The organism is Pseudoalteromonas caenipelagi (genome assembly GCF_013140855.1).
GTDB classification, from domain to species: Bacteria; Pseudomonadota; Gammaproteobacteria; order Enterobacterales; family Alteromonadaceae; genus Pseudoalteromonas; species Pseudoalteromonas caenipelagi.
In genome coordinates, this window is the sequence record NZ_JABBPG010000009.1 from 1 (window position 1) to 115,343 (window position 115,343).

The window sequence follows — 115,343 nt, forward strand, 5'->3', positions numbered from 1 at the left end:
GAAGTATTACAGAGTAACTTACTTTAGCAGCTCTAAACCTATTTATTTGGATGGTATAGAATCTGTATGTAAAAGAAAGGAACCTTTTTGGGAAGCTCATAGAACTTGGCTGGCAGAGTAACTAAATTAACTAAATGGACAGGCACTCAAGTTAGAACTAAATGGACAGGCACTCAAGTTTGAAACCTTGAGTGCTTTGCCCAAGCTTTAGATTCTTCAAAATCATTTCAACAAAAATTAAAAAGGACAGTCACTCGAATTTGAAAGTTTGAGTGACTTTTCTATACTTTGAGTTCTTCAAAATCATTTAAATTCTCAGTTCAAGGAGTGAACGATGGGATTAGCAAGGAAGTGTCAAATCAGCCTATCCGATACTAAGTATTATCACTGTGTTTCGCGTTGTGTTCGCCGTGCGTTTTTGTGTGGCGAAGATAAACTAACTGGCAAATCGTATGAGCATCGACGAGGATGGGTAGAGGAACGCTTGCTGTTTTTAGCGCAGGTGTTTTGTATTAGAAAATTAAAAAGGACAGTCACTCGAATTTGAACGAAAATTAAAAAGGACAGTCACTCGAATTTGAAAGTTTGAGTGCCTTTTCTATACTTTGAGTTCTTCAAAATCATTTAAATTCTCAGTTCAAGGAGTGAACGATGGGATTAGCAAGGAAGTGTCAAATCAGCCTATCCGATACTAAGTATTATCATTGTGTTTCGCGTTGTGTTCGCCGTGCATTTTTGTGTGGCGAAGATAAACTAACTGGCAAATCGTATGAGCATCGACGAGGATGGGTAGAGGAACGCTTGCTGTTTTTAGCGCAGGTGTTTGTAGTGGTCAATACTTTTTGGCCACCTCGTTATAAGTTTCCCAGTATTGCTTTTCTTTCATAATCGGTGAGCAACCATTGTTATGCTGATGAGGTCGATACCGATTGTAATAACCCACTATGTATTGCGAAATTGCAGCTGATGCTTCAGCCATATTTCGATAGCCCACTCTAGGCATCCATTCTGTTTTAAAACTTCTAAAAAAGCGTTCCATTGGCGCATTATCCCAACAGTTTCCTCTGCGTGAGAGGCTTTGCATCATGCCATAACGCCAGAGTAACTGACGAAAACTCTTACTCGTATAATGACAACCCTGATCACTATGGAATAGCACCCGCTTTGGATTACCTCGGCTTTCATAAGCCATTCTCAAAGCCTTTTTCGTTAGTTCACTATCTGGTCGAGCCGATGTTGCCCAACCAACAACTTTGCGAGCATAAAGGTCAATAACAACAGCTAAATAGAGCCAACGAGAGCCGCACCAAACATAGGTAACATCACCACACCAAACTTGATCGGGTGCTTTTGTGCTAAATGCTCGTTTCAATAAATTTGGTATGCTTAAGTGCTCTTTTTCTGCTTTGGCATACTTATGTGTTGGCATTTGACGACTAACCAATCCCTCTTGTTTCATTAGCTTACTCACCAACCAGCGACTTGCTTTGAAGCCAGACTTTGCGAGCAGTTGAACTAACGTTCGTTGACCTGCGGAGCCATGGCTTAGCCCAAACCAACGTTTCATTTCAGCAATTAAACGTAGTCGCTCTGGCGCTATAGTATTTGGTGTTTCACGCCAATATCGGTAACTACTATAAAATTAAAAAGGACAGTCACTCGAATTTGAAAGTTGAGTGACTTTTCTATACTTTGAGTTCTTCAAAATCATTTCAATTCTCAGAAACAAACTAAGTTCTTCAAAATCATTTCAATTCTCAGAAACAAACTAAATGGACAGGCACTCAAGTTTGTGGAATTTAGAATTTATCGTGGACATCCATTCAAGTTGCTTATAACCAATCGAGGTGACTTTTAGTCGCCTCGTGCTACAGAAATGATGGACACTCACTCCAATTTGCATGCTGCGCCAATACATACGCAAAGGCACTGACTTACGCACGGTAACAGATAAGCAAATTGCAGAGATTGAACGAGCGTAAAACGCCAAACCGAGAAAATGTCTGAGGTATAAACAGCCAGCAGCCGTATTCGAAGAATTACGCAAGGCAGCTTAATTTAGCAAGCGGTGTACTTCGGAGTTGAATTCGCGGGGTATTAAATAGTAAGTGATTTCTCATGCTCTTACCCTGAGGGAAAATGACTTGGTAAATTTTTTAAAAAAAGATGTATAAGAGCATACTTTGATTTAAAATAATTCAATAAACTCATTTTCGTCATAAGTAATCTGACGAGTAATAAAGATCAATTACATAATTAAACGAGATATATACTATGGATAAACTTTTGTTACCTTTACTATTAATCGGCGGTCTTTTCTCTAGTGCTTGTTTCGCATTAGGCGGATGGTCTGGGGCTTCAAAAATTTCGCAAATATATCCTGCCCCAGGAGAAAATGGTATTTTAATAAAACATGGCTCAATGCCAAATCCAGATAATTGCCCTTCACCAAGTTATTATATTCTTAAAAAAGACAATATATTATTTAATGAAATATATGCTTTGCTAGTTGCAGCACAGGCAAGACAAGCGAGCATAAATATTCAAGTTGTAGGTTGTGGTGGTTCTAAAGATGTATTTCCGTCTATTTTTCAAGTGATAGCAGAATAAGAAAATAATCAAAAAGGACAGTCACTCGAATTTGAAAGTTTGAGTGACTTTTCTATACTTTGAGTTCTTCAAAATCATTTCAATTATCAGTTCAAGGAGTGAACGATGGGATTAGCAAGGAAGTGTCAAATCAGCCTATCCGATACTAAGTATTATCACTGTGTTTCGCGTTGTGTTCGCCGTGCGTTTTTGTGTGGCGAAGATAAACTAACTGGCAAATCGTATGAGCATCGACGAGGCTGGGTAGAAGACAGGTTACTCTTTTTAGCACAGGTATTTTGTATTGATGTATGTGCTTTTGCGGTGATGAGTAATCATACCCATGTGGTGCTTTATGTAGATGATAAAAAAGCGCAAAGACTGAGTGATAAAGCAATACTACTTCGTTGGCATAAGTTGTTTAAAGGCTCAAAGCATGCCCTTATGTACTTAAAAGGCGAGCACTTAGACGAAGGCCAACGCTTCTTTTTAAACAAAGAGATAAAAGAGTACCGAACTAGGCTATCAAGTATTAGTTGGTTTGTGCGTGTGCTGAATGAAAACATAGCGCGTAGAGCCAATAAAGAAGATAAATGCACAGGCCACTTTTGGGAAGGACGATTTAAAAGCCAAGCTTTGCTAGATGACGCAGCACTGATGGCCTGTATGGCATATGTTGATTTAAACCCCATTAGAGCCAAGATGTCAAAAACCCCGGAAGAGTCAGCTCATACGAGTATAAAACAGCGCTGTGAGCATGCTAAAGCAGGCAAACAACCCAAACAACTGGCACGCTTTGCAGGTAGCCCCAGAAAGCATATGCCAAATGGCTTACCATTTGAGCTTAAATCGTACTTAGAACTTGTTGAACTCACAGGCAAATGCATTCGTACAGACAAGCGTGGCTACATAGAGCAAAATGAAGCCCCCATTCTACAGCGGTTAAACATACAGGCCAAAAACTGGATAAAGCTGACAAAATTAAAAAGGACAGTCACTCGAGTTTGCTCGTCACTCGAGTTTGCTCGTCACTCGAGTTTGCTCAGTCACTCGAGTTTGCTCAGTCACTCGAATTTCTTCAGTCACTCGAATTTCTTCAGTCACTCGAATTTCTTCAGTCACTCGAATTTGAAAGTTTGAGTGACTTTTCTATACTTTGAGTTCTTCAAAATCATTTCAATTATCAGTTCAAGGAGTGAACGATGGGATTAGCAAGGAAGTGTCAAATCAGCCTATCCGATACTAAGTATTATCATTGTGTTTCGCGTTGTGTTCGCCGTGCGTTTTTGTGTGGCGAAGATAAACTAACTGGCAAGTCGTATGAGCATCGACGAGGCTGGGTAGAAGAGCGTTTGTTGTTTTTAGCGCAGGTGTTTTGTATTGATGTCTGTGCCTATGCGGTGATGAGTAACCACACTCATATTGTGCTGTATGTAGATGATAAAAAAGCAGAAAGATTGGGTGATAGAGCTATTTTGCTGCGTTGGCATAAATTGTTTAAAGGCACACTGCTCAGCCATAAATATCTCAATGGTGAAGCGTTAGATGAAGGTCAGCGGTTCTTTTTAAGTAAAGATATCAAAGAATACCGAAACCGTATATCAAGCATTAGTTGGTTTATGCGCGTGCTCAACGAAAATATTGCCAGACGAGCTAACAAAGAAGATAAATGCACAGGCCATTTTTGGGAAGGACGCTTTAAAAGCCAAGCGCTGTTAGACGACGCAGCACTGATGGCCTGCATGGCATACGTAGATTTAAATCCAATACGCGCGAAAATGGCACGGACCCCAGAACAATCAGAACATACCAGCATCAAAAAACGCTGTGAAGCTGCTACATCGGGCAAACAACCTAATCAACTAGCCCGCTTTGTAGGTAGTCCCAGAAAACATATGCCAAAAGGATTGCCCTTTGAATTAAAATCTTATCTAGGGCTGGTTGAACTCACTGGAAAATGCATACGAGCAGATAAACGAGGGCACATAGAACCACACCAGGCTCCGATTCTGCAGCGCCTCAATATTCAGGCTGAAAACTGGCTAAAACTGACCACCCAATTTGAACATGTTTTTCATGGTGCTGTAGGCAAAGCGCATTCATTAGATATGTACTGTGAACGTGCACAACATAAACGACGAAGCAGTATAAAAAGCAGTAAAACGCTGTTAACTTAACCTCAATAAGTCAGCCCAATCTCCCACACTTCGCTAAGGCATAGACTGAGGTGCGATAAACTATGTGAGCAATAGGGGGATTTTAAACGAGCTCACAGAGCAGTGACGCTTTTACTAAGAAAAAGTCACTTTTGAGGGCGTGTAGGGTAAGATGATGTGGGTTTTTAAGTGACTGTCCTTGTGAGTGGTCCAGTCCTTGTGAGTGGTCCAAGTGACTGTCCTTGTGAGTGCTTCTTGTGTACTAAGAAAAAGTCACTTTTGAGGGCGTGTAGGGTAAGATGATGTGGGTTTTTAAGTGACTGTCCTTGTGAGTGGTCCAAGTGACTGTCCTTGTGAGAGCTTGTGAGTGTAGTTAAAAATAAAGAACCAAAGGTAAAAAATAAACAAAACCCCCACTTTTATTTGTTAAATTCATAAAGGAGATGAAATGAAAAGAATGTTGATAGTTATTTTAGGCCTGTTGATGTGTAAAAATGTTTTTGCTGCTGACTATTATAGAGGAAGAACAATAATTGGTGTTGGTGTATATTCGACAGGTTCAAATAGTATATTGTTAATTGATGTCGATGGTGATAAATCTGGATTGCCAGCATGCGCCGCAACTAAGAGGTTTGCAATTAGTAGCACTGCGCCACATTATAAGGAAGTTATGAGTTTAGCTATGACGGCTTATGCAAAGCAAGATAACACCGTTGATATTAGAGTGCTTAACTCATGTGGTTATTTTGTGAATGCAGCGGATATACTAGGAATTAAAACCGGGGTAATGCCTTTTTAATTAATCAAAGGGGTCGAGTAATTGATTCAATTCATACCCCTTTACCCTGATTTAGTTTGGGAGCAACCTAAGTCAAGCAAACGAAAGCCAGCGGGAGCTGGTTTTCTTTTATCTGGCGTTTGGTGTTGGCGCTATAATAAACAAGAATCCCATTTTATTTGTTTGTTTTTTATCCGTAACCTGTCTTTTTTTATCAGATCGAAAGATAGGCAGCTTCCATGGCAACGGTACGTATAAGACAGGTAAGTCGTTTTGATACCAAATATTATCATGGTATTTCTCGGTATGTTCACCGTGCATTTTTGTTTTACGCTTATACCTGCTCTAATCATTTCTGCGTCAGCGCATGTTGGTTGCATGTTGATACAAGGTTCGTCATCATAGTGCTACGGTTCACTGGACTAGGTCATTATGCGTTCACTCTTGATGTTTTTTACACTTATTCATGTATTTTCAGCCGCGGCGCTACAAGTCGGCGCAGAGCGCTACGACCAATATCTCTCTTTGTTAAAAAACCAACGGGTAGCCTTGGTGGTGAATCAAACCGCGCAAACGCAAGATGGGCATTTACTTGACAGCCTTTTGGCTAAAGGCGTTGATGTCCGTAAGGTGTTTGCGCCTGAGCATGGTTTTAGAGGCAACCATGATGCAGGAGCGAAAGTAGATTCAAGCAAAGACAGTAAAACAGGGTTGCCGATAGTGTCTTTGTACGGAAAAAACAAAAAACCAACGGCTGACGTGCTCGAAGACATTGATATTATTGTGTTTGATATTCAAGATGTGGGCGTGCGTTTTTATACCTATATCAGTACCATGCATTATGTGATGGAAGCGGCAGCTGAAAATGAAAAGCAATTCATAGTGCTAGATAGGCCGAACCCTAATATTGCTTATGTTGATGGGCCGATACTTGAACCCAAGTTTCACTCTTTTGTTGGTATGCATCCTATTCCAGTTTTGCACGGCATGACAGTGGGGGAGCTAGCGAGAATGATCAATGCAGAAGGTTGGTTAAATACAAGTAAAGAACTTGCGCTCACTGTTATTCCTGTGGCTGATTACAATGCTAATATCAGCTACGACCTACCTATAAAGCCAAGTCCCAACTTACCGAACGCGCAAGCTATTGCACTATACCCATCGCTTTGCTTTTTTGAGGCAACGCCAGTATCGGTTGGCCGCGGAACTATGAGGCCTTTTCAGGTATATGGTCACGACGAGGTTAAGCTGGGGGAGTTTAGCTTTACTCCTCAACCAACCCCAGGCGCCGCTAGTAACCCAAAGCTCAAAGGCAAAGTTGCTTATGGTAAGAATTTGGCTGATGCTGAAACTCAAGGATTAGATCTTACGTGGTTTATCAGCGCTTATCGCGCATTTGATAATAAAGGGGAGGCTTTTTTTACACACGCCCAATTTATGGATAAGTTAGCTGGGACCGATAAGCTAAGACTGGCTATCAAAAGTGGTCAAACATTTGAAGAAATAAAGAAAAGTTGGCAGGCTGACTTAGCTAAATTTAAGCGCCGTCGTCAGCCCTACTTGCTCTATAAACGCTAGGAATGGCGAATATCATACATATGTTCGTTTGCACGTTCGGCACGTTTTTGCCAGCGCAAATTTGATTGCGTCAAGCCGGTAAATAACACATCAATTAAGTAGCTTTGCGACGTGCGCGTTAAAATCGAAGCGTGTTTAATCGGCTCGTCCCCAATCACATTGAATAATTGTATACACGACATTTCATTTAATGGATTGCTACCATAACGTGATAGTGATAGCACGGTACAGTCGTTGTTTTTGGCTTGCTTAGTCACTTTCAAAACGGTTTTGCTTTGCCCTGAATCACTAATAGCAATAAGCAAATCATCTTTACCCATTGTGGCCATGTAGCTGGCAGCTGTGAGTTCATCGGTTTGTGCGATAGCAGGCAGTCCGAGCTTTTGCAACTTGAGAGCAAAGTCCTGCGCCATTGGAAAACTACCACCTACTGCACATAGCAGAATTTTCTTTGCAGATTTGATAGTGGCTATCGCTTTTTCAAATTGTATTGAATCGTTAAGCTTATGCGTTTCATGTAGGATATTTTGTTGGTTTGACAACAGTTTTTTGGCAATTAAATCAATTGAGTCTGAGTGTGAAATTTGCGTATTGATAGACTCCGGCTGCTGTGTTTGCAGGTTGAGATCATCAATAACAGCAAGTTTAAAAGCAGGAAAGCCTTTGTAGCCTAATTTCTGAGCAAATTTAACGACGCTTGATTGACTTACACCAGCTTGTCTTGCCAGCTCAACTGAAGACAAAAAGCGGATTTTTGAACCCGAATTTAGTGTGAAATCAGCCAACTTCGCTTCGCTGCTAGAAAGGCTGGGCTTGAGCGCCTTTATTTTTACAAATGTCGACATTTCGATACTTCATGGTTACTTATTTGTATTTATTATAGGTTCAAAAGAATTGCAGTGATAGTCAGCACTTTAATTATTGTGTTTTTTTCATGTCACAGATTATTAATGGGTACAAATGTTGCCAAAGTGATTATAAAAATGCTAGAGGTCTTGTTTTTGATGCTAAACGCTTTAAGCTACTAAATCCTAATTATTATAACTAACCGTCTCTACTGTAAGGGAAAGTATGACTTGGTATTCAATTTTACCGCCACTGATTGCAATTTTAGTGGTGTTTTGGCGAAAAGAAGTAATTTTAGCATTGCTTTTGGCGCTGATTTCGTCTGAATTTTTGTTGCTTATGCAACATAGTTCTAGTCAACTTTTGATGACACCCGTAAACAGTATTGAACGTATTATCGAAGTTGTTACCTCCGCAGGGAACAGCCGAATCCTCATTTTTAGCTTAGTAATTGGTGCGTTATTGGCTTATATCAGGGAGTCAGGCGGTGTTGCCGCAACTGTGAATATGCTGATGAATAAAGGGGTTGCTAAGAGTAAAAGGCAAGTGGGTTTGCTGACTATGTTCACGGGGATTGCGGTCTTTATAGAGTCAAATATGAGCGTACTAACATCGGGGATCGTCTCTCGAGGATTGTTCGACAAGTTTAAAATGAGCCGAGCGCGTTTAGCCTACATTATTGATAGTACCAGTGCGCCAGTTTGCATTCTTATTTTACTAAACGGTTGGGGCGCGTATGTGCTTGGCTTATTAAGTAACTATGAATTAGAGCAATCCGCAGTCAGTATATTATGGGGGAGTGTTGCTTTTAACTTTTACGCAATAATAGCGCTTTTAATTGTGCTGTACACCATTGTCTTTGATAAGGTGCATGGCCCCATGAAAGTAGCTGAAGAGCAATTACAAAAACAACAGGTTGAGCTTGATGTTGGTCCTAAAGCGACGAAAGCGCGTTTTATGCTTGTGCCTTTACTGGTATTAGTTGGCTCTATGGTTGGGTTTATGTTCTGGACGGGCAATGGTGAGCTTGCAAATGGCAGTGGTTCAAAATCAGTACTCTATGCAACAGTGCTAGCAACTGCACTGGCATACATTTTGTTGTTGTCGGCGCGGCGTTTCACTCATCAGCAACTGGTTGATGTGGGCTTTAAAGGCATGGGTGAGCTGCTTCCTTTAGTGACAATCGTATTGTTATCTTTGACGCTTGGTGCCAGTTTGAAAGATCTTGGAACCGGTGTGTTTGTCGCATCCTTGGTGGGGGATTACTTACCCGTATACTTTATTGTGCCGGTGTTATTTTTGGCAGGCGCCGTGATGTCATTTACCACAGGAACATCGTGGGGCACATTTGCTATTTTGATCCCCATCGGTGTGCCACTTATTCAAGCGTTGGGACTGCCGCCAGCGTTAGTTATGGGCGCGATACTCAGTGGCGGGATTTTTGGAGATCATTGTTCGCCTATTTCAGATACCAGCGCCGTTTCAGCACTGGCTTCTGGTTGCGATCTACTAACCCATGTTAAAACCCAGCTACCTTACGCGTTAGTTGGGGGGGCTTTATCTTTGATTTGCTTCTTTATTGCAAGTGTAATTATGATCTAGCCGCAGCGCTGTATATTGCTAATACCTAGGGCAGCTAAACTCACTAGCTGTCCTTTTTGATTTTTCTCAAACGCTATCATGGTACCAACGTTATTTTCCTCAAAAGATTTCTGTTTAGTCAGTTGTGCTACCAGCTGGGCACTCACCTCGAGTAATGTCTGTTGCTGACAATCAACAATAAACCATTTATTGGCTTGTTTTTCTACCAGCTGACCACGTCCGCTGTAGAGTTGTTTTAACAAATGGGTGTCTTGCTTTAGGTTTTCGTCCAAGTGTTGCTTTGCCGTCACGCGAGACAAACTATATTGACCATTTTTTAACGTGTGAACTTCAACCTGCTGGTAGTCGTCTAGATTCAATGTATACAGTGGCTGAGTTGTTCTATCATATTCGCTATACAATAAATGCGCTAAAAATACCGCACCGATACTGGCACATAGCCACTGCATGGTTGCCCAAGTTGATCTACTTTGGGGTTTTTTACAGGTACTCTTAAAGTGATTGAGCTGCTTTTTTGAAAGCCTATTTTGCCTTTTGAGTGCATTGAACTGTTGTTTTAAAAGTGTGTCTAGTTGCTCATCGTTCATGGCTCTCTCCCAGTACTTGTTTGAGCTGTTGTCTTGCGTAGCGCAAGCGCGTTTTTATGGTTTCGCTATTACTTTGCGTGATCTGAGCAATCTCTTGCAGTGAAAAACCTTCGAGTTGCAAAGAGAGTGCTTCTTTTTGTAAAAAAGGCAGTTGTGCAATCGCTGCACTTAATTCAGTTGTTGGCTCAGAGATTGTTTGAGTGTTTACTAAGGTATGTTCATCGAAAGCACATCCTCTGCGTTGCCTTCTTACTTCGTCAATCAGCGCATTACGGGCTATTTTAAAGAGCCAAGCTTTGGGAGAGTGTGACGCCTCATAGTAGTGTTTTTTCTCCATGGTAGTCAGCCAAGTTTTTTGACAAATATCATGTGCTAATGCGTCATTCGAATGACTGCGCACAAAGTGATAAAGGTCTTGACTGTATTGTTCTATTAACAGCTCTAAATATTTATGATCGCCACTTTGTTTATAGGCAAGGAGCGCATCACTGGGGGGAGCTTGGTCAATAAACCAAGATTTTAAGGCTATTAGCATAGGCACTCTCTTAGGGGACTTTTGGCCCCTCAATAATTACTACTGAGCTAAGTTAAACTCTAACACAACATTTTGATTGGTCTGCATAACTGCTTGGCCATTTTCTATTTTTGGGCGATATTTCCAGCGTTTTAATGCCGTAATTGCTGCTCGCTCAAATACGCGTTTTGGTTCTGCATCGAGCACATTCACATCAATAACTTCACCGTTTGGTGAAATAGAAAATGCCAGTTTAACCCAGCCCTGAATGCCATCTCTTGCTGCGGTAATAGGGTATTTGGGTTCCGCTCTTACGATGGGAGTAGCACCGCCTTCGGTTGCCATCATTGTCGGTGGTGATAGCGTCATTTTTGGCACTGGCACTTGCGGAGTAAAAGGTGTGGCAGTCGAAATTTCAGTTGTTGGCGGCGTATTATTCACCACTTTAGTTGGTGGTCGCTGCATTTTAGGTGGCTCGGGAAGTTTAGGTTTTTCCTCTGCAGGCGTATCCTTTTTCACTTGGCCAAGTTCAATGTCGATGATTGGTTTCGGTACAGGAATACGGATTTCATCTTGTGACACTAGTTGCTGCATAAAAACAAATGCAGCAGCGGTCATAGCTGTGCCACCTAATACAGCTGCAAACAGCTTTTTATAGTTTAGCGAGTTGTTTTGAAAGTCTAATACATACATGACGCGATCCTTTTTTGTGGTTTTATCTATACAACGTTACAGGTTCAAAAAAGGGGTGATTATTTTTTAAAATTCTTTTCTGATTCTAAAAGCGCTACAATAGCGGCCCCATTTGCACGAGGTTATTATGCAGTTACAAAAAATTGATAAAGCGCGCTATCGCAATCATCTAAATAAAGTCATCGCGGCGTGTGTAGCCTCTTTAACCATGGGGAGTTTAGGTATTTCTCAAGCGTTAATTGCTGTGTTTCCGGATGCTGATGGCAGTCATTTTCATTGGAACTTATTGGGTGTGATGGTCAGTGTCATGGTTATTGGCTTGGTTTTAAAAAAGTACCGTAATCATCCTTTTATGTATGAAGTCAACTATGTTTGGGAGTTAAAGCAAGCACTCAACAAAGTAACGCGTAAAATGCCTAAGCTAAAAAAGGCTGCCCAACAAGGCGATATTGATGCGATGTTAGCGATGCAGTTCAGCTACAGTGGCTCAAAGCAACTTTGGGAACTGGATGACAATACGATTACGTTGGACGATTTAAGTATTTGGCAGGCACAACTAGATACCTTAGCAGCGCAATACCAAGCGCAATTGGACTTGGCTCAGTATAATGAGTCTACACTTAAAAAGTTCTAAAGCTTACTTACTGAGCATAGTAAGCTCGGTACTTGTTTTTTTAATTTTAAATACCATATCTATATTATCATACGAAAAATGTGATAATGTAACATTTATTTAGTTTAAGGTCTGAAAAGTCGTGGCAGAAGTAAGAGCGAGAGTTCAGTTAAACGTGGGTCAGCATAGCCATATTCCTGCGGAAATAGTGTCTTTTAGTGGTCTAAAAGATGGTCACGAACATGTGGCGCTTATTTTTAATCAAGCAGATACGGAGCAAACTACACCGCTTATCAGAATGCACTCTGAGTGTTTAACGGGAGATGTTTTTCATTCTTCTCGATGTGATTGTGGTGAGCAGCTCAATGAATGTATCGAAAGCATGCACAAACAAGGTGGCGTGCTTCTTTATTTGCGCCAAGAGGGACGCGGTATCGGCTTGTACAATAAAATAGATGCTTATGTTTTACAGTCGCAAGGTATGAATACCTATGAAGCGAATAATCATCTTGGCTTTGCTGATGACCTAAGAGATTTTTCAGACGCCGTGCTGATGCTTAAAGCGTTGGGATTAAATCAAGTTAAATTAATGACTAACAATCCAAACAAGCTTAATGCGTTGCGCGATGCAGGCATTGAGGTTGAAGCGGTAATTGGTACGCAAGCACATATAAAATCAGGCCATGTAGGAAACCGAAGCTATCTAGAAACAAAGGTTAAACATGGTGCACATATGTTAGATATTAAAAAGCTATCCAAACCTGAGTAGTCCCTTAAAAACTCAGCGTTTAAATGCGACCTGTTGGTCGCATTTTGCGTTCTGATCGGTATAATCACAGTGTTTTTATCAATGTAGAGTTAATATGTCTGCCAAGTTTAGAGTGTTTAAAGCTGCCATGGGTGTTCAGTGGCTAAAAGCTGGATGGGAAATCTTTAAAACCCAACCAATGACATTTATTGTTATGCATCTGTTTATGATTACAGTGGCTCTATTGCCCTTGGTAATGCCTCCATTACAATTACTAGCAGCTTTTTCAGCGCCATTTTTAACTGCGGGCTTTTATTTGGCTGTGTTAAGCAAACAGCAAGGTAAGACTATTTCGCTAGCCAATATTTTGGCTGCTTTTTCTGCCAAAGGGCGTCGATTGCATTTGTTTCGTTTAGGTTTATATCAACTCGGTGTTGTGATCCTGCTCACTTGGGGCGCTGGTATATTGTTTGAAGACGCATTGAGCATTATGGAAAATGCATCGCCACAACAGTCACCTGAGCAACTGATCAGTGCCGTATTGGCGAGTATTTCGATGACAGATGTGTTGCTATTTGTTGTTGCCCATTCATTGAATATGATGGCATTTGCTTATGCGTTACCGTTAGTGTTTTTTAGAGGTGAAAAGCGCATCGTTACCGCTTTGATACACTCTTTGCAGGTTTTCTTTGTCAACATGGCACCGCTTGGTGTTTATAGCTTATTGATTGGGGTTTTAATAGCAGCGGCTATTCCTCTGAGTATGGTGCCTTTATTGGTCATAATGCCGATTGCCTACATCAGTTTTTTTGTGTCGTTCCAAGCTATTTTTATGCCGTTCGAGGCTAATCTCAATGAAGCAGGGCAAAATCATAGCCATACCTCTGGTGACTCGGGACGTTTTGACGCCTAATGGATGAGAGCGAAAAGCAAAAGCTGAAAAATTACGTACTTTGGCTATTGGGCAGACAAGAATATTCAAAAAAAGAACTGACGCAAAAGTTAAAGGCCAAACAAGCAGACGATGACTTTATAGAAAATTTGCTTCAGTGGTGCGAATCACTTGGTTATATCGATGATAATCGGTATTGTGAGAGCTTTATCAGAAGACAAATAAATAAAGGTTTAGGACTTAAACGAGTACTGGCCGAAGCGGGGAACAAAGGGGTTGATCGAGCCCTCTTAATGCAACTAATTGATGCACAAGAAATAGACTGGTTTGAGTTGGCCTTAGACGCCTACACTCGAAAGTTTGTTTCGACCCCACAAAAACTCGATTATAAAGAAAAGGCAAAGCGCGTACGCTACATGATGTACCGTGGCTTTAGCTACGAAGAAATAGATTTTGCAATGCAAGCAGCAACAATGGGTGAATAATCACATGCAGCACATGACTACCGCACAGATCAGGCAAGCGTTTTTAGACTACTTTGCCAAACAACAACACCAAGTTGTGCCTTCAAGCTCGTTGATCCCGGGCAATGATGCCACTTTGTTATTTAACAACGCTGGTATGGTGCAATTTAAAGATGTTTTTTTAGGCGCAGAAAGCCGCCCTTACAACAGAGCAACCAGCTCACAACGTTGTGTGCGTGCCGGTGGTAAGCATAATGATTTAGAAAACGTAGGTTATACGGCCCGTCACCACACGTTTTTTGAAATGCTGGGTAACTTTAGTTTTGGTGATTACTTTAAACAAGACGCCATCAAGTTTGCTTGGCAGTTTTTAACTGAAGTTCTGCAGCTTCCCAAAGAGAAATTATTGGTAACAATTTATCACACCGATGATGAAGCTTTTGATATTTGGCACAAAGAAGTTGGGATGCCAGAAGATCGCATCGTACGTATCGATACGGCAGATAACTTCTGGTCAATGGGTGATACAGGTCCATGTGGACCGTGTTCAGAAATTTTCTACGATCACGGTGAGCATATTTGGGGTGGCCGTCCTGGCACACCTGAAGAAGACGGTGATCGCTTTATTGAGATCTGGAACTTGGTATTCATGCAGTACAACCGTCATGCTGATGGCACGATGGAGCCACTCCCAAAGCAATCTGTTGATACGGGAATGGGTCTTGAGCGTATCTCTGCGATTATGCAAGGTGTTCACTCAAACTATGAAATTGACCTTTTCCAAGGCTTAATCAAAGCTGCTGCAGAAGTAACCAATGCGCAAGATTTAGAAGATAAGTCTTTACGTGTTGTGGCCGACCACATTCGTTCATGCGCGTTTTTGGTTTCTGATGGTGTGATGCCATCTAATGAAGGCCGTGGTTATGTGCTACGTCGTATTATTCGCCGAGCAGTACGTCATGGTAACAAACTAGGGGCAAATGGCGCATTCTTCTACAAACTAGTTGCTGCATTGATAGAGCAAATGGGTCAAGCATACCCAGAGCTTGCGAAACAACAGGCCATTATTGAAAAAGTTTTACGCATTGAAGAAGAGCAATTTGGTAAAACCCTTGACCGTGGTTTGGCTATCTTAGAAGAGAGCCTAGCTGGCATTGAAGGAGATGTTATTCCTGGTGAGCTAGTATTCAAATTGTACGACACCTACGGCTTCCCTGCAGATTTAACGGCTGATGTAGCGCGTGAACGCTTCATGACCATTGATGAAAAAGGCTTCCAAGAGTGTATGGAAGTACAGCGTAAAACAGCGCAGCAAGCTGGCAAGTTTGGTGCTGACTACAATGAGCAACTTAAGTCTGAAAAAACCACTGATTTTAAGGGCTATGAGGCTGTGCATTATAGTGGCACTGTGGTGGAATTATTCCACGAAGGTAAAGTGGTTTCAGTATTAGAAGATGGCCAGCAGGGTATTGTTATCCTTGATAGAACACCGTTTTATGCAGAGTCAGGTGGTCAGATAGGTGATACCGGAACTTTGAAAGTAGCCAACGGTGAGTTTGCTGTCACGGATACGACTAAGCTTGGTAACGCATTTGCACATCATGGTGTGGTTAATGGCCGCATTAGTGTTAATGAAAAAGTTGATGCACAAATTGATGCCGAGCGTCGAGAGAATATAAAGAAAAACCATACAGCAACACACTTAGTGCATGAAGCATTACGCCAAGTTTTAGGTGAGCACGTAGCACAAAAAGGCTCATTGGTAATGGCCGATCGCCTACGCTTTGACTTTTCTCACTTTGAGGGTGTAACTAAACAGCAATTGCGCGAAGTTGAAGATTTAGTAAACGCGCAGATCCGCGCTAACTTTGCGCTTAACACCGAGCTCATGGACATTGATGCCGCCAAAGAAAAGGGTGCGATGGCGTTATTTGGTGAAAAGTACGATGATGAAGTTCGCGTGGTATCAATTGGCGACTATTCAATCGAGTTATGTGGTGGTACCCACGTAAAACGCGCAGGTGATATTGGCCTATTCAAGATTGTTTCTGAAGGTGGTATTGCCGCTGGCGTTCGCCGTATTGAAGCGGTAACAGGCGCTGAAGCATTCAACTATGTTGCTGAGCAAGAGCAGCAATTGCACGAAATAGCGGCGTTGTTAAAAGGCGATATGAGCAACGTTCTTGAGAAGGTGAGTAACTTACTTGAGAAAAATAAAGGCTTAGAGAAACAACTGACGCAACTCAACGACAAACTAGCCAGCGCAGCAGGCGCATCGTTGCTTGAATCAGCGGTAGACGTTAACGGCGTCAAGCTATTAGTGGCAAATGTGGCGGGCACTGAATCAAAGGCGTTGCGCGGTATGGTTGATGACCTGAAGAACAAGATGGGATCAGGCGTTATTGCATTGGGTGTTGCCAACGGTGATAAAGTAAGTCTAATAGCCGGCGTTACTAAAGATCTCGTTGGCAAAGTCAAAGCGGGTGAACTAGTTAATCATATGGCTGCGCAAGTAGGCGGTAAAGGTGGCGGTCGTCCTGATATGGCACAGGCTGGCGGCAGTGAACCGCAAAACTTAGATACTGCCCTTGCTAGCGTTAACCAATGGGTTGCTGAGAAAACTCAGTAACTCGTGGCGTTAATTGTACAAAAATTCGGTGGCACCTCAGTAGGCTCACTAGAGCGTATTGAGGCGGTCGCCGAACTTATTATTAAGACCCAGCAACAAGGCCATCAAGTGGTGGTGGTTGTCTCAGCCATGTCTGGCGAAACGAATCGTTTATTCAATCTTGCAAAGCACCTTGATGAATCCCCAAGTGCCAGAGAGCTTGATGTGTTATTGAGCTCAGGTGAGCAGGTTAGTGTTGCTTTACTGGCAATGGCGATTATCAAACGCGGCCATTCTGCAGTAAGTTTACTTGCCGATCAAATCTCGATTAGAACAGATAACATGTTTGGTCGGGCAAGAGTGGAGCACATTGATACTCGGCGTCTCAAACAGGAACTTGAGCATAACCGCATTGCTATCATTGCAGGGTTCCAAGGTCGAGATAGTGAAGGCAATATCACCACCTTAGGGCGAGGCGGTACAGATACAACTGCAGTTGAAATTGCGGGCGTATTACAAGCCGATGAATGTCAAATTTACACCGACGTTGACGGCGTTTACACTGCCGACCCTAGAGTCGTATCAGGTGCTCGTAGACTTAATCATATCAATTTCTCTGAGATGCTTGAACTAGCAAGCTTAGGCGCAAAAGTGCTACATTTACGCTCTGTTGAAGCTGCGGGACGCTATCAAATCCCACTCAGAGTGCTATCAAGCTTTAACCCCGATAATGGTACTTTGATAAGCTATAAGGAAGAAGGTATGTCTGATAGCCCCGTTACAGGGATAGCGGCAAACAAAGATATTGTGTTTTATCAATTCACGGCTTCTGAAGCGTCGGTGCTGAGCCAATTTCTATTGGCATTGGCAAAATTAAAAATTGACGTTGATATGTTATCTCAATGGAGTCGCCAAGCCGCTATTTTAGGCTATGCTTTTACAGTGCAAAGCAATGATCACCTAGCAGTTTTGGCGTTATTGCAATCAGAGCCATTTGCACACAAGATTAATGATGTCGTATTTGAATTGCATCAGGCAAAAGTGTCGCTGGTTGGGTTGGGTATCAAGTCGCACCCTGAAATCTTGGCAAATGCATTAACAGTATTAGCGGAACAAGATATTTATCCTAAGTTAATGAGTACAGCTGAGATTAAAGCAACCATTTTGGTGTCAGAAGCACAGCTACATTGTGCGGTTAACCAATTACATGTAACATTTTTGCCGTAAAGTGAAGTAAAGCTCGGTTTTGTGCTTACTTTTATGCTCACTTTTCATTAAAATGGTTTTGACGCGGAATCTTTTAATTATTGGAATACAGGAGCAAGAGAATGCTAATACTAACTCGTCGAGTAGGTGAAACCCTCATGATTGGTGATGAAGTAACCGTAACTGTGCTAGGCGTAAAAGGAAATCAGGTGCGCATTGGTGTAAATGCACCAAAAGATGTATCAGTGCATCGTGAAGAAATTTATATGCGTATTCAGGCTGAAAAGTCGAACCCCTCGACTGGTAACATGTAAGCCAAACACCTCATATGATAAATATAGCCACCATGTGGCTATATTTTTGTTTGTGCCAATATAAAGTCAAAGCTCTGCGGGCTAATTAACGCTTTAGAAATATATTGCATTCCTTGTTTGGTTTTTAAAACTACACCCTTATCTGTTTTATATGCTTGCTCAATATCTTGCCACGCAAACTGGTATTGCTTGTACGGGTTCACCGCTCGAATACCTTGTTCATCAATATGTAAAGTGACCAAACTTCCCGATGCTCTTGAAAGCATTTGCCGCGCTATCCACCACGGTCTGCGGTAAATAAAGGCAACGACCTCGAGTGTTGCGACGAGTACTAAAAAGCTGGCTGCATATGGTTTTTTTAGTAAAAACCACGCAATTCCACTCAATAATATTAGAAATACTAATAATGGATACTTGGGTTTTGCCTTGTCACTGAAAGGAACTGATTCATCAAAGCACTCTGCAAAGTAGCTTTTGTTTAAGGTGTATTTTTCAGTGAACATTAATAACTCCAAATGTGGCTAAACGGCGCCATTGTAGCGTATTCGATGTGTTAAGCCACTAGTCAATTACATTAACAGCCAATGTTGAAAATGCTGGGATGTTTTTATTTGGTATGACCAATTTGTCGTTAACAATATGCCGTCTCGTCATCATTATATAACAAAGAATTTTGTATTATTTTCAACTCCTATTCTGAATATTTTTCATATTTATAGAGCGTATTTAGGGATGTTTGGCAAAAAAAGCATGCTAACCGTATGAAATAAATGTATTAACTATTTTTGGTAATACCAATTTACAATGTTATTTACATGTCAAATTCTTTTGTTATGATGGTGCATAAATATTTATAAAAAATGACTAATAAATCGCAGTGCGCTGAATGTGCGCGTGGTAGGGGGAACAGCATGGATATCGTTAGTTTATTGCTACAAGCCGGCAACTTGATGATCACAGGTATGGTTGGTGTGTTTGTATTTCTATCAATTTTGATTTTTGCAGTGAAGAACTTAGCAAAACTTGCAGGACCGGAGCTATCAAACAACACATCAAATCAAGCTGCAAGTAAATCATCAACAGGGGTTTCCAGCGCTCACATCGCAGCAATTACAGCAGCTATTGCGCAGTACAGAACAAAAAAATAATAGGGGTCTAAAATGTCACAACTAAAACTTACTGAGTTAGTGCTCAGAGATGCACACCAATCGCTTCTCGCCACGCGCATGCGCCTAGAGGATATGCTACCAATCGCAGAAAAACTGGATAAAGCAGGATATTGGTCAGTAGAGTCATGGGGTGGAGCAACATTTGACTCATGTATTCGCTATTTAGGTGAAGACCCTTGGCATCGTATTCGGGCTTTGAAAGAAGCGATGCCAAATACCAAGCAGCAAATGTTGCTTCGTGGCCAAAATTTACTCGGTTACCGCCACTACGCAGATGATGTGGTAGAAAAGTTTGTAGAACGTGCACATCAAAACGGTGTGGATGTATTTCGCATTTTTGATGCGATGAACGATATGCGTAACTTAGAGACAGCGATTAAGGCTGCCATCAAAGTGGGAGCACATGCACAGGGAACTATTTCTTATACGGTAAGCCCAGTTCACACTTTAGATATGTGGTTAGAGCAGGCGAAAAAGCTTGAAGAAATGGGGTGTCATTCAATCTGTATCAAAGATATGGCAGGCTTGCTAAAACCTTACGATGCAGAGCAATTGATCAGTGGTTTGAAAAGTACAGTGGCCATACCCATTGCGATGCAGTGTCACGCAACTACGGGACTGAGCACCGCGACATACCAAAAAGCGATTGATGCAGGTATTGATATGTTAGATACCGCAATTTCATCTATGAGTATGACTTACGGGCATAGTGCGACGGAGACCATGGTTGCCATCACCGAAGGGACTGCGCGTGATACGGGCTTGGATTTAGCGTTACTTGAAGAAGTCGCCAGTTACTTCCGCGAAGTTCGCAAAAAATATGCTGCTTTTGAAGGAAGTCTAAAGGGCGTTGATGGACGTATCTTATTGGCGCAAGTGCCTGGGGGCATGCTAACCAATATGGAAAACCAACTTAAAGAGCAAGGTGCAGAAGACAAACTAGATGCTGTATTAAAAGAGATCCCCAGTGTACGTGAAGATCTTGGCTTTTTACCTTTGGTGACGCCGACTTCTCAAATAGTGGGAACTCAAGCGGTACTTAACGTGCTTACGGGAGAGCGTTACAAGACAATTACCAAGGAAACTGCTGGTGTTCTAAAGGGAGAGTATGGAGCTACGCCAGCCCCTGTGAACACTCAATTGCAGCTTAAGGTACTTGACGGCACGCAAGCCATTACCTGTAGACCTGCAGATTTAATTGAACCAGAGCTGGATAGTCTTGAAACCGAGCTGCTTAAACTTGCAGAAGAAGAAAATATTGAGTTAGCACAGGCACAAATTGATGATGTGCTTACGTACGCTCTGTTCCCTCAGGTTGGTTTAAAATTTTTGAAAAACAGAAACAACCCCGATGCATTTGAACCTAAACCTAGCCTCGTTAAAACATCACAAGAACCAGTCCAAGCTGCGCCAGCGCAGCCATCAGGTAAATCGCCTGAACGGTATAGCGTGCAAGTCGATGGAAAAGTATACGACGTTGTTGTAGCGGCAGGTGGTGAGTTGCAAGAAGTTAAAGTAAAAGACAGTGAACTAATCCCTCAATCAGCGTCGGTTAGCTCTTCGGAAACAATGAATGCACCACTTGCCGGTAATATTTTCAAAATCAAGGTAAAAGCGGGTGATCAAGTTGAGAAGGGCGACGTGGTGTTGATCATGGAAGCGATGAAAATGGAGACGGAAGTACGCGCGACACATTCGGGTAATGTGTCTCAAGTACTTGTGAAAGAAGGTGACTCGGTGGCAACGGGCGACGCTATATTAGCATTATCGTAGGAGGGGCTATGGAAGGTTTACTAAATTTGTGGCACGCCACTGGGCTTGCCAATTTTACCATACCAGCACTGGTGATGATGGCTGTTGGTTGCGGCTTGTTGTATTTAGCGATAGCAAAAGGGTTTGAGCCTTTATTACTGGTGCCAATTGGTTTTGGCGCGATTTTAACGAATATTCCTGTTGCTGGCCTCGCTGAACCGGGGGGCTTGTTGTATTACGTTTATTACATAGGCATAGATAGTGGTGTTTTTCCGCTATTGATATTTATGGGAGTTGGTGCGCTGACAGACTTTAGCGCATTGATAGCCAATCCTCGGATGTTGTTGTTAGGTGCCGCAGCCCAGTTTGGTATTTTTGCGACATTATTTGGTGCAATCGCTTTAAATTATGTTCCAGGTTTTGAATTTACTTTAAAAGATGCCTCTGCAATTGCAATTATTGGCGGTGCGGATGGTCCAACGGCGATTTTCTTGGCATCAAAGCTTGCGCCTGAGCTGTTAGGTGCGATTGCCGTTGCGGCCTACTCCTACATGGCATTGGTACCTATTATTCAGCCACCTATTATGCGGGCACTCACATCTGAGCAAGAGCGCAATATTGAAATGCCACAATTAAGGGTAGTCTCTAAAAAAGAGAAGATACTCTTTCCTTTGGTTGTTTTAAGCTTAACTATCATGTTTTTACCGGCAGCAACGCCGTTAGTGGGCATGTTTTGTTTGGGTAACTTAATGCGTGAATGTGGTGTGGTAGATAGGCTTAGCAATACAGCTCAGAACGAATTGATTAATATCACCACAATATTTTTGGGGTTGGCTGTTGGCTCAAAATTAGCCGCAGATCAATTTTTAACAGTCGAGACATTGGGCATTCTAGTATTAGGGGCATTAGCTTTTTCGATTGGCACTGCGTCAGGGGTGTTTATGGCAAAAATTATGAACCGACTGTCGAGTAACCCTATTAACCCACTTGTTGGTGCGGCTGGGGTATCGGCAGTACCCATGGCTGCGCGTGTTGTGAATAAAGTTGGCTTAGAAGCTAATCCTCATAATTTTTTATTGATGCATGCTATGGGGCCAAATGTTGCAGGGGTGTTAGGTAGCGCCGTAGCTGCGGGTATCTTATTAGCGCTTGTGGGTTAAATGTAGCTTATTCTTCCAACCGACTGCGCAGCGAGAGCTGCGCTTTTTTTGTTGCTCTAATTCATGGTATAACAGCAATGACTTATGAAGGGGTAGTTGCGCCATGAATATCATCGTTATTTTAGTTTCACTCATTGTTGCTTTACTTATTTTGGTGCCATTACTTGAGCGTTATCAACATCGCCTAGGGCTAGATAAAATGCAACGCTACAGTAAGTACATTCTGCCGCTTATTATGGTGTCACTCGTCATAAAGCTATTGTATATGCTGTGGTATGAAGGCTAGTTTGCTGTAAATGTGAATAGAGGCGCGAGTGCGCCTCTATCATTAAAGTGTGGTTACTCGCTAGGTTGTGACTGCAGATATTGTTGAATAAACTCCGTGGCCTGTGTGTAAGCTTTATCTAGTTTATTACGATATGCAATCAATTCATCAGAAGACAATGTTTGCGCTTTACACTGTGCTTCAAGTTCAATCGCAATTTCAGCCACTTGTTCAGCGCCTATTGTTGTTGAAATAGACTTAAGTTGATGGCAAGACTCGATAATTGTGGATTGCTCACAAGAGATCACTGCGCCATAAATGTCACGGGTAAGTTGGCTGCTCTGCTCCAAATACATTCTAAAGAATCGGCGTTGCTTAGCCTCATCATGATTCACGTATTTACTCAATGTTTCTAGGTTTATTGGCTGAATTTTTTGAGTTTGCTCATTATTTTCTTCAACGTCGAACAGCTCACCGTCCTTATGTTCGCTATTGTCTGAGGATTGCTCACTGGGCAGTGTTTTGAGGTATTTTCGCAGCGTATCTTCTAGCACGTTGAGCTCAACCGGCTTAGTAATATAGTCATTCATACCGGCACTAAGGCAGCGTTCTTTTTCCCCTTTTAATGCATTTGCGGTGACTGCAATAATGTAAGGTTGTGCGTTAATATCGTCACTTTGCTCTGCAATATCGCGGATCTCTTTAACCATGTCATAGCCTGACATTTTAGGCATGTGCAAGTCAGTTAAAATGATTGGGTAGTTGCCACTTTTCCAAACAGCTAAGCCCTGTTCACCGTTTTCTGCTACTTCAACACCATAACCTAACAAATGGAGCTGATCCGTAAGTACCTGTTGATTCAATATATTATCTTCAACGAGTAGAACTAGCTTATTCACCTCTTTGGCTTGTTCTACGCTTAAATAATTATTTAATGTACGTGTTGGTTTTAATTGCTTAGGTTTGTGCAAGCCTGCGGCAACTAAAACTGCGGTCATAAAACTGGTTTTGCACAGGGGCGCGGCGTTGAGATAAAAAATATTCTTATGGTTAATGGCTGCATCATCCATGGTGCTCAAAACAACGACTTGTTGGTTGTTGTTTTCCAATGAATAAAGCAAAGAACGAAGTTGGTCATTGACTTTTTCCATGCTATCTAGGCCATCTAGCACCCAAATAACAGAGTTTTTATATTGGTATTCGTCAATGTTAGCCGAAGTGCTTAATACGGTAACGCGAGCACCCATAAAGGACAAATAGCGAGAAACCGTTTTTTGTCTATCGGCGTTATCGGTCAGCATAACCACTTCTTTTTGATTCAATACTGCTTTGTTGGCATGCGTAACCTGACCTGAGGTACTAAACGGCAGCTCTACCACAAACTCACTACCCATTCCGATATCACTGGAAACATGAATGGACCCTAGCATTAACTCAATTAAGCTTTTACATATGGATAGACCAAGTCCTGTGCCACCAAATTCGCGGGTAATAGTACCTTCAGCTTGAATAAATGGATTAAAAATCTCACGCAATTGGGCTTGGCTCATGCCCTTACCATTATCAACAACGGTAAAGCGCAAGGTATAATGCTCCGATGTGTTCTGCGCAACTTCAGCAGAAATTTTGACATAGCCTTGTCTGTTGTCATCTGTGGTTGTGAACTTAATCGCGTTGCTACATAGGTTATATAAAACTTGTCTAACCCTGACCGTGTCGCCCACTAAATTTGTTGGAATATCCGGTGCGATAGAGAGTTGTAGGTCTAGCTTTCTTTTTTTGGCGACTGAGGACAGCACTCTGGCTACTTCTTCAACCGTTTCTGCCACTGAGAATGGGCTACTATCAATTTGTAATTTGCCCGCTTCAATTTTTGAAAAGTCTAAAATGTCATCAAGTATGCCTAGTAACGAAAAAGCAGAATCTCTAATAATAGTACTTAGGCGATGTTGCGCACCGTCTAACTCGGTTTGTCTAAGCAAGTCAATCGTACCAATGACCCCATTCATAGGTGTTCTTATTTCATGGCTCATCGTTGCCAAAAAGGTTGTTTTGGCTTCGCTGGCGCGTTCGGCATTCAATGTGGCTTTTTCCAGTGCTAGTGTCCGTGCCTGTACTTCGGTCTCTAAGCTGGTCTGAAGTTGCTTTAATTCTTTATGAACGGCCTGGTCACTTTCAATTACCGACAGTATTTGTTCAAGTAAACGATTAATCAGTTTGGCGATATTCTCTAGCCCTAAGCCAAGATCAGAACTGATATGAGAGTGATAGTCTTGATTATCAATAATGCGTGTAAGTTCATCTTGGAGTAATTGATTATACTTTGTTAAATCGTGGGCAACTTTGCGATTACTAAACCATGCCATAAAAATTGCAAGTATTAGAGCGAGCGCAAAACCAAAGTAGCTTAACCATTCAAAAGCAGATGTTTGCGCTTTTTGATAGCGTAGTACCAGCTCACCGACCAGTTGCCCATCAACATGCAAGGGTTGGTGTGTTATTACTTCGTTATCATTGTATACCGTATCTAGCCTTGATAATGCAGGCACCGCATTTTGAGATGATTGGTAAATCAGAGTTGGTTCACTGACGCCTGTCGTACTATATAAAAAGAACTCTATGTCGTTAGAAATATACTCTACACCCTCCAGCATTTTCTTCGCGTCTTCAAAACTAGATTTGATCATCAAGTTAGCAACTGGTGTTGAGAGTTTGGTTGCCTGTATATCAAGTTTTGGGATGGACTTGTTTGCGGGCAATAAATAACTGGCAACGGCACAAATGGCCCCCGTAAGGAAAGCGGTGGCAATGATCAGTGGGATTAACCCAGATATTTTTATTCGAGAAGCATTTTGCATTATTGACGTATTCCAGTTTATCTATTCATGGTTAAATAGAGGTAAAGCGATAAGCAAATCAATCCTAACACTCAACTCGGGCAATTTCTCTACGTTTTTAATGACAAACGTCATTTCTATCATGGGTAGAAGTATATTAATGTGGGGGAAACATCGTCAAAGAAGCGTTATTTTGTTCACTCTGGATGAAATCTGTGCAAACAAACATTGGTTTTAAAAAAAGGGTTGACTTAAAAGGGCAAAACCCTTTTAATACGCCGCACGCCCAGATAGCTAAGTGAGTAAAGCTGTTAGGGAGTGTATTGAAAATCTTTATTGAATTTTCGATACAAACAAGGTTTGCCCAGATAGCTAAGTAAGTAGAGCTATTAGGGAGTGTATTGAAAATCCTTATTGAATTTTCGATACAAACAAGGTTTGCCCAGATAGCTCAGTCGGTAGAGCAGAGGATTGAAAATCCTCGTGTCGGTGGTTCGATTCCGCCTCTGGGCACCATTTTTAGGTGCGCCGACTTAGCTCAGTTGGTAGAGCAACTGACTTGTAATCAGTAGGTCATCCGTTCGACTCGGATAGTCGGCACCATTTCCTAGCTAGGAATAAAAACATAAGCATCAAATTTTGTGAAAAGTATTTTTCCCAGATAGCTCAGTAAGTAGAGCTGTTAAGATGGTATTGAAAATCCTTACGTGATTTTCTCTTTGAAAGTATTTTTGCCCAGATAGCTCAGTCGGTAGAGCAGAGGATTGAAAATCCTCGTGTCGGTGGTTCGATTCCGCCTCTGGGCACCATTATTAAGTGTGCCGACTTAGCTCAGTTGGTAGAGCAACTGACTTGTAATCAGTAGGTCATCCGTTCGACTCGGATAGTCGGCACCATTTATTTTCGGCGAAAGCCATAATACTTGAACATTAAGCTCTTTTAAGAGAGTTAAATGTAAAGTAACTAGTTTATGCCCAGATAGCTCAGTCGGTAGAGCAGAGGATTGAAAATCCTCGTGTCGGTGGTTCGATTCCGCCTCTGGGCACCATCCCCTTTTATTCGTCTCTAGCTTGCTAGAATCTATAAGATTTAGTGTGCCGACTTAGCTCAGTTGGTAGAGCAACTGACTTGTAATCAGTAGGTCATCCGTTCGACTCGGATAGTCGGCACCATTTTTTAGGCATTAACTTACCTCGAAATTAGCATTAATAGCTCACGTATCAGCGCTATTTGGTATGACATTAATACCTTTCTTATCTATTGATTAATTTAGCCCTAAGCTAACATGTCGGAAAGCACGCCTCTTGCGAATTTATTTGTTTTTGACTGGTTGTTCTTTTTCATGTCAGCTCTACTCTTAATTAGACTTCTTATTCAAAACCTTATCGTATGTTTGCTTTTTTAAGCACTCGTTCCTATTTTGTGATCTGGCGCATCATTTTCACATAAATGAAAAGAATCTCACTTTTTATCCTTGAGGTTTTAGCAAATGGCCTCAATACTGTAATTGAGGTAAACAAGAAAAGGATAAATATATGAAGATAAATCTTTCGGGCCACCATGTGGATATTACAGATGCAGTAAGAGCTCACGTTCAAGAAAAGTTTGCCAAAACAGCGATACACTTTCCGTCATTATTGTCGCTGGATATCATAATTAGTAAAGATAACAAAAAGTTTAACGCGGAAATTTCAACAATTTATTCAGGTGTGCGCATAGGCGTTAAAGGTGAGGGAGAGGTTATGTACCCCGCTATTGCGAATGCCGCTAAAAAATTAGATGCCTCTTTAAAACATAGAAAAGGCCAGTTAAAAGCGAATTTACACGATAAGCCAGTGAGCACTACTCCAGAAATTGCACACGAAATTATTCAAGAAATGGATTTACGCTAGGTAATAGTACCTAGTTGTAACACTCACGAAGGGCCTTAACAGGCCCTTTTTTTATGCTAGACTGAGCAACAATTTCAGTTGTTATAAGTAGTTTTAATGCCTAATTATCAAGCCGTTCTAGATGCCACTTTTAATCATGTTCAACCTTTGCTGAACAAGGGCAAAGTTGCAGATTATATTCCTGCATTAGCAGAGCAAAAGTTAGGTCAGTTTGCTATGGCATTACATACCAATGATGGGCAAACCTTTACCGCAGGTAATTGCAATGCACGCTTTACGGTACAATCAGTATCAAAAGTGATGACCTTGACTATGGCACTGCAACGATATGAAGATGAGCTATGGCAAAGAGTGGGTAAAGAACCCTCAGGGACTGCATTTAATTCACTTACACAGCTAGAGTTTGAAAATGGCATTCCTCGAAATCCATTTATCAATGCGGGTGCCATCGTGACTTGTGATGCGCTTTTTTCTCGCTTGAGTGCGCCGATCCATACTATGTTAGAGCAATATCGTAGCCAGTCAGGCAACGCAAAAGTGGTTATTAACAAACGGGTAGCCCAATCAGAATTTGAGCATCGTTATAGAAATGCAGCCATGGCCTACTTAATGAAATCCTTTGGTAATTTTACTAACGATGTAGAAGAGGTGCTTTGGTCATACTTCAATTACTGTGCCATTGAAGTTAACTGTGCAGAACTTGCCCGTACCTTCTCTTACCTTTCAAATCACGGATTTTGTGCGCAAAGCCAACAGCAACTGCTCAGTGCCAAACAGACTAAACAGCTAAACTCTCTACTTTTTACCAGTGGCCTGTATGATGCAGCAGGTGACTTTGCTTATAGAGTGGGGATGCCCGGTAAGTCAGGTGTATCGGGCACGATAATCGCTGTTGTACCAGGCCAGTTTACCGTTGCAGTTTGGTCGCCTGGGCTAGATAAGTTTGGTAATTCTGTAGCGGGGATCGCGGCGCTTGAGTATGTTTCTGAACAACTTGGTACCGCTATTTTTTAGTTAATCTCAGCGTGGTGTATTTCACCCACTGCAGGTGCCATTACTCCTAATATAAGTACTGTACCTCTAACCAAATTCTTCGTAAGAATAATTTATACGTCAATTACAGTGATTGTAATGCGTTGTAATTGACTTTAATTAAACAATCAGGTCAAATTCAAAGCTACTCAAAAGTTCTGTTTTTTCCATACAATTCAGGGTGTTAAAGCGGTGTTAATTATTTGTGCGCAGTCGTAGTCTTTATTTAGAGCTTGTGCACTATTTTCGATGGATGTAGTTAAAGGCTGATTGACTGGCCATTAGAGTAAACGAAGTGATGACAATAACTGCGCATACATAGAGCTTATGAGTAAACAAAGAGATCGACATTTTTTATTTGTTTAAGGACTGAGGGCATGGCAAGCAACAGTAGTGTAGTTCAAAGTTTAATGGGAGGAGCTGGTGAGTTGAGCTCTATCGATCCCAGCCTCGCAAAACTTTTGAATCAATCTTTGCGTGATAAGCTTAACCGTCAACTAAAAGGAGATGCATTTGCAAGCTCTGAACTGTTAATTAATCACTGTTGTAAGCTCGTTGAGTGTTTGCTTGCTAACACCCAAACGCATGAGCAGCTTGTTGATTACTTCGCTGATTTTTCGCAATCATTAATTGAGCTTTATCAAAGCCTTGAGCTAACAGAGCAAGAGACAACTCACTCCTACGTTAACGCCACAGGTTTAGTTATGGCGGTTAAAGATGCGGTATCAACCGTGAATGATATTTACCGAGTTAAAGCCTTTATTCGCGCGCTTAAGAACACGTTAGATGATGCTGAGTCTCAAAGCTCACAGCCGTTACACTTAGTTTACCCAGCGTGCGGACCTTTTGCGCCACTTGTTTTGCCTTTGTTGTGCTACGTAAAAAAACATAATACCTACCAACGGCCTCTTAAAGTCACTTTAATTGATATTCAGCCTGGTGCGCAAAAGGTGCTTAACCGTGTGGTTGGGAGTTTGGGGTTAGAGCACAGTGTCGAGGTGCTGTGCATGGATGTAATGGACTATCAGCCTTCCCAACCCATAGATATTTTAGTGATTGAAGCGATGCAACATGGCTTAAGCAAAGAAGGGCACTTGAGCTTTATGCGCCACCTTGCACAGTTTTTAGCAAAGGATGCTTATTTGCTCCCTAAGGAAATCGTGATTGAAGCGATATTGGCAGTGCCACAACGTGAATTTGTTGAGCAGTGGCATGAACAAGCGCGCAGTCACTCAAGCTTTATAAACGCGAAAATTAAAGCTGAGCGTATTAACCTTGGACCTATTTTTACCCTGAACTTAGATACGCTTAAGCAAATGGCCATTATGCCATTGGGCAATGGTTACGACTTAATAGAAGCGGGGCAAGTGAGCATTCCACACAATGTGGATGATATGTCAAAACGCATTTTGTTACTCAGTGCTAACTTGCATGTTGATGAACAAGAGCAGGTTGCTCAATACGATTCAGGGATCACCCATCCTTTAGCAGATATGTCGGTATGTATTGATTTTAAACCAAAAGCTTCAGAGCCAGATGATTTGCTGGTAAAAGGCGGCGACAAGCTTAAATTTTACTACAAGCTATGCGGTATGCCGGGCTTTTTACCGACGATTGCATAAGGAAGTAGCATGAAAAAAATAATTTTAATCACTTGCTCAACGTCGGCTATCCCAGCTATTGAATGTTTAGTGCAAATGCAGGCGCTTGCTGGGGTGTTGATCACCCATTGTGCTGAGTCTCAGGCTCAGCAATTGGCGGCGGTTGCGCAGCACTTTTCGCTACCAAGTGCTTTTCAAGCAACATTAGATGCTGACTTTATTAACTCGGCAGAACACGCATGGCAGGCGGAAAATTTTGTCAGCTTTCACTTACCTTTTGCACTTTTGCAAGACCTTAAAGTTGAACAAGATATTATACAGGTACAGTTTGGTGAACATAGTAACGCCACAATTGAACATGCTTTGTTTGATGCCATTAAAAAGCAAGCTGATAGCTGTGCTTTGATTGTTGCCTCAAGCAAGCATATGCAACGATTAAGTGAGTACCAAGTGGCCGTGGAAGAAAATGACACTGCGGGTACTTTGCATAAAAAACTGATGGCGCAGTTGCCGAACGTGTTAAGTCAGTTAGTGATGCAATTTGATAGCCAGCATAAAACTGAACAAACCTCACAGTTTGCCCCAAAAGCCTTAGCTCAACTAGATGAAAGCCACTTATTTATTGATTTACAAACAGACAATGCAGCACAAATAGTGAGTTTAGCCCGAGCTGCAAACCCTTATTTTGGTGGCGCACGATTACGCATTGGGCAAGTGGTGTGTCAGTTATTGCAAGCAAGTGTAAGTACCCAACCGACCTTTGGTGTTAAAGCAGGCACCATTTTAACCTTGTCAAAGACAGATGGATTGGTGATTGCGTTGAATAACCAGCAAGCCTTAAAGCTGGACATAGTGAGTTGCAACGAAGGTATTTTTGATGGCTATCGCTTTGCGATGCAGGCCAAACTGCAAGCAGGCATGATTTTAAATTAATAAATAAGGAAGAAAAATATGAGTGCTGATCCATTAATTGGTGATATTGAAATGGTGGCATACAACTTTGTACCACGTGATTATTATGCGTGTGCAGGAGGGCTTGTCACTATCGCTTCCGACTCCACTTTGTATTCTTTGTTAGGTACAATGTATGGTGGTGATGGCCGCACAACCTTTGCTTTACCAGATTTTCGCGGTCGTAGTGCCGTAGGTGATGGTCGTGGGCTAGGTATAGAGTCATCAGTAGAACTAGTACTAGGTCACCGTTTTGGCAATTCGTACAATTACTTATCCGTTGCTCAGTTGCCGTCACATACGCATATTGCCACAGCGCAAGCGGACGCTCAAACTGCAGTGGCAGGTTTTGCAGGTACCTTAACTGTAAACGCGAAAGACGGACTGGGTGATACCGACAATGCCAAAGGGGCTTACTGGGCTACAGGTGAGCTTGTAAATGGTTTAGCTAAAACGCCTATCACCAAGGCGTACTCGACCACCTCTGATGTGCAAATGGCAACGGATGCTGTCAAAATATCAGGGAGTTTTCATGACGCACAAACCGCTGTGCAGGTGAAAGTTGATGTGGGTAGTACAGGTGGCTCAGCACCAATACTAAATTACCAGCCTAGCACGGTCATTAAGTTTGTCATTGCCAATGCGGGCACTTACCCATCGCGGAGTTAACGGTTTTTGGCGCTTTAATCAAAGCGCCTTTTTTACATTTGATTTTTTTAAGGAAATCTATATGTGTTTCAGCTTGATAAAGGTGGGCTTCTTTGAGCTCGGCTTGACTGAAAATATGCTTGAGAAAGGGGGGAACCAATGAGCGTTAAACAGATGTTTAATGTGTTAATCGTTTTGATTTTTGCATTAATTTCTCTTGCGGGTAAGGCATACGCAGCGCAAACGATTAGCTTTGAGAATGTTGGCGCAATGGACTCTGGTGGTACGGGGTATAGAACCGTGACGGGCCATAGCGGTTATTTGGTGCCCAACAATTTACAAGATTATGGGCTAAGCGATACTCACGGTGTTAACCCGTATATTATCGGCTCACCACAAACTTTTATATTTAAAGCCGATGGCAGCAATGTGACACACTTTGATGTCACTGACATTAAAATTCATGCTTATAGCAATGTTGATATAGACCTCACTAATGCGACGCAAGTTGTATTTAAAAATGCCAGTGGTGATACGCTTTCAACGCTTCAATTGTCGGCTCTGACTAGGCTTTCGAAAAGTTCTACGGCAGGCTTAGCTGACCTATTTGGTTCTTTCGAACCCGTTGCAGGCGTGTCTTCAATCGAGTTTACGGTGCATGAATTCACTAACTCTAACAATATTTTTAACGTTTCATTTATAGGGTTAGTCGTTGATAACGTCAATGCACAGAGCGACACCACGCCTCCTGCCGTATCGTCGATTAACCTCTTCGGTACCCCCAGTGCAGGCAGCACGTCACTCACTTATAGAGTGGTTTTTGATGAATCAGCTACCAATATCTCAACAGATGACTTTACGCTAACAACGGTTTCAGGTAATGCCACAGGCTCAATTGCCTTTGTGTCTGGTGATTCTGGCACATCAGTTGATGTTGTTGTGAGTGGCATTTCTGGCGTGGGTAGCCTGCGCTTAGACTTAAAATCGAATACTAATATTACGGATAGCTTAGGTAACGGTAATAACACCAATGGGTATGTTGACAGTTTTAATGGCGCTGTGCATACGGTAGATAGAACGCCTAAGGTTACCTATGTAACATCCCAGCAAGAGGGGACATTTAAAGTCGGCGACACAATTAATATCAGCGTTAATTTTGATCAGTCTGTGCTGGTTACTGGCGCGCCTACACTGACTTTAGAAACTGGCACAACAGACCGTACGGCAGCTTTTGCGAACGTATCGGGCAGCAAGGTGACCTTTAACTATACGGTACAACCAGGGGATGTCAGCGCTGATTTAGCCTATGTTTCAACATCTGCGTTGGCTCTAAATAGCGGCACGATTAAAGACAGTTTAGGAAATGCTGCGATATTGACTCTTGCCACGCCGGGAACTGCCAACTCTTTGTCTGCGAATAAAGCTATCGTGATAGATGGTATTGTACCGAGTATCAATGTGTCTGGTTCATCATCTGCAAACGGTGGATTTGGTGTATCGGCGTCAGGTGACTTAACGCTGAAGTTTTCTGAAACGATGAAGCTGGGCTCTAGTGGCACCATCACTTTAGTGGATAGCAACGGAAATGTGATTGAAACTTTTGCAGTTGATAGCACTCAGATCAGCTTATCGGGTGACACCTTAACCATTAATCCAAGTGCTGATTTGTCAGCGGGAGTGAGTTATGCGGTGCGCATGGACTCAGGCTTTTTAACTGATCAAAACGGCAATGCTTTTGCTGGTTTCAGTGATAACACCGGTTTTACCTTTACGGTTGCACCGACTGTTGAATTAAGTGTTGATAATGCCACAATCAGTGAGAAAAGTGGCGAGGCCACAGTTACTGTCGCGTTAAAAGATGCATCTGGCAATGCAGTGACTGCCACCAATGCAGTGACAGTCAGTTTAAATACTTCAGGTACAGCAACAGGTGCAGGTACTGATTACACCTTATCTGACAACATCAGTAGCGGTGTGACGATTGCTGCGGGGTCATCTACAAGAACATTCAAAGTGACAGCCGTTGACGATAGTGTGATTGATGATAACGAAACGATAGTGATCGACATCGCCTCAATAACGACAGACAACGCGGTTGAGTCTGGTATACAAACCGTGACTATTACGCTGGACGAAAACGATGCACCAGTATTTGCAAACTTAGACGGCACACCGGCGTTTACCGAAAATGGTTCAGCGGTAGTGCTAGATAGCAATGTTACGGTTTCTGATACCGAGTTAGATGCGCTAAATAACAACAGTGGTAGCTATGATGGTGCGAGTATCACGATTGTGCGTGCTGGCGGTGCGAATGCCAGTGATGTATTTGGCAGCACGGGTAACTTAGCTGAACTGACACAAGATCAAGCACTAGCCTATAATAATACGACGGTAGGCACTGTGACGACAAATAGCGCAGGGTCGTTAAAGTTAACATTTAACAGTAGCGCAACCACAACGGTTGTGAATAGCGTGCTGCAAAATATTACCTATACAAACAGCTCGGAGGCACCAGGTACGGCGGCAACGCTCGCTTGGACATTTAACGATGGTATTGCCAATAGCAGCGGCACTAATCAGACGGTAGTAGCAATTACGCCAGTGAATGATGCGCCGACATTGGATGACACACAAACGCCAGTCTTTACTGCAATTATTGAAGATATTTCTGATGCTAATAACACGGGCGTTGATATTGCCACTTTGGTGGTAGACAACTCAATCGGTGATGTCGATGGCAGTGCGGTTGAAGCCATTGCTGTCGTTGGTGTAGATAACACAAACGGGGTATGGCAATACAGTACTGACAATGGTACTCACTGGTTGAACTTGAGTGACACCACAGCACAAAGTGTCGATTTAACCACAACAGCGCGTTTGCTTGATGGCGCATTGACAGAAGCAAACACACACAAAATACGCTTTGTTGCCAATGCGCACTACCATGGTTCATCAAGCATCACGTTTGTGGCGTGGGATAAATCAGCAGGTACGGCGGGTGATGAAGTTGATGCAACCGTTAAGGGGGGCACTGCGGCATTTTCAGCTAAGTCAGATGTGGCAGCCATTACAGTGACATCTGTTAATGATGCCCCACAACTTGCTACTAATGCGGCGATTACGCTTGCAGAAGGGGCAACCACAACCATTACCAGTGCATATTTGAACGAAGGAGATGTGGATGACAGCGGTGCAGGGTTAACTTACACCATTACCACAGCGCCAGCGAACGGTAGCCTGTTTGTTGATGCGGATAACGATGATACGTTAGATGCAGTTGAGTTGCTCACGCAAAACGCCACCTTTACCCAGCAAGATATTGATAATGGCAATTTGATGTACACGCACAATAGCAGTGACACCACATCAGATAGTTTTGTGTTTACCCTTGCTGATGGCGGTGAAGATAATGCGGCGCCACTGACAGGGCAAACCTTTAACTTTACCATTACCCCAGTGAACGACCCTGTGTCGCTAACCACACCACCTACAGATATTTCAGTCACAGAAGATGCTAGTTCAAACTTAGACTTGTCGGCATTGACGTTGATTGATGGTGACAGTGGCAGTGTAACGGTGACCATCAGCGCAGATAAAGGCAAGTTTGCAACGCCTGCGGATGGCAGCAGTGGCGGTGTGACGGCAACGCTTTCTCAAGATGGTAAAACCATTACGCTGGTAGGCTCTGCTACTGCGATTGATACCTACCTTAATACGGCTGCAAACATCAAGTATACGGGTGAAGAGAATAGCCAAGGTGATAACCAAGCAATCATCACTATCACGGGCAATGATGGTTCTGGCAGTGTTGAACTGGCGAAAGTGAATGTGGATATTACCGATGTGAACGACGCGCCTGTTATCAACAATCTAAACGGTGAGCAGTTTGACTACAATGCCTCAGCGCAAAGCTTTGTGATTGTGAATCAAGGCAGTGCGGCAACGGTGACAGACATTGATACTGATACTTTCAATGGTGGCACGTTACTGGTGTCGATTGCCAGCGGTGCGCAGGCGAGTGAAGATGTATTAGCCATTGATGACAGCAGTGCAGCTATTCAATTGAGTGGTGGCCAGATTGTCTACAACCTAAGCAATGTGGGTACTTTTAGTGGCGGCAGTAATGGCAGTGCGCTAACCGTGAACTTTAACGGTAATGCAAACAATGCTGTGGTTGCTGCGATTATTAACGCGATTAGCTATGACAACAGCCAAGACTCAGCGGGCACTGCGGGTAATCGAGTGGTACGCTTTGCACTAAGTGATGGCGAAGGGGGGATATCAGCGAATGCGGATGTCACCATTAACTTAACGGTAAATACAGCGCCGACTATTGTACTTGGTCAATTACTTGATTACACAGAGAATGATGCGGCAACGATCATTGATAGCCAAGCAACAGCCAATGACGCCGATGGTGACGCAAACTGGCAAGGTAATGGTGCAAAGCTTGTGGCATCAATCTCTGCTAACGGGTTAGCTGAAGATATCCTCAGCATCAATACAAACGGTGATTTTAGTATTAGCAATGGTCAGTTAAGTTATCAAGATACGGTTGTTGGTACTATCAGTGAAACCAGTGGCACAGCCAATGATGGTGTGGTTACGGGGAGTGATAGTCTAACGGTTAACTTAAGTGCAGGTAGCAATGCTATCGTACAAGCACTTGTTAGAGCACTTAGCTATGAAAACACTTCAGATAATCCGTCAACAACACCTAGAAACGTTAAAGTTGAATTAACCGATACGCTTGCAGGTAGCGTGTCTCAGTCAATTAGTATCGTGGTAAAAGCCGTGAACGATGCGCCAACAATTACAGGTACGCCTGTTGTCACTGTAGATCAAGATCAAGCTTATAGTTTTACACCTGTAGGCAAAGATATCGACTCTAAGACGCTTACTTATACACTTGAGAACAATCCAAAGTGGTTAAGTATCAATAAGAGTTCAGGGGAGCTAAACGGTACACCTCGTAATGTTGATGTAGGCACAACAAAAGGTATTGTGGTGTCAGTATCAGATGGTGAATTATCAGCAAAACTGACAGCCTTTGATTTGACTGTTATCAATATCAATGATGCGCCAACGATAAGTGGCTCGCCAAGAACCAGTGTTAACGAGCGTCAGCTTTATACCTTTACTCCTAAAGCAAGTGACATTGATGGAGATAAACTCACTTTTAGTATTGCTAACAAGCCGGCATGGTTAAGCTTAAATACTGCAACAGGGGCGCTGTCAGGCACACCTGTACAAAGTGGTGTTGGAACAACAAATAACATTGTGCTGACTGTATCGGATGGCAAATTACAAGCGAGCTTGCCTGCATTCTCACTCACCGTCATTAACGTTAACGATGCGCCGACTATTTCGGGTCAACCAGCTACCTCTGTTGTTGAAGGTGATAGCTATAGTTTCACTCCAATTGCTCAAGACATTGATAGTGTAAATTTAACTTTTAGCATTGAAAACAAGCCTACGTGGGCATCGTTTAATCCGCAAACGGGTGAGCTGTCAGGCACACCAACGGGAGATGATGTAGGCGTAACGGGCAATGTCTCAATCAGTGTATCTGACGGCCAGCTGTCCGATTCGTTAAAACCATTTAACTTAACTGTGAGTGTTCGCAATACGGCACCGAAAGCAAGTCCACAAACAGTAAAAGTGGACGAAGACGGGCGCGTTGTTATCAAAGCTCAAGTGAGTGATGAACAAGGTGATAAATTAGCTTTAACTGTACAAAAACAACCTCAAAGCGGTGCGCTAAGTTCGACTGAGAGCGGTTGGGTATATACACCCAATGCCAACTTCAATGGCCAAGATAGCTTTGCTTATCTTGCCAGCGACGGAGAGCTAACATCAGAAATTGCAACGGTTACCGTAACGGTTAATCCAATCAATGATGCGCCTTCAGCACAAGATGACAATATCACCCTTATTAAGACTGCAGATGATAGCTATACACTAGCGGTGCTTGGCAACGATGCCGATATTGATGGTGATGTACTGCGTGTAGAAGGTGTGACATCAAGCATCGGGAATGCAACGGCAAATGGGTCGACCATTAACTATCAAGCGCCTGAGGGTTATGTTGGCAAAGTATCCTTTTCTTACTCGGTAACTGACGGTAATAAAGGTCGAGCTAACGCTAAAGTTGACCTTGAGATTACAGGTAACCGAAATACACAAGCGCCCACGCTCAACGTACCAACAGATCTAACGGTGAACGCAACAGGGTTGTTTACCAAAGTAAACCTGGGTGTAGCATCAGCAAAGGATGCTCAGGGCAATATACTCCCCGTTTCTTTAGTTGATGCGAAAACCGTATTTTCCCCAGGCAAGCACAATGTGTATTGGCAAACTCAAGACAGTGGGGGGCTGGAAACCATTGCACAGCAAGTACTGAATGTGAAACCACTAATCTCTTTGAGTAAAGATCAGGTTGTTGCTGAGGGCTCTGAGGTAGCGGTACCTGTGTTGCTAAATGGTATTTCACCTACTTACCCATTAGATATCGCTTACACCATTGGTGGCACAGCTTCGCAAAGTGATCACACAGCACTAAGCGGCGTTGTAACTATTAATAGTGGTACACAAGCAACAATCAACTTCACAGTATTAGTGGATACCATTGCAGAGCAAGAAGAAACCGTGGTGGTGACATTGGATCCAGAGCTAAATCTGGGTCATAAGCGGCAAACGGTTATCCGCATTCGCGAAAGCAACATTGCGCCAACGTTGAGCTTAAACGTGCAGCAGCAAGGTGAAACGCGCATGACGGTAAGCCAAGCTGATGGTGAGGTCACTATCAATGCAACGGCGGACGATGCAAATTCTACTGATAAGTTGACGATGAGCTGGTTATCAGACTTAAGTAACATCAGTGGTGATAGCACACGCTTTGTGTTTGACCCAACGGCTGCCTCACTCGGGGTTCATGCAATAAAAGCCATCGTGACTGACAATGGTGCACCTGCAATGAATGCAACCGAAACTGTGTATGTTGAGGTGATTGAACGCTTAGCCGGTTTATCTGATGTTGATACCGATGGTGACTTAATTCCTGATAGTGAAGAAGGCTATAAAGATAGTGATGGCGACGGTATTGCCGATTATCTAGATGCAATTGACGAATGTAACGTAGTGCCTGCTCAGGTAAACAACCAAAGCGCATTCTTAGTAGAAGGTGATCCAGGAGTGTGTTTACGTCGTGGTGCTGTGGCTGCGCTTAGTAATACAGGAGGTTTGCAGTTAGACTCTGATGAACAGCAAGGTATTGTGCGTGATACACAAGCGAGGAACAGTGGCGGTATTTTTGATTACATTGCATATGGTCTTCCTGAGCAAGGTCAAAACTACAACTTAGTTCTGCCTCAGCAATTACCAATTCCTGCTAATGCAGTTTACCGCAAGTACACGCAAGCGAAAGGTTGGGGTGAGTTTGTTGAAGATGAAAACAACCAAGTGTTTAGTGCTGCTGGTGAATTTGGCTATTGTCCACCTCCAGGTGATGCACAGTGGCAAGCGGGCCTAACCGAAGGTCATTGGTGTGTTCAGTTGGTAGTGCAAGATGGCGGACCAAACGATGCTGATGGCGAGGCCAATGGTACGGTCGTTGACCCAAGTGGTGTTGCTGTTTATCTCAGTGATAATATGCAACCTGTGGCAAACGAAGACAGTGTAAACTTACCTTGGAATAGTAGCCTAGAGATTGATGTGCTTGCGAACGACAGTGACGCAGACAATGATACTTTAGCGCTGTCACAGGCATCAGCACAGTTTGGCATGGTTGAGATCACTGCGCAGCAAACGCTCAAGTACGTAGCGGCCGAACAGTTTGTGGGTGTTGATGTTGTGACATATAGCATTAGTGATGGTCAAGGCGGTACAGCGCATAGCCAAGTGATCGTTGAGGTTGTTGGTAACCGAGCACCTGTGGTGCAAGGAGAGCAAATAACGGCATTACACCATAAGCCGATTATCATTGATGTACTGGCTAATGACAGCGACCCTGATGGCGATAGTTTATCAGTGAGCACTGTAACGGCAAACAATGGCGAAGTAACTATTATCGACAGTAGTAAGCTTAGCTATGTATCCAATATTGGGTTTTCTGGAGTGGATATCGTGAACTATGTTGTACACGATGACCAGGGGGCAGCCAGCGAAGGTTTGGTGCAGGTTCAGGTAACGGCAAACCGTCTACCAATAACGCAATCGGATATGGCACAACTCTATGTAGGTGAAAGCATCAGCATAGATGTGTTAGCAAACGACAGTGATGCTGATGGAGATGAACTGACGATTGTTGAAGCATCTGCATTGCAAGGAAGTGTGAGTATTCAACAAGGTATATTGTTAGCTTACACTGCAAAAGCTGGGTTTTCTGGCACTGACACGGTTACCTATATGCTCAGCGATGGCTATGGAGAGCCTGTTGCTGGTTCTGTTAGCGTAACGGTAAAAGCGGTAGCCGAGAATAGTGATGGTAAAGGCGAAGCAAATAATCACAGTAAGTCCTCTGGTGGCTCATTATTGTGGCTGTATGTCTTTATGTTGGCCTCGTTAATTAGCAGGCGTTCTTTGCGTAGATAATAAATTATTTATTGAAGCTTTTTTGACCAGGGCTGGATGTTTAATCCAGCCCTTTTTTATGTTCATTATGTTAGCTTTTGCTGATACCGATATTAATCGCATTTATTTTCATTTACTTATCTGTTCCTCTTGCTGGTAATAAGCTTATTTTCGCAAAAAAAACTTAGCACTTTATTCTTGCCTGACTAGACTGAAAAGTAGGCAATTATGAATTTTGACTGAATCTTGCCGTAGATGTTTTAGTCAAGGACCCTTGGAGCTAGGTAGCATAGATGGAAAAACCAAAAGTTGAAAACAGATCTGTGTTGGATTTCGCGGATCCCCATGTTGATGAGTTACTTAAACACTCAATTCGAACACAATTAGAATCCTTACTAAAAGCAAAATTAACCACAGCGCAGCGACAACAACTTTTACAAAAGAGCTTTGTTGATGCGATGGCTCTGGTATTGAGTGATAGCAAAGTAGAGCATAAGACTTTAGTAAAAGCATTTTCTGCCATGTACGACAATGCAGTGCAATCTATGGCTTTGGCGCAGTTGAGTGAAAAGTTACTCACTAAGCAATATGTTTCAGCATCTGGGCTAATAATGTCACCCTACCATTGCAAGCACACTATCAAAGATATTTATCGAATTCAGGGTTATGCGCGTGGGGTTGATAAAGCAATTCAAAGCAAGTTATCTCATACCGACTCAATTACGATTCTTTATCCTGCTTGTGGCCCTTTTGCGCCATTGTTATTGCCTTTATTGAGTTACTACAAAGACAGTCAAAAATATACCAAGGAGCAGCTCCAAGTCATTTTGGTAGATGTGCATCCTGGCGCTGTTTTGGCGCTCAAGCAGTTAGTAAAAGATTTACAGCTAGATGAATTTATTTTGCGCATTGAAGAGGCTGATGCTACTACATATGTGCCCGAGCAGAGCATAGACTTACTGGTATTAGAGGCCATGCAGCATGGTTTCACCAAAGAAGGTCAACTGAGTATCGCTAAGCATTTGGTGCAGTTTTTAACGATAGAGGGCTTGATCATTCCACAAAATGTCTCAGTGAGGGGCATGATGGTTATTGGGGAAAACGAATTTAATCAACAGTGGAAGGAAGTGGAGTACAGTCATTCGCTGAATATGGATGCCAGTGCACAGCAAGACCGTGTGGAGCTAGGTGAAATATTAAGCATTAACAAATCTACTTTGCTCAATATGCAAACGCTTGAATTACAAGAAGGAATAAAGGTTATTCCCGCCAATCAGATCACCCTGCCCGCTGGTATTGAAGATATGGACAAGCGTATCTTGGCGATTTATGCGCAGATTGACACATTCGCAGAAGAAGGGGTTGGTCAGTATGACTCTGGGATAACTCACCCTCGACCTGACATGAGCTTTTACATTGATACTAAACCCCGTGATGTTGAGCACAGCCACTTTGTAGCAAATAGTGGTGACTCGGTGCAGTTTTATTATCAGCTAAGTGGTCTACCTGGCTTTGTGCCAGTAAAAGTGTAGGAGCAGAATATGCAGAAATATGCTGTTTTTACAGGTAGTTGTCAAAGTCTTACTGCGATTCAGTATTTACATCAAAGTGGCCAATTAGCTTGTGTTGTATTGGTTGATGCACAGCCAACCCCAGACTTGATGCAGCTACAACATTGGTTACAGCAAAGTGGTATTAAAACGCTTGCTTATAACCTGAGCGATGATAAAGACTTGCTCAGCCAGCTAGATAGCTTGGCGGTTAATCGAGGCTTGATTTACCTGTTCAGGCACAAAGTGCGCCCCGCATTAATCCAGTATTTTTCAGGTCACCTTGTCAATATTCATCCCAGTCCATTGCCCGATTACAGAGGGCCTTTTCCGTTGTACTGGCAGTTGAGAAATGGCGAAGATAAAACCAAATTGACGCTACATCAAGTAACAGAGTTGCTTGATTGTGGTGATATCGCCACAGATCTTGAAATAGAGATCCACCCATTCGATACCATAAGTTGTGTGCAATACAAAGTTGCACAGGCTTTGCCTGAACTAGTAGCAAAATATTGTCAACTTGATGAAAAACAAGGAATCACTTGGCACAAGCAAGGTGAGACAAGTGACAAAACAGCCCCACAAGTTGCACAGCAACAATTAATAGTTAATTGGCATAAGCAAACCAGCAAGCAAGTCGTCAATATGGCCCGAGCAGGCAATGCTGATGCAGGGTGTGCACTATTTCAGTTCCGCCAAGAAATGTTTCAACTGTTGCAAGCAAGCGTTGTAGAGAGCCCTTTGATTGGTGTACAGGCGGGAACAGTTATTGAGGTCGATAGACACACCGGGTTAGTTATTAAGACCATTAATGGGGCACTGCGTTTAGATGTTATTGGTACACAACAAGGCATATTTGATGGTTATCGATTTGCTGTGCTATTTGGCTTAGAAGCTGGTTTTACATTGATGCCAGAAAATAATTAACAGTGGTTTATAGCGCTTTGTGGTGGGGTTTTACACCTAGCGTATTTGGGGGCAGTGTTTTCCAAGGTTGATAAATAGAAGTGTGTGGGTGTTATCGGTTTTGGTTGTAACAGTGCTTAAACATAACTTCAGATGTGAGATGACAAATGAAGATTAATATTAGTGTGACTAATCAATATGGTTATGACATCGCAGTATACCCATATAACAACGGCGCGCTGCCAACAAAAGAGGCTGGCGTAGTTGTTTCAAAATTAGAGGGTCGCGGTGAGCTAAGCGTTGACAGCGGAGAGTCTGGGGTGATTGAGGTTCCAGGCATGGGGTCACTGGTAGTGATGTTTTTAGGTAAACAAAAACTAGAAAGTTATCACGAAAAAGGGTCTGAGCAACAAGACGACTTTGATCAATGTGAGCAAATGGCATTGATCCGCTATAAAACTACTGAGCTTTATTGGCGCTTTCCTACTTCTGATGAATCACCATCATTAGAAATAAGCATCAATGACCTAGGTACAGTTTGTTGCAATAAAACATCCGTTGGCAGTCTTCGCCAAGTTTCAATACCAGAGTTATTTATTCCACCTGTTTTTTCTGCGGATCCATTTGCAGATCAATCAGAAGAAGAATCTCAGCCTAATTGAGTTGAAGGTTAAATGCTGTGTGATAACGCAGATGTGTATGACAAGTAATGAATGAGTGGCACGAGTGTAGTGTTGAAGTCCGCAAGTCACGAAAGAACGCAAACAAAGAGGATTAGATATGGCTACAGATGCATATATTGGCACCATGGTACCATTTGGCGGAAGCTTTGCAATTGAGCGTTTAGCGCTTTGCTACGGTCAACTGCAAGCAATTAGTGAAAATACAGCGCTGTATTCGCTATTGGGTAATAACTTTGGTGGAGATGCAAGAACGACTTTTGGCTTACCTGATTTAAGAGGGCGTAGCCCAGTAGGCCATGGGCCAATGCCAGGAGGTATGGACTATAACTTAGGATTTAAACTTGGTGCAGAAAGAATAGCATTGAGCTTATCGAATCTCCCTTCTCACACTCACGCCGCGCAATTTGTGCCCTCAGGAGGTGGAGGAGTAATGGGGGTATTACAGGCTGCAGAGAACAATGCTAATACGAATGTACCTGACGGGACAACCTACCTAGCGGGTAATTCGACTACTCCGATGTATTACAAACAGCAGGGCCTCTCTCCTGCACCAACATTAACCCCTATAGCTGGGTTGACTGTTGACGGTAGTACTGAGGGCAGTGTTGTGGTGGGTGATACTGGTTCTTCTCAAAGTTTCAGCATTATTAACCCGATACAAGTTGTAAATTGGCAAATAGTTTTGCAGGGCGTTTACCCTGCACGTAGTTGATTAATAGCCCTTGCGGTTAATACCGCAAGGGCCTATTTAGGGATGTTTTTGATTGTAAGTATATTTAACTAGAAAGTGTTTTAGCTGCCTGTCATTTAAAGCTCTTTTGAACTTTGGTCCACGGGCCATTTGGAGTAAGTATGAGGTATCAGATTAAAGCTAACGTCAAATATTGGCTTTTTGTTTGGCTATCTGTATTTAGTTTATCGGTTTCGGCTTTCTCTATTAATTATAAAGTGAAGTCGGGCAGTGGTGTTGCTAACATATCTCATACTGATAACTCTATTACATACCTAATTGATGCCGGTACTGCAACTTCCTACACGTCATCTACTATGACCGTGTATAGCGGCATTGCGGTTGCAGCAGATGCCTTTATTAATCAGGCTCCGTCTGCTTCAGCAGGCGGGTATATATTTTATACTAGTGACTCTAATAATAACTTTAGCTTTGACTCAATTACCATCTATGCCAACTTGCAGGTTTCAGCCAGTAATTACCAGATTAACTTAAAAGGGTATGATGGTGGAACGGCTGCAACCCCAGTAACTGCCACAATTACCGTACCTTTGGGACAGATTGGGGACGTATTCACAATTACAAGAGGCACTGATTTTTCAGGTGCTGACTGGCAAAATGTTGATACAGTCGTGTTGGAGTTTTATGACACGGCTAGCAATGTTTATAACAATAACTTTGCAATAGATACGATTACTGTTACACCTGTTGCGAGCAACTCGGCACCGACGGATATTTCCCTTAGTGCAACTTCGATTAATCAGTCTGCTACAGGAGCTTCTGCGTCAGTCGGCACGCTTTCTACAACAGATTCTGATGGCGGTGATAGTCATACCTACAGCTTAGTGACTAATGGCGCAAGTGCGAATGGCACTTGTACTGCTTCGGGTGATGATAACAATGCCAGTTTTTCAATTTCTGGCACAACTTTTCAAACCCAATCTGCATTATCGGCAGGTAGTTATAACGTTTGTGTACAAACCAACGATGGTACAACAACTTTTCAAAAAACATTTTCGATTACGGTGAACGATAATGTAGCGCCAAACGCGCCCTCTACACCAGATTTAGATGCCGCATCTGATACTGGCTCATCCAATACAGATAATATTACCAACGATACAACTTTAACTTTAAGTGGTACTGCAGAAAGCGGCTCTACTGTCACATTATATAGTGATCAGGTTAATGGTGGCGCAACGTCAATAGGCTCGGGTACGGCCACTGGTGGAAATTGGCAAATTACCACAAGTGCTTTGAGTGCGACCACGCATGCTATTAGTGCCAAAGCAACAGATGGGAGTAGTAACGTCAGCAGTAGTTCATCGAGCCTCAGTGTCACAATTGATACCACTGCTCCTACGGTGGCTGAAGTCACTGCGGTGACTACACCTACGAACGATACAACACCAAACTATACATTTAGTACTACCGAGGCTGGCACACTTTCTATGGGCGGCAGTTGTGGTACGTCAACTTCAACGACGATAGGCTCTACGGGTAATCAATCCATTACCCTGACTCAAACTGATAACAGCACAGCGCTAGCCGCAGGCACTTATACGAACTGTACGGTGACGGTGACTGACTCAGCGGGCAATGCTAGTTCAGCCCAAACAATTACTAGCTTTACGATAGATACAACGGCTCCAACTTTAGCTGAAGTAACGGCAGTTACAACCCCGGGCAATGATACAACGCCAAGCTATACATTTAGCACAACCGAGACGGGCACTTTATCGGTTGGCGGCAGTTGCGGTACGTCTAGTTCAACGACCATCAGTAGTACTGGTAATCAAACGATTACCTTGACTCAAACGGATAATTCGACCGCTTTAGCAGCGGGCACATACAGTAATTGTACGATTACCGTGACTGACTCCTCAGGTAACGCCAGCAGCGCGTTGAGCATTTCCAGTTTTACTATCGACACTACTGCGCCGACTTTAGCAGAAGTCACCGCGGTTACAACCCCGGGCAATGATACAACACCAAGCTATACATTTAGTACTACCGAGGCTGGCACACTTTCTATGGGCGGCAGTTGTGGTACGTCAACTTCAACGACGATAGGCTCGATAGGTAATCAAACCATTACCCTGACCCAAACTGATAACAGCACAGCGCTAGCCGCAGGCACTTATACGAACTGTACGGTGACGGTGACTGACTCAGCGGGCAATGCTAGTTCAGCGCAAGCAATTACCAGTTTTACAATAGATACAACGGCTCCAACTTTAGCTGAAGTAACGGCAGTTACAACCCCGGGCAATGATACAACGCCAAGCTATACATTTAGTACTACAGAGACAGGTACACTGTCTGTGGGTGGCAGTTGTGGTACATCAACCTCAACGACGATTGGCTCCACAGGTAATCAAACCATCACTCTGACTCAAGCGGATAATTCGACAGCGCTAGCGGCTGGCACATATACAGACTGTACAGTGACGGTGACTGATGCTGCGGGCAATGCCAGTGCAGCGCAAGCAATAACCAGTTTTACAATAGATACAACGGGTCCAACTTTTGACGGTGCTAATTCGACACCGAATGATAATGCGACGAATGTCACTGTGAGTGATGATATTGTTCTCGACTTTAGTGAGAATATTGCGCTAGGTACAGGTAATATTACCATTCGCAATGTATCGAACAGTAGTGACTTTGAAGTATTTAATGTAGCAACTAAAAGTGATGGTACAACGACAACGCCCAGCGCTGGCCGTATCAGTATTACTAATGACAAGATTTATATAAACCCGACTTCGGATCTAACAGGTAATAGAAATTATGCAATTCGAGTCGATGCAACTGCGGTTGATGATTCAGTAGGCAACAATTTTGATGGCATTAGCGATGATACAACCTTTAATTTTTCCACGGGTAATACACCACCGAGTGTGGATTTAGATTCTGGTACAGGTGGTAACGACAGTACAGCTTCGTTTACTGAGGCGGGAGGCGCTGTCAATATCGCAGCAAGCGCAGCCGTAACGGAAGCCGATGGCGATACCATTACGACTATTACGGTAAGCCTGACTAATGATCAAGATGGTGCATCAGAGGGGCTCAATGTAACGGCAGCTGCACAAGATGCACTGAGCGGTATTTCGGGGTCATCTGAGATTACACTACAAGACACCATCACTGTGTCTGGTGCGACGGCGACGGCATCAGAAGTGCAAACTTTCTTGCAAGCTGTGACTTATAACAACACTTCTAGCTCTGCGAATGAAACTGCCAGAACCGTCACTGTAGTGATCAATGATGGCACAGACAATAGCACCTCTCGTACAGCAACAATTTCGGTCAGTAACGTAACTGCAGCAACTAGCTCTGCGGCTAGCTTTAATACCACTAATGGTACAAATTTATCTCCTGCTATTACATTTACCAGTGATGATGAAACATTGACTATCGCAGATACCAGCCATATCACTGGTTCAACTGCGGATGGTAGCACAGGAACCGATACTTTATCTGTTCCAACAGGTTCTGATTTAACTGGGTTCACTAGCTTAACAGGATTTGAAACGTTAACACCAGATAGCGGTGCTTCAATTACCTTAAATGAATCTCAACATGATGCATTTAGCACTATTAATGGCGCAGGCACCAATCAATTCACAATTTCAAGCGCCGACGGAGACCAAGCACTAACTGGTGATGCCGACATTGAAAGCTATGTGCTGGGGGAGGCGATGAGCTTTACCCTAGCTGATGCTGCGCAAAATGTGACCGGCAGTACAGGTGATGATACGGTTAATGTGACTACCTTAAGCGCTACAGGTACGTTAAACGGTGGTTCAGGTACAGATACTCTACAAGCAAGCTCTGGAGCAAATATCAGTGGCGCAACAGTCTCTGCATTTGAGTCCCTCACACTTGCCAGTGGTGCTAGTGTGACGATGAGCGAGGCACAACATGATAGCTTCTCAACAGTTACCGCACCTGGTTCAGAAACCATTACAATTAGCTCGGCAACGGATGGATTGACGGGTAATAGTGCCGTAGAAAGCTATTCACTCTCTGTTGCCAACACCTTTACTCTTGGTAGTGCGTCACAAAACCTAGTCGGTAGTGCGAGCGATGACACAGTGAACGTTGGCACGCTGACTGCGACAGGTTCTATAGTTGGTGGCTCTGGTACTGATACACTGACGGTTGGTAATGGTGGTAGTATTGCTGGTGCGACGATATCAGGTTTTGAAAATCTGACTGTAACAAGTGGCGGATCTGCAACGCTTAGTGCATCTCAGTTATCAGCATTTTCTGGCACCGTTTCAGGGGCTGGTACTGAAACCATTACTGTGTCAGGCGATGGCAGTGTCTCTACGCTCTCCGCAATTGAAAACTACACCTTGTTAGACGATAGCACTAACACGCGTTCGGTAACGGTAAACGGGGCTACACACTCTGTTACAGGGTCATCGACTACAGACGCTATTACTTTTGATATAGGCACGTTAACATATACAGGCACTTTGACAGGAGATAGCACTGTTGCTGACACCCTTTCGATGAGTTCAGGTGCAGATATTACAAGTGCCTCTATCAGTAATATCACTAATTTAACGCTCGCCTCTGGCGCATCCGTAGCGATGACTGCCAGTCAAAACTCTGCTTTCTCAGGCACTATAACAGCACCAGGTTCAGAGACAATTACCATCAGTGGAGATGGTGACTTTACTACCTTAGTCGGTGTTGAAACTTACAGCGTGGGTGATGATACAACCAATACCAGAACCATAACTGTGGCCACAGGTACAACGAGTGTGACCGCAAGTTCAGCTACCGATGCCATAACGTTTGCAATTGGCGGCAGCACTTATACTGGTACCCTCACCGGTGATAGCACAGTCGCTGACCAAGTGCAGGTCACTGATGGTGCCGATGTCAGTGGTGGTGTCTTTACAAATATTGGTAGCTTGTCTGTTGGCAGTGGCGCTACTGTCGCGATCGATTCTGCAAACCTAAGCAACTTTGCGACGGCTATTTCTGGAAGCGGAGGTTCTGAAACATTGAAGTTAATGGATGGGGGGACATTTGACTTCTCAACCACATCTATTTCTGCTATTGAAGGCATTGCCATTGGCACCAATAATAACGCTACGATTACCTTAACAGACAATTTTAGTGCGGACGGGCAAACAGTGTCTGTTACTAATTCATCAGGCAGTGCTATCACCGCTGACTTGGTGATAAATGCTTCTGCATTTGCAACAGATGTCTTGCAAATTACTGCCGCAGACTTAGATGGTTCCGATACAATAACTGGTGGTAGTGGTGCAGATACCATTCGTCCAGGTGCTGGTACGGATACTATGACTGGGAATAGCGGCAATGACAACTTTGCTGGTGCAGCCAGTGACTTAAACGGAGATACCATTGCTGACCTTGCTGCGGGCGATACCATTACTATTACTGGAATAACAGGACTAACTACCAGTAACGTGCGCTTTAACGGGACCGGCACGCTAGAGGTAGATACCGATGCAACAACATTTGCAAGCCCTGAAGTGTCACTCACATTAACCAATGCTCCAGCGAATGATTTGGTATATACAGTGGCCGATTCAGGCAGTGATACTTTAATTACATTCGCTGCCGCAAATAATGTACCTGTATTTAGTAGCTTAAATGGTGGCAGTACCTTTACGGAGAACGGTTCTTCCGTTGCAATTGATACGGATGTAACGGTTGCTGATACCGAACTCGATGCACTCAATGGCGGTAATGGCAACTATAGTGGTGCATCGGTGACGATTGCACGTAATGGCGGTGCGAATTCATCAGATGTATTTAGCAATTCAGGGTTGCTAGGTACGTTAACCCAAGGTAATACCTTCACATATAACTCCACCTCAGTTGGTACTGTAACCACTAATTCATCGGGAACCTTAGTACTGACATTTAACAGCAGTGCGACCTCCGCTATGGTTGATGGTGTTCTTCAGTCAATCAATTATGGTAATAGCTCTGAAGACCCTTCGTCTTCAGTAACGTTGAATTACACATTTAATGATGGAACTGAGAACAGTACAGGTACCAATCAAGCAGTTGTAAACATTACGGCGGTCAATGATGCGCCCACAGATATCGCTCTAACAGCGACAAGCATTAATCAATCGGCTACGGGCACAGCGGCAACAGTTGCAACCGCAAGTACCACAGATATAGAAGCGGGTGATAGTCACACATATAGTTTGGTGAGTGTAGGCGCAAGCAATGGCGGCACTTGTAGTGCAAGCTCTGGTAATGGCAGCTTCCAATTCACCGCAAGTACGTTGCAAACACAAGGTTCAACTTCTCCAGGCGATTACACCATTTGTGTGCAAACCAGTGATGGCACTGCAACATTCCAAAAGTCGTTTACGATAACAGTAAACGATAACGTGGCGCCAAATGCTCCTTCTACACCTGATCTAGATTCAGGGTCCGATACTGGTGCTTCAAGCACAGATAATATTACTAATGATGCAACACCTACTCTTAGCGGTACTGCAGAAAGTGGCTCAACGGTTAATTTATACAGCGATCAGGTTGGTGGGGGCGCAACATCTATTGGTAGCGCAACGGCCACGGGTGGAAATTGGCAAATTACTACCAGCACCCTAGCATCCGGTACTGCTCATTCTATCACTGCAAAAGCAACTGACTCTGCAAATAATACCAGCGCCAGTTCAGCTGCGTTAAGTGTGACAATCGATACAACGGCACCTACTACGCCAAGTACTCCTGATTTAGCGACAGCAAGTGACAGTGGCAGTTCAAGCACTGATAATTTAACCAACGATACAACGCCAACCTTTACTGGGACGGGTACCACAGGCGATACGATTACAATTATCTCCAGTGTTGATGGCTCTGTAGGTAGCGCTGTTGTCAGTAGCGGTCAGTGGAGTATAACGACTTCTGCACTTTCTTCTGGTGCTCATACTATTACTGCTAGAGCAAGTGATACGGCAGGTAATGTAACGGATAGCTCAGGTTTATCAGTTACCATTGATGCGACTGCGCCTACAGGTGTAACTGCCGCTATCGACCAAAGCAAAATAGACGCAACCAATGAAGCTGCGATGAGTTTCACCTTAACGGGCCTCGAGGGTTCTGGTACTGGGTCATTTACCTATCAAATTTCAGATGGAACCAGTTCTGTCAGTAGTGCCAGTGCAATTTCAATTACGGGCTCAACACAGCAAGTTTCCAGTATTAATGTCACAAATCTTGCTGAAGGAACATTGACGCTTTCTGTCACCGCTACGGATATTGCTGGTAATGCAAGTTCGGCATTCACCGATACAGTAACCAAACAGTATAATGTTGCCCCAACGGCTGTAAATGATAGCCTTAGTGTTACAGAGGATGTCGCTAATTCACTCAATGTATTAAGCAATGATAGCGACCCTGAAAATGGCATTGTGGTCTCGTCTGTTACTATTAAAACTTCGCCAACTAAGGGGCAAGTATCAGTCAGTAATGGAGTTGTCACTTATACACCAAACGCAAATGAAAATGGCTCAGACTCATTCACTTATACGGTAAAAGACTCCGACCAAGCTGAGTCAAATGTGGCAACAGTATCAGTTACCATTACGCCAGTGAATGATTTGCCTGTAGCAGCAAACTTTACTCCAAACATTAGTGAAGATACGCCTACATCGGCGTTAACCGTTAGGGCTAGTGCTACGGATGTTGAAGATACAAACCCAACAGGTAATATTGAAATTGCTACACAGCCAACTAAAGGGGCTGTCAATATAGACCAAACAGCGGGTACGCTAGTCTATACACCAAATGCCAATGAGACTGGCAGTGATAGCTTTACCTACACCATTTTAGACAGTGCAGGTGGTCGCTCAAATGTCGCGACAGTGTCTATTAATATTGGTGCTGTAAATGACAGACCTGTTGCAGGTAATGATTCGGTAACGACCAATGAAGATACAGCGACTACTTTGGCCATTCTGGCTAACGACACAGACGTGGAAGACAATGGATTTGTTGGTGCTGATATAGCGCTAGAGGATAAGGGTAATGGCGCTGGGGTATATACCGAAGCAAATGTGACGGTTGCCACTGACGGTGTAATTACAATAACACCTAACTTGAACCAAAATGGTACTTTAACCTTTACTTACACCATCGAAGATAGTGATGGGTTACGCTCTGATCCCGCAACGGTAACCGTCAACATCACAGCGGTGAATGATGCGCCAGTAGCGGTAGATAATACCGCACAGATTCTAGAAGACGGTAATATTGAAATTAATGTATTGGGTAATGATAGCGATGTAGATAGCCAGCTCAACACATCAAGTGTAACCGTTGTAACTAATCCTCAAGGTGGTAGTGCACAAGTACAAGGCACCGGCTCTATAGTGTATACCGCAAATGCCAACTTCTTTGGTAGCGATAGCTTTACTTATACGGTGCAGGATGCTGAGGGGTTAACCTCAAATGTGGCCACGGTAAATATTACGGTGTCATCAGTCAATGATGTACCAGAGATCTCTGGCACACCATCTACATCAGTAAACGAAGATGAAAGTTATAGCTTTACGCCAACTGCTGTAGACGCCGATCAAGATACTTTGACATTCAGCGTGAGTAATTTACCGGTATGGGCTGCATTTGATGATACCAATGGTGCTATTACAGGTACTCCTACAGAAGGTCAAGACGGTACCTATTCAGGTATTGTTGTGTCGGTCAGTGATGGTCAGGCAACTGTTTCACTTACAGCGTTTACTGTTGAGGTGGTGGCGGTAAATGATGCACCAACAATTCAAGGTATTGCGCCAACCTCTGTAAAACAAGATGAACAATATAGCTTTGTGCCACAAGCTGAAGATATAGATTCTACTTCTCTCACCTTTAGCATTGCAGGTTTACCTAGTTGGGCATTGTTTGACTCTGCAACGGGGAGTTTGACAGGTACTCCAACTCGTCAAGATGTAGGGATCTTCGAAAATATCGTCATTACGGTAAGTGATGGAGAGTTACAAACCAGCTTACCCGTTTTTGCTATAACGGTTGAACCAACAAACGAAGCACCTGTTGCAAGCAATATGCAGCAAAACGTTAAAGAAGATGGTACGACGAGTTTTGTGGCTGCGGTAGAAGATGCTGATGGCGATACGCTAACGTTAACACTGCAAAGTCAACCACAAAATGGTCAAGTAGCAATTCAAGGCACTACATTCAGCTATACACCATTGCCTAACTTTAATGGTAGTGATGGGTTTACCTTTAGTGCCTCTGATGGTGAGTTAAGTTCAGAAGTTGTAACTGTAAGTATTAGCGTATTGCCGATTAATGATGTACCAATTGCAGTTGATGACAACTTTGTATTTGACTTTGTATCTACTAATCAATACGTACTGCCAGTACTTGAAAACGACTCAGATGCCGACGGTGATAAAATCACTATTATAGGAGCTAAGGCATCACTGGGCACAGTGACTATTACAGATAGCACACTGGTTTACCAAGGAGTTAGTAATGCTCAAGGGCCTGTTACCATAAAGTATGTGATTACTGATGGTAGCAAAGAGCGTGCTTCGGCTGTGGCTACGTTAACCATCAATAACGTAACGGGCGGAAATGCACCAACAATTCAGGCACCCAGTGACATTACAGTCAATGCGACAGGCTTGTTTACGAAAGTAGATCTAGGCACTGCGGTGGCAACTGATAGTCAGGGCAACCCTCTGCCAGTATCTTTGACTCGCAATACGCCTATCTTTGCGCCTGGTAAACATCTTGTTTACTGGCAAACTGTTGACAGCAATAACTTAGCTGCAACGGCCAGTCAGACGGTTAATGTAAACCCATTAGTTTCATTGCAAAAAAATAGTCGAGTTGCCGAAGATAGAAGTCATTCAGTAAGTGTTTATCTTAACGGTGTGTCGCCAAGTTATCCTGTAACGATACCTTACACAGTCTCTGGCACGGCAAATAGCAGCGACCATGACATACAAGCGGGCGAGGTAGTTATTAGCTCAGGTACAGAAGCGAAGATCGAGTTTACTATCTTTGCTGATGGTTTGGTTGAGGGGAATGAAACTATTGTGATCACCTTAGATGGTGGTTTAAATGTGGGCACCAAGTCTTCATCAATTGTGACCATTGTTGAAGATAATGCTGCTCCATCAATTACCACCTCGGTGACTCAAAATAATGAAGAGCGCAGTTTAATTACTGCCACGAATGATGAGGTGCAAATTAACGCAACGGTATTTGATCCTAATCCAAATGATCAAGTTACAGTTTCTTGGCAAGCAGAGTCGGGATTAGTGAATAGTGCAACAGATCCTCTTCAATTTGTGTTTAATCCGCAAGGTGTTGCAACAGGTATCTATAAAGTGAGTGTCACCGCCAAAGATAATGCGACGCCGAGTTTGTCAACGACCAAAGATGTATTTATCGAGATAATTGAATCGTTGGGTTCGCTAGGTGGTAATGACTCTGATGGAGACTTGATCCCTGATGATCAAGAAGGGTATACAGACTCCGATGGGGATGGGATCCCTGATTTCCAAGATGCAATATCTGAATGTAATGTTATGCAAGAACAGGCACTTGAATCAGGACAATTCTTAGTTGAAGGTGACCCAGGTGTTTGCTTACGTAAAGGTGTCACAGTGGCACAAAACCAAACTGGGGGTTTGCAGTTACTAGAAACAGAGTTACCTAATGACCCTAGCGCAACGAATACAGGCGGGTTATTTGACTATATTGCGACAGGTTTACCGCAAGCAGGTGACGTTTATTCAATAGTATTACCGCAGCGGTTACCTGTGCCTCTTGGTGCCATTTACCGTAAATTGAAAAATGGACAGTGGGTCGACTTTGTTGTCGATACAGACAATCAGCTATTGTCGGCTCAAGGTGAGCCTGGGTTCTGTCCTCCTCCAGGAGATACTCAATGGGTGAGTGGTTTAGTAGAAGGCGCTTGGTGTATTCAATTGAGAATTGTCGATGGTGGACCTAATGATGATGATGGTATTGCTAACGGCACTATTGTAGACCCCGGTGGTATAGCAGTGCCACTGAGTAACAATGCATTACCTAAAGCGAATACTGATACAGCAACTATTGTGTCTGGGCAATCAATCGCAATCAATGTGTTGGTTAATGATACGGATCAAGATGGTGATTTACTGACAATAACAGGTGTCAGTGTCGATTTTGGCGCTGTTGAAGTGATTAATGATCAGGTTCACTATACGCCACCTAATATGTTTATTGGTCAAGCAACGATTCAATATAGTATTACAGATAACAAAGGTGGCACGTCGAGTAGTACTGTGAGTGTGTCTGTGATTACGAACAAAGCTCCTGTCGCTGTAGATGACAGCGCCATTAGTAATGGGGGGGCTGTATTAGTAATAGATGTGCTCGCGAACGACAGTGACCCAGAGGGAGCCGCTTTGTATTTGGTTTCTGCCAGTGCGGAGCAAGGCAGTGTGGCTATAAATGTTGACAATACTATTACCTACACACCAAAAACTGGGTTCTCAGGTACAGACATTATCACTTATGTGGTCCGTGATGAATATGGAGCATCAACCGAAGGAGTTGTATCAGTAGTGGTAAATACGTCACAAAATACGACGATTACAAATAGTTCATCGGGTTCACTAGGAGGGTTGCTTGTGTTACTAACAACTGCAATATTTATTCGTCGTAGCCGTTTGTTCGCTGCAGTGCTAGTGGTGTTTGGAATTGCTGCCATGGGTCCTGCTCAAGCTAATTCTGAATTATGGCAATTTACGGGGAGTGTTGGTCAAGCTACCGCCGATTCAGAACTACGAGCTACGCAGTTATCTATTGAAAAAGTAGATGACAAAGGCACAAGTTGGTCTATCGGGGCTTTTTACGAAGTACTTCCCAGTTTGCATGTTGGGCTTAGGTATATCGACTTGGGCGAAGGAGAAGTGCGCTTTTCAGGTGATGTGAGTTCAGTAGATCAAGCTCAAAATATACTCGCAAAAGAAGCGCCTGTGCTACCCAGTGGCGTATCGGCTCAAATTGATTTTTCTAAAAGTATTACAAATCAATTTAACGGCAGAGTGTTCATAGGCTTATTACGCTGGCAATATGAAATTGACAGCCTAAGTGATGGTGGCAACTCTCAAACTTACAAAGATGATGGCTTCAGTGGTTATTTGGGCGGGGGAGTTTACTACGAGGTATCAAAAAAGCTGTCGGTTGGACTTGACTATAGCCACTACTTTTTATCAAAAAATGATATTGGTGAAATAGCGTTGGGGTTGCAATACCGCTTTTAGATATATAAGTGTACCGATAACACAAAGCCCCATGATAGGGGCTTTTTTATATGTGCTGCTTGTAGCTGTAATCTATATGAGGTTTACTTATCCCAATAAGATTGCTCTAGTGAATCTTCTCGCTCTGGTAGACCACGCGATAAGCGCGGTGAGTGTTGCACTAACACTTCGTAACTCGCACGGTTGGCATATTTACTAATTTGTGCCAATGAAGAGTATGTAATAGCTTGCTGCTCATGTTTAGCTGAATTTGGCACATTTAATTTGTGATATTCGTTTGCAGATAAATCATGTAGCACCGCCGCTAGTGCGCAGTCTCCAGCACCATTGGTGTTTTTAATAGTGTCTGGGCCACCCATATAAGGTGCAGTATGGCTGTATGCTCTGATTGGTTTTTTACAATCAGCTTTGCGCATACCGCGAGAGAATTCGTAGCGGTTGAATTCAGCAATTGCTCCAGGCAACAATGGGTATTCAGTCTCACGCTTAAACTGTTCATCAACGTAGCCCGCCATAAATAGGCCTTTGGGACCTGCTGTACAAATAACTAAATCTACCCAGTCTAGTGCTTTATCAGCCGCTAATAGAGGGTCAGAAAACCCTGTAATAGCTTCACCTTCTTCTTCGTTCATAGCGAGAATGTCAACGTGGTTTTCAACAAACTCAGCCCACCAAGTTGGGTCTTGTTCTATCAAAAACTTGGTACCCAATGTCAATACAACAGGGACTCCTGCTTGGTTGGCATAGTGCACTGCTTGCATGGTAGCTTGCGTCATTGTTTCATCGCCACTGGTGCGCATTAAATAAGCACTGATCACTAAAGCTGATGCATTTTCAATGAGCGATTGAGAAATAGACTCAGGACGAAGGTAGTTCATCAAACCAGCGCTAATCGCAAAGGTTCGTTCACCTGTGTTATCTATCAAAGTAAAGCACCGACCTATTGGGCCATCAACAGGTTGAAGGTGGTTTAAGTCGACACGACTAGAGGTGTTACACAAAAACTTGTATGCATAACTACCAACGGTAATATTTTCGCTCATTACACCTAGCAAAACCGAACGATCATCGGCAAGTACTGAATAGTTGTGCATTGTATTACCTATGGTGCCACCAGCAAACTCATATTCGATCATATTGTCGCGTTTTAAGCGTTCATATAATGCGTTGGTAATGTCGCTTGCAATTACTTGTGACATGCCGCGCTGTAAACCAAACTCATCCAAAAATGCCTGATCAACTTTCGCTTCTATATCTACAACGATTTGATCGATGCCACAAATATAACTGTGCTTCAAACCATTTTCGTTACCTAACTGGTTGACTAGAGGGTCTTTATCTTCCACTGGAAAATAATGTTTATGCCTGCGGCGTCCCGGAAATTTCATGTTTTACCCGTGTGTGTTGAGCTCAAGAAATAAAAAAAGCGGCGAATTATAGCTTAAGTGTAGCCTTGAGAGCCACGTGATTTTGTTATTTTCTAGGACGATTGCACTAAATTAGCGAAAAACCATCAATTTTTTATGGTTTTTAGGTTCTGATACATAGTTAACCTCAGCTGCACATAAGCGAATTTGCCCAATAAAGCTATTTCGCACACTTTCTTCGCTATTTTCACTTGTAATAGCACGCTATTACTTCGCGAAAATGCCTTGATATTGAGCGAAATATCATCATTGGATATTGAAAAAGTTACAACATCTCCATTGTGAGCCATCAAAACTCTTATCCGCAGCTGAGGTTAGTTAAATGGTATTGGTTTCTCACTTGCGGTGTTCAAGATATACTAGGTGGTGTTTTTAACTGTGATTTAGATAGACATGAGTGAGCTAGAACAAGACAGATATTGGATGTCCCAAGCGTTGATTTATGCAGATAAAGCTGAACAGCAAAATGAAATCCCAGTAGGTGCGGTCATTGTCAAAGACAACAAACTTATTGCTGCAGGGTGGAATCAGTCTATTTGTAATCATGACCCGTCAGCACATGCGGAAATGCAAGCCATTAGGCAGGCTGGACAAGTGCTTAAAAACTACCGTTTGGTGGATTGTACGTTATATGTGACGTTAGAGCCTTGCCCAATGTGTGCAGGTTTATTGGTTCATAGCCGCTTGAGTCGAGTGGTATTTGGTGCAAAAGATGCTAAAACAGGGGCGGCTGGGTCAATTATGAATATAGTTAGAGATCCAAAGCTAAATCACCAGTTAGATGTAACCGACGGGGTGTTAGCTGATGAGTGTGCGCAAAAACTTTCTGCCTTTTTCAGGCGCCGTCGCAAAGAAATAAAAGAAGCCAAAAAGAAACAAAAAGCGGCTCAAGGTTGAGCCGCCATTTCTTCCATTTGTAGTAGTGCGAATAACTTTCTTCTTAGTAGCACTTTTTTATGTATATTTTTCAGCAAGACACGACGTCTGTTTGGTGATGTATGTCGTGTGTTACGTTTAAATTGATGAGTTCGACGTCTTTTAAGCATCAGAACCTCCTTATATGTGTGAGAGAAAAGCACGTGTGGAGCTTTACAGGTCTATATTGCAAGTTAATGACACAAGCAACCTATTTGCCAGAGTTTACACTTAGCGCATGGTTTTCATCTAACCAGATCAGTGCATCATAATAGCGGCGTATGTTATCTACATACTGTACAGCAACATCTCCGCGTGCATATCCATATTTAGTTTTTCGATAGTAGCGTTTTTTTATAAGCAGTGGTAGCCGTTTTTTAACATCTGCCCAACTGTCTGGATCGGCACCTTGTTGCTGCGTAATTATCCGAGCGTCGTTTACATGGCCCCAGCCTACGTTATAAGACGCTAGCGCAAACCATGTTCTGTCTGGCTGGGGGATACGAGCAGGAATACGTTTGAGTAGTTTAGCAAGATATTGCGCACCTCCTCGAATGTTTTGTTCCGGCTTTAACCGATTGGTAACCCCTACCTGCTTGGCCGTCGGTAGCGTTAACATCATTATACCGCGTACGCCCGTTGGTGACTTTGCTCTGGGGTTCCACATGGACTCTTGATAGCTAAGTGCAGCCAAAAGACGCCAATCTATGTTCTTTGCATATTGCTTAAACCAAGCTAAATAAGTTGGTAATACTTCATGTGCCGCTTCCACAAATGCCAGTGCATTAACATAGTTAAAAGAAGATACATGTCCGTAATACTTCTCCTCTAATGTATAGAGCACATCCGTTTGCTTTAGTTCAGCAAAAAACGGCAGCAATAATGCAAATAACGAATCATCGCCATCATTACGCAATACCCAAGAAATTGGATCGTCTCTAGTAATTGAAAAACCAATGCTGACGGTTGGATGGTAGCGGCGAAAAAGTGCCAAGGTGTGTGAATCGGCAATCGTGTATGCTATTTGTTCGTCGATAATACCAAGTAGTAGTTCTTCTTCATCTTTTTCTGTCACCGCGTGCCACGTGAGCGCTGGGTACTGCTGTTTAAGTGCTTGTAATGTTAATACGTGACTAGAGTTGGCTAATACCGTGATAGGTTGATCGATGTCCTCGATACTCCTAGGCCTTGTTCGACCTTGTTTGAACACAAGCTTTTGACTTATAGAACGGTAGCTTGGACCAAATTTGTATTTGTGAGTTCTTTTGGGATGATAGCTTATCCCTGAGGCAATCATGTCTAAATCGCCGTTATCTAGCCTTTCAAACAGCTCAGATAAACTGAAAAAAGGCACCATTTGTAACCTTACACCAAGAAAATCAGCAAACTCGGCGCTCAGCTCGTACTCATAACCTTGTTCACCATGGCGAGCTTGAAAATAATTACCAGGGCCGGCAAGCGTTCCCACTCTGATAATCTGCTTGTGTTTTATTCGTTCAAGTTGGTTGTCAGTGGCTTGCTCGCAGCCAAGCAACATACAAAACAAGGTAGCAATAAAAACAAATTTAATCATTAGATGTTACTCCCGTTTTGCTATAAGCATGTTTTCACGGTAGCTAACTTTACGTATGAACGCAAAATAAAAACAATTGTTGCACTTTTAGTACACCTAAAACTTTGGTTTTAAATTAAAAAGTGGGATTTTTGCGAGTTTTGGCATTATTAGTGTTAAACCCAAGCGACATTTCTACTATAATAGCGACCCTAAATATCGTTCAATCCCTAACCCCGGATGAAAATACCTATGTTGATCTTACGTGGTGCGCCAGCACTTTCTGATTTCAAAGTTCAAAAAATCCTTAAAACCTGCGTAGATGCAAATTTACCTGTTACCGGTATTTATGCAGAATTTATGCACTTTGCAGACTTAACTACAGAGCTAAGCGATTCGGAACTAGACAAACTAAACAAACTACTCAAGTACGGTCCAACTATTGCCGAACATGAGCCACAAGGTGCGCTTATTTTAGTAACACCACGTATCGGTACCATTTCTCCGTGGGCGTCAAAAGCAACTGATATTGCAAACAACTGTGGTTTAGATAAAGTACACCGTGTGGAGCGTGGTATTGCATACTATGTTGAAGGTGATTTATCTGCTGAACAACTAAATGAGGTTGCAAAGCTAGTACACGACCGTATGACAGAGTCTGTACATAATAGTCTTGAAAGCGCAGGCCAGCTATTTCGTGTTGAAGAGCCGCGCCCAATGTCATCTGTAAATATTCTTGGTGGCGGTCGTGAGGCGCTTGTAAAGGCAAACGTTGAGCAAGGCTTTGCACTAGCTGATGATGAAATTGACTACTTAGTTGAAAACTTCACAAAACTTGGTCGTAACCCGAACGACATCGAATTATTCATGTTCGCACAGGCGAACTCTGAGCACTGTCGTCACAAAATCTTCAACGCTGATTGGACAATCGATGGTAAAGAGCAGCCTAAGTCGCTGTTCAAAATGATTAAGAATACTTACGAGACGCACCCAGAAAACGTACTGTCGGCTTATAAAGATAACGCAGCGGTAATGAAGGGCTCAAAAGCGGGTCGTTTCTTCCCAAATAAAGAAGGGGAATACAGCTACAATCAAGAGAACATTGAAATCTTGATGAAGGTTGAAACCCATAACCACCCAACTGCAATTGCGCCATTCTCTGGTGCATCAACGGGGTCTGGTGGTGAAATTCGTGACGAAGGTGCAACAGGCCGTGGTTCTAAACCAAAAGCAGGTCTAGTTGGTTTTACTGTATCTAACCTTCGCATCCCTGGTTTTGAGCAGCCGTGGGAAACAAACTTCGGCAAGCCAGGTCGTATTGTTGATGCTCTAGACATCATGATCGACGGTCCTCTAGGTGGTGCGGCGTTCAACAATGAATTTGGTCGTCCTAACCTACTTGGTTACTTCCGTACTTACGAAGAAAAAGTTAACAGCCACAACGGTGAAGAAGTGCGTGGTTACCACAAGCCAATTATGCTTGCAGGTGGTCTAGGTAACATCCGTACTGAGCACGTTCAAAAGGGTGAAATTCCAGTTGGCGCTAAGCTAGTTGCACTAGGTGGCCCTGCGATGAACATTGGCCTTGGTGGTGGTGCCGCATCATCAATGGCATCTGGTCAGTCAAATGAAGACCTAGATTTTGCGTCTGTACAACGTGAAAACCCAGAGATGGAACGTCGTTGTCAGGAAGTGATCGACAAATGTTGGCAGCTAGGTGACGAAAACCCAATCGCGTTTATCCACGATGTGGGCGCGGGTGGTCTTTCAAACGCATTCCCAGAGCTTGTAGACGACGGTGGTCGTGGTGGTAAATTCCAACTGCGTAACATTCCGAACGATGAGCCGGGCATGGCTCCACATGAGATCTGGTGTAACGAATCACAAGAGCGTTATGTATTAGCGGTAGCGGCAGAAGACTTCGCTCGTTTTGAAGAAATCTGTAAGCGTGAGCGCGCACAGTACGCTGTAATTGGTGAAGCAACAGAAGAGCGTCACCTAACAGTTGCGGATAGCCACTTTGATAACAACCCAGTAGACCTGCCACTTGATGTATTACTTGGTAAAGCACCAAAGATGCACCGCGACGTTGAGTCTAAACAGGCGCAAGGTCAAGCGCTGGAAACAGATAGCATCAACGTAGACGAGGCGGCTAAGCGTTTACTTCGTTTACCAACCATTGCTGAAAAAACATTCCTTATCACTATCGGTGACCGTACAGTCACTGGCTTGGTAGCTCGTGACCAAATGGTGGGTCCTTGGCAGGTGCCAGTAGCTAACTGTGCAGTAACAGCTGCCGCGTTTGACACTTACCACGGTGAAGCAATGTCAATGGGTGAGCGTACACCTGCGGCACTTCTAAACTATGGTGCATCGGCACGTTTAGCTGTCGCTGAGGCATTGACTAACATCGCTGGTGCAAATATTGGTGGTCTTGAGAACATCAAACTATCGGCAAACTGGATGGCGGCAGCAGGTCACCCAGGTGAAGACGCTGGTCTTTACGAAGCAGTTAAAGCTGTAGGTGAGGAGTTATGTCCAGCACTAGGTCTAACTATCCCAGTTGGTAAAGACTCAATGTCGATGAAGACAACATGGCAAGATGACGGTGAAGATAAAGCGGTTACAGCGCCTCTTTCTCTAGTGATCACTGCGTTTGGTCGTGTAGAAGACATTCGTAAAACGGTAACACCTCAGCTTCGCACTGATAAAGGTGACTCAAGCCTAATCTTAGTTGATTTAGGTGCGGGTCAAAACCGTATGGGTGCATCAAGTCTTGCACAGGTTTACAAGCAGCTTGGTGATAAGACGCCTGACGTTGATAGCCCAGAACTATTAAAAGGTTTTTACAACGCGATGCAAGCACTTGTCGCTGACGAGAAGCTACTTGCTTACCATGACCGTTCAGACGGTGGTTTATTTACAACGGTTGCTGAAATGGCATTCGCAGGTCGTACAGGTGTGACCGTAAATCTTGATAGCCTAACGGGTTCTGACATCGAAGCGCTTTACAACGAAGAGCTAGGTGCAGTGATTCAGGTTCGAAACTCCGACCTCGCGGCAGTTGAAACTGTTTTAGCGGATAACGGCCTTGCGGCAATCAGCCACAATATCGGTGCATTAAACACACAAGATAAAGTTATCTTCAACCGTGGTGGTGAAGCTGTTCTTGCAAATACACGTACTGAACTACGTACTATTTGGGCTGAAACTACCTATAAGATGCAAGCACTTCGTGATAACCCTGAGTGTGCTAAGCAAGAATTTGATGCGAAGTTTGATGAGAAAGACCCAGGCCTTAACGTAAAACTAAGTTTTGACATCAACGAAGACGTAGCTGCGCCTTATATTGCAACTGGTGCTAAGCCTAAGATGGCAATCCTCCGTGAGCAAGGTGTTAACTCACACGTTGAAATGGCAGCTGCATTTAACCGTGCAGGTTTTGCAGCAGTAGATGTACACATGAGTGACATCCTTGAAGGTCGTTTAACACTTGAGCAGTTCAAAGGTCTTGTAGCATGTGGTGGCTTCTCGTACGGTGACGTACTAGGTGCCGGTGAAGGTTGGGCTAAGTCTATCTTGTTCAATGATATGGCACGCAGCCAGTTCCAAACATTCTTTGAGCGTCAAGACACGTTCAGCTTAGGTGTGTGTAATGGCTGTCAAATGTTATCGACATTGAAAGAGCTAATCCCAGGGACTGAGCACTGGCCACGTTTTGTAACCAACAAGTCAGAGCGTTTTGAAGCACGCTTTAGCCTTGTAGAAGTACAAGAAAGCCCGTCAGTATTCTTCCAAGGTATGGCTGGCTCTCGTATGCCAATTGCAGTATCTCACGGTGAAGGTCACGCTGAGTTTGCAAACGACGCAGCAGTGAAAGCGGCGCTTGAGTCTGGTACAGTTGCAGTTCAGTACGTTGATAACTTTGGTAATCCAACAACGCAATACCCGAACAATCCAAATGGTTCTCCTGAAGGTATTACCGGTATTACATCTCTCGATGGTCGTGCAACAGTCATGATGCCGCATCCAGAGCGTGTATTCCGCGCGGTCGCTAATTCTTGGCACCCAGATGAGTGGAAAGAAGATAGCCCATGGATGCGTATGTTCCGTAATGCTAGAAAGAACATCGGTTAATCTTAGCTAAATTGAAAAAGGTTACTACGGTGGCCTTTTTTATTATGAAGAGAAAGTGAACTCTTGGCAGCGATACCCACGACAAGAGTGGAAAGAAGATAGCCCATGGATGCGTATGTTCCGTAATGCTAGAAAGAACATCGGTTAATCTTAGCTAAATTGAAAAAGGTCACATTGGTGGCCTTTTTTATTATGAAGAGAAAGCGAACTGTTGGCAGCGATACCCACGACAATGAGTTTATTTTTTAAGAGGCCTAAAAATGAAAATAATCAGAACGAAGAATTTCACTGCAGAGCGTGCTTGGGGGGCGTTAGATATCGCCAATATGAATGGCATTACCACCCGTTTGCATTGGACGGATCAACCCTATAAATGGCATATCAATGATGGTGAAGAGGTATTTGTTGTGTTAGATGGCATAGTTGATATGCATTACAAGGTAAATGGAGAAGAAAAGCTAGCAATACTGAATGTGGGCGATATTTTTTACGCCTCAGTGGGTACTGAGCATGTCGCCCACCCACAAGGTGAAGCACGCATCTTAGTGATCGAAACCGAGGGGAGTGTTTGAGTGTCGTTAATACCAATTTTGCGATTGTGTGAAGGAAATAGAAGAAGATACTGAAATAATATCGGCATCTTCAACTAAATAGTCACTCTAAGTTTTTAGTATCGTAATACAGTGGTTTTAACGATCCACAATTGACAAATTTTATGGTTAACTCGCTTGCAGGAGGAACACGCTTAGAGGTGCGGAACTTTTGCATACATGCACTGGTTAAGTCGATATAAATTAAATGGCTAAAGCTAGGGCGCTGTTGGATTTTATGAATATAAATTCGACCATCGTTTGAAACTGGTATCATGTCATACTCTTGCCATTGCGAAGAAGGGGTTAAGTCTGAAAGTGCGCGAGAATACAGTTTTTTGCTAAATACAATGGGGGCATCGCTGAGTAAAAGACTGCCGCCTTGTGCGTAATGGCCGCTATACACATCTGCTTTTACTTCTAGTTCTTCACCGCGCATTAAACGTTCAATATTAAACTTATTAGGCTGAATCGTTACTAAATCTGAATCTCTAACTAAGCTTAAAAACGCCACTCCAGGGTTTTCTACTTTATATACTACCTGCACATTATTTGGAAAATTGTACGCGGGTAAGTTAGTTGCGTAAATACTGGCACCTTGGTTGAGTAGCACCATTGGGTGCTCACCATAATAAGCAGGGTTTAACGGCGGAGGCTCTTTTTTTTCTTCTTTGGCAATCGCATGGAAAGTCGCTACGCAAAGCAATATTGCAAGAGTTATTTTTATTAACTTCATATTGAAAAGCCTGTGTTGTGAGAGCGGTTCAACGTTATCAACCGGACTACTTATTATTGATAACCAATTAAATTTAACCGCTATTATAAATCATTATGTCGCCTTACGCGATTTAGGCTCGGGTGTTTCAAATACTACAACTTATTACAATTAGGTTGTCACAGTTGCCCCGTTTTAATTTATCATTAGCTTATCGCGCAATCAGGTAAAGGGCATCAAATATATGATAGTTAAGTTTTTTAAGTGGCTTATCGTTATCTTATGCTGTCTTTTTTTAGTCCTTTACATAGCTCGTGAGCGATTGGCGGTGATGATTGCGGATCATTATTTGGCACCTCATCAGAGTTCAGTGAGCTGTTTAAACTGGTCGTTCAACAGTTGGAAGCAAATTAAAGTTGAACAACTTTGCTTGGATAATCAGCATGTATCACTGCGCGTTGAGAATATGCAGATCACTCGGGAGCGTATTCATGTAGCCAACGTGATAGCCCAGTTAGTGCTTTCAAGTGATGATACGCCAAAGCAGCAACAAACTATTTGGCAACCTCTACAGCTAAACTTACCGAACAGACCACTGTTAAGTATTGATAATATGACTATTACAAGCGATAAGGCGATATCAGCTTTATTGCCTCAAAAGCTGAATGTATCTTTGCAAGAGAATAAACTTAATCACTTCTTACTCAGTGGTGATGTGCACTCAGAAGTGATTGTGCAAGACAAGGAAATTACAGTAGACCTCAAACTCAGTAGTCCAGCGTTACAAAGCAAATTACCCGTACAAATAACTTCTTTGCAAGGCATCGCCCATGCAAGTTACTTTGGTGATAGAGTGGATTTGAACATCAAACACACAGTGGCTGCTCAGTTAGAACATGCAAAATGTCATGTTCAAGTCACAAGCCAAGGCAGTGGAGAGCTTTCTTTTGATATTAACCAACAGAATTTGATAGCCGATTTATCTAACGCTGACATTTTACTCGAACCGAACGAATGTAACGTTTTGCAAAAAGAACCATATAGTGAACAGCTGGGCGCAATGCTAAATCAACCATGGCATGTGAGTATACCAAGCCAGCTTTCATGGCAAGGGACAAGTTTGACCACTGAGCGCCTGCGACTGAGCAGTCGCGATAGGGAAACGACTATTCAAGCTAATGCGACAAGTATAGATAGTCAAACGGCTCATGTGAGTGCTGCAATATCTATTGCACACCAAAGTAACCGTTTGGGTAAATTACGAGTTGAAGCACCGATAGAGGTTATGGGTGGGCAAGTAAAAGGTACGGGTGAGTTGGAGTATTATAGCGACACCTTACCTGTGTTACCGATTCAAGCGCAAAGTATTAAATTAGGTGGGCGCATAGGCTTTGACGTTGGGGCCAATCAATCGCAATTGCACTTAGATGTGCACGGTAGTGTTGGACAAGCAAGCTACGACGACGTCAACATGCAAAGCGGCAATGTTACCATTAATGCACAAGTTACAGTTGCTGACCAAGTTTCAATAGAGGGTAAACTCATCGTCCAAACAGATGAACTTAACTATCAGCAGCTGAGAGCTCAAAATAGTCAGCTTCAGCTGGAAGTGGATATTGCAAAAGATCAGCAATTAGCATTATCGGGGAGCTTGACTAATCAGTTATTGCATAGCCAATCGATTCAAGTTCGGGGGATGAGCTCTCAATTTGCTTTGTCGGGCAATATTGGCAAAGGGGAAGTGTTTACCAAGCTTTCCGCGCAAACCAAGTTAAGCTCACTGAAAACACCTAAATTAGAAGTTAACAATATCAACATTGATAGCCAAGGTCAGCAAAGTCGAGCTGGTGTATATGAACATTTTATCACAGGCGGCACAGTCGAAGCGGTGCTAAAGCATCAATATTCACAGTTAGCACACCCTTATCAGTTGGCAGTAACGGCTAAACCTATTGTGTCTTTGCAGCCCGTGGTCAATGGGTTCGAACCTAAACTAAAACTTGTACAAGGGGACATCGCTGCGCAAGCTAAGGGGGATTTCAATCTACAAAACGCAGACTTTTCGGTGCAAGTGACAGATCTATCCATTTTATATGATACCCATTATGTAGACAAAATTAACACTGTCATTACCGGTCAATATAGTTCAGGCAAGATTAATATTCCCAGCTCTAAGGTGCTTATAGGACAGGTACGCTCAGGTGTGGTGTTGTCTAATTTATCTACTGTGCTACATGTAGAGAATGATGAAGCTTATTTAAGCGCTATTAATGCATCTATGTTCGACGGTAACGTGGGGGCTGAGCGGTTAAATTTATCTTTACAGCCTCAGCTAGTGCAAGTTAAAGCACAATCTTTGGACTTAGGCTTAATTGCTCACGCGGGTAGAGATGCTGGCATTGAGCTTAATGGCAAAGTGTCAGGTGTGTTTCCTATGAGCATCGCTGATTCAACGGTAAGTATTGAACAAGGTCAATTATTTAGTACTGGTGAAGGAAAATTACAAGTGGCTCAAAATGCCTCTATCGAAGCATTGAAGGCTCAGCAACCCAGTTTAAAATCGGTGATTGGCGTGCTAGATGATTTAACGATTGATAAATTAAACAGTGACGTTGCATTAACGCCCGATGGTTGGTTAACACTGGGCGTGCAGATAGTTGGTGAGAACAAGCAGCAATCGCAACCCGTGAATTTTAACTACACACATAAAGAGAACATATTTACACTTTTTCGGGCTTTGCGTTTAAGTGACGAGATAACCCAAAAAGTAGAAAATGCTTTAACAAAACAGGAGCAAAGCCAATGAAATGGACCCTAATTTTAACAACCTTGCTGGCACTTTGTGCCTGCACTCACAAAGTTCAGGTAGAAACCAAAGAGCCGATCACCATTAACTTAAACGTCAAAGTTGATCACGAAATTCGTGTTAAAGTTGACAAAGAACTTGATGATTTATTTAGCGACGACAGCGAGTTATTTTAAGGAGAGTATGATGAAAGCAAACAAATTAATTATTGCAGTGGCGGCGCTAGGTATGGCTTTTTCTGCATTGGCGTTAACGCTAGACAGTGCCAAAGAGCAAGGCTTAGTAGGTGAAACTGAGTCTGGTTATTTAGCGGCAGTAAACGGTAATGCACAAGTACAAGCGTTAATTTCAGATATCAACGCAAAACGCAAAGCGAAATATCAGCAATTAGCACAAAAAAATGGCATCAGTTTATCGCAAGTTGAAGCGTTAGCTGGCAAAAAAGCCATTGAGAAAACATCGACGGGTCATTACGTGCAGGTAAATGGACGCTGGGTGAAAAAGTAAACATTGGTATTTTTGGAGGCACGTTAGTGTCTCCAAATCATTTATGGCAATTCTTTAACAATTGCAGCCAAAATGCCTCGCCTTTTCTGCGTGCTAAACGAATATTGTTTTCAGGAATGCTTTGTGGATCGTCGTAGCTTTCTAATGCTCGAGCCATACTTTGTTCACGAATTAAATGCAGCGTAGGATACGGCGCACGATTGGTGTAATTGGCGGCATCATCGTCTTCGCTATCAGCAAACACATAGTCTGGGTGAAAGTTTGCTATTTGGTAACGCCCTTCATAGCCTTGCACAGCTAGCATGGCATTAGCTAAGTCGACTAGGTCTAAAAAATCGGCGAAATCGCTAAATCCGCCTTCAAACATAAGTAAGGTAGTTTCACGGTCAGGTTGGCTATCTAGTGCTGCGCATTCATCTAACATTGCCATCACGGCATCATCATGGCTTGTTGCTTGTGAAACTTGATAGTGAATCGTATTTTGCTCAACTTCTTTGCGTGCAAAGGGGCAAAAATTGTATTTAACTATCACTGAGCTTACCCAGTTTTGCATAACCTGTTTGGGAGTTAACGGTGAGAGTGTGCTCATAATTATGGCTACCTTTGCAAATATTGGTCAATTAACGTCAGAGTTTTATTTATTGCGCCTTGATTTCGAGTCAGGCAGTTTAGCGCATTCTCTCCTTTAGTTACGCGTTGTATTGGGTTATTCAATAACTCAATCACACATGCAGCAAGCTCATCGCTGTTGTGCACAACACGCGCTCCATGGAGTTCAAGTAGTTCAGGGTATACATGAGCAAAATTGTACGTATGTGGACCCGTTAGAATTGGTACTGAGAAAGCCGCCGCTTCAAGTGGGTTATGACCACCACGCTCAATTAAACTGCCGCCAATATAAGCAACATCTGCGCTACCAAAGAGTATTTTTAGTTCGCCAAGAGTGTCAACTAAAAGCACATGACACTTACTGTCGAAGGGTTTGCTTCGACAACAGTGATATAACGAAGAAGCAGTGAGTAGCTCGTCCACTTTAGCAAATTGCTCGGGGTGACGTGGCGCAATAACAAGCAAAGCATGTGGGTGTACAGCCAATACCTTTTGGTGAGCATTTAGTACTTGCTCATGCTCTGTAGGGTGAGTTGAGCCTGCAACCCAAACCGGTCGGTTAGCAAATAATGCTTTAAGCTCTTTTGCATCAGCTCTCTCCTTGTCACTTAACTGAATATCAAATTTTATAGAGCCTGTTACCGTGATTTTTTCGGGCGCTAAACCCAATGCAATAAAGCGCTCAGCGTCTAGTTGGTTATGACTGGCCAATACATCAATGTTTTGCATGATGACTTTGCTTAAAGGCGCAACTTTGTTATAGCCATGAAATGACTTTTCTGACAAACGCGCGTTAAGCACTTGCACGATACAACCTTGCTGTTTAGCGTGTGCCAATAAGTTTGGCCAAAGTTCGGTTTCTAATATCAATAGTAGTTTTGGCTGCAAACGGTTGATAAAACGCTTGGTGGCATAATAAAAATCTATGGGTAAATAACACAGTGCTACCTCATTACCAAAGTTTTGCTTTATCTGTGCTCTTCCCGTTGGAGTATTACAGGTCACAATTAAATGCTGGTTAGGATAAGTGTGTTTAAAAGCTTTTATAAGCGGGGTTGCGGCCAGCACTTCACCAACAGATGCGCAGTGGAATATCACCGCATGTTGTGGTAGTTGTTTGTTGTGAAAGCCCAAACGCTCTAAAAAGTGTTGACGGTAACCCGCATTTTTTTTACCACGAACACCATACAAATAAATAAAAACCAACGGCGAAAGTAGCGCGAGCAGTAGAGAGTATAATAATCGAGCCATGGCACCAAACAACTATTTAAAATGCTATTTTAGCGTGTTCGGGTGTTAAATTGAAATAGACTAACAAAATTACACATTTGTAGGTGTGCGCCAGAGCGGGTTATTTGCTAGTATGGCAGCACTTTTTTCATTTATTGCTTGTAAATTTATGTCGTTAAAACTTTCAACCTGTATCGCGGGCATAGTACTGTTTTTCTCAAGTTACAGTTATAGTGCACCTACAGCCTATTTGCCGATAGGTAAAGATAAGTTACTTGAATACCAAATCGATCGTATGTTTGCGCTGACAGACGGTGTTCCAATGGCTAAGCCATATCGTATCAGCGAAATTAATATGGCATTGCGCAAACTACATGGCTTGAATCGACCTTTATATAACAGTATTCGAACTCGTTTAACGCCTTATTTCAGTAAAGACGATATTACACGTCAAGGTTTAAAGTTGCGCTATGACTCTGGCGAAACTGTTAAATTAGCTAACGATAGAAGCAATACATCGCAAGAATATGCAGAATTGTCGCTAGAAGGTGTTTGGCGTGGCAGCGAAAGTACATTATTGCAGTTAGGTATGGACTATCGTGTGCGCCAAGGTGACTTGGTGCCTTATAATACCTTTTATGCGCTAGGTGGTGATACGTTTCAGCTAAACTTGGGTTACAAGGAGCACTGGTTTTCTCCTTTTAAGAGCTTTGCACAAGTTTATTCAAATAATGCCCAGCCTTCACCTTCAGTATCTTTAGGGCTGGTTGCACCATTAACTAACTGGTGGAACTTTGACTTTGAGCTGTTTTATGCGGAATTAGAGTCGGTAGAAAATGGCATCCTATACCAAGGCAAATTGCACTCTGGTAAGCCTAGATTGGCAGGTACTCATTTTAGTTTAGAGCCAATAGATGGCTGGACTATCGGTTTAAATCGAATGATGCAATTTGGTGGTGGGCCAAGAAAAGTCAGTACCAGCGATATCATTAAAGCCTACTTTGACCCAGCAGGTTCTGATAATAAAACAGCCGAATTAAGCCAAGATGCTGAGCTGGGCGACCAATGGGCAACAATCACCAGCACACTTCAAACGAACTTCTTTATGCCTGCTGAGTGGTATTTTGAATATGGCGGTGAAGATACCAAAGGCCATAAAAACTACCAATTTGGTAATACCGCAACAAGTTTTGGTCTCTATTTACCTCAACTGAGCAACACGACAACTTTGCGTTATGAATATACCAATATGCACAGCCTTTGGTATGAAAATGAGATTTACCCAACCAAAGGGAATACGATAAAAGGCGCAGTAGTAGGCCATTTTGCGGGGGATATGCGAGTTTTTGGTGACTCAGCGCCAAGCCAAATTCATACGCTTGAAATGACGTTAAGTGAAAATGTGAACTCGATGTGGCGTGCAAAGTATACGCAAGTAAATAACGAAAGTGGTTATGTGAATGAGTTTAATGAAATTGGCAATAGTTACGAAAAAGCGCAAGCATTGCAAATAAGTAACAGCCAGATCATCGATAAACGTCAAGTAGAGACCACATTGACCGTTGGTAAAGATGTTTTTGGCCAAAGCTATACTTGGCTATCGCTCAATGTATACTGGTAATAATACGATATAATTAAAGAAATCATACCCAAATTCGGGAATATAGGAACAAATATGTCGCAAAACGATAAAATCGAACAAAGCTATTTAGAAAGTCTAGAGCGTCACAAAGCTTTGTTTGACACTATGGCAAATTACCACCAAGAGTGTTTAAGTTTATTAGAAGCGTGCCACAGTACATTAGCGCAAGGCGGTAAGGTGATTTGGTTTGGCAATGGCGGCAGTGCTGCAGATGCACAGCATTTGGCGGCGGAATTTGTAGTACGTTATAAGCTTGAGCGTGGCCCTTTGGCGTCAATTGCATTAACGACAGATACTTCTATTCTCACGGCACACAGTAATGATTACCACTTTGATACCGTGTTTGAGCGTCAAGTACAAGCTTTGTGTAAGCCTGAAGACTTAGTTATTGGTTTAACCACGTCAGGGACTAGCAAAAATATTAACTTAGCTTTGGCTGCAGCCAATGATATTGGTGCCAATACTGTGGCGCTCACAGGCCGAAATGGCGGTGAAGTAAAGCATATCGCTAAGCTACCTATCATCATTAAAAATGATGAAACAGCGCGTATTCAAGAAGCACATATGTTTATTGGTCACTGGTTATGTGAAGCGGTAGACATGTTGGTTGCGGAGCGCCTGTAATGGATTTTTCATGCTTACAAAAGTTAAACCAAGCACGTGTTTTGGTTGTGGGCGATGTAATGCTTGATAGATATTGGCATGGTGATACAGGACGAATTTCGCCTGAAGCCCCAGTGCCAGTTGTGAAAGTGAGCAAATTAGAAGACAAAGCCGGTGGCGCTGCAAACGTGGCCAAAAATATCGCGCACCTAGACGGGCAAGTTGGCCTGCTGGGTTTAATTGGTGAAGATGATAATGGTCAATCACTGCGACGTATTTTAGAAAGCGAAAAAATTGCTTCACAGTTAGTGACGATAGAAGAGTTGCCAACCATTTCAAAAATGCGTGTTATCAGCCGACACCAGCAAGTGGTGCGCTTAGACCTTGAAGAGACATTTACTGAGCAACACAGTCGCTTATTGCTGGCACGTTTAGAGCAAGTACTTGATGATTACGACTTTGTTTTATTCTCAGATTACAACAAAGGCGCATTGGGTGCTATCAAAGAGATGATAAGCCTCGTGAAAGCTGCTGGCAAAACAGTGTTGATTGACCCTAAATCGAGTGATTTATCCCTTTATCGTGGTGCTGATTACATTACACCGAATTTGAATGAATTCAAGTTGGCAGGCGGTCGAGTCGACAGTGAGGAAGTGCTCACTGAAAGTGCAAGAGGACTCATTGCAGATAACGGTATTGGCGCAATGCTTTTGACGCGCTCTGAGCAAGGTATGTCCTTGATCTCAGCAACTGAAAAACATGACTTTCCTGCTCAAGTACAAGAGGTAAGTGACGTAACTGGTGCTGGAGATACAGTAATTGCAACGCTCACAACGATGTTAGGTGCTGGTATGCAGCCTAAAGATGCAGTGGAAGTAGCCAATATTGCCGCTGGTATTGCTGTGAGTAAATTGGGGGCTGCTACCGTTTCGCCCGAAGAACTTAGTCGTAAAATGGGGCAATATCTGCGTGAAACTGGTGAGCATTACCAAACGCCATTCGATGACGTGTTAAAGCACATCTCATTTGCCAAGAAAAACGGTGAAAAAATTGTTTTCACTAATGGCTGCTTTGATATTTTACATGCAGGTCATGTGCGTTACTTGGCACAGGCAAAAAGCATGGGAGATAGATTGGTCGTTGGCTTAAACAATGATGAATCAATCTCACGTTTAAAGGGTCCAGAAAGACCGATCAACTCACTGCGTGAACGTGCTATGGTGCTCAGCGCTCTGGCATCCGTTGATTGGGTGATCCCATTTGGGTCGGAAGCTGAAAATGATACACCTGCTAAGTTAATTGAGCTGGTTAGCCCTGATATTCTCGTTAAAGGTGGTGACTATAAAGTTGAAGACATTGCTGGAGCCGATTATGTGCTAAGTCAGGGGGGGCAGGTTGAAGTACTTGCATTCCTAGATGGTTGCTCTACTTCTGGTATTATCGAAAAAGCCAAAATGGGTAAATCACAAAAGTCGTGATTTACCGGATTGTTGCTTGGTAAGCGCTCAGCAGTGTTTGCCAATCTAGTTCTGAAAAATTGAAGGTCGGCCACTTGCCGGCCTCTTTTTTAAATGAGCGATGTAAGCGCTCCATATTGGCCCGTTGCCATGCCGCTTGCTGTGGACGAAGTTGCCCACGGTCAAAATCAATCAAGTACACCTTACCGTCATCGCCAAACAAAATATTGTTGATGTTTAAATCAGCGTGATATACCCCTTGGTTATGAAACTGGGCGATTGTCCTACCAACGAGAGAAAGTTCTTGCTCCGTGGCTTGGCTTATTTGTAAACGCTCACATAAGCTTGTTGCACCGTTAATCGCAGAAGTTATTAAATCGCCTCGATATATCAGCCCTTGCACAGAGACTTTGGCAGCTACAGGCTTAGGCACCGGTAAGCCTAAATTATCAAGTGCACACAGCAACTCAAACTCTTTATATACACGAGTTTTCTTTAATCCATAAAAAAAGTATTGATCTGAAAGCAATTTACCTACCAAGCCACCACGCCAATAATGTTTGAGTACATTGACATGTTCATTGTGCTTATAAAACCAAGCCGTTGCGCGACCTTTTTTAGTGGCAACAATTGCGTTTAATTGTTGCCAGTGAGTTGGGTCAAACCAATCAAGAAAAACATCGCTGGTGGTCTTTTCGTTGCTGAGCAAGTAATGGCTATTTATTTTGGTAATGTTCATCAAACATACGTGGATAGCAAATGATGAGGCAAGTGTACCGTGTTTTTTATTCGCCTTAAACTTGCAAAGCACATTGATTAATTTAAGATCGCACACCTAACAAGCTTTATTTGCAGGAAATTTGGTGTCTTTTTCTCCTCGTTCTATTTGTATTCTTAGGCTTTCGGCAATTGGTGACGTGTGTCATGCGGTCGCAGCTGTGCAAGCCATACAAGCAACATACCCTGACGCGTCTATCACTTGGGTGATTGGTAAAGTAGAAGCCATGTTATTGGCAGACTTGCCTGGCGTGAAATTTGTCGTGTTTGATAAAAAGCAAGGTAAGGCAGCTTATAAGACACTGAAGCAGGCTTTTAGAGGTCAAAGGTTTGATGTGCTGCTGCATATGCAAGTGGCACTTAGGGCTAACCTTGCTGCACGTTGCATTCCCGCAAAAGTGAAAATCGGCTTTGATAAAGGCCGTAGTAAAGAGCTGCATTCTTTATTTGTTAATCGCAGAATTGAGCCGCAAAGCGAGCCCCATGTACTTGAAGGGTTCCAGAACTTTGCCCGAACTATTGGCGTAACGTGTGACAAGCCTACTTGGAATATGCCTGTTACAGAACAAGACCGGCAACAAGCACACACGTTGTTAGGTAGTTTACACGAGCGAATTTTTGCGATTTCCCCCGCGGCAAGTAAAGCTGAGCGTAACTGGTTACCAGAGCGTTATGCTGCACTGGCTGATCATGCTGCAAAGCAGGGGTTTTCTGTAGTGATCACGGGGGGGCCTACGCCTTTAGAAGAAACACTGGCTGGGGATATTATCCGACATGCTCAATGTGAGATCAAAAATTTAGTGGGTAAGACGCAACTCAAAACCTTACTCTGTGTACTTGAACGCGCATCACTGGTTTTAGCGCCTGATACTGGCCCTGCTCACATGGCGGTAACGGTTGGTACGCCCGTAATTGGGTTATATGCACATTCAAACCCTGCTAGAACAGGGCCTTATTTGTATCAAGATTATGTGGTTGAGGTCTATCACCAAAATCTGTTAGAACAAAAAGGTAAAACGGCACAGCAGCTCCCTTGGGGAGTACGCGTTAAGGGCAGTGATTTAATGGCGCAGATAACCACAGAGCAAGTAATCGATATGTTTAACCATGTGGTAGAGGTTGAGAAGCTATGAGTAGCAAACAAAAAGCCATTTTTTTAGATAGAGATGGAGTTATCAATGTTGATCACGCCTATGTTCATAAAATTGAAGACTTTGAGTTTATCGATGGTGTGTTCGAGGCATGTCAGCAATTTGTTGCTATGGGCTACATTATCGTTGTGGTAACTAACCAATCTGGTATTGGGCGAGGTTATTATAACGAGCAGCAGTTTTCCAAATTGAGTGATTGGATGTGCGATGAATTCGCCAAACATCAAGTCAATATTTCCAAGGTTTATTACTGCCCTCACCACCCAGACAAAGCTCTGCCGCAGTTTAAACAAGAATGTGGGTGTCGTAAGCCAAGCCCAGGTATGTTGACTCAGGCGATTGAAGAGTTTGATATTGATGTGTCACAAAGCATCATGGTGGGAGATAAATTATCAGACATAGAAGCGGCTCGTGCGGCAGGACTCAGTAAGGCTATTTTGGTTGAGTCAGGACAAGCATTTTCCGAGGCAGTAAAAAGCCAAGCAGACCTCGTTTGCGCATCTCTAAAACAGGTGCCAAATTTGTTGTAGCTCATCTCATAACTATTTCACCTAATCGGATTGCACGGGATAATCACAGTTCGTGCAATTGCGGTTTGAACCTTTTACAATAGCGACCCAATATGATTTGCCCTGTACCCAATGCTAACGCGTTGTGTACGTAGGGACCCGTGCAAATAATGGAGACTCCAAATGAGAGCATCGGCCTTTTACAGCCAGATTCAAAATCAGCTTGAAGAAGTAAAAGCTGAAGGTTTATATAAAAGTGAGCGTATTATCACTTCTTCTCAGCAAGCTGAAATTGCAGTTTCAAGTGGCGATTCAGTGATTAACTTCTGTGCCAACAACTACTTGGGACTTGCCAATCATCCTACATTGATTGCTGCTGCCAAGCAGGGGTTAGATGCTCATGGTTTTGGTGTAGCTTCAGTTCGTTTTATTTGTGGAACACAAGATATTCATAAAACGTTAGAAGCGAAAATCAGTGAGTTTTTACAAACAGAAGACACGATCCTTTATTCTTCATGCTTTGATGCAAACGCAGGTCTTTTTGAAACAATTCTTGGCCCTGATGATGCCATTATTTCTGATGCACTAAACCACGCTTCTATTATCGATGGTGTGCGCTTATGTAAAGCTAAGCGTTTTCGCTATGCAAACAACGACATGGCTGATTTAGAAAAGCAGTTAATCGCTGCGGATGAAGCGGGTGTAAAGAACAAACTGATCGCCACTGACGGTGTCTTTTCGATGGATGGTGTGATCTGTAACTTAGAAGCGCTTTGTGACTTAGCTGATAAATACGATGCGCTAGTAATGGTTGATGATTCACATGCGGTTGGTTTTGTTGGTGAAAATGGTCGTGGTACGCCTGAGTATTGTGGTGTGATGGACCGTGTTGATATTATTACAGGTACGCTTGGTAAAGCGCTTGGTGGTGCATCTGGTGGTTATACATCGGGTAAAAAAGAAGTGATTGACTGGCTACGTCAGCGTTCTCGTCCATACTTATTCTCTAACTCTTTGGCTCCTTCAATTGTAACAGCGTCAATTGCGGTACTCGACATGCTAAAAGAGGGTAAAGCATTACGTGACACATTGTGGAGCAATGCCGCTTACTTCCGTGAAAAAATGGAAGCGGCTGGATTTACTTGTGCAGGTAAAGATCATGCCATCATTCCTGTAATGCTAGGTGATGCAAAAATTGCAGCTCAGATGGCAGACAAGTTACTTGCTGAGGGTATTTATGTTACTGGTTTCTCATTCCCTGTAGTACCTAAAGGGCAAGCAAGGATCCGTACACAAATTTCAGCTGCTCATACGCGTGAGCAGCTAGACAAAGCCATTGACGCCTTTACTCGTATTGGTAAAGAGCTAGGCATTATATAATTTCAAAGCAAGCAAAGTGCTTGCTTGTCACTGAGTAATGAGTATGAAAGCTTTATCTAAGTTAAAAGCAGAACCAGGGATATGGATGACAGATGCGCCTAAACCGGAAGTAGGGCATAACGATCTGTTAATTAAGATCCGTAAAACCGCGATTTGTGGTACAGATGTGCATATCTACAAATGGGATGAATGGGCGCAAAATACGATTCCAACGCCTATGGTTGTAGGCCATGAGTACGTTGGTGAAGTAGTCGATATGGGCCAAGAAGTGCGTGGTTTTAAAGTCGGCGACAGAGTTTCGGGCGAAGGGCATATTACGTGCGGGCATTGTCGAAACTGTCGAGCTGGGCGTGTGCATTTATGTCGTAACACCACCGGTGTTGGTGTAAATCGTGAAGGCTCATTTGCCGAATACTTAGTTATCCCCGCATTTAACGCATTCAAAATCCCAGATAATATTTCTGATGAATTAGCGTCTATTTTTGACCCATTTGGTAACGCAGTGCATACCGCTTTGTCTTTTGATTTAGTGGGCGAAGATGTTTTGATCACCGGCGCAGGTCCAATCGGAATCATGGCGGCAGCGGTTGCGAAACATGTTGGTGCGCGCCATGTGGTGATCACTGATGTGAATGACTACCGTTTAGAGCTGGCTCGCAAAATGGGCGCCACGAGAGCTGTAAATGTTGCTAACGAAAAGCTTGAAGATACCATGAAAGAGCTGGGTATGACCGAAGGCTTCGATATTGGCCTAGAAATGTCTGGCGTACCTGTAGCATTCAACAGCATGCTGAATAACATGAACCATGGTGGTAAAATTGCCATGCTAGGTATTCCACCGTCAGACATGGCCGTTGACTGGAACCAAGTTATTTTCAAAGGGCTTGTGATCAAAGGTATTTATGGTCGAGAAATGTTCGAAACTTGGTACAAAATGGCAAGCTTAATCCAATCAGGTCTCAATCTAGAGCCAATTATCACCCACCAATTCCATATTGATGAGTTCCAAAAGGGCTTTGATACTATGATTTCTGGTCAATCGGGGAAAGTGATCTTAAACTGGGATTAGCCCCCGCAGTGGTAAATTCTTTTAGGGCGGCGTAGGTCGCCCTTTTATTATAAGAGTAGTATTTTATGTCAATGAAACATATCTCTGTTGCGCAAACTAAAGAGCTATTAGGGCGTGATGATGTAGTGATAGCTGATATTCGTGATGAAAATAGTTTTGCGCAGGGACATATCCCAGGTTCAGAGCATCTATCTAATGCCAATATCGCACACTTTATGCAGGAAAAAGAATTCGATCAGCCAATTATTGTGGTTTGTTATCATGGTATTAGCTCACAGGGTGCGGCAAATTATTTAATTGAGCAGGGATTTGAAGATGTTTACAGTATGGATGGCGGCTTCACACAGTGGGCATCTGAATTACCGGATCAAGTAAATAGATGATTTTATTGGGTACTTTTAATAATCCTCGCGCCGTTCAAGGTGCTGCGGATTATTTTAAAACACAAGGTGTACCAGTGCGCTTGCGCTCTGATGATGGTACACAGGTAGAGGTTTGGGTGCCCAACGAGTTTAAAGCTAAAGCAAGCTTACTTTGGCAAGAATTTTTAGCAAATCCTGATCATGATAGATATTTAGCCGCATCATGGCAAAGCGGTGAGGCAAAGTCTCCACTGAGTTATGCATCAAACGACTTAAATTTAGTGCAACGTTTTATGTCATTACATTGGTTTTTAAAGCTTATTTTTATTCTATGTATGGGTGTATTTGTCAGTTTTTATTTATTTGATGCAAACACGATTTTTAGCCACTTACAGTTTAAAGCACACGATCCGGGCAGCTGGTTTACACCGGTACTGTTACACTTTGGTGCTTTACACTTAGTATTTAATCTAAGTTGGTGGTTACATTTAGGTAATCAGATAGTGAGTCGCTCGGGGGCTATTTACATTTATATGCTGTTTGTTTTGAGTGCCTTAGTGAGTAATTGGGCACAGTTTATTATGGTTGACAGTCGCTTTGGTGGGCTCAGTGGTGTTGTGTATGCGCTATTGGGTTATGCTTGGGTGTTTGGTGCTAAAAACCCATCACAGCCAGCAATAGTGAGTAAGGGCGTTGTTGGCTTTATGCTGTTATGGATGATATTTGGGTTTACCGATATGTTTTTTATTAGTATGGCAAACTGGGCTCATCTATTTGGGTTGCTCACAGGTATGGTCGTTGCGTTGTTGCAACCAAGCAAGCAAATCAGTGATACAGGTATTTAGTAAACAAGACGTCGCGAATAATTTCTTCTCCTGTTTCTTCTTTCAAAAGGTTTTTTAGTTTATCAGCGCAGCGGCGTCTAATTTCTTCTCGACCTGTTAAAGACTTTATGGTTTCTTCTGGCTCTTTACTTAAAATTTGTACGATAGCATCTCTTAACAGTGGGGTATGATGCTCCACAACACTAATGTTACCAACGTCTTCTAGCATCAAATCAACAGTCACGCGAACATAACCTAGCTTCTTATTTGATTGGCCAATGTAGTTTGTAATGATGTCTGGTTCAAAACCAAAGTAGCCTACATTAGATTCTGAGCGTGCCCCAAAACTTGCAATAACGAGTACAGCAACCGCAAATAAGTAGTATGGTTTGTTCATAACAATTTGAAATCCCGTTGGTTCAAAAGTGAAACTGGCAATGCTAAGTGTATACTTAAATTGCATTATTTTACACATTTGTGATGTATATCTTATTAAAATATCAGCAAACTTTTTTGAAGCAGTGGGTAGTGCTATGATACGGGGGTATTTTTCAAAAATCAGATAGAGTTTTTTTGATGGCACCTTTTTCCATTGATTTTGAGTGGCAATCTGCACCAGAGTATTCTCATTTATTAAGCGACGACGCTGCAATTATTTTAGACAGTGGTTCACTGACATCTTGTTTAAAAAAGCAAAGTACGGATTTCAGAGTAGATGTATTGCAAGAACAATGGATCGCAGCAACGCAAGAACATCAAAGGCTTTTAGGGCAATATTGTACTCAACTCCAATGTCGAGAAGTATTGCTAGTATGTGATGATGTTGCGAGAGTTTATGCACAAAGCTGGATCAATACGCAAGCTGCAGATTTAGGGGTCCGTCAATTAGGTAATAAACCCTTAGGCGAAGTTTTGTTTCAAGATAAATCATGGCAACGCTCAGCGCTTGAAGTTGCACAAATAGATTACCCAAACGCACTTGCGCCGTTGTTAAAAGATTTACAATTATCTGAGCAGCGATTGTATGCAAGACGTCGAGTCTTTACACACCAAGATGCAAAAATAATGGTCTGTGAAGTATTTTTACCGAAGGTCAGCTATGCAACTCAATTCGCTTCATAAATCGAATATTCCCTCGTATTTACGCTTGATGCGTACAGACAGGCCAATAGGCACATTGTTATTGCTATGGCCAACTTATTGGGCGCTATGGTTGGCCAACTCAGGTATCCCGCCTATTGAACTACTTGTTATTTTCAGTTGTGGTGTATTTGTTATGCGCAGTGCTGGTTGCGTGATTAATGACTTTGCAGATAGAAAAGTAGATGGTGCTGTAAAGCGCACTGCACAACGTCCATTAGCAATTGGTGAAGTAAAACCCGGGGAAGCATTGAGCTTATTTTGTTTACTTATTAGCTTAGCTTTTGCGCTCGTACTCATGCTTAACTGGCAGACTATATTATTGTCTGTAGTGGCATTATTGTTAGCTGCATGTTACCCATTTATGAAACGCTATACGCACTTGCCCCAAGTTGTGTTAGGTATGGCATATAGTTTTTCTATTCCCATGGCCTTTATGGCTAGTATGGATGCTGTGCCTGTATACGCATGGCTTATGTTTATTGCCAACGTATTATGGACGGTTGCCTACGATACGATGTATGCCATGGTAGATAGAGATGATGACTTGAAAATAGGCGTTAAATCCACGGCAATTCTATTTGGTAAGTACGATAGACATTGGATCGTTATATTAAATAGTGCCTTCATTGCAATTATGGCGCTTATTGGAATAAATCAGAACATGCATTGGCCTTACTTCTTAGGGCTAGCTTTTGCATTATTGCTGTTGTCTTTGCTTCAGGTATCAATACATAAAAGGGATAGAGATAATTGCTTTAAAGCCTTTTTAAGTAACAATAGAGTTGGCTTAGTTATTTTCATTGGGGTTGCTTGTAGCTATCTCATATAAAAAAATTCATAAAAAAGGTGCGGGTAGCACCTTTTTTATGCACAGAAATAATCACACTTTTGAAGTGTAGGCTTTGGCCTTCGCTGATGTTTCAATCAAACTGAGTAAGTGTTTGATATGACTGTCACGGCTGACATGGTGGTTGGTTTGAACAACTAATTGCTCATGGTTGATGTCTTTATTGGTTTTTAAAATCACCAAACTAGGGTCTTGCGCGATGGTGTTAGCGTGCTCGATGCTGGCAATAGCAAAATGATTTGACTGCTTTAGGCCATCCATTACCTGATCGATGTTACCTATTTTCATACTACTGCTTTTGTTTAGCCCCTCTACTGCTTCATTTAGCATTGACTGCACTTGCTTAGACTGCGAAAAACAACCATACATAGGGTAATCATATAGTTCTTCTTTGCGAAGGGAATCTCTGCTGGCAAGAGGGTGGTGTTTAGCCACAAAAAGTATAAGTTGGTCAGGAAGGTAGATATCGCTAACCACGTTACTCGCTGATTGTAAGTAAACACTGATATCAATTTCGCCAAGTTGCAGCTTACGAGTTAACTCATGCTCATCTTGCAATTGCATCTCAATTTTAATATTGGGGTAATCAGCAAGAAACTGACCACAGGACATAGGCACAATTGAGCTGGCTTCACTGGTGTAGCCAATCACTAGCTTTTGCTGATCTCGACCAAATAAACTTTGCTTGATAGTTTTCTTGGTTAGCTCAAGCTCTGACAGTGTTGTTTTACAATAACTCAAAAACATCTCACCTTGTTCAGTGAGCCTAACAGAGCGTGTTGAACGCTTAACAAGTTCGCAACCAATTTCATCTTCCAAAGTTTGAATACTTCTGGTCAAAGCTGAGGTGCTTATTTGTGTTTGTTCCGCAGCTTGTCTGAAATGACGCAAATTGCCTAAGGCGACAAACTGTTCTAGTTGTTCAAATCTCATTCGAAATTCCTTTTAATTTCTACTTATCACATAAAATTAATGTGTTTTCCTAATACTAATACAAGTATCAGAAGATTGAAAGTGAATATTTTACATTTTGCTTACAAAACTTAATCAGGGTAACTGTCTCTAATTGCGATAAACTGATCTAAGTTGTTTATAAATAAATCAACGAGTTTAGGATCAAATTGCTTCCCCTTCTCAGATTCTATCAGCGCTAGTACTTTTTCTAAAGGCCAAGCAGGCTTGTAACATCTATCACTGCCTAATGCATCAAAGACATCAGCCAGCGCGGTTATCCGACCGACTATATCTATTTTCTCACCTTTTAGACCTCTAGGGTACCCAGTACCATCCCATTTTTCATGGTGTTGATGCGCTATTGTAGCGCCACATTGCAATATTTCGTTAGAAGAATGTTGTAAAATTTCGTAACCAGTTTGTGCGTGGGTCATCATTATTGCCCATTCGCTTTCAGTGAGCTTATCAGGTTTATTTAAAATGTTATCAGGAATGCTGATTTTTCCAATGTCATGTAACGGTGATGCGAGCTTTATTATTTCTGCACGGTAGTCTGAAAGCCCATATAGCTGGGCTAGGAGCATGCTGTAATGCGCAACGCGTTTAACATGAGAGCCAGTTTCTTTTGAGCGACGCTCTACAGCTTCACCAAGTATGTATGACAATTCTTTTTGCGAATCTTTCACTGTTTCTCGTAACTTAATATTGTCATACGCGAGGGCAATATTATTAGCAAAAAACTCCAATAATTGTCTGTCCGTACTCTTCATTTTTGAGTCTTTTCCGACATAAAGCATGGTTTCTCCCCCTCCAGCGGAAGGGAAATAGCCTACATATTCAGTTTCAGTGGATCGTGATGCCTTTAAGTTATGAGATTCTATAAAAAGTGCTTTAACATGTTCAGGTATCGAAGAAGACCTAGGCTCAATACCCAGACCAGATGCTGCCAGCAGTCTGAATTTTGCACCTGAATCGTTAGCATTATTAGTTGCCGCTGCACAATAAATATCATTGTCATTTAAGCCCATCACATTTGAGACATGCTCCAAAATTGTTGAAGCAAATTCACGAACACTGTTGCACTGCAAAAAAGATGAAGAAGCATTTATGATTTGCTCCAACCCTCTTTTGTGTCGTTCAATCGTTTGAATATCTCGATGCGCACGTAGGGCGGAATAGAGTAATGTTTTGAGTTTTACGGCGGTCAGTTCGGTTTTGTTTTTATAGTCATTAATATCATAATCTCTTATGACTGACTCTTCAGGGGCTTCACCTGGTTGGCCTGTGCGCAAAATGAGTCGTACGTCATGATTTTCTAATACGTTCCTGATGTACTTAATCAGATCTAGGCCCGCATGGTTTGTTTCCATAACAACGTCAACTAGGCCAACGGATATTAGTTCTTCTCTTTCGAGAATTTCTTTTGCTTGTTTGGCAGAGTAAGCATGATGAAAACGCAGCGGTTTTTTTTCAAACTCAAAGCCTGATAGCACTAACTTGGTTACTTGATGGATATCTTCTTCATCGTCAACTATTAAGATATCCCAATACTCTGAAGCAAGGTTTGGGTTATTTGGCTCTTCTATTAATTCATCAGAGAAAAGAAAACTGCTCACTCGCCGCCCCTTTAATGATTATTCACCTTGTCAGTATAGTCATTAATGTGAGGGGCTGCTTAATCATGAAGTTGGCTTTTTCTCAATATTTTGCAATTCTATTTCTATTGCATCACAAGAAATATGGATCTCATACAAAGAGATAATCAAAGAGATTATTAAGCAGCATAAGCTGGCCCCAAACAAAATAACGCCGGTCAAAGCAATTTCGATAAATAGGGCAAACATTGACAGTGTGCATAGCAAAAAGGCAACAACGCCCCAAACTTGCATAAAGCGTATTAATTTGATGCGCTTGCGTAAGTTATTAATTTGAGCACGAACGAGGGGTCGAATGCTTTCTCCTTCTCGCGCATTTAGCTCTCTGATAAGTTGAGCTAATACCAAAAAGCGATTGGTGTAGGCCAATAGAAGTAAAGAAATAGCAGGAAAAAGGAGTCCAGGAGTGGTTAATGTCATTTTTATCTCTTTAATAATCGCGGAACAATTTTATTATGACAGATAATAGCTTTAAGTGGCGATGTGTATTTACCACTGAAAACTTGCTAGAAGCACATATTGTGCAAGGCTTGTTATCACAGGCAAAGATTGAAACGCGCATTAGTGGTGAGCCTTTAGTGGGTGGCATCGGCGAAATCCCAGCAGATCAAGCAACACTGAGTTTACTCGTTTACGAGATAAAAGAGCGCGCTGCGCAAAAAATATTGGTAGACTACGCGCAACAGCAAACCAGCTCAGACTGGCGTTGCAATAATTGCAGAGAACTCAATGGACCAGCCTTTCAATATTGCTGGCAATGTGGAAAACATAATGACAAAAGCGAATAACTTTCAGAGAATTAGAGAGCTTAACTACTTACAGCAGGCAGTATTGGCCGCCGCGATTATTGAAAGAATGCTGCCTAACTATGGGCTGTTTAGCGAAGCTGCCCAGTTTGGCGATGAGTCGGCGTTGCGAAATGCGCTAAATGTATGTTGGGAAAAGATACTACTGCCAAAAAGCAAAATTAGCTTTGAAAAGCAAATCGAAAAGGTTGAGCCAAATGTTCCTGAGTTATCGCAATTTGATATGTTTGGTACTTACCTTGCTATTGATGCAGCAACTGCATTGTTGGGATTGATGAACGGCTTAATGACAAAAGACGAACAAGAGTTTGTTAGTATCGCTAAAATATCACAGGCAACGGTTGCGCGTTATGTCGAGTTTTTATTAGAAAATGAAGATATTGAGCCGGATAATAAAGCCGTCAGAGAACATCCTTTGATGCAATACGAAATAGAAGTGCTGTCAGAGCTTATCGACTTTGTTGAAAATATGGGACGAATTGAAGCTGATAATGTAAAAGCGCTCAAACAACAGGCATTGGCTGATGGTCAAACCAATATAGGTATAGCAATTTAGCTGGATAACGGGCTTTTACTTGCCCAATAAAAGCCACTAAAGGTAAAATACCCGCCTTTTATATCATCCATCTTGGGAGTGAGTGCGTGCGAATTTTGGGCATAGAATCATCGTGTGATGAAACTGGTATTGCTATTTATGACGATGAGCAAGGCTTATTGGCTCATCAGCTGTATAGCCAAGTCAAAGTACATGCCGATTACGGTGGTGTAGTGCCTGAGCTGGCATCTCGCGATCATGTACGCAAAACGATTCCGTTGATTGAAGCGGCATTTGAGCAAGCTGGATGTGGTCCTGAATCACTGGATGGCGTTGCCTATACTGCAGGGCCTGGACTTGTTGGTGCTTTGTTAGTGGGGACCTCAATCGGCCGTTCATTGGCTTTTGGCTGGAATATTCCTGCGGTTGCAGTTCATCATATGGAAGGTCATTTGTTGGCGCCTATGCTTGAAGATGAGCGTCCTGACTTTCCTTTTATCGCGCTGCTGGTGTCGGGTGGCCATACTATGATGGTTAAAGTAGAGGGCATTGGCGAATACGAAGTCTTGGGTGAGTCGGTAGATGATGCCGCCGGTGAAGCGTTTGATAAAACGGCCAAACTGCTGGGGCTCGATTATCCTGGAGGCCCGCTGCTTGCAAAAATGGCACAGCAGGGTGTTGCTGAACGTTTTGTGTTTCCAAGGCCAATGACGGACAGACCTGGCTTAGATTTTAGTTTTAGTGGTTTAAAAACGGCTGCCGCCAATACGATTCGCTCAGCGGGTGATGATATGCAAACAAAAGCGGATATCGCCCACGCTTTCCAAACTGCTGTAATCGATACATTAGCGATTAAGTGTAAACGTGCTTTAAAGCAAACCAACATAAAGCGTTTGGTGATTGCCGGCGGTGTCAGTGCTAACGTGGAATTACGCGCTAAACTTGAACGTGTCATGCAAGGTATGCAGGGCAAAGTGTATTATCCTCGTACGGAATTTTGCACAGATAATGGCGCGATGATCGCATTTGCAGGAATGCAACGTTTAAAAGCTAAGCAATACGCCCCACTTGATATGAAAACCCAGCCACGTTGGCCTTTGGATAGTCTGAAACCAATCTAAGGTTTTTTATCACCTACTTTTGGCTCTTTACCTTTAAGGAGCCTTTTAATATTTTCTCTATGGCGAAAAATAATCAGCACAGTTAAAAAGCTAACGGGTAACGTATAAATCGGCTTTATCCACCAAGTATACAACGGTGCAAGGCTAACCGCTGTAATCGCGGCCAATGATGAGTAGCGTGTTAGCCATAGCACGAATAACCATGTGCTAATTAATAATCCACCTAATGACAACCCAATAGGAAGTAATGCGCCAAATGCGGTCGCCACGGCTTTACCACCATTAAAATGGAAGAAAATAGGGTAGATATGTCCTAAACAGGCAGCTACAGCAACGGCACCGAGCCAAATGGGCTCTATTTGTAAAAAATAAGCACCCCAGACAGGTATTGTGCCTTTTAGAATATCGAACACTAATACTAAGATTGCAGGTAATTTACCGCCTAGACGAAGCACATTAGTAGCGCCTGGATTTTGCGAACCAGAAAAGCGGGGATCAGGTAAAGCAAAGACCCGACAGACTAGAACAGCTGAAGAGATTGAGCCTATTAAGTATGCGCAGACACAGATTAAACTAACTAACACGTGTTTCCTTATTTTGTCTTGTGGCGTTTTCGGCTATGATCGGCGTTTCGATGCCGACTGTAGTTCGCAACCTGCAGTCATCAGAGCAGTGTTTAGTAACCAGTGGAGTATCAATGGATAAGGTTTATATATCACAACTACACGTCGAAACTATAATAGGAGTTTACGACTTTGAAAAGGAAAGTAAACAAAGCTTGTATTTTGACATTGATATGTTGACCGACATTTCGGCTGCTGCACAAACTGACGATATCAACTTAGCGGTTGATTATGCAAAAGTCAGTGAACGCGTTATTGAGCATACGACGGCCAAACCGGTTGAACTGTTAGAGACGCTGTTAGAGCAGCTTGCTGCGATGATCCTTGGTGAATTTAATGTTGAACAAGTGACCATTAGAGTCAGCAAACCAGCCGCGGTTCAACAGGCGCGTACCGTAGGTGTAGAGATAACAAGAGCGAAACACTAGTTATGGCGCAAATATACATTAGTCTAGGCTCAAATGTTAATCGCGAGCACAATTTAAGAGCCGGCTTAACTGCACTTATTAAGTACTTTCCAAATTATCAACATTCAAGTGTCTATGAAAGCGAAGCTGTAGGGTTTAATGGCAGCAACTTTTATAATTCGGTGCTGGGTGCAACAACACAAATGCCACTTCAAGAGGTGTGCCATTTGCTAAAACAAATAGAGCTTGAAAATGGCCGCACTCGCAATGATAAAAAGTTTAGCCCGCGCACGCTAGATTTAGATTTATTGTTTTATGACGATGTTATATGCGAACAACCAGCGCAGTTGCCAAGAGATGAAATCACAAAAAATGCGTTTGTGCTGCAGCCTTTGGCGGAAATAGCCCCAAGTTTTATTCATCCTGTTAGTCAACAAAGCATAGCTAGTATTTGGCAAGCTTATAACAACCCTCAACAAAAACTATGGAAAGTGGAGCTGTCTTTACTATGAGTATTATTGAAGTGATCCTTCTGGCGTTGGTACAAGGGTTAACTGAGTTTTTACCAATCTCTAGCTCGGCGCATTTAATTTTGCCTTCTCAAGTGTTGGGATGGGTTGACCAAGGCACCGCGTTTGATGTGGCGGTGCACGTTGGTACTTTATTGGCCGTGGTTATTTATTTTCGTAAGGAAGTCGGAGATATCCTTGGTGCGTGGTTCAAGTCGTTTGGTCAACAAGGTAAAACAGATGATAGTCAATTGGGGTGGTGGATAATCATCGCGACTTTACCGTCGTTGATAATCGGTTATTTAGTCAAAGATTATGTGGAAGTGTATTCTCGTAATGCTTGGATCATTGCAACCACCACTGTGGTGTTTGGTCTATTACTTTGGTATGCAGATGCAAAAGCAAAACAAATAAAAACGATTTATCAAATTAATTGGCTTAGTGCGTTATTAATTGGACTATCGCAGGTTGTCGCGATGGTTTTTCCCGGCACCTCGCGTTCGGGGATCACTATGACGGTAGGATTATTACTTGGCTTAAACAAACAAAGCGCAGCACGTTTTTCATTTTTAATGTCTATCCCAGTGATTGCCGCAGCGGGCTCTTATTATATCTATAAGTTGGTAAGCACTGGGGAAGTTATAAATTGGAATGCTATTCTATTAGGAACCGCGTTATCTTTTATTGCCGCATATGCTTGCATTCACTTTTTCTTAAAGGTAATTGAGCGTATGGGTATGTTTCCTTTCGTTGTCTATCGATTATTACTCGGTGCGGCACTTTTTACTTTTTTACTTTGGTAATGTGATCACAACGAGGTACAACCTTATTGGTTGTACCTCGTTGTTTTATCTTCCCTCGTTGAAATCATTTTGGTTTGCAAAATTCTCACAGGTTAGACTGGCACCAACATGCTGCATGAAATAGCACTTAAAGTGCATTTTCAAGAGCTTTTAAACGTGCTTGACTCAATTGTTCTTTAATCTGAGCCCCTTTATAGCCTTGTGCAATAATACTTTGCACATCAACTTCTATGGCTTGCTGTGTCGAATTTCTGACTTTAGTAATACGTGCTAATTGGTCTGGTGCATGTGCTAGTGCAGTTTGGCAAAATACCTCAAAACGCGCTGGCCTACGCCATACATCAAGTGCGTTAAGTAACTTTAAAACACTTTCAGCGCACAGTGTCTCTTCGCGTAGTAAGCTCTGATAATGACAAAAATCTCTGGCACACTGGGCGTATGTATTTGGCACCTTTAAGGTTTGCTCAATGTTCTGTAAGTCTTCTAATTGGCATGGCGCTAGCCATAAACAAAACTGCACGAGCTTAAAATTCGGGCTGTCTTTTTGTAGTTGGCTGACTTTTTCTGTCAGTGAGTTACTTTGTGAACTAGTCCACGTTTTGAACATCGGAAATACCAACTCAAGCGCGTCAATTTGCTCTAATACATCACAAAAAATTGCTATACAGCCATCACTCAAGCATTTTTCTACTTCCATCCAAACGCGCTCTTTGGTTAAGGTTGCAAGTTCACCTTGTCTTACCATCTCAGCCATTAGTTGACGTGTTTCTGGTGCAATAGTAAAACCTAAGTAATGATAGCGAGCGGCAAATCGAGCGACTCGTAAAATGCGCAAAGGGTCTTCGCTAAAGGCGGGGCCGACATGTCTAAGTATTCTGTTTGCGATATCTTTTTGGCCGTTAAAAGGGTCGACTAACTGACCATTTTCATTTTTAGCGATGGCATTAACGGTGAGATCTCGACGATATAAATCTTGCTCTAGGGTAATATCAGGCGAAAAGTCGCAAATGAAGCCCCCATAGCCTTGTCCTTGCTTTCGCTCGGTTCTGGCTAAAGCATATTCAGCTTTGCTCTTGGGATGTAAAAAGACTGGAAAGTCTTTGCCAACTTGGGTGTAACCTAGGGAAAGCATTTGCTCAATGGTAGCCCCTACAACCACATAATCTTCATCAATGATTGGGCGATTGAGTAATTCATCTCTTACAGCACCGCCAACTAAATACACTTGCATAGTGTCCTCAACAAAACAATTTGCGCAAAATTAGAAACAAGGTTTTAACTTATTGTGTTTTTTTGCCATTATAGGCACCATCATAACAATAAAGAGACGCATCGTGTATTTACGCTATTTTGGATTGAGCGAAAAACCGTTTTCTATTGCTCCCAACCCTGAGTATCTATTTTTAAGTGACAGGCATAAAGAAGCTTTGGCGCACTTGACCTATGGTCTGGGGGATGCTGGTGGATTTGTGTTGCTAACCGGTGAGGTAGGAACAGGAAAAACCACGGTTACTCGCAGCATGCTAGCACAACTTCCTGAGTCAACTCAGGTGGCTTTTATCCTAAACCCTGCGTTGTCTGAAATTGAGCTGTTAGCCAGCATTTGTGATGAGTTAAAAATTGCGTATCCTGCTGAGCAGGCAAGCTTAAAGGTGCTAACCGACCTCATCAAAGCGAGGTTACTTGAAAATCACGCATCTGGTGGTCACACTATGCTGATCATCGATGAAGCACAGCACTTGGCTGCAGAGGTGCTAGAGCAATTGCGTCTGCTGACGAACCTAGAAACCGACCATAAGAAGCTATTACAAATTGTGTTAGTTGGTCAGCCAGAATTGCAGCACCTGTTGCAGCGCAATGAACTGCGACAATTGGCCCAACGAATTACAGCGCGCTACCATTTGTTGCCTCTAACGCAATCGCAAGTTTATGCCTATATTCAACACCGACTGCAAAAGGCGGGCTGCAAGAATATGCTGTTTAATCATGATGCGATTGCATACATGCATAAGGTCACGGCGGGGATTCCAAGATTACTAAACTTGTTGGCTGATCGTTGCTTGCTCGGCGCTTATTCTGCTCAACAGCAGGTTATTAACAAAAAAATTGCAATGCAAGCAGCTAAAGAAGCATTGCCATTAGATTTAGTCCCAATGCAAACTAAACCACAAAGGTCACAAGCTTGGTGGCTTTCGTCGGCTGCGTTAGCTAGTTTTGCGTTTGGTTTTGCACTTTCATTTGTTTTTTAGTGGTGAGTTATGTCGTATTTAGTTAATGCCTTGAAGCAATCACAGCAAACTGCCCACAGTGAGCAAGATCACTTAGCATATCAACATGAAAAACAACTTAGACTATATAAAACCTTAGTGTTGGGGTTATCAAGTGTCGTACTCATAGGTGGATTTTCTTTTGCAGGGTTTATGAGTGGTCATTATTTACAATCATCAATTGCGCAATCCAACACCATCACCCAAGAGCACAGTGAGAAACAACCAGCTGAACTGGCGGATGCAAACAAGCCGCAACCAAATGTAGATAAAGACGATGCTCTAACGGCACAAGCTCCGTCAATGCCCAGCCAAAAGCACAATGTAATGACACAGCCTGTCACACAACCCATGAATGTAATGGCGGGTCAGCCAGTAGCAACCAATAACACCATGATGAGTGCGGTACAGTACCAATGGATGTCCGTACAAGTGGGTTTTGATGCTAATGGACAAGCTTTGTATCGACAGCAATTAGTGCCTGTAACCAATGGGCAAGTGATGAATATGGCACCAACGATGCCACAGCAAGCAGGGCAGCAAAACCTGCAAGTTCAAAATTATCAACAAACGGCGCAGGAAGATCTGAGTCAATACCGAGTGCTTGGTAAGCCATTATCTACACCAACAACCGAAGTGAGTGAGCCTGAAGATCCAGCGCTTGCTGGTGTATCTAAAGAGCTTAAAGAAGCGTTTGCACAAGCGGTGGCAGAAACCGAAACTCAGTCGCCACACCATGTTACTGCAAGTAGTCGTGATTCTGCTCGTGCCACACCAATTGAGCTGTTGCCAAGTGCTTTACAAAATAGTTTGCCGTCTTTACGTTATCAGGCACATATTTATGCTACTGATGCGGACAAACGCTGGATAAAACTAAACAACCGAGAGTTGTATGAAGGTGATAGTATCGGAGCGCTGCAGTTAGTAGAGATCACCCCAGAACAAGCGCTGTTTAATTATGATGGCTATGAATTTAGTATGAAGGCGATGCAAGACTGGCTGCCATAAGGTTATGGCAGCATGGAGTGTTTAAAGAATTTAAGCAAATTGAGACTAAATTCTTCAGGTTTAATCGCCGCTTCAATTTCATCGTCAGCACGTTTACTCGATAAATCAACATCTTTTACCTCGGTATAGTGCATGTGTTTAGCGTGATAAAAGATCTTCACTATCGGTTGTAGTGGTGTTTTAGGGTTACTTTGACTGATAACACCCACACGTTGGCTTTTTAGTTTAACTAAGGTGCCAACAGGATACACACCCATACAGTGAATAAATGCGTTGAGTAGGGTTTCGTCGTAATGATGTGGCACATGCTCTCGTAACACCTTAAATGCTGCTACTGGGGTTTTACTACTCTTATACACTCTATCAGCCGTAATTGCGTCGTAGGTATCGACTATGGCGATCATGCGCACATATTGGGATAACTCATCGGCGCTTTTCCCATAAGGGTAGCCGCTGCCATCCAAGCGTTCATGATGAAAACCTGCTATTTCAGTAGCCATGTCACCTAGATTTGCATTTGCGACGATGTCATAACTGAATCGGGCATGCTGTTTCATTACTTCATATTCGTCGTGTGTGAGTGTGCCTGGCTTATTTAGAATTTCATCAGGCACCTGAATTTTACCTATGTCATGGAGCAATGCACCTGTGGTTACTTGTTCAATGAGCGCTCTGTCAAATGATAAATGCTTTGCAAAAATGCCAATTAAAATAGCGACATTGATGGAGTGCTCTAGCAAGTAGGCATCTTTATCTTTGATTTGTGCAATACAAGCCAGTGCATCTTGGTTTCTAAATATTGAGTCAATTAAGCCGCTGGCAGTATCTTGAAACGGTGAGAGATCAAGTTGCTTACCATTTTTCAAATCATCGAACGTTTTTTGCTGTAAAGCTTTTGCTTGTTGATAAAGTGCATTGGCTTTATCGAGTTCATTTTCTATCGAGGTTGATTTATGAAAAGGATCGTATTTTTTTGACACGGGCTGTGTTTGTTCTTCTCGAAGAGAAGCTTGGTTTTGTGACTCCATCTGCTGTACTGGCTTGTCACTTTTATCAGATTGCTTTTCCTCGCTTGTATGAAGAGTTTTATCAGGGTCAATTTCAACGGCCATAACGCCTGCTTTGAGGAGATTATCAATGCCATCTTGGGTTTTGACCCAGCCTTGGTTTTTCACTTTAACGTGACCTGTTTGTTTTGTCACGCCAACGACAAACATCCCTGGTTTTAACTCATTGATATCTATAGTCTTCAATTTGATGTCCTATAATCTTCAAGTTAATTTTAAGGTTAGCAAAGGATCAATTAAAAGGAAGGAATTAAGGGGGAGTTTCTAAGACTAAATGATGATAAAAAATAAAAAAGCCAGCATATGCTGGCTTTTCATCATGTTATATAAAGTGATTACTCTTCATCTTCAACGAGTGTCATCAACGATGTATTACCACCTGATGCAGTGGTATCGATACTAATCGTTTTTTCTGTGATGAGTCGGTTGATTAAAGTGTCGTAATACTCAGCACTAATTACTGGCAAAATCGCACCAGAGCGAGCAGCAAGTTGCTGACTAAAGTAGCCAAGTCTAGACGAGCGTGCCGCTACCACCGCACCAGCAAGGTGAGGATGCGCCAAAATAGCTTGCAGCTGGTTTGGTCTAGCAACTTGGAATACGCCTTCGGCAATGCCCGTAGAGATGAATTTGTCTCTAAATGCTTGCGCTTCTTCATAGAACAACTCTGATGCTACTGTGATAACCGTGTTACCAGCAGCTAGCGCTGTAATTATAGAAATTGCCCAGAAGTTGAAAGAGGTACTCTTATCGGCATAACACACAACACAGCCTCGAGGTTCAAGGTGCAATGTATTCGACTCACCTGTAGGACCCGGTAAGGTAGTGAAAGAACGCATGCGCTTTTCAAGGCGATTTAATTGTGCACGAGCATCGGCCAGTGTTTTTGCTAAATCATCAGCAAGGTCGTCGATGATTTCAACAGTGGCAACTTTTGCTAATAGCTGACGCACGGCAGAAACACGGTCATTTAATGGTGTATTACGCCAGATCTTCTCATCGCGCATTGAGTTACGCATCAATTTATCAACTTGCTCTGCTGCGCCTGGGAAATCATGCGTTTCTAACTGATCAGCTGTCAGGTTAGTCATTTGCACATTCTCAGGAGATGCCTTTTCTTTGACCAAACGATATAAGTAGTTTGGACCACCGGCTTTTGGACCAGTACCCGATAAACCACGACCACCAAATGGCTGCACGCCCACGATAGCGCCGATCATGTTACGGTTTACGTAGACGTTACCTGCACGTGACATCTTCGCTAGATACTGACAACGTTCTTCGATGCGTGAGTGAACACCCATAGTTAGACCGTAGCCAGTTGCATTAATCTGATCAATAACTTTATCGAGGTCTTGGGCTTTGTAGCGAACAATGTGTACGATAGGACCAAACACTTCACGCTTAAGTACAGACAAATCAGCAATTTCATATAAACGAGGTGCAAAGAAGTAAGCGCCATGCTCATTGTTGTCTGGGATCTTAGATTCAAATAACAACTTACCATTGCTCTTCAAGTACTCAACATGTGCAGTGAGCGTGTTCAGTGCTTTTTCATCGATCACTGGACCTACATCAGTAGACAGTAATGAAGGGTCACCAACATGTAGCTCTTGTAATGCGCCTTTTAGCATGGTGATGATGCCATCAGCAACATCATCTTGTAAGAACAATACGCGTAGGGCTGAACAACGTTGACCAGCACTTTGGAAGCCAGATGAAATAACATCATCGACGACTTGCTCAGGAAGTGCAGTTGAATCAACAATCATACAGTTTTGACCGCCGGTTTCAGCAATCAAAGGTACCTGAATGTCATTACGCTCTGCTAGGATTTGCGAAATCAAAGTACCGGTTTCTGTTGAACCTGTGAACATCACGGCTTGAATGCGTTCATCTGGCACTATGTGTTTACCTACTTCACTGCCACGCGCAATAACAGGTTGCACGACATGCTCCGGTAAGCCTACTGTGTGCATTAACTCGATACAACGCAAAGCAACATAGCTTGTTTGCTCAGCAGGTTTTGCGATAACCGTGTTACCCGTTACAATTGCTGCAGCAACTTGGCCTAGGAAAATAGCCAGAGGGAAGTTCCATGGACTGATACATAAGATAACACCGCGAGCTTCGAAGCGTTCATCTTGCGACAGTTCTTCAGCACGAGCTGCATAGTAACGGCAAAAATCAACTGCTTCACGCACTTCATCAATGCTGTCTTGAGCTACCTTACCTGCCTCTTTAATACAGATAGCAACCAGCTCATCGTGATGGCGCTCAAGAATATCTGCAACTCGGCGCAGTAAATCTGCTCGCTCTTTCACTGGTGTTTGTGACCAACTTGCAAATGCTTGGTCGGCATTTTCTAGCATGGCTTTCATGTCATCACTTTGATGAACACGAACCTGGCCTACCACTTCTTTGTGGTTAGCTGGGTTGCGCACCGCTAGGTGGCCTTCTTTTACTTGGCTTTCGTCAATTAAATGTTCGTTAAACCAACTGTCTAAGTTTTCTTTAAACGGTGTTAATGTATTGATATCGGTCAAGTCCATCCCTTTTGAGTTTGGACGCTCATCACCGTAAAGCTCAATGGGTAACTTGATTTGTTTATTGAACTTGTTGCGTAAACCTTGCAGGGTTTCAACTGGATCTGGCAACAGTGACTCAACAGGTTTTGAGGTATCTACAATCGCGTTTACAAATGAAGAGTTGGCGCCGTTCTCTAATAAACGACGTACCAAGTAAGCAAGCAGGTCTTCATGCTGGCCAACTGGCGCATATACTCGGCATTGGATTTTTTCTTTCTCAACGATTTGGTCGAATAGTGACTCACCCATACCGTGTAGACGTTGGAATTCAAAGCCTTGGTTATCACCTTTAGCGACTTCAAGAATCGTTGCTGCCGTGTAGGCATTGTGTGTAGCAAACTGAGGGAAGATCACATCACGCGCTTCAAGCAGTTTAATTGCACACGCTTTGTAAGATACGTCGGTGGTTGCTTTTCGCGTAAACACAGGGAAGTGATTTAAACCATCTTGTTGCGTGGTTTTAATTTCAGTATCCCAGTAAGCACCTTTAACCAGTCGAACCATCAACCTGCGGCCGACACGACGAGCTAAATTCGCTAGCCACTCAACAACAAAAATAGCGCGTTTTTGGTAAGCTTGAACCGCTAAGCCAAAGCCTTGCCAATCGCCCAGATCATCGTCAGAGAATACGGCTTCGATAATATCTAAAGAAATATCTAAACGGTCAGCCTCTTCAGCATCTACCGTAAAGCCGATATCATATTTTTTCGCAACCAATGCTAACTCTTTTAGCTTTGGCACAATTTCACTCATAACACGGTCACGATGACTAAATTCGTAACGTGGGTGAATGGCTGATAGCTTAACTGAGATACCTGGGCTCTTGATTGGACCACGGCCATTCGCTGCTTTACCAATGGCATGGATTGCAGTCATGTAGCTTTTGAAGTAACGCTCTGCATCGGCCATGGTGCGCGCACCTTCACCGAGCATATCGTAAGAGTACACGTAGCCTTTTTGCTCTTTATCAGCTGCACGTTCAATGGCTTCATCAATATTTTGACCCATGACGAACTGCTTACCCATGATCTTCATCGCAAAGTTCACAGACTTGCGGATCACAGGTTCACCTAAACGGCCAATGGTTTTTTTCAGAACACCAAATTGTTGTTCTTTGTTTTTATCCGTGTAATTAACCATTTTACCGGTGACTAACAGTCCCCAGCTCGATGCATTCACAAATAAAGAATCGCTGCTGCCTAAGTGAGAACTCCAGTCACCTTTGGCTAATTTATCACGGATCAAATTATCTTGAGTTTGTTTATCTGGAACACGTAATAAAGCTTCAGCCAAACACATCAAAACAACGCCTTCTTCTGTTGAAAGCGAAAATTCGTTTAATAGGGCATCGACACCATTTTGGCCATCTTGGTCTTTACGAATATTTAAAACCAATTGACGTGCACGTTCCCATGCTCGGCTTCTAGCCGTAACACCAACTTCAGCAAGCGGCAAAATATGATCGATAACTTCATTTTCATCAATACGGTAGAAGTCACGGATTTTTTGTCTGATAGGACAGTTAGTTGTCAAATCGCCGTTATAAAGCATAAGCAACCCTCAATAAGAGTAGAGTCAAAAATACATGTAATTATCGCCTACACCCTTGGTATATGTGTAGGAGGCATAAGGCCTTCTTTCAATTACGACAAATTTAAATGCAGTGCGTTGAACCACCATATCACAATGATTTGGGTGTTTAAAATATCATCACTACGCATTCGGTTTAATATCAATTTTCGAGAGCATTCTATCCAAAATACAGCAGTATATGCTGTCTTATTTTTTCTGATTACGGTAAATTAGCGGGAGATTATTAACTCTCACAGAATAAAATGCTGAATGACTACTTCAATTAAAACTCGTGTACTTGATCGCATTGATTTAGCTATTTTAGATGTATTACAAAAAAATGGCCGGATTTCGAACGTAAATTTAGCAAAAGCGGTGAACTTAAGCCCAAGCCCTTGTCTAGACAGAGTTAAAAAGCTGGAGTCTGAGGGCTACATTGAGGGCTATACTGCTCGCTTAAACCCGATGAAATTAGGTCAGCATTTAGTGGCGCATATTGAAATCACGCTAAAAAGTTCTACGGAATCTGTGTTTGATACTTTTAAAGAGCACATTTTAGCATTACCTAATGTTGTATCGTGTGACATGGTGGCTGGCGGGTTTGACTATTTGTTAAAAATTCGAGTACAAGACATGCGACAGTATCGAGAAGTACTGGGGCAGGTTGTTGAAATCCCAGGGGTCGGAACAAACCACACTTACATGGTGATAGAACATATTAAATCGGATATGGGAGTAGAGGTGTTAAATTTATAAAAAAGGCCGCTTGCGCGACCTCTTTTTATTTCACTTACTACCAACCATCGTAGCGTTTACGGCGTGATAAGAGTAATGTCAAAATTACGCCAAACAACAGCCCGCCTAAGGTAATACCTCCACCGTAAGTGAGCATTAGATGCTGCTCTTTTTGTTTCTTAGCAGCAGTTGCTTGTTGTTGTTGGTCCAACGTTGTTTGTAGCTGTGTAATCGTTTGTTGTAGGTTTTGGTTTTCTGCTCGCAGGTCGTTATTAGCTTGCTGAAGTATTGGCAATTCACCACGGATTGCATCTACTTCACTTTGACTATTTTGCAAAGCCTCGTTTGCCTGTTGAAGCTGTTGGGTAAGGCCGGGTTGGTCGGTAACAAATTTAGCTTCAACCCATGCCTCTCTGCCTTTATCATCAAGGATTTGAATAAAGTCTTCCTGTACCTCTGAGAGGATTGTAATCGGTGTTCCCGCGTCAACAGAGCCGAGAATTCGATAATTTTTACCAGGGCCAGCGTGCATGTATATAAAAAGATTATCGATAATGTAGCCGATATTGGCTGATTGTTCATTAGCTGGTGAAGCTGGCAATTGCTCATTAACGATTTCAGTCTGAGCGACAGCAAGCTGTGAGCAGAGGATAAGCAATGTTGGCAAAACAATTCTATTTAACATAGGTTGACCCAAGTTTTTGATAATTTTTAGAAATAGTATGGATTTAACTTAATAATAGCAAGTTAACCGGAAAACTTAGCAGATCTTAGAGTAAAAAGTTTGCAAACCAACGTATCATTGTATATTTTGAGCGTTCGATAATTATATAGGTATTTACTTGCCCAAATGGACACTGAAATAGAACTGAAGTTTTTACTTTCAGACAATGAAGTTCCTCTTATCCCAGGACTTATCACGCAGTTTGCTAAGACAGTAGCAAACCAACCTGCAAAAAACCTTAAAAATGCATATTTTGATACCCCCAGTCGAGAGCTACGGGCACTAGATATTGGCCTTCGTACCCGCTGTTGTGACGATGAGTGTGAGCAGACAATTAAGTTGGCTGGAGAAGTAGTGGGTGGTTTGCATCAACGTCCTGAGTTTAATTTACCTTTAGAGTCTGGCCGACCGAATTTGTTGGCTTTCGATGCCAATATTTGGCCTCATGGTATGCAAGTTGATGCCATCAATGAAAATTTATTCCCGATCTTCAGTACTAACTTTATCCGCCGTACTTGGTTAATCGAAACTGAGCAAGGAAGTAAAATTGAGGTTGTTTTAGATAAAGGCGAAATAACAGCACAAGGCCGAGTTGAAGCAATTTCTGAGCTAGAGATTGAGCTTGTTGAAGGGCAGCGTAGCGATTTATTTTTATTGGCCGATCATTTGATTAATTTATCGGGGATGCGATTAGGCTTGTACTCAAAAGCGGCTAGAGGTTATAGGCTAGCAGATGAGCAGCCTCTAAAGCCAAATAAGTTTATTGGTTTTGTGCCGTTACAATCTGGGATAACCCAAGAGCAAGCGTTTATTGCCACAATGAGTTACAGCATTCAATTTGTGCAAAAGCATGAGCAATGTTATTTCGACAAGCCTAGCCTGAAGACACTCAAACGTGTTATCGATGGTATTACTTTGATTCGTCATAGTTTTAGGTTGTTTTGTGCAATAGTCGACAAATCATCTACTGAGCATTTGCGTGCAGAACTAAAGTGGTTACTCGGTGAATTAGCGTGGGTTGAAAACGCGATTCATTTAAAAACTTATACTTCTAAGCGACATGCTTATTATAAAAAGATAAACAATGCGCCCGAGCTTGCTCAGGTGATCGATGATTTGAAAGATGTGCAACCTACACCAACGGATATTGAGGACTTATTTCATTGTGCTCGATATAACCGACTGATTCTCTCGTTAACGCGCTGGTTAGTAGATAAAGGCTGGCGACAAAGTTGGGATCAGAGTGCACTTAGTGCCGCACAAATGCCGTTAAGTGACGTTGCCCGCGAATTGTTTGATAAAGACTGGGAAGAGCTTCACCAGTTACTACCTGAAGGCAAAGTGTTAACAAAAGAAGATTACTTACACTTACGGCCGCGATTAGAGAATACACTACTCAACGGTAATTGCCTTGGAGAGCTTTATAATAAAGAGGCAAGACAAGAGTTTAGAATGCCTTGGATAGACATTGTTTATGGTATTTATGAGCTAGATACCCTCGCTTATTTGATGCAGTTGTGTCAGGGGCAAGACTCAGAAGAGTTAGCGAGCATTCAATCTTGGCTGCAAGCAAAGGCTGACTTTTTGGTAGGGGCTATGGAACAAAGCCGCAGTGTTTCATTTAATAGCTTCCCATATTGGCGCTAAAGAGCGTGTTTAGGCTCGTTGTTATGTTGTTATTGATAACGGGTGCTTCGTCAGGTTCTGCTGCTCAGTGGCAAGCCTGGCGAGAAACTACTGATATAAAAGTCTCCATTTTACCCCACACCAGCGGTATTAATTATATTCTTGTTGAGGCATATTTTGCAGGCGCAACAGTGGAGACATTACTTAATGTGATGAACGACACGCAGGCAGCACCTAACTGGCTTAGTAGCAGTCGCTTTGTTAATGTAATTGCGCGTCCGACGGCAGCAGAAGCTGTGGTTTACACTTATTTTGACTCCCCTTGGCCCGTTAGCGATAGAGACATGCTGACTCATTCTTGTTTGTCGCAATTAAGCGAAAATCAGTACCGTTTAGATATTTTAAGCACAACGGCATACCCAGTTCCTCAGAGCAAAGCAGTGCGCATAACACCAGTACAGGGCTATTGGCTACTAACGCAAACAGCTCAAGGCTTGCAAATCAAACATCAAATTTATGCAGAGCCTAACGGGTCACTGCCCATTTGGTTAGTGAATAACACGGCCTTGAATAATATTCTGAAAAGCTTCAAATCACTCAAAACTCAGATTAAAAACCCTAAATATAAAAAACGCCACAGTCAGTTATCTGCTGGAGACTGTCGTGCGTTTGAACGCTTGAGCATTAAATAACCTCAGCTCCCGGTAAGCGAATTTGGCCAATAAAACTTGCCCAATAAATAGTCTAAAAAATTCAACTTAAAATGCTTTTTCTTAATGCAATTAGCGGTATTATTACGTTGTTCTCATTTTCTACACACCATGTAAGGCGTGTTAATCTCTTTCGAAGGATTTCATGACAACCTATACCCAAGCTGAGCGGTCTTCCGACTCACCCCTGATCATAACCCTTGTATTAGCCATGCTATTGTGGGGAGCGAGTTGGATATCCGGTAAGTTAATTGCCTCGCTTGCACCTGCACCAGTAACTGTGTTTTATCGTTTAGCGATGGCGACGATTGGTATGCTTCCGATCCTATGGCTGGTGAACCACTTTAAGTTAGTTACATTGCGCTTTTCTAAAAAAGCATTGCTTTGGTCACTGCCTGCTGGTGTGATTTTAGCATTTTACAACCAATTATTTTTTTTGGGTCTTCATGATGGCTTACCAGGCAAAGGTGGCATGTTAGTTACAACGACCAACCCTGTGTTCACCTTCTTACTTGCAACCATTTTATTCAAGCAAAAAGTCGCTAAAAGACAGATGCTTGGGTTAGCTTTAGGGCTCGCTGGTGGCATGTGTATGATACAAGTTTGGCAGTTCGACTATGCTCAGTTAATTGCCACAGGTAATGCCTATTTTATTATGGCTGCATTGACTTGGGCGGTATTAACTTTGGTAAGTCAACAGGGGACGCGTTTTGCCGATTTTCTGCTGTTTAGTACCTTAATGTACGCCTCCGCAACCGCTGTAAGCTATGGTTTTGCCTATGAATACTCGCCATTGAGTAGCATCACTCAATACTCAAGCTTTTATTGGCAGCACATGCTGTTTTTATCTGTGGTGGTGGTGAGTATTGCGACCAGCTTGTTCTTTTTAGCCAATCAACAGTTAGGCTCAAGTCGCTCTAGTTCGTTTATATTTGTGGTTCCGGCATCGGCAATGGGATTGTCTGCTTGGTACTTTTCTGAGCCGTTGTCTTTGCCTGTGGCCTGTGGTGCCATTTTGGCTATTTTTGCTGTTTATTTGATCAATAATAAGATCATCAAGTAGTGTAACGCTGTGTAATGTGACTTTGCTTTAAAATTGATAATACTTAGAGGCTGATTGCTACCCATACTAAGTATAAGGAAACCAAGCATGCACAGCGAACAAGCTCACATTCAAGATGTTGTTGCGGGTCTTACTGAGCAACTCTCTAACAGAGAGTCACAACAAACACCCGACCCACATAACCAACGCCGTGCGGTACAAGCCGTATTTGCAAATACCGTCAATAATTTTCAGCTATTTTATCAAGCAGCCATAGAGGCTGGGTTTAGTCAGTCTCGCCTGTTGAGTCAAAAGATGAATGGCTTGAGTGATGTGGCTGGGCTTAACAATTATCAAACTGAGGCGATGGTTTTTAATACACGCTTTCAGCAATATCCTTTTGTTATCGCTTTATGTGAATCAACGGTAGAAGTGCAGTTCATATACTCGTTGGCGATAAAGTTTAATCTACCCATTCGGGTGCGCGCAGGCGGTCATGACCATGAGGGGGAGTGTAGCGGTGATAACACCATTCTTATTGATGTGAGTCGCATTAAGCACTTTAGCTACAACGACAAGGATGAAGTTGCAACCATAGGGGCTGGATATCGTTTTTATCAGTTAACACCAGAGCTGGCTAAGTATGGGCGAATGATTGCTCATGGCACGTGCGCAACCGTTGGATTAACTGGGTTTATTCAAGGTGGCGGTTGGGGTCCTTGGACTCGAAAGCATGGTATGTGCTGTGAACACCTTGTAGGTGCAACGGTTGTACTAGGCAATGGCGATGTGGTTGAAGTGAGTGAAACATGTCACCGCGAAATACTGTGGGCACTGCGTGGTGGCGGCGGTATGAGTTGGGGGATAGTAACTGAGCTTAAGGTGAAAACATTTGAGTTGCCCGATGAAATTCATCGGTTTGAGATAGTTTGGAATGCCTTGACTAAACAGAAGAAGAATACTTTTATCGCAAAGTCTCAATGTCCAACGATTGATGTCCTCAAAGCTTGGGAAAAAGTAATTGGTGCCGATAATACAGGTGACTTACTAGGTACTAATTTAAAAATTAACGCCATCGCTAAAGAATCTGTCGATGACTCTACGCCTTATGATGAGCTTTATCACCCATGTACCATGTACGGTTATTGGCAAGGCAGCGAGGAAGCATTGCGTGAATTTGTAGCAAAAGAGTTTGCGTCAACACAAGATAAGAACAAGCAACCTAAATTGACATCTAGCAGGGTTGCTTTCAAGCAAAAAGGTAAAGCCAAGGGCTCTGTGCAATATAGCTATGATCATACTTTGTTAAGCAATTGGGCAAGAGAGAGCTTAGCGGATCAAACTATTCCGCTGCATGATGCGCTAGTTAAAGAAAAACATGCTTTTACGCCAGATTATGATGCCCCTGCACCTCATAAAATAACCTCTAAGCTAGTAGCAAAAAAAGGGCTTGGAGTGCAAGGCTATAAGCAACTTTTAGAGACGCTAACATCGCCATTAATTCAAGCCAATAATGCAAGTTTAGGGCTGTTCAGTTATGTTACTTTAGGGGCGATAGTGGGCGATTACTATCATGATTTGAAAGAAAGCAAGAAAGCGTTAGGTGTTTCTTTTCCTTATCGAGATGCGCTTTATACGATTCAATATCAAACTTGGTGGAATGAAAGTATAAAAGACAAATTAGAGCAGCAAAATAATTCTGTCTATGTAGATACTAACCGTGCAATGGATTGGATATCAGCCAGTCGCAATGCTCAGATTGAAGGCACCTATGGCGCGTTTATAAGTTTTAAAGATGCATCAATTCCTACACCGGTTTACTTTCAGCAAAACTATCAACGCTTAGTTGATATCAAGAAAGCTTACATAAAAGATCACTATAATCACCTACGTACCAGAAAAACCATTATTTAATGGTATCGTTAGCCACATCGGTTGGTGTGGCTAATGTTGCTTCAAATCATGAGGTTTACCAAATAGAAGACGCAACTTCCCTCGCCAAGAGTTTTGTAAGCGTAGGTTGTGCAGTAAAATAAGCCATGGTGTTACAAGCACATCATAAAAAGACACGCGATAATGACGCTCTGCAACACCATATTGTGGCGGTTTTGATGCTATAGGCTCTACAAAAGTACCAAACAACTTATCCCAAACAATCAGTACGCCAGCATAGTTTTTATCAATATATTCAGGGTTGCGAGCGTGGTGCAAGCAGTGATGGGTAGGCGTATTAAATAGTACGCCAAACCACTTTAAGTTTGGTGCTTGTTCAGTATGCACAAAAAATTGATAGGCCAAGTTAACTGCAACTATGGCAAATACAAGCTCTGGTGGATAACCAATAATGATAAGCGGTAGCCAAAATAGCCACATTCCAACGATAGGATAAAAGAGGCTTTGTCGCATGGCAGTCGAAAAGTTCATGTTCACTGAGCTGTGGTGCACAATATGCGCACACCATAACCAGTTACAGCGATGGCTGACGCGATGAAACCAGTAGTATAAAAAATCCTGAAGTATAAAGGCCAAAGTAATGTTCAAGGGATTAAGTTCAAAATGCACAACCGCAAAATGCATGTGTAACCAGTAGAAAAATGGCATTAGCACAAATAGGGCAATTAAGTCGCTTGCCTGATGAGATAAAGCCAGTCCCAGATTGAGTAAAAATTCTTTCAGGGTGTAGCCACTTTTGGCATTTCTATACTCAACGATGATTGCCAAGCCAAATAACGGGCTTAGGGCCAATAAAATAAACTCAACGTTCATGATATAGCTTCCTTAATCTTCTAGCTGCCAAGCTAAAATCCACAAATAGCACTATTTTGAGCAACCAGCTGGGTAACCAAGTGTTGCTGAAGCCAAAAATTTGATAGTGCAGCTGTAGATCCGTGGCTGTTGAAGTCAGCGTAATTTCACCGCGGTGATTTTTTATCGGGCCATAACCTTGTATGCGATAGCATAAATGTTGTGGTGTTTGCTGCGTGATAACCTCAATAAACTGGTGACCTCGCATTGTGACATGACGCCTACGAAGCCCATCTTGGGCGGGTAATTCTTTAAAGTGTGCGTTAAAGATACGCCTAAGTTGGACGCAGTCTGATAAAGCATCAAGTGTAAAGTCGCTAGATTTTGGTAATGAAATTAGCAAATTGAGTAGTTGCATCGTTTTTTATCGTGTCACTTTTGCACTAGCATATCGTTTTGATGCACGGCATACTTGACCCTATCTGTTATTTTTTTGTCTTTTCACGCCAGCTATGTTCGATGTCTGTCCTCAATATTGCCAAGTGTTGGCCGAGTATTTACCCAGTGAAAGTAAAGGCTTGAGCCGTATTCCTATGCATCATTATTTTGCTGCTCTCGAAGCAGGTGCAAAGTTAAATCAAGATCCACTTTGGGGGTTTGAACTTGGAAAACAAATAAATAGTGCCCAATATGGCTTGTTAGGATATTTGGTCGAATCATCGGCAATGTTGCAACAGGCACTAGATGCTTTGTTAGCGTTTGATAAAACAGTTGCAGATATTGGTATTTGTCAGTTTGCGACTCATCAAGGGGTTGCCAGTATTGCGTGGCAACCATATGAAAATAATCAACATGCTATTTTACGTAATATGACCGCTTGGGTGGCGATGGTGAGGCATATTACGGGGCAGCCGTTATCGGCCCATCACGTTGAATTCAACCTAGAGTTAACGCAAAGTCAAAACGCTAGATTGAGCAACTGGTATGGCTGTGAGGTCAGAGATAATGCCACGCGCAATGTTATTTACTTTGATGCTGAACTGTTGGATATGCCAATATTGACGCGTAATGAGTTAGTTAATGCTAATTTATATCCTGCAATTAGGGATCTTCAAAGAGCATATGAGCACAACCAAAGTTGGTTTGCAAAGTTACAGCCAAGTTTGCATCGTTGTGATTTACAGGACATGTCTTTAACTCGCCTAGCTCAGTTGTTAGACACTTCTCCTCGCACTTTACAACGGCAGCTAAAGTGTTACTCAGTGAGTTTTTCTCAGTTGCTGGAGCAAGAGCGTAAAAGGCGTTTTACACAGTTCTGCCAAGTATTGTCTAAACAAGCATTAAGTGAATTGTTGGGATATGCAGAGCAAGCGTCGTTGAATCGTGCGGTGAAGCGTTGGTATGGAGTGTCACCAAGCGAATATGTTCGCCAGCAACAAAAAACACAAGGGCATTAAAAAAGGTGCACTAGGCACCTTTTTCAGATTTAAAGCATATTTGCTTACAAACCTGCAGACGCTTTTAATGCTTCAGCTTTGTCTGTTTTTTCCCAAGGGAATTCATCACGACCGAAGTGACCGTATGCCGCTGTTGGCTGATAAATTGGACGCTCAAGGTCAAGCATCGTTAAGATGCCATATGGACGTAGGTCGAAGTGCTCACGAATGATCTCGATTAAACGTGATTCTTCTAGCTTGCCTGTGCCAAATGTTTCAACGCTGATTGATGTTGGCTCTGCAACACCGATTGCGTAAGATACTTGGATTTCACATTTGTCAGCAAGACCTGCCGCAACAATGTTTTTAGCAACGTAACGCGCTGCATAAGCTGCTGAACGGTCAACTTTTGAAGGATCTTTACCAGAGAACGCACCACCACCGTGACGTGCCATACCACCGTATGTATCAACGATGATTTTACGACCAGTTAGACCACAGTCACCCATAGGGCCACCGATAACAAAACGGCCAGTTGGGTTGATAAAGAACTTAGTTGCTGATGTAACAAGCTCAGCTGGTAATACTGGCTTGATAATAGTTTCCATTACAGCTTCAACTAAGTCGTTTTGTGAAATAGAGTCACAGTGTTGAGTTGAAAGCACAACCGCATCAATACCAACCGCTTTACCATTTTCGTAAGCAAAAGTGACTTGAGACTTAGCATCTGGACGCAACCACGCTAGCTCACCACTTTTACGAACCTCAGCTTGACGCTGAACTAAACGGTGTGAATAGGTGATAGGAGCAGGCATTAGTACGTCTGTTTCGTTACAAGCGTAACCAAACATTAAGCCTTGGTCACCAGCGCCTTGCTCTTCAGGACGCGCGCGGTCAACACCTTGGTTGATGTCAGGAGACTGCTTACCAATGGTATTTAAGATGGCACATGAATCGGCATCAAAACCCATATCTGAGTGTGTGTAACCGATTTCACGTACTGTTTTACGTGTTAATTCTTCGATATCTACCCATGCGCTGGTAGTCACTTCACCACCAACCATAACCATACCGGTTTTTACGTAAGTTTCACACGCAACACGTGCTTTTGGATCTTGTTCTAAAATTGCATCAAGTACCGCATCAGAGATCTGATCGGCGATTTTATCCGGATGACCTTCAGAAACAGATTCAGAAGTAAATAAATGTTTTGCCATTGAATTTATGCTCACAAATATTGCGCTTCACGAACTACGGGGATAGCGCTAAAAAATTAAGAGGCATATATTAACGAAAAGAAAAGCATATGCATAGTTTTTTTACGCCTAGACGTCTAAATTAATTTGAGCGTGTTGGAAGGCCCGAAAATATTGGCTTTAAGCGTGTTTTTCTGCCATTTATCGTTGCAGTTTGCTGTAAAAATAAGTAAGAATGGGCACTTTCTAGACCCGCGCAAAAATAAATTATTACAAGGTAGGAGAATTATGCCATCTCGCAAAGAACTTGCTAATGCAATCCGTGTTCTGTCAATGGACGCGGTTCAAAAGGCCAAATCTGGTCACCCTGGAGCCCCAATGGGCATGGCGGACATCGCTGAAGTGCTTTGGCGCGATTATCTAAAGCATAATCCAAGTAACCCGCAATGGGCTGACAGAGACCGTTTTGTACTGTCAAATGGCCATGGTTCAATGCTAATTTATTCTTTGCTACATTTAAGTGGTTATGAGTTATCAATTGACGATTTAAAAAACTTCCGTCAAATGCATTCTAAAACGCCTGGTCACCCTGAATATGGCTATGCTCCAGGTATCGAAACGACAACAGGTCCTCTTGGTCAAGGTATTACCAATGCTGTCGGTATGGCGATTGCTGAGAAGTCGCTTGCTGCACAATTTAACCGTGACGAACACAATATCGTAGACCATTACACGTATGCATTTTTAGGTGATGGCTGCTTGATGGAAGGTATTTCTCATGAAGCATGTTCGTTGGCTGGTACGCTTGGTTTAGGCAAGCTGATTGCGTTTTGGGACGATAACGGTATTTCTATTGATGGTGAAGTTGAAGGCTGGTTTAGCGATGACACACCAAAGCGTTTTGAGTCTTACGGCTGGCACGTAATTGCCAACGTTGATGGTCATGATAGCGATGCGATTAAAGCTGCAATTGAAGCGGCACGTGCCGAATCTGACAAGCCAACATTAATTTGTTGTAAAACCGTGATTGGTTACGGTTCACCAAATAAATCAGGTAGTCATGATTGTCATGGCGCGCCATTAGGTGATGACGAAATTAAAGCGGCACGTGAGTTTTTAGGTTGGCAACACGGCGCCTTTGAAGTGCCAGAAGATATTTATGCTAAGTGGGATGCAACCGCGCGCGGTCAGCAGCAGCAAAGCGAGTGGACAATTAAGTTCACTGAATATCAAATGGCATATCCAGAACTTGCGGCTGAGTTTGAACGTCGTATGAGCGGTGACTTACCGGCAAACTGGGCTGAGCATACTGAAGCATACATTGCACAGTTACAAGCAAACCCGGCAAACCCAGCAACCCGTAAAGCATCACAAAATGCACTGAATGCGTATGGTCCAATTTTACCTGAGTTTATGGGCGGCTCTGCGGACTTAGCAGGTTCAAACTTAACAATATGGGAAGGCTCAAAAGGCCTAACGGCAGACGATGCATCAGGCAACTATATCTTCTACGGTGTACGTGAATTTGGTATGTCTGCCATTATGAATGGTATTGCACTACACAAAGGTTTTGTACCTTACGGTGCAACTTTCTTAATGTTTATGGAATATGCGCGCAATGCAGTACGTATGGCTGCACTGATGAAGCAACCAAGTATTTTTGTTTACACACACGACTCTATCGGTCTTGGTGAAGATGGTCCAACACACCAGCCAGTAGAACAAATTGCCAGCATGCGTTTAACACCAAACCTAGTGAACTGGCGTCCGTGTGACCAAGTTGAGTCTGCGGTTGCGTGGCAACAAGCGATTGAGCGCAAAGATGGTCCAACTTCATTGATCTTCACTCGCCAAGGGTTAGAGCAACAAGCACGTGATGCGCAGCAAGTTCAAGCGATCAAAAAAGGCGGTTATGTATTGAGCTGTGATGGTAACCCTGAAGTTATCTTCATTGCCACAGGTTCTGAAGTTCAACTTGCGGTTGATGCAGCACAAGAACTACGTAATGCAGGTAAAAAGGTACGTGTTGTTTCTATGCCATCTACCGATGTGTTTGATGCACAATCAGCTGAATACAAAGAAAGCGTACTACCAAGTGCGGTAACACGCCGAGTAGCGGTTGAAGCTGGCATTGAAGACTACTGGTACAAGTACGTAGGATTGAACGGCGCGATTGTTGGTATGAGCACCTTTGGTGAATCGGCACCTGCTGGTGAGCTATTCGCACACTTTGGCTTTACCGTTGAAAACGTAGTAGCAAAAGCAAACAGCTTGTTTTAATAACACCCCACTGATTGCAGTGGATTGTTAGACATAAACAATGATTTAAAAACCCGCTTCGGTGGGTTTTTTTGTGGGGGTTTTATTAGCGAAAGGGGAAATTGGAAGTCTCAGTTGTGCTACGTGGCACCTGAAGCAATTTTGTCCAAGCAATGCAAAATACTTATTACGATGTCATTCTGGCGTTTAAACTCCCTCTTCAGGAAAGGTATGGCACTGACCTCTGGAAATTTATCGTTTACTCCAGCTCTTTTTTCAACTGCTTCGAATATAAATTTGTAACGCTCTTTACCCTGCTCCTTTAAATCAAAGTGAGACTCTGGTCTTACAATAATTGAATGTTTGGTTTGATTACACAGTCGATTAAGGTACTGATAATCGGAAGGGCTGGTAAGTTGTTTAACTAGAAGTAGTAGTTCACTATATTTAGGGAGCACTTCAAGCTTATTTTTTACTGTACTTAAGTAAATTTTTGACTCTTCGAGCCGTGTTCTACTGTCGTGATTAAGACTTAATCCTAAGTAAATTACAAACCCCAAAATATCGGATAATGAATGCAAAGTTCTGACGATAGCGATAATGTTCGCCCTACAGCCAAGTGTAAATTCGTAATCTTTGTTATTAACATCTGGATCTATACTGAACCTTGAACGAAATGCACTACTTGCAGTAGGGTTCTGACGCAAATGTTCGTCAATCAAATCATCAAGGGTATGGTAGTGATATATACATAAGTGGTAAGTTTCAGTGATAGAACTAATTGCTCGTTTCAATTTAAATATATTTTCCTCTGATTGTTTGTCTTGGGCATATTGAATCAATGTTTTGTTGTTCCAGCTTTCCATTAGGTTGATTTCAATGTTAGGTTACGTAGTTAAAACCTAGCATATTCGATAAGTTTCATCACAAATTACCCATCAAGACTATTCCAATACTCCCCATTAATTTATTGTCTTAGCTACCTTCAGAAGAACTAATGTTGGAATAACCCGCTTAAGCTACTCAATGCGTTTTAAACAGACACAAAAAAACCGCTTTCGCGGTTTTTTCTATATTTAGCAAAAGGCTGATATTACACCTTAAACTGCTCTACTGATTGGCGTAACTCTTCGGCCAGTTTAGCCACTTCGCTACTTGAAATCGAGGTTTGGTTTGCGCCTTCAGCGGTTTGCTCGGCAATCGATACGATAGACTCTAAACGTTCGCTGATCTCTTGTGCCACTTGTTGCTGTTCGTTCGCAGCATTTGAGATCTCTTCACTGACATCGTGGGCTTGCGATACCGCTTGGGTGATTGAGTTTAAGGCTTCGTTTGCCAAGTCACTTTGCTCAACACACGACTCTGCTTGTTGTTTGCCTTTAGACATGGCGCGAACCGCTTCTTCAGCACCTGCTTGCAATGATTCAATCATAGATTGAATCTCTTGTGTCGACTCTTGTGTTTTGCTTGCCAGTGAGCGAACTTCGTCAGCAACAACCGCAAAGCCGCGGCCTTGTTCACCCGCACGTGCTGCTTCAATGGCGGCGTTTAGTGCAAGTAAGTTCGTTTGCTCTGCAATGCCTCTAATGACATCTAAGATGCTGCCAATTGAGGCACTGTCTTGGTGAAGCTTATTGATAACACTTGACGCTTCATCCACCTCACGTGCTAGCTGTTCAATGGTATGTTTATTTTCATAAGAGATACCTTTAACGCGCTCGGCTTCTTTATCGGCATTTTTAATCTCTAGCAATGCTTGGTGTGCACTGTTACTCACACCATGTGAGGTACTACTCATCTGTGTGGTTGCCGTCGCCGCTTGCTCAACCTGTGCTTGCTGATTGCGAATAGCTTGGCTTGACTCATTGGTAATGGTCGACGTTTCTTCAGATGCGGCTGCAAGTTGAGTAGAACGTGACACAATACCTGTGATCAATTCACGTAGGCTGCTAATTAAAGTATTACAACTGCGTGATAGCTCACCAAACTCATCTTTTGCAGAATCATCAAGCTTTTGCGTCATATCTCCGCGCGCAACAATAGTAAGCACTCGGTTCACCTCAGATAGGGGCTTGGTGATTAAGTTAACGGTAATATACGCCACCACAATCGCAATAAGTGTTGCGACTATCATGCCAACCCAAGTCCACAAGTTTGCAGCTCCTACATCTTGGCGTACTTCTTGTTGTAAATCGAAGGCTACTCTATTTGCTTCATCTAATAGTTGGTCGAGCTGTTTCAAAGCAGCTTGAGTTGCTTGCTCTGCGTCTTGGAGTTCTTTTCGCGTCATGTCGATTGCATTGATTAAACGCTTTTTGTTTTCATACAAGCTCTGTGAACCTGTTACATGCTTTTCTAAGTCAGAATGATAGGACTGCAAGTCTGAAAATAACCCTTCGTCTAGGGCTTTAACAGGGCCTTTCATCAGCTCCATGTTACGCGCAAGTTCGCTTACTAAATATTCTTGATCCTTTTTCACAATGGAAAGGGTATTCAAATTTGTGATATTGAGCATATCAGCGCTGTTAGTCACCACAGAGGAGAAGTTATTTTCCATACTTGTTGCGGCTTGATAGGCGCGTGCATTTTGCTCTTTTAGACCGTCTAAGTCGATGATGTCTAGCACAACGGTGGTGGCATCTTCCGCGCTCATTTCAACTTGCTCAAGCTGAGAGCGAAGTGTTTTTCTTAGCTCAAGTTCCAGTGCTTTGTCTTTTTTCAAACTCGCAACGGCTTTCGAAAACGTCTCAAATGTTTTTCCCACATCACGTGCATCATTCGCTAATTTAGGACTGTTTTGTACAACTTGCTGTAACTCGGAATAGGTACTTTCGAATGACTTTCGTCTTTGTTCAAACTGTGTTCTTAGGCTATTGAGCTCATCAGGCGTTTGCGCATAAAAAGTACCTTGCGCCATTTTGCTCATTAAAGAAAATTCAACTTGTAACTCAGAGCTTTTATCAAGTGCAGGTAGCGATAGTCGATTTACTTGTTGAGTTGAGCTATCGATATTTGCAATCCTTAGCAATGAGTTTCCGCCAATCAACAGCAGTAAAAGAGTGATAAAAATAAAACCACCCCAAATTCTTTGGCTAACAGTCAAGTTCATACAGTTTCCATAAATTTACTAATAGGATTGAATAACTTATCGGTTGCATTAAGGATAAGTTAAGTATTTTATAGCAGATGCGTGTAAATAATTCAGTAAAACTAGACAAGTTTACCTTATTTGCTTGAAAAATGCTCACCTGAAGTTAAATCCATTAAAGTCATTGGACCGCCCCACACACAGCCGGTATCTAATGCGATGACATTATTTAAGTTTGTTTTGCCTTCTAAGGCCGCCCAGTGGCCAAAAACATAACGGTTATTATCATGCTTAAAACGTTCATGCTCAAACCAAGGCATAAGCGTATTGGATGATAGAGCAGGACCTTTATGATTAAGATCTAGCGCGCCTTGGGTATCTAAAAAGCGCATGCGAGTAAACACATTTATAATCGCTTTAAATTTATCTAGTTCATTGAGGTTGTTTATTTTTTTTGTTGGGCTAGGGCCATACATGTTTGCAAAGAAGTGAACCGCATCCTCAGACTGATAACATTGCTGAGCAAATTGAGCATACTCTAAAGCTTGTTCAATATCCCAATCAGGATGAATACCAGCATGTGATATAAATGTGCTGAGTTTAGGCAAAAAGAGCGCCAATGGCTGTGCCTGTAACAAAGAGGTGTATTGAGCGAGCTTGTTACTGGCAAATATGCTATCAAGCTTGTCTTTTGGGTTAGGCGATTTACCAAGCAGCACACAGGCCAAAAAATGTAAATCATGGTTACCTAGAGTGATACTAATGGCATCCCGATTTTGACATAAAAAATCTAAACAGGCTTGAGAGTCTGGCCCTCTGGCAATGACATCCCCAACTAAGTACAGGTGATCTTGGCTGGGATTGAAGTCAACAATGTCTAACAGCCGCATGAGCGGTTTAAAGCAGCCTTGTAAATCTCCAATTGCGTAAAGGGCCATAAAAACTAATGCAAAATGTTGGGACAGGCTAAGCGAAATACATCAATAGCAGCTTTAAACTCACTACCAAATTCATTTCGCATTATATAGTGGCCTTGCATTGTGCCAAGGGGGGTATCGAGCACTGCGCCACTGGTATATTTATAACTTTCACCAGGTCCAATGGTTGGTTTTTCTCCAACCACGCCTTCACCTTCTACTTCAGTTTCTTTACCGTTAGCATCCGTTATTAGCCAATAGCGGCTTTGTAGCTTGGCACTACACAAACTATGATTTTTAATCGTCACAGTGTAGGCAAAAACGTATTTATCTTTTTCAGGCTGAGACTGAGCTTCAACATAAAAGGTTTCTACCGAAACCTTAATAGGTGAGCCAATGTTACTGCTTGTTGTCATAAATCCAGTTAGCTATTTCTATAAATTGTGCAAGTGATAAGTTTTCAG

89 protein-coding genes, 6 tRNA genes and 5 pseudogenes (1 of these 100 running past the window's edge) are annotated in these 115,343 nt (G+C 42.7%); 69 read left to right on the plus strand and 31 right to left on the minus strand.

What is annotated here, in order from left to right; genetic code table 11:
- Positions 1-334 precede the first annotated feature (334 nt).
- Positions 335-514 (plus strand): annotated as a pseudogene (locus tag HG263_RS17470) (transposase); the annotation flags it as partial.
- A 137-nt stretch (positions 515-651) separates the two neighbouring features.
- Positions 652-831, plus strand: a pseudogene (locus HG263_RS17475) (transposase); the annotation flags it as partial.
- Position 832: 1 nt separating this feature from the next.
- Here HG263_RS17475 and HG263_RS17480 read toward each other — a convergent pair.
- Positions 833-1,624 (minus strand): annotated as a pseudogene (locus HG263_RS17480) (IS3 family transposase); the annotation flags it as partial.
- Positions 1,625-1,901: 277 nt separating this feature from the next.
- On the opposite strand from HG263_RS17480, the pseudogene HG263_RS22820 reads away from it, so the two are divergent.
- The 6 genes and pseudogenes from HG263_RS22820 to HG263_RS17505 all read left to right on the plus strand — a co-directional run.
- Positions 1,902-2,057: pseudogene (locus tag HG263_RS22820) on the plus strand (IS30 family transposase); the annotation flags it as partial.
- A 217-nt stretch (positions 2,058-2,274) separates the two neighbouring features.
- Positions 2,275-2,610, plus strand: a complete 336-nt coding sequence (locus HG263_RS17485; RefSeq protein ID WP_171627388.1) for a hypothetical protein — start codon at positions 2,275-2,277, stop codon at positions 2,608-2,610.
- Positions 2,611-2,715: 105 nt separating this feature from the next.
- Positions 2,716-3,567 (plus strand): annotated as a pseudogene (locus HG263_RS17490) (transposase); the annotation flags it as partial.
- 224 nt (positions 3,568-3,791) lie between these two features.
- The gene (locus tag HG263_RS17495) at positions 3,792-4,766 is read left to right on the plus strand and encodes a transposase (protein WP_171627389.1); all 975 of its coding nucleotides are present in this window, start codon (positions 3,792-3,794) and stop codon (positions 4,764-4,766) included.
- Positions 4,767-5,193: 427 nt separating this feature from the next.
- A complete protein-coding gene (locus HG263_RS17500; protein ID WP_171627390.1) occupies positions 5,194-5,544 on the plus strand; it encodes a hypothetical protein in 351 nt (116 codons plus the stop codon).
- Positions 5,545-5,955: 411 nt separating this feature from the next.
- On the plus strand, positions 5,956-7,101 hold the full coding sequence (locus HG263_RS17505; protein WP_171627391.1) for an exo-beta-N-acetylmuramidase NamZ family protein: 1,146 nt from the start codon (positions 5,956-5,958) through the stop codon (positions 7,099-7,101).
- Here HG263_RS17505 and HG263_RS17510 read toward each other — a convergent pair.
- Positions 7,098-7,946, minus strand: coding sequence for a MurR/RpiR family transcriptional regulator (locus tag HG263_RS17510; RefSeq protein ID WP_171627392.1), 849 nt, complete (start codon positions 7,944-7,946; stop codon positions 7,098-7,100). The genes HG263_RS17505 and HG263_RS17510 overlap by 4 nt on opposite strands.
- Before the next feature lie 226 nt (positions 7,947-8,172).
- Between HG263_RS17510 and HG263_RS17515 the strand changes: the two genes are divergently transcribed.
- Complete coding sequence (locus tag HG263_RS17515) at positions 8,173-9,549, plus strand: Na+/H+ antiporter NhaC family protein (RefSeq protein ID WP_171627393.1); 1,377 nt, start codon at positions 8,173-8,175, stop codon at positions 9,547-9,549.
- Here HG263_RS17515 and HG263_RS17520 read toward each other — a convergent pair.
- Genes HG263_RS17520 through HG263_RS17530 form a run of 3 tightly spaced genes read right to left on the minus strand, consistent with a single transcriptional unit; the run spans position 9,546 to position 11,343 of the window.
- The gene (locus HG263_RS17520; protein WP_171627394.1) at positions 9,546-10,136 is read right to left on the minus strand and encodes a hypothetical protein; all 591 of its coding nucleotides are present in this window, start codon (positions 10,134-10,136) and stop codon (positions 9,546-9,548) included. The genes HG263_RS17515 and HG263_RS17520 overlap by 4 nt on opposite strands.
- Complete coding sequence (locus HG263_RS17525; RefSeq protein ID WP_171627395.1) at positions 10,126-10,671, minus strand: RNA polymerase sigma factor; 546 nt, start codon at positions 10,669-10,671, stop codon at positions 10,126-10,128. Before HG263_RS17525 ends, HG263_RS17520 begins: the two co-directional genes overlap by 11 nt.
- A gap of 39 nt (positions 10,672-10,710) precedes the next feature.
- Positions 10,711-11,343, minus strand: coding sequence for an energy transducer TonB (locus HG263_RS17530; RefSeq protein ID WP_171627396.1), 633 nt, complete (start codon positions 11,341-11,343; stop codon positions 10,711-10,713).
- 127 nt (positions 11,344-11,470) lie between these two features.
- Between HG263_RS17530 and HG263_RS17535 the strand changes: the two genes are divergently transcribed.
- The 7 genes from HG263_RS17535 (at position 11,471) to csrA (ending at position 18,188) form a co-directional block, all read left to right on the plus strand.
- Positions 11,471-11,977 carry a DUF3087 domain-containing protein gene (locus HG263_RS17535; RefSeq protein WP_171627397.1) on the plus strand — a complete coding sequence of 169 codons (507 nt, stop codon included), beginning with the start codon at positions 11,471-11,473 and terminating at the stop codon, positions 11,975-11,977.
- 121 nt (positions 11,978-12,098) lie between these two features.
- The gene (locus HG263_RS17540) at positions 12,099-12,725 is read left to right on the plus strand and encodes a GTP cyclohydrolase II RibA (RefSeq protein WP_171627398.1); all 627 of its coding nucleotides are present in this window, start codon (positions 12,099-12,101) and stop codon (positions 12,723-12,725) included.
- A gap of 94 nt (positions 12,726-12,819) precedes the next feature.
- Positions 12,820-13,617, plus strand: a complete 798-nt coding sequence (locus HG263_RS17545; protein WP_171627399.1) for a BPSS1780 family membrane protein — start codon at positions 12,820-12,822, stop codon at positions 13,615-13,617.
- The gene (locus HG263_RS17550) at positions 13,617-14,081 is read left to right on the plus strand and encodes a regulatory protein RecX (protein WP_171627400.1); all 465 of its coding nucleotides are present in this window, start codon (positions 13,617-13,619) and stop codon (positions 14,079-14,081) included. Before HG263_RS17545 ends, HG263_RS17550 begins: the two co-directional genes overlap by 1 nt.
- A gap of 4 nt (positions 14,082-14,085) precedes the next feature.
- On the plus strand, positions 14,086-16,689 hold the full coding sequence (gene alaS / locus HG263_RS17555) for an alanine--tRNA ligase (protein WP_171627401.1): 2,604 nt from the start codon (positions 14,086-14,088) through the stop codon (positions 16,687-16,689).
- Between the two features lie 3 nt (positions 16,690-16,692).
- On the plus strand, positions 16,693-17,895 hold the full coding sequence (locus HG263_RS17560; RefSeq protein ID WP_171627402.1) for an aspartate kinase: 1,203 nt from the start codon (positions 16,693-16,695) through the stop codon (positions 17,893-17,895).
- A 101-nt stretch (positions 17,896-17,996) separates the two neighbouring features.
- A complete protein-coding gene (gene csrA, locus HG263_RS17565; protein WP_063359311.1) occupies positions 17,997-18,188 on the plus strand; it encodes a carbon storage regulator CsrA in 192 nt (63 codons plus the stop codon).
- A gap of 38 nt (positions 18,189-18,226) precedes the next feature.
- Here the strand turns inward: csrA and HG263_RS17570 are convergent, their stop codons facing one another.
- The gene (locus HG263_RS17570) at positions 18,227-18,691 is read right to left on the minus strand and encodes a YcxB family protein (protein ID WP_171627403.1); all 465 of its coding nucleotides are present in this window, start codon (positions 18,689-18,691) and stop codon (positions 18,227-18,229) included.
- A gap of 408 nt (positions 18,692-19,099) precedes the next feature.
- Between HG263_RS17570 and HG263_RS17575 the strand changes: the two genes are divergently transcribed.
- The 4 genes from HG263_RS17575 to HG263_RS17590 all read left to right on the plus strand — a co-directional run bounded on the left by HG263_RS17575 (position 19,100) and on the right by HG263_RS17590 (position 22,555).
- Complete coding sequence (locus HG263_RS17575; RefSeq protein WP_171627404.1) at positions 19,100-19,336, plus strand: OadG family protein; 237 nt, start codon at positions 19,100-19,102, stop codon at positions 19,334-19,336.
- Between the two features lie 12 nt (positions 19,337-19,348).
- Positions 19,349-21,130: a sodium-extruding oxaloacetate decarboxylase subunit alpha gene (gene oadA, locus HG263_RS17580; RefSeq protein WP_171627405.1), complete on the plus strand. Its 1,782-nt coding sequence runs from the start codon at positions 19,349-19,351 to the stop codon at positions 21,128-21,130.
- 8 nt (positions 21,131-21,138) lie between these two features.
- Positions 21,139-22,269, plus strand: a complete 1,131-nt coding sequence (locus HG263_RS17585; RefSeq protein ID WP_171627406.1) for a sodium ion-translocating decarboxylase subunit beta — start codon at positions 21,139-21,141, stop codon at positions 22,267-22,269.
- 103 nt (positions 22,270-22,372) lie between these two features.
- Entirely contained in the window at positions 22,373-22,555 is a 183-nt protein-coding gene (locus HG263_RS17590; RefSeq protein WP_171627407.1) for a hypothetical protein, read from the plus strand.
- A gap of 53 nt (positions 22,556-22,608) precedes the next feature.
- Here the strand turns inward: HG263_RS17590 and HG263_RS17595 are convergent, their stop codons facing one another.
- Positions 22,609-25,392 carry an ATP-binding protein gene (locus HG263_RS17595; protein WP_171627408.1) on the minus strand — a complete coding sequence of 928 codons (2,784 nt, stop codon included), beginning with the start codon at positions 25,390-25,392 and terminating at the stop codon, positions 22,609-22,611.
- Positions 25,393-25,811: 419 nt separating this feature from the next.
- Here HG263_RS17595 and HG263_RS17600 point away from each other — a divergent pair.
- The 17 genes from HG263_RS17600 (at position 25,812) to HG263_RS17680 (ending at position 56,234) form a co-directional block, all read left to right on the plus strand.
- Positions 25,812-25,887, plus strand: a tRNA-Phe gene (locus HG263_RS17600).
- Between the two features lie 11 nt (positions 25,888-25,898).
- Positions 25,899-25,974, plus strand: a tRNA-Thr gene (locus tag HG263_RS17605).
- 130 nt (positions 25,975-26,104) lie between these two features.
- Positions 26,105-26,180, plus strand: a tRNA-Phe gene (locus tag HG263_RS17610).
- Between the two features lie 11 nt (positions 26,181-26,191).
- Positions 26,192-26,267 (plus strand) — tRNA-Thr (locus HG263_RS17615).
- Between the two features lie 76 nt (positions 26,268-26,343).
- Positions 26,344-26,419, plus strand: a tRNA-Phe gene (locus HG263_RS17620).
- 48 nt (positions 26,420-26,467) lie between these two features.
- Positions 26,468-26,543, plus strand: a tRNA-Thr gene (locus HG263_RS17625).
- Positions 26,544-26,906: 363 nt separating this feature from the next.
- Positions 26,907-27,263: a ribosome hibernation-promoting factor, HPF/YfiA family gene (gene hpf, locus HG263_RS17630; RefSeq protein ID WP_171627409.1), complete on the plus strand. Its 357-nt coding sequence runs from the start codon at positions 26,907-26,909 to the stop codon at positions 27,261-27,263.
- Positions 27,264-27,359: 96 nt separating this feature from the next.
- Positions 27,360-28,277 carry a glutaminase B gene (gene glsB, locus HG263_RS17635; protein WP_171627410.1) on the plus strand — a complete coding sequence of 306 codons (918 nt, stop codon included), beginning with the start codon at positions 27,360-27,362 and terminating at the stop codon, positions 28,275-28,277.
- Between the two features lie 395 nt (positions 28,278-28,672).
- Positions 28,673-29,917 carry an SAM-dependent methyltransferase gene (locus tag HG263_RS17640; RefSeq protein WP_171627411.1) on the plus strand — a complete coding sequence of 415 codons (1,245 nt, stop codon included), beginning with the start codon at positions 28,673-28,675 and terminating at the stop codon, positions 29,915-29,917.
- A gap of 9 nt (positions 29,918-29,926) precedes the next feature.
- The gene (locus HG263_RS17645) at positions 29,927-30,829 is read left to right on the plus strand and encodes a hypothetical protein (RefSeq protein WP_171627412.1); all 903 of its coding nucleotides are present in this window, start codon (positions 29,927-29,929) and stop codon (positions 30,827-30,829) included.
- Between the two features lie 18 nt (positions 30,830-30,847).
- Positions 30,848-31,516: a phage tail protein gene (locus HG263_RS17650; protein WP_171627413.1), complete on the plus strand. Its 669-nt coding sequence runs from the start codon at positions 30,848-30,850 to the stop codon at positions 31,514-31,516.
- A 138-nt stretch (positions 31,517-31,654) separates the two neighbouring features.
- Positions 31,655-40,087 carry an Ig-like domain-containing protein gene (locus HG263_RS17655; protein ID WP_171627414.1) on the plus strand — a complete coding sequence of 2,811 codons (8,433 nt, stop codon included), beginning with the start codon at positions 31,655-31,657 and terminating at the stop codon, positions 40,085-40,087.
- A gap of 272 nt (positions 40,088-40,359) precedes the next feature.
- On the plus strand, positions 40,360-41,598 hold the full coding sequence (locus HG263_RS17660) for an SAM-dependent methyltransferase (RefSeq protein WP_171627415.1): 1,239 nt from the start codon (positions 40,360-40,362) through the stop codon (positions 41,596-41,598).
- Positions 41,599-41,607: 9 nt separating this feature from the next.
- Entirely contained in the window at positions 41,608-42,543 is a 936-nt protein-coding gene (locus HG263_RS17665) for a formyltransferase family protein (RefSeq protein ID WP_171627416.1), read from the plus strand.
- Positions 42,544-42,689: 146 nt separating this feature from the next.
- Positions 42,690-43,184: a hypothetical protein gene (locus HG263_RS17670; protein WP_171627417.1), complete on the plus strand. Its 495-nt coding sequence runs from the start codon at positions 42,690-42,692 to the stop codon at positions 43,182-43,184.
- A 118-nt stretch (positions 43,185-43,302) separates the two neighbouring features.
- Positions 43,303-43,917 (plus strand): phage tail protein, encoded by a 615-nt coding sequence (locus HG263_RS17675; RefSeq protein WP_171627418.1) that lies wholly within the window; start codon positions 43,303-43,305, stop codon positions 43,915-43,917.
- A gap of 140 nt (positions 43,918-44,057) precedes the next feature.
- Entirely contained in the window at positions 44,058-56,234 is a 12,177-nt protein-coding gene (locus HG263_RS17680; RefSeq protein WP_246240023.1) for a tandem-95 repeat protein, read from the plus strand.
- Positions 56,235-56,317: 83 nt separating this feature from the next.
- Here the strand turns inward: HG263_RS17680 and HG263_RS17685 are convergent, their stop codons facing one another.
- A complete protein-coding gene (locus tag HG263_RS17685) occupies positions 56,318-57,622 on the minus strand; it encodes an inosine/guanosine kinase (protein ID WP_171627419.1) in 1,305 nt (434 codons plus the stop codon).
- A 432-nt stretch (positions 57,623-58,054) separates the two neighbouring features.
- Here HG263_RS17685 and tadA point away from each other — a divergent pair, with 432 nt between their 5' ends.
- Positions 58,055-58,558 carry a tRNA adenosine(34) deaminase TadA gene (gene tadA, locus HG263_RS17690; RefSeq protein WP_171627420.1) on the plus strand — a complete coding sequence of 168 codons (504 nt, stop codon included), beginning with the start codon at positions 58,055-58,057 and terminating at the stop codon, positions 58,556-58,558.
- Here the strand turns inward: tadA and HG263_RS17695 are convergent.
- Both HG263_RS17695 and mltF read right to left on the minus strand, forming a co-directional pair.
- Positions 58,549-58,707, minus strand: a complete 159-nt coding sequence (locus tag HG263_RS17695) for a hypothetical protein (protein ID WP_171627421.1) — start codon at positions 58,705-58,707, stop codon at positions 58,549-58,551. The two genes, tadA and HG263_RS17695, sit on opposite strands and share 10 nt — an antisense overlap.
- 80 nt (positions 58,708-58,787) lie before the next feature.
- The gene (gene mltF, locus HG263_RS17700; protein WP_171627422.1) at positions 58,788-60,149 is read right to left on the minus strand and encodes a membrane-bound lytic murein transglycosylase MltF; all 1,362 of its coding nucleotides are present in this window, start codon (positions 60,147-60,149) and stop codon (positions 58,788-58,790) included.
- 231 nt (positions 60,150-60,380) lie between these two features.
- Here mltF and purL point away from each other — a divergent pair, with 231 nt between their 5' ends.
- Positions 60,381-64,265 (plus strand): phosphoribosylformylglycinamidine synthase, encoded by a 3,885-nt coding sequence (gene purL, locus HG263_RS17705; RefSeq protein ID WP_171627423.1) that lies wholly within the window; start codon positions 60,381-60,383, stop codon positions 64,263-64,265.
- 260 nt (positions 64,266-64,525) lie between these two features.
- Positions 64,526-64,837 carry a cupin domain-containing protein gene (locus HG263_RS17710; RefSeq protein WP_171627424.1) on the plus strand — a complete coding sequence of 104 codons (312 nt, stop codon included), beginning with the start codon at positions 64,526-64,528 and terminating at the stop codon, positions 64,835-64,837.
- An 82-nt stretch (positions 64,838-64,919) separates the two neighbouring features.
- Here HG263_RS17710 and HG263_RS17715 read toward each other — a convergent pair whose 3' ends face one another.
- Positions 64,920-65,582 carry a hypothetical protein gene (locus HG263_RS17715; protein ID WP_439332001.1) on the minus strand — a complete coding sequence of 221 codons (663 nt, stop codon included), beginning with the start codon at positions 65,580-65,582 and terminating at the stop codon, positions 64,920-64,922.
- Between the two features lie 232 nt (positions 65,583-65,814).
- On the opposite strand from HG263_RS17715, the gene HG263_RS17720 reads away from it, so the two are divergent.
- From HG263_RS17720 to HG263_RS17730, 3 genes are read left to right on the plus strand one after another with little or no spacing between them, the layout of a single operon-like run.
- On the plus strand, positions 65,815-68,376 hold the full coding sequence (locus HG263_RS17720) for an intermembrane phospholipid transport protein YdbH family protein (RefSeq protein ID WP_171627426.1): 2,562 nt from the start codon (positions 65,815-65,817) through the stop codon (positions 68,374-68,376).
- Positions 68,373-68,552, plus strand: a complete 180-nt coding sequence (locus HG263_RS17725; protein ID WP_171627427.1) for a YnbE family lipoprotein — start codon at positions 68,373-68,375, stop codon at positions 68,550-68,552. The genes HG263_RS17720 and HG263_RS17725 overlap by 4 nt, the downstream gene beginning before the upstream one ends.
- A gap of 10 nt (positions 68,553-68,562) precedes the next feature.
- Positions 68,563-68,883: a YdbL family probable chaperone protein gene (locus HG263_RS17730; RefSeq protein WP_439332002.1), complete on the plus strand. Its 321-nt coding sequence runs from the start codon at positions 68,563-68,565 to the stop codon at positions 68,881-68,883.
- Between the two features lie 37 nt (positions 68,884-68,920).
- Here the strand turns inward: HG263_RS17730 and HG263_RS17735 are convergent, their stop codons facing one another.
- Together HG263_RS17735 and waaA are read right to left on the minus strand one after the other, a co-directional pair.
- Positions 68,921-69,472, minus strand: coding sequence for a DUF1415 domain-containing protein (locus HG263_RS17735; protein WP_171627429.1), 552 nt, complete (start codon positions 69,470-69,472; stop codon positions 68,921-68,923).
- An 8-nt stretch (positions 69,473-69,480) separates the two neighbouring features.
- On the minus strand, positions 69,481-70,743 hold the full coding sequence (gene waaA, locus HG263_RS17740; RefSeq protein WP_171627430.1) for a lipid IV(A) 3-deoxy-D-manno-octulosonic acid transferase: 1,263 nt from the start codon (positions 70,741-70,743) through the stop codon (positions 69,481-69,483).
- 148 nt (positions 70,744-70,891) lie between these two features.
- Here waaA and HG263_RS17745 point away from each other — a divergent pair, with 148 nt between their 5' ends.
- The 3 genes from HG263_RS17745 to hldE are packed head-to-tail and all read left to right on the plus strand — an operon-like array spanning position 70,892 to position 74,445.
- A complete protein-coding gene (locus HG263_RS17745; protein WP_171627431.1) occupies positions 70,892-72,343 on the plus strand; it encodes a capsule assembly Wzi family protein in 1,452 nt (483 codons plus the stop codon).
- A gap of 54 nt (positions 72,344-72,397) precedes the next feature.
- Positions 72,398-72,988, plus strand: coding sequence for a D-sedoheptulose-7-phosphate isomerase (locus tag HG263_RS17750; protein ID WP_171627432.1), 591 nt, complete (start codon positions 72,398-72,400; stop codon positions 72,986-72,988).
- Positions 72,988-74,445 (plus strand): bifunctional D-glycero-beta-D-manno-heptose-7-phosphate kinase/D-glycero-beta-D-manno-heptose 1-phosphate adenylyltransferase HldE, encoded by a 1,458-nt coding sequence (gene hldE / locus HG263_RS17755; RefSeq protein WP_171627433.1) that lies wholly within the window; start codon positions 72,988-72,990, stop codon positions 74,443-74,445. Before HG263_RS17750 ends, hldE begins: the two co-directional genes overlap by 1 nt.
- Before the next feature lies 1 nt (position 74,446).
- Here hldE and HG263_RS17760 read toward each other — a convergent pair whose 3' ends face one another.
- Complete coding sequence (locus HG263_RS17760) at positions 74,447-75,163, minus strand: 3-deoxy-D-manno-octulosonic acid kinase (protein ID WP_171627434.1); 717 nt, start codon at positions 75,161-75,163, stop codon at positions 74,447-74,449.
- Positions 75,164-75,284: 121 nt separating this feature from the next.
- On the opposite strand from HG263_RS17760, the gene HG263_RS17765 reads away from it, so the two are divergent.
- The 6 genes from HG263_RS17765 (at position 75,285) to glpG (ending at position 80,517) form a co-directional block, all read left to right on the plus strand.
- Positions 75,285-76,334: a glycosyltransferase family 9 protein gene (locus HG263_RS17765; RefSeq protein WP_216628494.1), complete on the plus strand. Its 1,050-nt coding sequence runs from the start codon at positions 75,285-75,287 to the stop codon at positions 76,332-76,334.
- On the plus strand, positions 76,331-76,882 hold the full coding sequence (gene gmhB / locus HG263_RS17770) for a D-glycero-beta-D-manno-heptose 1,7-bisphosphate 7-phosphatase (protein WP_171627436.1): 552 nt from the start codon (positions 76,331-76,333) through the stop codon (positions 76,880-76,882). Before HG263_RS17765 ends, gmhB begins: the two co-directional genes overlap by 4 nt.
- A gap of 162 nt (positions 76,883-77,044) precedes the next feature.
- Positions 77,045-78,241 (plus strand): glycine C-acetyltransferase, encoded by a 1,197-nt coding sequence (locus HG263_RS17775; protein WP_171627437.1) that lies wholly within the window; start codon positions 77,045-77,047, stop codon positions 78,239-78,241.
- 43 nt (positions 78,242-78,284) lie between these two features.
- Complete coding sequence (tdh, locus tag HG263_RS17780) at positions 78,285-79,310, plus strand: L-threonine 3-dehydrogenase (RefSeq protein WP_171627438.1); 1,026 nt, start codon at positions 78,285-78,287, stop codon at positions 79,308-79,310.
- A 65-nt stretch (positions 79,311-79,375) separates the two neighbouring features.
- Positions 79,376-79,693 (plus strand): thiosulfate sulfurtransferase GlpE, encoded by a 318-nt coding sequence (gene glpE, locus HG263_RS17785; protein WP_171627439.1) that lies wholly within the window; start codon positions 79,376-79,378, stop codon positions 79,691-79,693.
- Positions 79,690-80,517 (plus strand): rhomboid family intramembrane serine protease GlpG, encoded by an 828-nt coding sequence (glpG, locus tag HG263_RS17790; protein WP_171627440.1) that lies wholly within the window; start codon positions 79,690-79,692, stop codon positions 80,515-80,517. The genes glpE and glpG overlap by 4 nt, the downstream gene beginning before the upstream one ends.
- Here glpG and HG263_RS17795 read toward each other — a convergent pair.
- Positions 80,498-80,893, minus strand: coding sequence for a flagellar basal body-associated protein FliL (locus HG263_RS17795; RefSeq protein ID WP_171627535.1), 396 nt, complete (start codon positions 80,891-80,893; stop codon positions 80,498-80,500). The genes glpG and HG263_RS17795 overlap by 20 nt on opposite strands.
- Before the next feature lie 179 nt (positions 80,894-81,072).
- Between HG263_RS17795 and HG263_RS17800 the strand changes: the two genes are divergently transcribed.
- Together HG263_RS17800 and ubiA are read left to right on the plus strand one after the other, a co-directional pair.
- Positions 81,073-81,618: a chorismate--pyruvate lyase family protein gene (locus HG263_RS17800; protein WP_171627441.1), complete on the plus strand. Its 546-nt coding sequence runs from the start codon at positions 81,073-81,075 to the stop codon at positions 81,616-81,618.
- Positions 81,596-82,468 (plus strand): 4-hydroxybenzoate octaprenyltransferase, encoded by an 873-nt coding sequence (gene ubiA / locus HG263_RS17805; protein ID WP_171627442.1) that lies wholly within the window; start codon positions 81,596-81,598, stop codon positions 82,466-82,468. Before HG263_RS17800 ends, ubiA begins: the two co-directional genes overlap by 23 nt.
- Before the next feature lie 51 nt (positions 82,469-82,519).
- Here ubiA and HG263_RS17810 read toward each other — a convergent pair whose 3' ends face one another.
- From HG263_RS17810 to HG263_RS17820, 3 genes are all read right to left on the minus strand, one after another.
- Positions 82,520-83,419, minus strand: coding sequence for a LysR family transcriptional regulator (locus tag HG263_RS17810; protein WP_171627443.1), 900 nt, complete (start codon positions 83,417-83,419; stop codon positions 82,520-82,522).
- 110 nt (positions 83,420-83,529) lie between these two features.
- The gene (locus HG263_RS17815; protein ID WP_171627444.1) at positions 83,530-85,056 is read right to left on the minus strand and encodes a DUF3369 domain-containing protein; all 1,527 of its coding nucleotides are present in this window, start codon (positions 85,054-85,056) and stop codon (positions 83,530-83,532) included.
- A 63-nt stretch (positions 85,057-85,119) separates the two neighbouring features.
- Positions 85,120-85,515, minus strand: a complete 396-nt coding sequence (locus HG263_RS17820; RefSeq protein WP_171627445.1) for a DUF2721 domain-containing protein — start codon at positions 85,513-85,515, stop codon at positions 85,120-85,122.
- 35 nt (positions 85,516-85,550) lie between these two features.
- Here HG263_RS17820 and HG263_RS17825 point away from each other — a divergent pair, with 35 nt between their 5' ends.
- The 3 genes from HG263_RS17825 to tsaD all read left to right on the plus strand — a co-directional run bounded on the left by HG263_RS17825 (position 85,551) and on the right by tsaD (position 87,557).
- Positions 85,551-85,883, plus strand: coding sequence for a putative signal transducing protein (locus HG263_RS17825; protein ID WP_171627446.1), 333 nt, complete (start codon positions 85,551-85,553; stop codon positions 85,881-85,883).
- Complete coding sequence (locus HG263_RS17830) at positions 85,867-86,457, plus strand: YjaG family protein (protein ID WP_171627447.1); 591 nt, start codon at positions 85,867-85,869, stop codon at positions 86,455-86,457. Before HG263_RS17825 ends, HG263_RS17830 begins: the two co-directional genes overlap by 17 nt.
- A gap of 86 nt (positions 86,458-86,543) precedes the next feature.
- Positions 86,544-87,557 (plus strand): tRNA (adenosine(37)-N6)-threonylcarbamoyltransferase complex transferase subunit TsaD, encoded by a 1,014-nt coding sequence (gene tsaD, locus HG263_RS17835; RefSeq protein WP_171627448.1) that lies wholly within the window; start codon positions 86,544-86,546, stop codon positions 87,555-87,557.
- Here the strand turns inward: tsaD and plsY are convergent.
- Positions 87,554-88,141 (minus strand): glycerol-3-phosphate 1-O-acyltransferase PlsY, encoded by a 588-nt coding sequence (gene plsY, locus HG263_RS17840; RefSeq protein ID WP_171627449.1) that lies wholly within the window; start codon positions 88,139-88,141, stop codon positions 87,554-87,556. The two genes, tsaD and plsY, sit on opposite strands and share 4 nt — an antisense overlap.
- 113 nt (positions 88,142-88,254) lie before the next feature.
- Here plsY and folB point away from each other — a divergent pair, with 113 nt between their 5' ends.
- The 3 genes from folB to HG263_RS17855 are packed head-to-tail and all read left to right on the plus strand — an operon-like array spanning position 88,255 to position 89,899.
- Positions 88,255-88,608: a dihydroneopterin aldolase gene (gene folB / locus HG263_RS17845; RefSeq protein ID WP_171627450.1), complete on the plus strand. Its 354-nt coding sequence runs from the start codon at positions 88,255-88,257 to the stop codon at positions 88,606-88,608.
- Positions 88,609-88,610: 2 nt separating this feature from the next.
- On the plus strand, positions 88,611-89,099 hold the full coding sequence (gene folK / locus HG263_RS17850) for a 2-amino-4-hydroxy-6-hydroxymethyldihydropteridine diphosphokinase (protein ID WP_171627451.1): 489 nt from the start codon (positions 88,611-88,613) through the stop codon (positions 89,097-89,099).
- Positions 89,096-89,899, plus strand: a complete 804-nt coding sequence (locus HG263_RS17855; RefSeq protein ID WP_171627452.1) for an undecaprenyl-diphosphate phosphatase — start codon at positions 89,096-89,098, stop codon at positions 89,897-89,899. Before folK ends, HG263_RS17855 begins: the two co-directional genes overlap by 4 nt.
- A 127-nt stretch (positions 89,900-90,026) precedes the next feature.
- On the opposite strand, the gene HG263_RS17860 is transcribed toward HG263_RS17855, so the two are convergent.
- A complete protein-coding gene (locus HG263_RS17860; protein ID WP_171627453.1) occupies positions 90,027-91,130 on the minus strand; it encodes a tRNA nucleotidyltransferase/poly(A) polymerase-related protein in 1,104 nt (367 codons plus the stop codon).
- Between the two features lie 103 nt (positions 91,131-91,233).
- On the opposite strand from HG263_RS17860, the gene HG263_RS17865 reads away from it, so the two are divergent.
- Together HG263_RS17865 and HG263_RS17870 are read left to right on the plus strand one after the other, a co-directional pair.
- Positions 91,234-92,148 (plus strand): AAA family ATPase, encoded by a 915-nt coding sequence (locus tag HG263_RS17865; RefSeq protein ID WP_171627454.1) that lies wholly within the window; start codon positions 91,234-91,236, stop codon positions 92,146-92,148.
- Between the two features lie 9 nt (positions 92,149-92,157).
- Entirely contained in the window at positions 92,158-93,174 is a 1,017-nt protein-coding gene (locus tag HG263_RS17870; RefSeq protein WP_171627455.1) for a general secretion pathway protein GspB, read from the plus strand.
- Between the two features lie 2 nt (positions 93,175-93,176).
- Here HG263_RS17870 and HG263_RS17875 read toward each other — a convergent pair whose 3' ends face one another.
- Positions 93,177-94,427: a cyclic di-GMP phosphodiesterase gene (locus HG263_RS17875; protein WP_171627456.1), complete on the minus strand. Its 1,251-nt coding sequence runs from the start codon at positions 94,425-94,427 to the stop codon at positions 93,177-93,179.
- Positions 94,428-94,576: 149 nt separating this feature from the next.
- Positions 94,577-98,380, minus strand: coding sequence for a bifunctional proline dehydrogenase/L-glutamate gamma-semialdehyde dehydrogenase PutA (gene putA / locus HG263_RS17880; protein ID WP_171627457.1), 3,804 nt, complete (start codon positions 98,378-98,380; stop codon positions 94,577-94,579).
- 291 nt (positions 98,381-98,671) lie between these two features.
- Here putA and HG263_RS17885 point away from each other — a divergent pair, with 291 nt between their 5' ends.
- Positions 98,672-99,157, plus strand: coding sequence for an Lrp/AsnC ligand binding domain-containing protein (locus HG263_RS17885; protein WP_171627458.1), 486 nt, complete (start codon positions 98,672-98,674; stop codon positions 99,155-99,157).
- A 37-nt stretch (positions 99,158-99,194) separates the two neighbouring features.
- Here the strand turns inward: HG263_RS17885 and HG263_RS17890 are convergent, their stop codons facing one another.
- Positions 99,195-99,821: a TIGR04211 family SH3 domain-containing protein gene (locus HG263_RS17890; protein ID WP_171627459.1), complete on the minus strand. Its 627-nt coding sequence runs from the start codon at positions 99,819-99,821 to the stop codon at positions 99,195-99,197.
- A gap of 165 nt (positions 99,822-99,986) precedes the next feature.
- Here HG263_RS17890 and HG263_RS17895 point away from each other — a divergent pair, with 165 nt between their 5' ends.
- From HG263_RS17895 to HG263_RS17910, 4 genes are all read left to right on the plus strand, one after another.
- The gene (locus HG263_RS17895) at positions 99,987-101,507 is read left to right on the plus strand and encodes a CYTH and CHAD domain-containing protein (protein WP_171627460.1); all 1,521 of its coding nucleotides are present in this window, start codon (positions 99,987-99,989) and stop codon (positions 101,505-101,507) included.
- 23 nt (positions 101,508-101,530) lie between these two features.
- Positions 101,531-102,178, plus strand: a complete 648-nt coding sequence (locus HG263_RS17900; RefSeq protein WP_171627461.1) for an START domain-containing protein — start codon at positions 101,531-101,533, stop codon at positions 102,176-102,178.
- A 163-nt stretch (positions 102,179-102,341) separates the two neighbouring features.
- Positions 102,342-103,259: a DMT family transporter gene (locus tag HG263_RS17905; RefSeq protein ID WP_171627462.1), complete on the plus strand. Its 918-nt coding sequence runs from the start codon at positions 102,342-102,344 to the stop codon at positions 103,257-103,259.
- A gap of 87 nt (positions 103,260-103,346) precedes the next feature.
- Positions 103,347-105,152 (plus strand): FAD-binding oxidoreductase, encoded by a 1,806-nt coding sequence (locus HG263_RS17910; protein ID WP_171627463.1) that lies wholly within the window; start codon positions 103,347-103,349, stop codon positions 105,150-105,152.
- A 30-nt stretch (positions 105,153-105,182) separates the two neighbouring features.
- Here HG263_RS17910 and HG263_RS17915 read toward each other — a convergent pair whose 3' ends face one another.
- Positions 105,183-106,004: a sterol desaturase family protein gene (locus HG263_RS17915; RefSeq protein ID WP_171627464.1), complete on the minus strand. Its 822-nt coding sequence runs from the start codon at positions 106,002-106,004 to the stop codon at positions 105,183-105,185.
- Entirely contained in the window at positions 105,994-106,401 is a 408-nt protein-coding gene (locus tag HG263_RS17920; RefSeq protein WP_171627465.1) for a hypothetical protein, read from the minus strand. Before HG263_RS17920 ends, HG263_RS17915 begins: the two co-directional genes overlap by 11 nt.
- A 94-nt stretch (positions 106,402-106,495) precedes the next feature.
- On the opposite strand from HG263_RS17920, the gene HG263_RS17925 reads away from it, so the two are divergent.
- Positions 106,496-107,440: an AraC family transcriptional regulator gene (locus tag HG263_RS17925; protein ID WP_171627466.1), complete on the plus strand. Its 945-nt coding sequence runs from the start codon at positions 106,496-106,498 to the stop codon at positions 107,438-107,440.
- 44 nt (positions 107,441-107,484) lie between these two features.
- Here the strand turns inward: HG263_RS17925 and metK are convergent, their stop codons facing one another.
- Positions 107,485-108,636, minus strand: a complete 1,152-nt coding sequence (metK, locus tag HG263_RS17930; RefSeq protein ID WP_171627467.1) for a methionine adenosyltransferase — start codon at positions 108,634-108,636, stop codon at positions 107,485-107,487.
- 267 nt (positions 108,637-108,903) lie between these two features.
- Here metK and tkt point away from each other — a divergent pair, with 267 nt between their 5' ends.
- On the plus strand, positions 108,904-110,895 hold the full coding sequence (tkt, locus tag HG263_RS17935) for a transketolase (RefSeq protein ID WP_171627468.1): 1,992 nt from the start codon (positions 108,904-108,906) through the stop codon (positions 110,893-110,895).
- A 119-nt stretch (positions 110,896-111,014) separates the two neighbouring features.
- Here tkt and HG263_RS17940 read toward each other — a convergent pair whose 3' ends face one another.
- From HG263_RS17940 to rsmA, 5 genes are all read right to left on the minus strand, one after another.
- Positions 111,015-111,740, minus strand: a complete 726-nt coding sequence (locus HG263_RS17940; protein ID WP_171627469.1) for a hypothetical protein — start codon at positions 111,738-111,740, stop codon at positions 111,015-111,017.
- A 227-nt stretch (positions 111,741-111,967) separates the two neighbouring features.
- The gene (locus HG263_RS17945) at positions 111,968-113,983 is read right to left on the minus strand and encodes a methyl-accepting chemotaxis protein (protein WP_171627470.1); all 2,016 of its coding nucleotides are present in this window, start codon (positions 113,981-113,983) and stop codon (positions 111,968-111,970) included.
- Positions 113,984-114,099: 116 nt separating this feature from the next.
- Positions 114,100-114,900 carry a symmetrical bis(5'-nucleosyl)-tetraphosphatase gene (locus tag HG263_RS17950; protein ID WP_171627471.1) on the minus strand — a complete coding sequence of 267 codons (801 nt, stop codon included), beginning with the start codon at positions 114,898-114,900 and terminating at the stop codon, positions 114,100-114,102.
- Positions 114,901-114,905: 5 nt separating this feature from the next.
- Entirely contained in the window at positions 114,906-115,295 is a 390-nt protein-coding gene (gene apaG / locus HG263_RS17955; RefSeq protein ID WP_171627472.1) for a Co2+/Mg2+ efflux facilitator ApaG/CorD, read from the minus strand.
- Positions 115,279-115,343, minus strand: the 3' portion of a protein-coding gene (gene rsmA / locus HG263_RS17960; RefSeq protein WP_171627473.1) for a 16S rRNA (adenine(1518)-N(6)/adenine(1519)-N(6))-dimethyltransferase RsmA. 742 nt of this gene lie beyond the right edge of the window; 65 of the gene's 807 nt are visible here — the last part of the coding sequence; its start codon lies beyond the right edge, outside the window; the stop codon is at positions 115,279-115,281. Before rsmA ends, apaG begins: the two co-directional genes overlap by 17 nt.

Bases quoted from the DNA above. Each gene is read 5' to 3' on its own strand.
- HG263_RS17485 (WP_171627388.1), top strand. From the start codon at position 2,275: ATGGATAAACTTTTGTTACCTTTACTATTAATCGGCGGTCTTTTCTCT.
- HG263_RS17495 (WP_171627389.1), top strand. From the start codon at position 3,792: ATGGGATTAGCAAGGAAGTGTCAAATCAGCCTATCCGATACTAAGTAT.
- HG263_RS17500 (WP_171627390.1), top strand. From the start codon at position 5,194: ATGAAAAGAATGTTGATAGTTATTTTAGGCCTGTTGATGTGTAAAAAT.
- HG263_RS17505 (WP_171627391.1), top strand. From the start codon at position 5,956: ATGCGTTCACTCTTGATGTTTTTTACACTTATTCATGTATTTTCAGCC.
- HG263_RS17510 (WP_171627392.1), bottom strand. From the start codon at position 7,946: ATGTCGACATTTGTAAAAATAAAGGCGCTCAAGCCCAGCCTTTCTAGC.
- HG263_RS17515 (WP_171627393.1), top strand. From the start codon at position 8,173: ATGACTTGGTATTCAATTTTACCGCCACTGATTGCAATTTTAGTGGTG.
- HG263_RS17520 (WP_171627394.1), bottom strand. From the start codon at position 10,136: ATGAACGATGAGCAACTAGACACACTTTTAAAACAACAGTTCAATGCA.
- HG263_RS17525 (WP_171627395.1), bottom strand. From the start codon at position 10,671: ATGCTAATAGCCTTAAAATCTTGGTTTATTGACCAAGCTCCCCCCAGT.
- HG263_RS17530 (WP_171627396.1), bottom strand. From the start codon at position 11,343: ATGTATGTATTAGACTTTCAAAACAACTCGCTAAACTATAAAAAGCTG.
- HG263_RS17535 (WP_171627397.1), top strand. From the start codon at position 11,471: ATGCAGTTACAAAAAATTGATAAAGCGCGCTATCGCAATCATCTAAAT.
- HG263_RS17545 (WP_171627399.1), top strand. From the start codon at position 12,820: ATGTCTGCCAAGTTTAGAGTGTTTAAAGCTGCCATGGGTGTTCAGTGG.
- HG263_RS17550 (WP_171627400.1), top strand. From the start codon at position 13,617: ATGGATGAGAGCGAAAAGCAAAAGCTGAAAAATTACGTACTTTGGCTA.
- alaS (WP_171627401.1), top strand. From the start codon at position 14,086: ATGCAGCACATGACTACCGCACAGATCAGGCAAGCGTTTTTAGACTAC.
- csrA (WP_063359311.1), top strand. From the start codon at position 17,997: ATGCTAATACTAACTCGTCGAGTAGGTGAAACCCTCATGATTGGTGAT.
- HG263_RS17570 (WP_171627403.1), bottom strand. From the start codon at position 18,691: ATGTTCACTGAAAAATACACCTTAAACAAAAGCTACTTTGCAGAGTGC.
- HG263_RS17575 (WP_171627404.1), top strand. From the start codon at position 19,100: ATGGATATCGTTAGTTTATTGCTACAAGCCGGCAACTTGATGATCACA.
- oadA (WP_171627405.1), top strand. From the start codon at position 19,349: ATGTCACAACTAAAACTTACTGAGTTAGTGCTCAGAGATGCACACCAA.
- HG263_RS17585 (WP_171627406.1), top strand. From the start codon at position 21,139: ATGGAAGGTTTACTAAATTTGTGGCACGCCACTGGGCTTGCCAATTTT.
- HG263_RS17590 (WP_171627407.1), top strand. From the start codon at position 22,373: ATGAATATCATCGTTATTTTAGTTTCACTCATTGTTGCTTTACTTATT.
- HG263_RS17595 (WP_171627408.1), bottom strand. From the start codon at position 25,392: ATGCAAAATGCTTCTCGAATAAAAATATCTGGGTTAATCCCACTGATC.
- hpf (WP_171627409.1), top strand. From the start codon at position 26,907: ATGAAGATAAATCTTTCGGGCCACCATGTGGATATTACAGATGCAGTA.
- glsB (WP_171627410.1), top strand. From the start codon at position 27,360: ATGCCTAATTATCAAGCCGTTCTAGATGCCACTTTTAATCATGTTCAA.
- HG263_RS17640 (WP_171627411.1), top strand. From the start codon at position 28,673: ATGGCAAGCAACAGTAGTGTAGTTCAAAGTTTAATGGGAGGAGCTGGT.
- HG263_RS17645 (WP_171627412.1), top strand. From the start codon at position 29,927: ATGAAAAAAATAATTTTAATCACTTGCTCAACGTCGGCTATCCCAGCT.
- HG263_RS17650 (WP_171627413.1), top strand. From the start codon at position 30,848: ATGAGTGCTGATCCATTAATTGGTGATATTGAAATGGTGGCATACAAC.
- HG263_RS17655 (WP_171627414.1), top strand. From the start codon at position 31,655: ATGAGCGTTAAACAGATGTTTAATGTGTTAATCGTTTTGATTTTTGCA.
- HG263_RS17660 (WP_171627415.1), top strand. From the start codon at position 40,360: ATGGAAAAACCAAAAGTTGAAAACAGATCTGTGTTGGATTTCGCGGAT.
- HG263_RS17665 (WP_171627416.1), top strand. From the start codon at position 41,608: ATGCAGAAATATGCTGTTTTTACAGGTAGTTGTCAAAGTCTTACTGCG.
- HG263_RS17670 (WP_171627417.1), top strand. From the start codon at position 42,690: ATGAAGATTAATATTAGTGTGACTAATCAATATGGTTATGACATCGCA.
- HG263_RS17675 (WP_171627418.1), top strand. From the start codon at position 43,303: ATGGCTACAGATGCATATATTGGCACCATGGTACCATTTGGCGGAAGC.
- HG263_RS17680 (WP_246240023.1), top strand. From the start codon at position 44,058: ATGAGGTATCAGATTAAAGCTAACGTCAAATATTGGCTTTTTGTTTGG.
- HG263_RS17685 (WP_171627419.1), bottom strand. From the start codon at position 57,622: ATGAAATTTCCGGGACGCCGCAGGCATAAACATTATTTTCCAGTGGAA.
- tadA (WP_171627420.1), top strand. From the start codon at position 58,055: ATGAGTGAGCTAGAACAAGACAGATATTGGATGTCCCAAGCGTTGATT.
- HG263_RS17695 (WP_171627421.1), bottom strand. From the start codon at position 58,707: ATGCTTAAAAGACGTCGAACTCATCAATTTAAACGTAACACACGACAT.
- mltF (WP_171627422.1), bottom strand. From the start codon at position 60,149: ATGATTAAATTTGTTTTTATTGCTACCTTGTTTTGTATGTTGCTTGGC.
- purL (WP_171627423.1), top strand. From the start codon at position 60,381: ATGTTGATCTTACGTGGTGCGCCAGCACTTTCTGATTTCAAAGTTCAA.
- HG263_RS17710 (WP_171627424.1), top strand. From the start codon at position 64,526: ATGAAAATAATCAGAACGAAGAATTTCACTGCAGAGCGTGCTTGGGGG.
- HG263_RS17720 (WP_171627426.1), top strand. From the start codon at position 65,815: ATGATAGTTAAGTTTTTTAAGTGGCTTATCGTTATCTTATGCTGTCTT.
- HG263_RS17725 (WP_171627427.1), top strand. From the start codon at position 68,373: ATGAAATGGACCCTAATTTTAACAACCTTGCTGGCACTTTGTGCCTGC.
- HG263_RS17730 (WP_439332002.1), top strand. From the start codon at position 68,563: ATGAAAGCAAACAAATTAATTATTGCAGTGGCGGCGCTAGGTATGGCT.
- HG263_RS17735 (WP_171627429.1), bottom strand. From the start codon at position 69,472: ATGAGCACACTCTCACCGTTAACTCCCAAACAGGTTATGCAAAACTGG.
- waaA (WP_171627430.1), bottom strand. From the start codon at position 70,743: ATGGCTCGATTATTATACTCTCTACTGCTCGCGCTACTTTCGCCGTTG.
- HG263_RS17745 (WP_171627431.1), top strand. From the start codon at position 70,892: ATGTCGTTAAAACTTTCAACCTGTATCGCGGGCATAGTACTGTTTTTC.
- HG263_RS17750 (WP_171627432.1), top strand. From the start codon at position 72,398: ATGTCGCAAAACGATAAAATCGAACAAAGCTATTTAGAAAGTCTAGAG.
- hldE (WP_171627433.1), top strand. From the start codon at position 72,988: ATGGATTTTTCATGCTTACAAAAGTTAAACCAAGCACGTGTTTTGGTT.
- HG263_RS17760 (WP_171627434.1), bottom strand. From the start codon at position 75,163: ATGAACATTACCAAAATAAATAGCCATTACTTGCTCAGCAACGAAAAG.
- gmhB (WP_171627436.1), top strand. From the start codon at position 76,331: ATGAGTAGCAAACAAAAAGCCATTTTTTTAGATAGAGATGGAGTTATC.
- HG263_RS17775 (WP_171627437.1), top strand. From the start codon at position 77,045: ATGAGAGCATCGGCCTTTTACAGCCAGATTCAAAATCAGCTTGAAGAA.
- tdh (WP_171627438.1), top strand. From the start codon at position 78,285: ATGAAAGCTTTATCTAAGTTAAAAGCAGAACCAGGGATATGGATGACA.
- glpE (WP_171627439.1), top strand. From the start codon at position 79,376: ATGTCAATGAAACATATCTCTGTTGCGCAAACTAAAGAGCTATTAGGG.
- glpG (WP_171627440.1), top strand. From the start codon at position 79,690: ATGATTTTATTGGGTACTTTTAATAATCCTCGCGCCGTTCAAGGTGCT.
- HG263_RS17795 (WP_171627535.1), bottom strand. From the start codon at position 80,893: ATGAACAAACCATACTACTTATTTGCGGTTGCTGTACTCGTTATTGCA.
- HG263_RS17800 (WP_171627441.1), top strand. From the start codon at position 81,073: ATGGCACCTTTTTCCATTGATTTTGAGTGGCAATCTGCACCAGAGTAT.
- ubiA (WP_171627442.1), top strand. From the start codon at position 81,596: ATGCAACTCAATTCGCTTCATAAATCGAATATTCCCTCGTATTTACGC.
- HG263_RS17810 (WP_171627443.1), bottom strand. From the start codon at position 83,419: ATGAGATTTGAACAACTAGAACAGTTTGTCGCCTTAGGCAATTTGCGT.
- HG263_RS17820 (WP_171627445.1), bottom strand. From the start codon at position 85,515: ATGACATTAACCACTCCTGGACTCCTTTTTCCTGCTATTTCTTTACTT.
- HG263_RS17825 (WP_171627446.1), top strand. From the start codon at position 85,551: ATGACAGATAATAGCTTTAAGTGGCGATGTGTATTTACCACTGAAAAC.
- HG263_RS17830 (WP_171627447.1), top strand. From the start codon at position 85,867: ATGACAAAAGCGAATAACTTTCAGAGAATTAGAGAGCTTAACTACTTA.
- folB (WP_171627450.1), top strand. From the start codon at position 88,255: ATGGATAAGGTTTATATATCACAACTACACGTCGAAACTATAATAGGA.
- folK (WP_171627451.1), top strand. From the start codon at position 88,611: ATGGCGCAAATATACATTAGTCTAGGCTCAAATGTTAATCGCGAGCAC.
- HG263_RS17855 (WP_171627452.1), top strand. From the start codon at position 89,096: ATGAGTATTATTGAAGTGATCCTTCTGGCGTTGGTACAAGGGTTAACT.
- HG263_RS17860 (WP_171627453.1), bottom strand. From the start codon at position 91,130: ATGCAAGTGTATTTAGTTGGCGGTGCTGTAAGAGATGAATTACTCAAT.
- HG263_RS17870 (WP_171627455.1), top strand. From the start codon at position 92,158: ATGTCGTATTTAGTTAATGCCTTGAAGCAATCACAGCAAACTGCCCAC.
- putA (WP_171627457.1), bottom strand. From the start codon at position 98,380: ATGCTTTATAACGGCGATTTGACAACTAACTGTCCTATCAGACAAAAA.
- HG263_RS17885 (WP_171627458.1), top strand. From the start codon at position 98,672: ATGACTACTTCAATTAAAACTCGTGTACTTGATCGCATTGATTTAGCT.
- HG263_RS17890 (WP_171627459.1), bottom strand. From the start codon at position 99,821: ATGTTAAATAGAATTGTTTTGCCAACATTGCTTATCCTCTGCTCACAG.
- HG263_RS17895 (WP_171627460.1), top strand. From the start codon at position 99,987: ATGGACACTGAAATAGAACTGAAGTTTTTACTTTCAGACAATGAAGTT.
- HG263_RS17900 (WP_171627461.1), top strand. From the start codon at position 101,531: ATGTTGTTATTGATAACGGGTGCTTCGTCAGGTTCTGCTGCTCAGTGG.
- HG263_RS17905 (WP_171627462.1), top strand. From the start codon at position 102,342: ATGACAACCTATACCCAAGCTGAGCGGTCTTCCGACTCACCCCTGATC.
- HG263_RS17910 (WP_171627463.1), top strand. From the start codon at position 103,347: ATGCACAGCGAACAAGCTCACATTCAAGATGTTGTTGCGGGTCTTACT.
- HG263_RS17915 (WP_171627464.1), bottom strand. From the start codon at position 106,004: ATGAACGTTGAGTTTATTTTATTGGCCCTAAGCCCGTTATTTGGCTTG.
- HG263_RS17920 (WP_171627465.1), bottom strand. From the start codon at position 106,401: ATGCAACTACTCAATTTGCTAATTTCATTACCAAAATCTAGCGACTTT.
- HG263_RS17925 (WP_171627466.1), top strand. From the start codon at position 106,496: ATGTTCGATGTCTGTCCTCAATATTGCCAAGTGTTGGCCGAGTATTTA.
- metK (WP_171627467.1), bottom strand. From the start codon at position 108,636: ATGGCAAAACATTTATTTACTTCTGAATCTGTTTCTGAAGGTCATCCG.
- tkt (WP_171627468.1), top strand. From the start codon at position 108,904: ATGCCATCTCGCAAAGAACTTGCTAATGCAATCCGTGTTCTGTCAATG.
- HG263_RS17940 (WP_171627469.1), bottom strand. From the start codon at position 111,740: ATGGAAAGCTGGAACAACAAAACATTGATTCAATATGCCCAAGACAAA.
- HG263_RS17945 (WP_171627470.1), bottom strand. From the start codon at position 113,983: ATGAACTTGACTGTTAGCCAAAGAATTTGGGGTGGTTTTATTTTTATC.
- HG263_RS17950 (WP_171627471.1), bottom strand. From the start codon at position 114,900: ATGGCCCTTTACGCAATTGGAGATTTACAAGGCTGCTTTAAACCGCTC.
- apaG (WP_171627472.1), bottom strand. From the start codon at position 115,295: ATGACAACAAGCAGTAACATTGGCTCACCTATTAAGGTTTCGGTAGAA.